General features: G+C 60.1%; 103 protein-coding genes, 1 tRNA gene and 2 pseudogenes (2 of these 106 running past the window's edge). 62 read left to right on the top strand and 44 right to left on the bottom strand.

Annotation, left to right across the window (positions count from 1 at the left end; genetic code table 11):
- On the bottom strand, positions 1–1,157 hold the 5' portion of the coding sequence (gene nadB / locus PSH76_RS20515; protein ID WP_032892985.1) for an L-aspartate oxidase. Its footprint begins 460 nt before the window's first position; only the first 1,157 of its 1,617 coding nucleotides appear in the window; the start codon lies at positions 1,155–1,157; its stop codon lies beyond the left edge, outside the window.
- Positions 1,158–1,616: 459 nt separating this feature from the next.
- Between nadB and rpoE the strand changes: the two genes are divergently transcribed.
- The 5 genes from rpoE (at position 1,617) to PSH76_RS20490 (ending at position 5,465) form a co-directional block, all read left to right on the top strand.
- Positions 1,617–2,198, top strand: a complete 582-nt coding sequence (gene rpoE, locus PSH76_RS20510) for an RNA polymerase sigma factor RpoE (protein WP_003172477.1) — start codon at positions 1,617–1,619, stop codon at positions 2,196–2,198.
- 32 nt (positions 2,199–2,230) lie between these two features.
- A complete protein-coding gene (locus tag PSH76_RS20505) occupies positions 2,231–2,818 on the top strand; it encodes a sigma-E factor negative regulatory protein (RefSeq protein ID WP_032892984.1) in 588 nt (195 codons plus the stop codon).
- 16 nt (positions 2,819–2,834) lie between these two features.
- Positions 2,835–3,794: a MucB/RseB C-terminal domain-containing protein gene (locus tag PSH76_RS20500; RefSeq protein ID WP_305492831.1), complete on the top strand. Its 960-nt coding sequence runs from the start codon at positions 2,835–2,837 to the stop codon at positions 3,792–3,794.
- A 66-nt stretch (positions 3,795–3,860) separates the two neighbouring features.
- Complete coding sequence (locus tag PSH76_RS20495) at positions 3,861–3,989, top strand: hypothetical protein (RefSeq protein WP_256557875.1); 129 nt, start codon at positions 3,861–3,863, stop codon at positions 3,987–3,989.
- A 39-nt stretch (positions 3,990–4,028) separates the two neighbouring features.
- On the top strand, positions 4,029–5,465 hold the full coding sequence (locus tag PSH76_RS20490) for a DegQ family serine endoprotease (RefSeq protein WP_014717365.1): 1,437 nt from the start codon (positions 4,029–4,031) through the stop codon (positions 5,463–5,465).
- Between the two features lie 68 nt (positions 5,466–5,533).
- On the opposite strand, the gene PSH76_RS20485 is transcribed toward PSH76_RS20490, so the two are convergent.
- The gene (locus PSH76_RS20485; protein WP_032892982.1) at positions 5,534–6,967 is read right to left on the bottom strand and encodes a M48 family metalloprotease; all 1,434 of its coding nucleotides are present in this window, start codon (positions 6,965–6,967) and stop codon (positions 5,534–5,536) included.
- 95 nt (positions 6,968–7,062) lie between these two features.
- Between PSH76_RS20485 and PSH76_RS20480 the strand changes: the two genes are divergently transcribed.
- Entirely contained in the window at positions 7,063–7,302 is a 240-nt protein-coding gene (locus PSH76_RS20480) for a sulfurtransferase TusA family protein (RefSeq protein ID WP_278914802.1), read from the top strand.
- A 679-nt stretch (positions 7,303–7,981) separates the two neighbouring features.
- Here PSH76_RS20480 and PSH76_RS20475 read toward each other — a convergent pair.
- Together PSH76_RS20475 and PSH76_RS20470 are read right to left on the bottom strand one after the other, a co-directional pair.
- The gene (locus PSH76_RS20475; protein WP_056791658.1) at positions 7,982–8,455 is read right to left on the bottom strand and encodes a peroxiredoxin; all 474 of its coding nucleotides are present in this window, start codon (positions 8,453–8,455) and stop codon (positions 7,982–7,984) included.
- A gap of 14 nt (positions 8,456–8,469) precedes the next feature.
- Complete coding sequence (locus PSH76_RS20470; protein ID WP_003189463.1) at positions 8,470–9,030, bottom strand: glycine cleavage system protein R; 561 nt, start codon at positions 9,028–9,030, stop codon at positions 8,470–8,472.
- A gap of 262 nt (positions 9,031–9,292) precedes the next feature.
- Here PSH76_RS20470 and dapA point away from each other — a divergent pair, with 262 nt between their 5' ends.
- From dapA to PSH76_RS20430, 8 genes are all read left to right on the top strand, one after another.
- A complete protein-coding gene (gene dapA / locus PSH76_RS20465; protein WP_014717368.1) occupies positions 9,293–10,171 on the top strand; it encodes a 4-hydroxy-tetrahydrodipicolinate synthase in 879 nt (292 codons plus the stop codon).
- A 17-nt stretch (positions 10,172–10,188) separates the two neighbouring features.
- Positions 10,189–11,304, top strand: coding sequence for an outer membrane protein assembly factor BamC (gene bamC, locus PSH76_RS20460; protein WP_032892980.1), 1,116 nt, complete (start codon positions 10,189–10,191; stop codon positions 11,302–11,304).
- A 4-nt stretch (positions 11,305–11,308) separates the two neighbouring features.
- Entirely contained in the window at positions 11,309–12,067 is a 759-nt protein-coding gene (locus PSH76_RS20455) for an MBL fold metallo-hydrolase (RefSeq protein ID WP_003189469.1), read from the top strand.
- A gap of 27 nt (positions 12,068–12,094) precedes the next feature.
- Positions 12,095–12,808, top strand: coding sequence for a phosphoribosylaminoimidazolesuccinocarboxamide synthase (purC, locus tag PSH76_RS20450; RefSeq protein WP_027604309.1), 714 nt, complete (start codon positions 12,095–12,097; stop codon positions 12,806–12,808).
- Positions 12,809–12,891: 83 nt separating this feature from the next.
- Positions 12,892–12,981: transfer RNA gene (locus PSH76_RS20445), tRNA-Ser, on the top strand.
- A 410-nt stretch (positions 12,982–13,391) separates the two neighbouring features.
- Entirely contained in the window at positions 13,392–14,195 is an 804-nt protein-coding gene (locus tag PSH76_RS20440) for a hypothetical protein (RefSeq protein WP_095008729.1), read from the top strand.
- Positions 14,185–14,910, top strand: coding sequence for a hypothetical protein (locus PSH76_RS20435; RefSeq protein ID WP_146383843.1), 726 nt, complete (start codon positions 14,185–14,187; stop codon positions 14,908–14,910). Before PSH76_RS20440 ends, PSH76_RS20435 begins: the two co-directional genes overlap by 11 nt.
- 4 nt (positions 14,911–14,914) lie before the next feature.
- Complete coding sequence (locus tag PSH76_RS20430) at positions 14,915–16,678, top strand: P-loop NTPase fold protein (RefSeq protein WP_305492830.1); 1,764 nt, start codon at positions 14,915–14,917, stop codon at positions 16,676–16,678.
- Between the two features lie 230 nt (positions 16,679–16,908).
- On the opposite strand, the gene PSH76_RS20425 is transcribed toward PSH76_RS20430, so the two are convergent.
- Both PSH76_RS20425 and PSH76_RS20420 read right to left on the bottom strand, forming a co-directional pair.
- Entirely contained in the window at positions 16,909–17,202 is a 294-nt protein-coding gene (locus PSH76_RS20425; RefSeq protein WP_032892910.1) for a type II toxin-antitoxin system RelE/ParE family toxin, read from the bottom strand.
- Entirely contained in the window at positions 17,192–17,431 is a 240-nt protein-coding gene (locus tag PSH76_RS20420; RefSeq protein ID WP_020301039.1) for a type II toxin-antitoxin system RelB/DinJ family antitoxin, read from the bottom strand. The genes PSH76_RS20425 and PSH76_RS20420 overlap by 11 nt, the downstream gene beginning before the upstream one ends.
- Positions 17,432–18,073: 642 nt before the next feature.
- Here PSH76_RS20420 and PSH76_RS20415 point away from each other — a divergent pair.
- Complete coding sequence (locus PSH76_RS20415; RefSeq protein WP_305492829.1) at positions 18,074–18,325, top strand: DUF3077 domain-containing protein; 252 nt, start codon at positions 18,074–18,076, stop codon at positions 18,323–18,325.
- A 72-nt stretch (positions 18,326–18,397) separates the two neighbouring features.
- Here PSH76_RS20415 and PSH76_RS20410 read toward each other — a convergent pair whose 3' ends face one another.
- The 4 genes and pseudogenes from PSH76_RS20410 to PSH76_RS20395 form a co-directional block, all read right to left on the bottom strand.
- Positions 18,398–19,624, bottom strand: a complete 1,227-nt coding sequence (locus tag PSH76_RS20410) for an MFS transporter (RefSeq protein WP_032892907.1) — start codon at positions 19,622–19,624, stop codon at positions 18,398–18,400.
- Between the two features lie 242 nt (positions 19,625–19,866).
- Positions 19,867–20,154 (bottom strand): NadS family protein, encoded by a 288-nt coding sequence (gene nadS, locus PSH76_RS20405; RefSeq protein WP_056791674.1) that lies wholly within the window; start codon positions 20,152–20,154, stop codon positions 19,867–19,869.
- 2 nt (positions 20,155–20,156) lie between these two features.
- Positions 20,157–20,275: pseudogene (locus PSH76_RS20400) on the bottom strand (type II toxin-antitoxin system RelE/ParE family toxin); the annotation flags it as partial.
- Positions 20,276–20,305: 30 nt separating this feature from the next.
- Entirely contained in the window at positions 20,306–21,247 is a 942-nt protein-coding gene (locus tag PSH76_RS20395) for a LysR family transcriptional regulator (protein WP_032892905.1), read from the bottom strand.
- 157 nt (positions 21,248–21,404) lie between these two features.
- Here PSH76_RS20395 and PSH76_RS20390 point away from each other — a divergent pair, with 157 nt between their 5' ends.
- The 4 genes from PSH76_RS20390 (at position 21,405) to PSH76_RS20375 (ending at position 26,178) form a co-directional block, all read left to right on the top strand.
- Positions 21,405–22,721 carry an MFS transporter gene (locus PSH76_RS20390; protein WP_032892903.1) on the top strand — a complete coding sequence of 439 codons (1,317 nt, stop codon included), beginning with the start codon at positions 21,405–21,407 and terminating at the stop codon, positions 22,719–22,721.
- An 11-nt stretch (positions 22,722–22,732) separates the two neighbouring features.
- Positions 22,733–23,965 carry a Zn-dependent hydrolase gene (locus PSH76_RS20385; RefSeq protein ID WP_305492828.1) on the top strand — a complete coding sequence of 411 codons (1,233 nt, stop codon included), beginning with the start codon at positions 22,733–22,735 and terminating at the stop codon, positions 23,963–23,965.
- Between the two features lie 73 nt (positions 23,966–24,038).
- Positions 24,039–25,076, top strand: coding sequence for a histone deacetylase family protein (locus tag PSH76_RS20380; protein WP_305492827.1), 1,038 nt, complete (start codon positions 24,039–24,041; stop codon positions 25,074–25,076).
- Positions 25,077–25,275: 199 nt separating this feature from the next.
- A complete protein-coding gene (locus PSH76_RS20375; RefSeq protein WP_032897556.1) occupies positions 25,276–26,178 on the top strand; it encodes a LysR family transcriptional regulator in 903 nt (300 codons plus the stop codon).
- Here PSH76_RS20375 and PSH76_RS20370 read toward each other — a convergent pair.
- Together PSH76_RS20370 and PSH76_RS20365 are read right to left on the bottom strand one after the other, a co-directional pair.
- Positions 26,170–26,926: pseudogene (locus PSH76_RS20370) on the bottom strand (substrate-binding domain-containing protein). The gene PSH76_RS20375 and the pseudogene PSH76_RS20370 sit on opposite strands and share 9 nt — an antisense overlap.
- Positions 26,923–28,230 carry an MFS transporter gene (locus PSH76_RS20365; protein ID WP_032892897.1) on the bottom strand — a complete coding sequence of 436 codons (1,308 nt, stop codon included), beginning with the start codon at positions 28,228–28,230 and terminating at the stop codon, positions 26,923–26,925. Before PSH76_RS20365 ends, PSH76_RS20370 begins: the two are co-directional and overlap by 4 nt.
- A gap of 197 nt (positions 28,231–28,427) precedes the next feature.
- Between PSH76_RS20365 and PSH76_RS20360 the strand changes: the two genes are divergently transcribed.
- From PSH76_RS20360 to PSH76_RS20350, 3 genes are all read left to right on the top strand, one after another.
- Positions 28,428–28,571, top strand: a complete 144-nt coding sequence (locus PSH76_RS20360) for a hypothetical protein (RefSeq protein WP_003189552.1) — start codon at positions 28,428–28,430, stop codon at positions 28,569–28,571.
- A 192-nt stretch (positions 28,572–28,763) separates the two neighbouring features.
- Positions 28,764–29,687, top strand: a complete 924-nt coding sequence (locus tag PSH76_RS20355) for a LysR substrate-binding domain-containing protein (RefSeq protein WP_014717462.1) — start codon at positions 28,764–28,766, stop codon at positions 29,685–29,687.
- A 57-nt stretch (positions 29,688–29,744) separates the two neighbouring features.
- Positions 29,745–30,107, top strand: coding sequence for a 5-carboxymethyl-2-hydroxymuconate Delta-isomerase (locus tag PSH76_RS20350; protein ID WP_305492826.1), 363 nt, complete (start codon positions 29,745–29,747; stop codon positions 30,105–30,107).
- A 107-nt stretch (positions 30,108–30,214) separates the two neighbouring features.
- Here PSH76_RS20350 and PSH76_RS20345 read toward each other — a convergent pair whose 3' ends face one another.
- From PSH76_RS20345 to PSH76_RS20335, 3 genes are all read right to left on the bottom strand, one after another.
- The gene (locus PSH76_RS20345) at positions 30,215–31,150 is read right to left on the bottom strand and encodes a LysR family transcriptional regulator (protein ID WP_305492825.1); all 936 of its coding nucleotides are present in this window, start codon (positions 31,148–31,150) and stop codon (positions 30,215–30,217) included.
- Between the two features lie 137 nt (positions 31,151–31,287).
- Positions 31,288–32,475 (bottom strand): cyanate transporter, encoded by a 1,188-nt coding sequence (locus tag PSH76_RS20340; RefSeq protein ID WP_305492824.1) that lies wholly within the window; start codon positions 32,473–32,475, stop codon positions 31,288–31,290.
- A 142-nt stretch (positions 32,476–32,617) separates the two neighbouring features.
- Positions 32,618–34,240, bottom strand: a complete 1,623-nt coding sequence (locus tag PSH76_RS20335; protein WP_305492823.1) for a 5-guanidino-2-oxopentanoate decarboxylase — start codon at positions 34,238–34,240, stop codon at positions 32,618–32,620.
- Between the two features lie 111 nt (positions 34,241–34,351).
- Here PSH76_RS20335 and PSH76_RS20330 point away from each other — a divergent pair, with 111 nt between their 5' ends.
- Positions 34,352–35,224, top strand: a complete 873-nt coding sequence (locus PSH76_RS20330; protein ID WP_305492822.1) for a LysR substrate-binding domain-containing protein — start codon at positions 34,352–34,354, stop codon at positions 35,222–35,224.
- Between the two features lie 501 nt (positions 35,225–35,725).
- Here PSH76_RS20330 and PSH76_RS20325 read toward each other — a convergent pair.
- Complete coding sequence (locus PSH76_RS20325) at positions 35,726–36,340, bottom strand: NAD(P)-dependent oxidoreductase (protein WP_032892890.1); 615 nt, start codon at positions 36,338–36,340, stop codon at positions 35,726–35,728.
- A 34-nt stretch (positions 36,341–36,374) separates the two neighbouring features.
- Positions 36,375–37,241 (bottom strand): MBL fold metallo-hydrolase, encoded by an 867-nt coding sequence (locus PSH76_RS20320; RefSeq protein ID WP_044273487.1) that lies wholly within the window; start codon positions 37,239–37,241, stop codon positions 36,375–36,377.
- Between the two features lie 105 nt (positions 37,242–37,346).
- On the opposite strand from PSH76_RS20320, the gene PSH76_RS20315 reads away from it, so the two are divergent.
- Together PSH76_RS20315 and PSH76_RS20310 are read left to right on the top strand one after the other, a co-directional pair.
- Positions 37,347–38,252, top strand: a complete 906-nt coding sequence (locus tag PSH76_RS20315) for a LysR family transcriptional regulator (protein WP_044273488.1) — start codon at positions 37,347–37,349, stop codon at positions 38,250–38,252.
- Between the two features lie 91 nt (positions 38,253–38,343).
- Positions 38,344–38,523 (top strand): hypothetical protein, encoded by a 180-nt coding sequence (locus PSH76_RS20310; RefSeq protein ID WP_003189580.1) that lies wholly within the window; start codon positions 38,344–38,346, stop codon positions 38,521–38,523.
- Here PSH76_RS20310 and PSH76_RS20305 read toward each other — a convergent pair.
- Positions 38,516–39,391 carry a helix-turn-helix domain-containing protein gene (locus PSH76_RS20305; RefSeq protein ID WP_003189581.1) on the bottom strand — a complete coding sequence of 292 codons (876 nt, stop codon included), beginning with the start codon at positions 39,389–39,391 and terminating at the stop codon, positions 38,516–38,518. The two genes, PSH76_RS20310 and PSH76_RS20305, sit on opposite strands and share 8 nt — an antisense overlap.
- Before the next feature lie 180 nt (positions 39,392–39,571).
- Here PSH76_RS20305 and pobA point away from each other — a divergent pair, with 180 nt between their 5' ends.
- Both pobA and PSH76_RS20295 read left to right on the top strand, forming a co-directional pair.
- Positions 39,572–40,765, top strand: coding sequence for a 4-hydroxybenzoate 3-monooxygenase (gene pobA, locus PSH76_RS20300; RefSeq protein WP_305492821.1), 1,194 nt, complete (start codon positions 39,572–39,574; stop codon positions 40,763–40,765).
- Between the two features lie 66 nt (positions 40,766–40,831).
- A complete protein-coding gene (locus PSH76_RS20295; protein ID WP_305492820.1) occupies positions 40,832–42,349 on the top strand; it encodes an MDR family MFS transporter in 1,518 nt (505 codons plus the stop codon).
- 56 nt (positions 42,350–42,405) lie between these two features.
- Here the strand turns inward: PSH76_RS20295 and PSH76_RS20290 are convergent, their stop codons facing one another.
- Genes PSH76_RS20290 through PSH76_RS20280 form a run of 3 tightly spaced genes read right to left on the bottom strand, consistent with a single transcriptional unit; the run spans position 42,406 to position 44,441 of the window.
- Positions 42,406–43,245, bottom strand: coding sequence for a cache domain-containing protein (locus PSH76_RS20290; RefSeq protein ID WP_098952434.1), 840 nt, complete (start codon positions 43,243–43,245; stop codon positions 42,406–42,408).
- A gap of 55 nt (positions 43,246–43,300) precedes the next feature.
- Positions 43,301–43,771, bottom strand: a complete 471-nt coding sequence (cynS, locus tag PSH76_RS20285) for a cyanase (RefSeq protein ID WP_032892881.1) — start codon at positions 43,769–43,771, stop codon at positions 43,301–43,303.
- Positions 43,772–43,799: 28 nt separating this feature from the next.
- Positions 43,800–44,441 (bottom strand): carbonic anhydrase, encoded by a 642-nt coding sequence (locus tag PSH76_RS20280; RefSeq protein WP_003189587.1) that lies wholly within the window; start codon positions 44,439–44,441, stop codon positions 43,800–43,802.
- A 112-nt stretch (positions 44,442–44,553) separates the two neighbouring features.
- Between PSH76_RS20280 and cynR the strand changes: the two genes are divergently transcribed.
- Positions 44,554–45,405, top strand: coding sequence for a transcriptional regulator CynR (gene cynR, locus PSH76_RS20275; RefSeq protein WP_305492819.1), 852 nt, complete (start codon positions 44,554–44,556; stop codon positions 45,403–45,405).
- A gap of 573 nt (positions 45,406–45,978) precedes the next feature.
- Here the strand turns inward: cynR and PSH76_RS20270 are convergent.
- Positions 45,979–46,752, bottom strand: coding sequence for a transporter substrate-binding domain-containing protein (locus tag PSH76_RS20270; RefSeq protein WP_032892878.1), 774 nt, complete (start codon positions 46,750–46,752; stop codon positions 45,979–45,981).
- A 448-nt stretch (positions 46,753–47,200) separates the two neighbouring features.
- Between PSH76_RS20270 and PSH76_RS20260 the strand changes: the two genes are divergently transcribed.
- From PSH76_RS20260 to PSH76_RS20240, 5 genes are all read left to right on the top strand, one after another.
- Positions 47,201–48,571, top strand: a complete 1,371-nt coding sequence (locus tag PSH76_RS20260) for a glutamine synthetase family protein (RefSeq protein ID WP_047710317.1) — start codon at positions 47,201–47,203, stop codon at positions 48,569–48,571.
- A gap of 101 nt (positions 48,572–48,672) precedes the next feature.
- Positions 48,673–49,272: a class I SAM-dependent methyltransferase gene (locus PSH76_RS20255; protein ID WP_305492818.1), complete on the top strand. Its 600-nt coding sequence runs from the start codon at positions 48,673–48,675 to the stop codon at positions 49,270–49,272.
- A 122-nt stretch (positions 49,273–49,394) separates the two neighbouring features.
- Positions 49,395–50,528 carry a ribonuclease D gene (rnd, locus tag PSH76_RS20250; RefSeq protein ID WP_305492817.1) on the top strand — a complete coding sequence of 378 codons (1,134 nt, stop codon included), beginning with the start codon at positions 49,395–49,397 and terminating at the stop codon, positions 50,526–50,528.
- The gene (locus PSH76_RS20245) at positions 50,525–50,818 is read left to right on the top strand and encodes a YcgL domain-containing protein (RefSeq protein WP_005786089.1); all 294 of its coding nucleotides are present in this window, start codon (positions 50,525–50,527) and stop codon (positions 50,816–50,818) included. The genes rnd and PSH76_RS20245 overlap by 4 nt, the downstream gene beginning before the upstream one ends.
- A gap of 107 nt (positions 50,819–50,925) precedes the next feature.
- Positions 50,926–51,858 (top strand): D-2-hydroxyacid dehydrogenase, encoded by a 933-nt coding sequence (locus tag PSH76_RS20240; protein ID WP_305492816.1) that lies wholly within the window; start codon positions 50,926–50,928, stop codon positions 51,856–51,858.
- A gap of 140 nt (positions 51,859–51,998) precedes the next feature.
- Here PSH76_RS20240 and PSH76_RS20235 read toward each other — a convergent pair whose 3' ends face one another.
- Positions 51,999–52,592 (bottom strand): nitroreductase family protein, encoded by a 594-nt coding sequence (locus PSH76_RS20235; protein ID WP_003189601.1) that lies wholly within the window; start codon positions 52,590–52,592, stop codon positions 51,999–52,001.
- A 153-nt stretch (positions 52,593–52,745) separates the two neighbouring features.
- Here PSH76_RS20235 and PSH76_RS20230 point away from each other — a divergent pair, with 153 nt between their 5' ends.
- Together PSH76_RS20230 and PSH76_RS20225 are read left to right on the top strand one after the other, a co-directional pair.
- Positions 52,746–53,195 (top strand): YcgN family cysteine cluster protein, encoded by a 450-nt coding sequence (locus tag PSH76_RS20230; protein ID WP_003172524.1) that lies wholly within the window; start codon positions 52,746–52,748, stop codon positions 53,193–53,195.
- 13 nt (positions 53,196–53,208) lie between these two features.
- On the top strand, positions 53,209–54,429 hold the full coding sequence (locus PSH76_RS20225) for a hypothetical protein (RefSeq protein ID WP_305492815.1): 1,221 nt from the start codon (positions 53,209–53,211) through the stop codon (positions 54,427–54,429).
- 130 nt (positions 54,430–54,559) lie between these two features.
- On the opposite strand, the gene PSH76_RS20220 is transcribed toward PSH76_RS20225, so the two are convergent.
- The 4 genes from PSH76_RS20220 to PSH76_RS20205 form a co-directional block, all read right to left on the bottom strand.
- Positions 54,560–54,910 (bottom strand): DUF2892 domain-containing protein, encoded by a 351-nt coding sequence (locus PSH76_RS20220; protein ID WP_003189606.1) that lies wholly within the window; start codon positions 54,908–54,910, stop codon positions 54,560–54,562.
- A gap of 67 nt (positions 54,911–54,977) precedes the next feature.
- A complete protein-coding gene (locus tag PSH76_RS20215; RefSeq protein WP_003189607.1) occupies positions 54,978–55,445 on the bottom strand; it encodes an RNA methyltransferase in 468 nt (155 codons plus the stop codon).
- Between the two features lie 186 nt (positions 55,446–55,631).
- On the bottom strand, positions 55,632–56,006 hold the full coding sequence (locus PSH76_RS20210; RefSeq protein ID WP_003189609.1) for a YajD family HNH nuclease: 375 nt from the start codon (positions 56,004–56,006) through the stop codon (positions 55,632–55,634).
- An 89-nt stretch (positions 56,007–56,095) separates the two neighbouring features.
- Positions 56,096–56,782 (bottom strand): spermidine synthase, encoded by a 687-nt coding sequence (locus PSH76_RS20205; RefSeq protein ID WP_003189610.1) that lies wholly within the window; start codon positions 56,780–56,782, stop codon positions 56,096–56,098.
- Between the two features lie 78 nt (positions 56,783–56,860).
- Here PSH76_RS20205 and PSH76_RS20200 point away from each other — a divergent pair, with 78 nt between their 5' ends.
- Positions 56,861–57,142 carry a hypothetical protein gene (locus PSH76_RS20200; RefSeq protein WP_057710843.1) on the top strand — a complete coding sequence of 94 codons (282 nt, stop codon included), beginning with the start codon at positions 56,861–56,863 and terminating at the stop codon, positions 57,140–57,142.
- On the opposite strand, the gene PSH76_RS20195 is transcribed toward PSH76_RS20200, so the two are convergent.
- Positions 57,139–59,181: a S9 family peptidase gene (locus tag PSH76_RS20195; RefSeq protein ID WP_305492814.1), complete on the bottom strand. Its 2,043-nt coding sequence runs from the start codon at positions 59,179–59,181 to the stop codon at positions 57,139–57,141. The two genes, PSH76_RS20200 and PSH76_RS20195, sit on opposite strands and share 4 nt — an antisense overlap.
- A 24-nt stretch (positions 59,182–59,205) precedes the next feature.
- On the opposite strand from PSH76_RS20195, the gene PSH76_RS20190 reads away from it, so the two are divergent.
- Genes PSH76_RS20190 through PSH76_RS20180 form a run of 3 tightly spaced genes read left to right on the top strand, consistent with a single transcriptional unit; the run spans position 59,206 to position 61,093 of the window.
- On the top strand, positions 59,206–59,733 hold the full coding sequence (locus tag PSH76_RS20190; protein ID WP_305492813.1) for an MFS transporter: 528 nt from the start codon (positions 59,206–59,208) through the stop codon (positions 59,731–59,733).
- A 30-nt stretch (positions 59,734–59,763) separates the two neighbouring features.
- Positions 59,764–60,540, top strand: coding sequence for a class II glutamine amidotransferase (locus PSH76_RS20185; protein WP_003189615.1), 777 nt, complete (start codon positions 59,764–59,766; stop codon positions 60,538–60,540).
- A gap of 10 nt (positions 60,541–60,550) precedes the next feature.
- Positions 60,551–61,093 (top strand): DUF2937 family protein, encoded by a 543-nt coding sequence (locus tag PSH76_RS20180; protein WP_034134972.1) that lies wholly within the window; start codon positions 60,551–60,553, stop codon positions 61,091–61,093.
- 114 nt (positions 61,094–61,207) lie between these two features.
- Here the strand turns inward: PSH76_RS20180 and PSH76_RS20175 are convergent, their stop codons facing one another.
- Positions 61,208–62,128, bottom strand: coding sequence for a LysR family transcriptional regulator (locus PSH76_RS20175; protein ID WP_305492812.1), 921 nt, complete (start codon positions 62,126–62,128; stop codon positions 61,208–61,210).
- Between the two features lie 175 nt (positions 62,129–62,303).
- Here PSH76_RS20175 and PSH76_RS20170 point away from each other — a divergent pair, with 175 nt between their 5' ends.
- From PSH76_RS20170 to PSH76_RS20160, 3 genes are read left to right on the top strand one after another with little or no spacing between them, the layout of a single operon-like run.
- The gene (locus tag PSH76_RS20170; RefSeq protein ID WP_098952423.1) at positions 62,304–63,044 is read left to right on the top strand and encodes a 5-oxoprolinase subunit PxpA; all 741 of its coding nucleotides are present in this window, start codon (positions 62,304–62,306) and stop codon (positions 63,042–63,044) included.
- The gene (gene pxpB, locus PSH76_RS20165; protein WP_305492811.1) at positions 63,041–63,745 is read left to right on the top strand and encodes a 5-oxoprolinase subunit PxpB; all 705 of its coding nucleotides are present in this window, start codon (positions 63,041–63,043) and stop codon (positions 63,743–63,745) included. The genes PSH76_RS20170 and pxpB overlap by 4 nt, the downstream gene beginning before the upstream one ends.
- On the top strand, positions 63,742–64,659 hold the full coding sequence (locus PSH76_RS20160; RefSeq protein WP_278916077.1) for a biotin-dependent carboxyltransferase family protein: 918 nt from the start codon (positions 63,742–63,744) through the stop codon (positions 64,657–64,659). The genes pxpB and PSH76_RS20160 overlap by 4 nt, the downstream gene beginning before the upstream one ends.
- Positions 64,660–64,767: 108 nt before the next feature.
- On the opposite strand, the gene PSH76_RS20155 is transcribed toward PSH76_RS20160, so the two are convergent.
- The 3 genes from PSH76_RS20155 to PSH76_RS20145 form a co-directional block, all read right to left on the bottom strand.
- On the bottom strand, positions 64,768–65,946 hold the full coding sequence (locus PSH76_RS20155) for a VWA domain-containing protein (RefSeq protein ID WP_032892863.1): 1,179 nt from the start codon (positions 65,944–65,946) through the stop codon (positions 64,768–64,770).
- On the bottom strand, positions 65,946–66,791 hold the full coding sequence (locus tag PSH76_RS20150) for a MoxR family ATPase (RefSeq protein WP_003210690.1): 846 nt from the start codon (positions 66,789–66,791) through the stop codon (positions 65,946–65,948). The genes PSH76_RS20155 and PSH76_RS20150 overlap by 1 nt, the downstream gene beginning before the upstream one ends.
- Positions 66,792–66,890: 99 nt before the next feature.
- Positions 66,891–67,967 carry a DUF748 domain-containing protein gene (locus PSH76_RS20145; protein ID WP_003189629.1) on the bottom strand — a complete coding sequence of 359 codons (1,077 nt, stop codon included), beginning with the start codon at positions 67,965–67,967 and terminating at the stop codon, positions 66,891–66,893.
- A gap of 127 nt (positions 67,968–68,094) precedes the next feature.
- Here PSH76_RS20145 and cysK point away from each other — a divergent pair, with 127 nt between their 5' ends.
- Positions 68,095–69,069: a cysteine synthase A gene (gene cysK / locus PSH76_RS20140; protein ID WP_032892862.1), complete on the top strand. Its 975-nt coding sequence runs from the start codon at positions 68,095–68,097 to the stop codon at positions 69,067–69,069.
- 251 nt (positions 69,070–69,320) lie between these two features.
- Positions 69,321–70,259: an aspartyl/asparaginyl beta-hydroxylase domain-containing protein gene (locus tag PSH76_RS20130; protein WP_003189633.1), complete on the top strand. Its 939-nt coding sequence runs from the start codon at positions 69,321–69,323 to the stop codon at positions 70,257–70,259.
- Positions 70,260–70,436: 177 nt separating this feature from the next.
- On the opposite strand, the gene acnA is transcribed toward PSH76_RS20130, so the two are convergent.
- A complete protein-coding gene (gene acnA, locus PSH76_RS20125; RefSeq protein WP_305492810.1) occupies positions 70,437–73,178 on the bottom strand; it encodes an aconitate hydratase AcnA in 2,742 nt (913 codons plus the stop codon).
- Between the two features lie 196 nt (positions 73,179–73,374).
- Here acnA and rlmM point away from each other — a divergent pair, with 196 nt between their 5' ends.
- Together rlmM and tusA are read left to right on the top strand one after the other, a co-directional pair.
- Positions 73,375–74,451: a 23S rRNA (cytidine(2498)-2'-O)-methyltransferase RlmM gene (rlmM, locus tag PSH76_RS20120; RefSeq protein ID WP_098952417.1), complete on the top strand. Its 1,077-nt coding sequence runs from the start codon at positions 73,375–73,377 to the stop codon at positions 74,449–74,451.
- Positions 74,452–74,580: 129 nt separating this feature from the next.
- Positions 74,581–74,826, top strand: a complete 246-nt coding sequence (gene tusA, locus PSH76_RS20115; RefSeq protein WP_305492809.1) for a sulfurtransferase TusA — start codon at positions 74,581–74,583, stop codon at positions 74,824–74,826.
- Between the two features lie 92 nt (positions 74,827–74,918).
- On the opposite strand, the gene PSH76_RS20110 is transcribed toward tusA, so the two are convergent.
- Positions 74,919–76,301 carry an MATE family efflux transporter gene (locus tag PSH76_RS20110; protein WP_305492808.1) on the bottom strand — a complete coding sequence of 461 codons (1,383 nt, stop codon included), beginning with the start codon at positions 76,299–76,301 and terminating at the stop codon, positions 74,919–74,921.
- 171 nt (positions 76,302–76,472) lie between these two features.
- On the opposite strand from PSH76_RS20110, the gene pdxB reads away from it, so the two are divergent.
- On the top strand, positions 76,473–77,615 hold the full coding sequence (gene pdxB, locus PSH76_RS20105) for a 4-phosphoerythronate dehydrogenase PdxB (RefSeq protein ID WP_305492807.1): 1,143 nt from the start codon (positions 76,473–76,475) through the stop codon (positions 77,613–77,615).
- A 160-nt stretch (positions 77,616–77,775) separates the two neighbouring features.
- On the opposite strand, the gene PSH76_RS20100 is transcribed toward pdxB, so the two are convergent.
- The gene (locus PSH76_RS20100) at positions 77,776–77,949 is read right to left on the bottom strand and encodes a PA1571 family protein (protein WP_032892854.1); all 174 of its coding nucleotides are present in this window, start codon (positions 77,947–77,949) and stop codon (positions 77,776–77,778) included.
- A gap of 214 nt (positions 77,950–78,163) precedes the next feature.
- Here PSH76_RS20100 and PSH76_RS20095 point away from each other — a divergent pair, with 214 nt between their 5' ends.
- A complete protein-coding gene (locus tag PSH76_RS20095) occupies positions 78,164–79,963 on the top strand; it encodes an ABC transporter ATP-binding protein/permease (protein WP_305494482.1) in 1,800 nt (599 codons plus the stop codon).
- Between the two features lie 143 nt (positions 79,964–80,106).
- Here PSH76_RS20095 and PSH76_RS20090 read toward each other — a convergent pair whose 3' ends face one another.
- Positions 80,107–82,035, bottom strand: coding sequence for a transglycosylase SLT domain-containing protein (locus PSH76_RS20090; RefSeq protein ID WP_044272901.1), 1,929 nt, complete (start codon positions 82,033–82,035; stop codon positions 80,107–80,109).
- 213 nt (positions 82,036–82,248) lie between these two features.
- On the opposite strand from PSH76_RS20090, the gene PSH76_RS20085 reads away from it, so the two are divergent.
- Positions 82,249–84,171: an ATP-binding cassette domain-containing protein gene (locus PSH76_RS20085; RefSeq protein ID WP_003189646.1), complete on the top strand. Its 1,923-nt coding sequence runs from the start codon at positions 82,249–82,251 to the stop codon at positions 84,169–84,171.
- Between the two features lie 182 nt (positions 84,172–84,353).
- On the opposite strand, the gene PSH76_RS20080 is transcribed toward PSH76_RS20085, so the two are convergent.
- Positions 84,354–84,794 carry a universal stress protein gene (locus PSH76_RS20080; protein WP_032892849.1) on the bottom strand — a complete coding sequence of 147 codons (441 nt, stop codon included), beginning with the start codon at positions 84,792–84,794 and terminating at the stop codon, positions 84,354–84,356.
- 105 nt (positions 84,795–84,899) lie between these two features.
- Here PSH76_RS20080 and PSH76_RS20075 point away from each other — a divergent pair, with 105 nt between their 5' ends.
- The 8 genes from PSH76_RS20075 to PSH76_RS20035 all read left to right on the top strand — a co-directional run bounded on the left by PSH76_RS20075 (position 84,900) and on the right by PSH76_RS20035 (position 94,055).
- Positions 84,900–85,337: a hypothetical protein gene (locus PSH76_RS20075; RefSeq protein WP_032892847.1), complete on the top strand. Its 438-nt coding sequence runs from the start codon at positions 84,900–84,902 to the stop codon at positions 85,335–85,337.
- 22 nt (positions 85,338–85,359) lie between these two features.
- Entirely contained in the window at positions 85,360–85,554 is a 195-nt protein-coding gene (locus PSH76_RS30815) for a hypothetical protein (protein WP_098952411.1), read from the top strand.
- Between the two features lie 365 nt (positions 85,555–85,919).
- Complete coding sequence (gene fadB, locus PSH76_RS20065; protein ID WP_003189649.1) at positions 85,920–88,067, top strand: fatty acid oxidation complex subunit alpha FadB; 2,148 nt, start codon at positions 85,920–85,922, stop codon at positions 88,065–88,067.
- Between the two features lie 29 nt (positions 88,068–88,096).
- Positions 88,097–89,272 carry an acetyl-CoA C-acyltransferase FadA gene (gene fadA / locus PSH76_RS20060; protein WP_003189650.1) on the top strand — a complete coding sequence of 392 codons (1,176 nt, stop codon included), beginning with the start codon at positions 88,097–88,099 and terminating at the stop codon, positions 89,270–89,272.
- Between the two features lie 97 nt (positions 89,273–89,369).
- Positions 89,370–89,606, top strand: coding sequence for a DUF1653 domain-containing protein (locus tag PSH76_RS20055; RefSeq protein WP_098952410.1), 237 nt, complete (start codon positions 89,370–89,372; stop codon positions 89,604–89,606).
- A gap of 114 nt (positions 89,607–89,720) precedes the next feature.
- Complete coding sequence (topA, locus tag PSH76_RS20050) at positions 89,721–92,342, top strand: type I DNA topoisomerase (protein WP_305492806.1); 2,622 nt, start codon at positions 89,721–89,723, stop codon at positions 92,340–92,342.
- A gap of 191 nt (positions 92,343–92,533) precedes the next feature.
- Positions 92,534–93,055 (top strand): DUF6586 family protein, encoded by a 522-nt coding sequence (locus PSH76_RS20040; RefSeq protein WP_003189653.1) that lies wholly within the window; start codon positions 92,534–92,536, stop codon positions 93,053–93,055.
- A 766-nt stretch (positions 93,056–93,821) separates the two neighbouring features.
- Complete coding sequence (locus PSH76_RS20035) at positions 93,822–94,055, top strand: hypothetical protein (RefSeq protein ID WP_003189656.1); 234 nt, start codon at positions 93,822–93,824, stop codon at positions 94,053–94,055.
- Between the two features lie 37 nt (positions 94,056–94,092).
- Here the strand turns inward: PSH76_RS20035 and sulA are convergent, their stop codons facing one another.
- Positions 94,093–94,566 (bottom strand): SOS-induced cell division inhibitor SulA, encoded by a 474-nt coding sequence (gene sulA / locus PSH76_RS20030; protein ID WP_005786162.1) that lies wholly within the window; start codon positions 94,564–94,566, stop codon positions 94,093–94,095.
- A gap of 10 nt (positions 94,567–94,576) precedes the next feature.
- Positions 94,577–95,185, bottom strand: a complete 609-nt coding sequence (gene lexA / locus PSH76_RS20025; RefSeq protein ID WP_003172575.1) for a transcriptional repressor LexA — start codon at positions 95,183–95,185, stop codon at positions 94,577–94,579.
- Positions 95,186–95,452: 267 nt separating this feature from the next.
- Between lexA and PSH76_RS20020 the strand changes: the two genes are divergently transcribed.
- From PSH76_RS20020 to PSH76_RS20010, 3 genes are all read left to right on the top strand, one after another.
- Positions 95,453–96,160, top strand: a complete 708-nt coding sequence (locus tag PSH76_RS20020) for a TetR/AcrR family transcriptional regulator (RefSeq protein ID WP_003189661.1) — start codon at positions 95,453–95,455, stop codon at positions 96,158–96,160.
- A 135-nt stretch (positions 96,161–96,295) separates the two neighbouring features.
- A complete protein-coding gene (nagZ, locus tag PSH76_RS20015) occupies positions 96,296–97,306 on the top strand; it encodes a beta-N-acetylhexosaminidase (protein WP_098952405.1) in 1,011 nt (336 codons plus the stop codon).
- Between the two features lie 120 nt (positions 97,307–97,426).
- Positions 97,427–100,738 (top strand): SNF2-related protein, encoded by a 3,312-nt coding sequence (locus tag PSH76_RS20010; RefSeq protein WP_305492805.1) that lies wholly within the window; start codon positions 97,427–97,429, stop codon positions 100,736–100,738.
- Positions 100,739–100,839: 101 nt separating this feature from the next.
- Here the strand turns inward: PSH76_RS20010 and PSH76_RS20005 are convergent, their stop codons facing one another.
- Genes PSH76_RS20005 through mfd form a run of 3 tightly spaced genes read right to left on the bottom strand, consistent with a single transcriptional unit; the run spans position 100,840 to position 107,566 of the window.
- Positions 100,840–103,530 (bottom strand): DEAD/DEAH box helicase, encoded by a 2,691-nt coding sequence (locus tag PSH76_RS20005; RefSeq protein ID WP_305492804.1) that lies wholly within the window; start codon positions 103,528–103,530, stop codon positions 100,840–100,842.
- 9 nt (positions 103,531–103,539) lie between these two features.
- Positions 103,540–104,106 carry a CsiV family protein gene (locus PSH76_RS20000; protein ID WP_014717515.1) on the bottom strand — a complete coding sequence of 189 codons (567 nt, stop codon included), beginning with the start codon at positions 104,104–104,106 and terminating at the stop codon, positions 103,540–103,542.
- 10 nt (positions 104,107–104,116) lie between these two features.
- Complete coding sequence (gene mfd, locus PSH76_RS19995) at positions 104,117–107,566, bottom strand: transcription-repair coupling factor (RefSeq protein WP_032892840.1); 3,450 nt, start codon at positions 107,564–107,566, stop codon at positions 104,117–104,119.
- Positions 107,567–107,906: 340 nt separating this feature from the next.
- On the opposite strand from mfd, the gene PSH76_RS19990 reads away from it, so the two are divergent.
- Complete coding sequence (locus PSH76_RS19990; protein WP_032873405.1) at positions 107,907–109,370, top strand: glyceraldehyde-3-phosphate dehydrogenase; 1,464 nt, start codon at positions 107,907–107,909, stop codon at positions 109,368–109,370.
- Positions 109,371–109,542: 172 nt separating this feature from the next.
- On the opposite strand, the gene PSH76_RS19985 is transcribed toward PSH76_RS19990, so the two are convergent.
- Positions 109,543–110,076 carry a chalcone isomerase family protein gene (locus PSH76_RS19985; protein WP_098952400.1) on the bottom strand — a complete coding sequence of 178 codons (534 nt, stop codon included), beginning with the start codon at positions 110,074–110,076 and terminating at the stop codon, positions 109,543–109,545.
- 214 nt (positions 110,077–110,290) lie between these two features.
- Here PSH76_RS19985 and sthA point away from each other — a divergent pair, with 214 nt between their 5' ends.
- Complete coding sequence (sthA, locus tag PSH76_RS19980) at positions 110,291–111,685, top strand: Si-specific NAD(P)(+) transhydrogenase (RefSeq protein ID WP_003189670.1); 1,395 nt, start codon at positions 110,291–110,293, stop codon at positions 111,683–111,685.
- 42 nt (positions 111,686–111,727) lie between these two features.
- On the opposite strand, the gene PSH76_RS19975 is transcribed toward sthA, so the two are convergent.
- Positions 111,728–112,378, bottom strand: the 3' portion of a protein-coding gene (locus tag PSH76_RS19975; protein ID WP_003189671.1) for a glycerophosphodiester phosphodiesterase family protein. The gene runs 72 nt beyond the window's last position; only the last 651 of its 723 coding nucleotides appear in the window; the start codon falls outside the window, past its right edge; its stop codon occupies positions 111,728–111,730.

Genomic DNA, 112,378 nt, shown 5'->3' with positions numbered 1-112,378 from the left:
CGGTTGGCGCCGTGCAGGCCGGTGAAACTGGTTTCGCCGATGGCGTACAGGCCTGGCACGTCGGTGCGGCCATGCTGGTCGACCATTACGCCCCCGCAGGTGTAGTGCGCGGCGGGTACCACGGGGATCGGGCCCTTGGTGATGTCGATATTGAAAGTCAGGCAGCGTTCGTAGACGGTCGGGAAGTGGGTCTTGATGAAGGCTTCGGGCTTGTGGCTGATGTCCAGGTACACGCAGTCGATACCCAGGCGCTTCATTTCGTGGTCGATAGCGCGGGCGACGATATCCCGTGGCGCCAGCTCGGCGCGTGGGTCGAAGCGCTGCATGAAGCGCTCGCCATTGGGCAGCTTCAAATGCGCACCTTCACCGCGCAGGGCTTCGGTGATCAGGAAGCTCTTGGCCTGCGGGTGATACAGGCACGTGGGGTGGAACTGGTTGAATTCCAGGTTGGCGACCCGGCAGCCCGAGCGCCAGGCCATCGCAATGCCGTCGCCGCAGGCACCGTCGGGGTTGCTGGTATAGAGGTAGACCTTGGCGGCGCCGCCCGAGGCGAGAATGGTGAAACGTGCGCCATAGGTATCGACTTCACCGCTGGTGCGGTTGAGTACGTAGGCGCCCAGGCAGCGCTCGCCCGGCAAGCCCAGGCGTTTTTCGGTGATCAGGTCGACGGCGACGCGCTGCTCCAGCAATTGGATGTTGGGGCGTTGGCGGGCCTGCTCGAGCAGGGTCTTGAAAATCGCGGCCCCGGTGGCATCGGCGGCGTGAATGATTCGGCGATGGCTGTGGCCGCCTTCGCGGGTCAGGTGGAACTCAAAGCCGCCGTCGTCGCTGCCGGCATGTTCATCACGGGTGAAGGGCACACCTTGGTCGATCAACCATTGGATGGCTTCCCGGCTGTGCTCGACGGTGAAGCGCACGGCGTCTTCATTGCACAGGCCACCGCCAGCGTTAAGGGTGTCTTCGACGTGGGATTGCACGGTGTCGGTGTCATCCAGCACTGCAGCAACGCCGCCCTGGGCCCAGAAGGTCGAGCCGTTGGCCAGGTCGCCTTTGCTCAAAACCGCTATACGCAAATGGCTGGGCAGGGTCAGGGCCAGGCTCAAGCCGGCGGCGCCGCTGCCGATTACGAGGACATCGTGTTGAAACTGTTGGCTCATTTGACGGATTCCGCAAAAAGCGATCCAAAGGGGGCGCAAACAGGACGCCTGGATCGGCGAATCAAAGGGTCACACGGGCCACTAGTATATAGAGGGGTGGAGCGGCACAATAGCCACGCCTTCGTGGCATTGTGAGATTATGCTGCGCAGCTTTGGGAAATGGCCGGTTGGCGGGACGGGAACTTTTTGCATAAGCCCCGACTCAATAGCAGGTTGCCCGAAAGCTGGGAAAACGTTGAGTTTATTGGCCCGTCGGGAGCATTGGACGCGTCACGAAACCGGCGACAAGATTATTCGCGCAGCCGGCACCGACCGTGCTGCGTTTTTCGTGTGTGCCAAATCAGTGCATGCCGGAAACTTGCTTGAAGGGGGAGAACTTTTGCGAAAAGCCCGAGTCTATGTTTGCAAGCCTGATCGTTTAGTTATGCAAGCCTCCTTCAAGTACAACGAGGAGTGTTCATGCTAACCCAGGAAGAGGATCAGCAGCTGGTCGAGCGCGTACAGCGCGGTGATAAGCGAGCATTTGATCTGCTAGTGCTGAAATACCAGCACAAAATTCTCGGGTTGATCGTGCGGTTTGTGCACGACACCCATGAAGCGCAGGACGTTGCACAGGAAGCCTTTATCAAGGCTTACCGTGCACTTGGAAATTTCCGCGGTGACAGTGCGTTTTACACGTGGCTATACCGCATCGCCATTAACACGGCGAAAAACTATCTGGTGTCACGCGGTCGCCGCCCACCAGACAGTGATGTCAGTTCAGAAGATGCTGAATTCTACGATGGTGATCACGGCCTCAAAGATCTCGAGTCGCCGGAGCGTGCATTGCTGCGCGACGAGATCGAAGGCACCGTCCATCGCACTATTCAGCAACTGCCAGAAGATTTGCGTACGGCGTTAACTTTACGTGAATTCGATGGTCTGAGTTACGAAGACATTGCGAGCGTCATGCAATGTCCGGTGGGGACTGTGAGGTCACGGATTTTCCGGGCCCGGGAAGCCATCGACAAAGCCTTGCAACCGTTGTTGCAGGAAAACTAAAGACAGCGGCGACAGCCAAGAGAGGAACCGCCATGAGTCGTGATGCCCTGCAGGAATCGCTGTCCGCAGTGATGGATAACGAAGCGGATGAACTGGAACTTCGTCGAGTGCTCAATGCATTTGATGACGCCCAAACCCGTGATACCTGGTCTCGTTACCAAGTCGCTCGGGCGGTGATGCACAAGGATCTCCTAATCCCTCGTCTGGATATTGCTGCGGCCGTTTCTGCTGCACTGGCTGATGAAGCCGTTCCGGCAAAAGCCTCGCGTGGTCCATGGCGCAGCCTGGGTCGTCTGGCAGTGGCCGCCTCGGTGACCGTTGCTGTGTTGGCAGGTGTTCGCCTGTACAATCAGGACGAGATCGCAGGCAACGAGCTGGCCCAACAGACTCAGCAACCGGTCATGGCCGGTCCGCAAGTCAAAGGCCCGGCCGTGCTGGCTGGCTACAAGGAAAGCACCGATACCACCGGCCCTATGGCCAATGGTGTACTTCAGGGGCAATCCGGCTGGCAGGATCAGCGCCTTCCAGGCTACCTGCGTCAACATGCGCAGGAATCGGCCGCCAAAGGCACTGAAAGCGCTCTGCCATACGCTCGTGCAGCAAGCCAGGAAAACCGCTGATTCGCTAAGGAGCCCTATGCGCGCCATACCGCTCCTTACGCTTTTGCTCAGTAGTTGGTTTGCACTATCCGCCCATGCCGATGAAGCCCAAGACTGGCTGACTCGACTTGGGCGTGCAGAGCAGCAGCAAAGCTTTGAAGGTACGTTTGTCTACGAACGTAACGGCAGTTTTTCCACCCATGACATCTGGCACCGCGTCCAGGATGGTCATGTCCGTGAACGCTTGTTGCAGCTTGATGGCTCCGCCCAGGAAGCGGTTCGGGTAGACGGCCGGGCGCAATGCGTCAGTGGCACGTTGGTTGCCAGCCTCGGTCATTCTTCTGATGCACCCCCGCGTATTCTTGATCCCAAAAAACTCAATCCATTCTATGAGCTGGCCGTCATTGGCAAATCCCGCGTGGCCGGTCGTAATGCGGTGATTGTGTCGATCAGTGCGCGTGACCCTTACCGTTATGGGTTTGAATTACACCTGGATCGTGAGACTGCGCTGCCGCTCAAGTCCTTGCTGCTCAACGATCAAGGGCAGTTGTTGGAGCGTTTTCAGTTCACGCGCCTGGATACTTCGGCTACCCCTTCTGACCAGGACTTGCAGCCCAGCAGCGACTGTTCGCCGGTAACAATGTCCGCCGCTAAAGCACCTGACCTGTCTGCCACGCAAAGGTGGCATCTGGACTGGCTACCGCCTGGTTTCCAACAGATCAGCAGCGCTACGCGCAAAGATCCCCAAACGAAATCTACCGTCGACAGCCTGATGTATGACGATGGGCTCGCGCGTTTTTCGGTGTTTCTCGAGTCGGCCAGTGGCGCTGACGTGAATGAAACCCGCGCTCAGCTTGGGCCAACCGTGGCAGTCTCGCGGCGTTTGAATACGGTCGATGGCGAAATGATGGTCACGGTGGTGGGCGAAATTCCCATCGGCACTGCTGAGCGTATCGCGTTGTCGGTGCGTGGTGAAAAGGCCGCCGCCAAGCCCTGAGATTGTTAATCTTATGTTCATCCTGTTCTTTCAATCTGAGCCCGAATTTCGTTGGGTGCTGGGTGTATGAAATTTCTGGATCAGCATTTTCACTTGCAAAAACTTCCCATGTTTTTTATAGGTCAGGGTTTGATGGCTCTGGCCTTGTTTGTTCGCGGAACAAAAATGCCGGTCGCAGTATCCGGCGTTTATTGAACCCTGTCGCTTAACCCTGCTCGTCGTAACGGGAGCTGTATGTCGATACCACGTTTGAAGTCTTACTTATCCATAGTCGCCACAGTGCTGGTGCTGGGTCAGGCCTTACCTGCGCAAGCGGTCGAGTTGCCTGACTTCACCCAACTGGTGGAGCAGGCCTCGCCTGCCGTGGTGAACATCAGTACCACGCAGAAGCTGCCGGATCGCAAGGTCTCGAACCAGCAGATGCCCGACCTGGAAGGCTTGCCGCCCATGCTGCGCGAGTTCTTCGAGCGAGGGATGCCGCAACCACGCTCCCCCCGTGGCGGCGGTGGCCAGCGCGAAGCCCAATCCCTGGGCTCCGGTTTCATCATTTCGCCTGATGGCTATATCCTCACCAACAACCACGTGATTGCCGATGCCGACGAGATTCTCGTGCGCCTGGCCGACCGCAGTGAACTCAAGGCCAAGCTGATTGGCACCGATCCGCGTTCTGACGTGGCCTTGCTTAAAATCGATGGCAAGGATTTACCGGTGCTCAAACTGGGCAAGTCCCAGGACCTGAAGGCCGGTCAGTGGGTGGTCGCGATCGGTTCACCGTTCGGCTTTGACCATACCGTTACCCAAGGTATCGTCAGCGCCATCGGTCGCAGCCTGCCAAACGAAAACTACGTGCCGTTCATCCAGACCGACGTGCCAATCAACCCGGGTAACTCCGGTGGCCCGCTGTTCAACCTGGCCGGCGAAGTGGTGGGCATCAACTCGCAGATCTACACCCGCTCCGGTGGCTTCATGGGCGTGTCCTTCGCGATCCCGATCGATGTGGCCATGGACGTCTCCAATCAGCTCAAAAGCGGCGGCAAGGTCAGCCGTGGCTGGTTGGGCGTGGTGATCCAGGAAGTGAACAAGGACCTGGCTGAGTCCTTCGGTCTCGACAAGCCGGCCGGTGCCCTGGTTGCGCAGATTCAGGACAATGGCCCTGCGGCCAAAGGCGGCCTGAAAGTCGGTGACGTCATCCTGAGCATGAACGGCCAGCCGATCATCATGTCGGCGGACTTGCCTCATCTGGTCGGCGCGCTCAAGGCCGGCGGCAAAGCCAAGCTGGAAGTGATTCGTGATGGCAAGCGCCAGAACGTCGAACTGACCGTAGGTGCCATCCCGGAAGAAGGCGCGACCCTGGATGCCCTGGGCAACGCCAAGCCAGGTGCCGAGCGCAGCAGTAACCGCCTGGGTATCGCCGTGGTTGAGCTGACCGCCGAGCAGAAGAAAACCTTCGACCTGCAAAGCGGTGTGGTGATCAAGGAAGTTCAGGACGGCCCAGCCGCCTTGATCGGCCTGCAACCGGGTGACGTGATCACTCACTTGAACAACCAGGCAATTGACACCACCAAGGAATTCGCCGACATCGCCAAGGCGTTGCCGAAGAATCGCTCGGTGTCGATGCGCGTCCTGCGTCAAGGCCGTGCCAGCTTCATCACCTTCAAGCTGGCCGAGTAATCCGCTAGCCCCATAAAAAAGCCCCGCTGCCGGTTAACGGCAGCGGGGCTTTTTTGTGGGCGGCGGGTTTAGCTCATCATGCCTTTTACCAGGCGCTCTTGTTCGATCAGTTCACGCTGACGGGCGTCGATGCGTGAGGACAGCGGGAAGTTACTGCCCGCGCGCCGCTTGGCAAAGTCCAACTGCTGGATCGCTTGCTGGAAATCCCCCACCAGTGCGAAATATTCGGCACGAGCCTGATGCAGGCCAATGATGTTGCCGGACAAGCCGCGAGTTTCGGCGACCTGATACCACACGTCCGGATCGTCCGGGCGCGACTTGAGCAGCCCGTCCAGCGCCTTTTCTGCATCGGCGGTACGGTTCTGTTTAAGCAGCAGGTCTACTCGCACCTGGTTCAGCGGATAGTTGCTGGGGTACTGGGTGAGCATGCGGTCGGTACGTTGCTGCGCATCCGGCATGCGGTTGCTGGTGATGTCCAGTTCGATTTGGGCCAGGTTGTAGGTGATGTCGTTGGGCGCCTTGGCCAGCAGCGGCGCCAGGCTTTCCCGTGCTTCCTTGAGTTGAGTGCCCTTGATCTGGGCGATGGCCAGGCCATAGCGTGCCACGTCATTTTTAGGGTTTTCATCCAGCTGCGCCTGGAAGCGCTTGGCAGCCAGGCCTGGTGTGTCTTCGTACTTGAGCTGTACCCGCGCGCGAATCAATTGATAGCGCAGGCTGTCTTCCTTGCCGCCGGGTTTGGCTTGTTCGGCGCGGTTGCGGGTGTCGGCGATACGCGATTCGGTGACCGGGTGAGTCAGCAGGAACTCCGGCGGCTTGGCGTCGAAGCGGTATTGACGCATCAACCGTTCGAACATGGTGGGCATGGAGCGCGGGTCGTAGCCGGCTTTCTCTAGGTTGAGGATGCCGATACGGTCGGCCTCCTGCTCGTTCTGGCGGGAGAAGCGGCGCTGTTCCTGGATCGCGGCGGCTTGTGAGCCGGCAATCGCGGCGATACCGGCATCGCCGGCACCCGCAGCGGCGGCGATAATGCCGCCAAGCAGGGCAGCCATCATCGGCAGTTGCATGCGTGATTGCGCTTCCACGCCTCGGGCGAAGTGGCGCTGGGACAAGTGCGCCAGTTCGTGGGCCAGTACCGACGCGTATTCGCCTTCGGTCTGTGCATTGAGGAACAAACCGCCGTTGACCCCGACGATCCCACCCGGAGCCGCAAAGGCGTTGAGCTGTGGGCTGTTGATCAGGATAAATTCCAGGCGCCGGTCATTGACCTGGCTGGTCTCCACCAGCTTGTATACGCTGGTTTCGACGTAATCCTTGAGTTGCGGGTCATTGAGTTGCGAGACCTGGCCGCGCAGGTAAGCCAGCCAAGCGCGGCCCAGTTGGTATTCCTGTTGCGGCGAGACAATGGCAGAACTGGCGTCGCCGAGTGACGGCAGGTCGTCAGCGAAGGCCGGGGAGGCCAGCAGGCAGGCCAGCGTCAGCAGGGTAGGGCGCAAAAAAGTCATGCACAAAGCCTTTCGACAAAGAGCTTACTGTAGCCGGACACTGAGCTTGGGACCAGATATTCTAAGCAGCCCAAATGTTTGCCTGGAGTAACACCATGACCGACGTTGCAGCCTGTGACGCCGAACTCGACGCCAGCGGTCTGAACTGCCCGTTGCCCTTGCTCAAGGCCAAGCTGGAGCTCAATCGATTGGCCAGCGGCGCCGTGCTTAAAGTGACCGCCACCGATGCAGGCTCCCAGCGTGACTTCCGCACTTTTGCCAGGTTGGCGGGCCATACGCTGGTTCGGGAAGAAGAGGCTGCTGGCGTGTACTGCTATTGGTTGCGAAAGGCCTGAAGGCCTTACGAGGCAAGGTATCTACACAACTTCGGTACCAAGCTGACCCCTGTGGCGAGGGAGCTTGCTCCCGTGACGACCTGACAGCCGATGCTTGTCTATCTGACCCACCACGATCCAAATGTGGGAGCTGGCTTGCCTGCGAAGACGGCCTGCCAGCCGCCCCCTATCTATCTGACACCCCGCAATCCAACTGTGGGAGCTGGCTTGCCTGCGATGACAGCCTGCCAGCCGCCCCCTATCTACCTGACACCCCACGATCAAACTGTGTGCGGGCTTGCTCGCGAAGGCGGCCTGGCAGTCAACACAGTTGGATGGTGTACATATCCATTGCTGGGGTAACGGCCACTTAGGGTTCCGCTCTGACAGCGGGTCACTTTTGGAAAAGAGCTCCAAAAGTAACCAAAAGGGCTCTTGCCCCACCACTCGGCACCTCGCTTAGGCTCGGTGTGCCCGTAATCCGCCAGTGATTTGGGGGGTCGCCGCCACGCGCCATCCATGGCGCGGGGCGGCTAAACCGGCATCCCTGCCGGTTTACCCCCCCAAATCCCTGTCGAATTCCGGCCAGCGTGGTTTGACGGGGCGCTTAAGATCAAAAGCAGATCAAGAGCGACTCGCTTCGCATCGTGGTTGCCGTGTGCTGCTACAGCCCACAAAGTCTATGCTTATCGAGGCAAGATCAAGCCTTGTTCAGCGCCTGCGCTGCCGCCAGCACGGCGTCAACATGCCCCGGCACTTTCACGCCGCGCCATTCCTGACGCAGCACGCCTTGGTTGTCGATCAGGAAGGTACTGCGATCCACGCCCAGGTATTCTTTGCCGTACAGCTTCTTCAACTTGATCACATCAAACAGCTGGCAGACGGCTTCGTCCTTATCGCTGATCAGTTCGAAAGGAAATTCTTGTTTGCCCTTGAAGTTCTCGTGGGACTTCACGCTGTCACGCGACACGCCGAACACTTCGGTATTGGCGGCCTTGAACGCGGCGTACTGGTCACGAAAACCCTGGCCTTCGGTGGTGCAGCCTGGGGTGCTGTCTTTCGGGTAAAAGTAGATCACCACTTGCTTGCCCTTGAGGGCCGCGAGGCTGAAGGTCTGGCCGCTGGTGGCCTGGGCCTCGAAATCGGCCACGGGTGTGTCGATGGCTACCGGCATAGAGAAGTACTTCCTTACATTGGGTTCTGTGGGCGCCATGGCTCGATCAATGCGTCGAGGTTCAGGGCATCGGCGAAATCCAGGAACTGGTCGCGCAGCCAACTGATCTGTACGCCGGCTGGCAAGGTCACGGTAAAGGTGGCATTGAGCATGGTGCCGCCGGTTTGTGGCGCCTGGTAGGTGTCACAGGTGAGGTTTTCCAACTCGACGTTATGGTCGATAAAGAACTGGCATAGCTCGTTGACGATGTCCGAGCGGTAGGCCGAGCTGACATACGCTACGTACGGCAGGGCCTGGGGGCGGTTTTCAAGGGCGGCGCTGCGTACCACGTTGACGGTGAAGTCATGCTTCTTGGCCAGGCCCGGCAGGCCCGTTTCCAGACGCGCCAAGGCATCCCAGGAGCCAGAAATCTGCAGGACCAGCGCACTGCACTCGCCATGGCGGGTGAGGCGGGAGGTCACGACGGCGCAGCGGTTCTCATGGCTGGCGCGGCACAGGACGTTGGTCAGCTCCATGGGGTTGGCGCCGAGGGCACTGATAACAAGGAATTGTTCGCGAACTGTGGGGGTGGACATGCAGCCTTCCTAAAGCGATGAGCGGTCGATGCCGTGTGGGCGGTATCGATCAAAGGATCAAGGGTAGCGAAAAGCGTCGCCAAGGGCTAGGAGGTGGCGTTTTCATTGCGTGATCAGCCGGCTTCGGGCGGTGCTTTGGCCCAATGATGGCATTGCCCGACGTTTAGTTGCGCCAGAACGCATCCTCACGCGGTACTTCGCTTGTACAAGCATCTTGGCGCCAGTACCATTACGGCTCTCTTTTTCCGGCAGGAGCGGTTGCATGATTGCGGGCAGTATGGTGGCACTGGTCACACCCATGGATGCACAAGGTCGTCTCGACTGGGACAGCCTGGGCAAACTGGTGGACTTCCACCTGCAAGAGGGCACCAACGCCATTGTGGCGGTCGGCACCACAGGTGAATCGGCCACCCTCGATGTGGAAGAACACATCCAGGTGATCGAATTCGTGGTCAAGCGCGTGGCGGGCCGCATTGCCGTGATCGCCGGTACGGGCGCCAACTCGACGCGTGAAGCGATCGAGCTGACCAAGAATGCCAAGAAGGCCGGCGCCGACGCTTGCCTGCTGGTAACCCCGTACTACAACAAGCCGACCCAGGAAGGCTTGTACCAGCACTTCAAAGCCATCGCCGAAGCCGTGCAGATCCCGCAGATCCTCTATAACGTACCGGGTCGCACCGCGTGCGACATGAAGGCCGAGACCGTGATCCGCCTGTCCACCGTGCCGAACATCATCGGCATCAAGGAAGCCACCGGCGACCTGCAGCGCGCCAAGGACATCCTGGCCGGCGTGAGCAGCGACTTCCTGGTGTATTCCGGTGACGACGCCACCGCTGTCGAGCTGATCCTGCTGGGTGGCAAGGGCAACATCTCCGTGACTGCCAACGTGGCCCCGCGCGCCATGAGCGATATGTGTGCCGCCGCCATTGCCGGCGATGCAGCCACTGCTCGTGCAATCCACGAGAAGCTGATGCCGCTCAACAAGACACTGTTTATCGAATCCAATCCTATTCCCGTGAAGTGGGCGCTGTTTGAGATGGGCCTGATGCCGGACGGTATCCGTCTGCCGCTCACCCGCCTCAGCGAAGCCTGTCACGAACCGCTGCGACAGGCCCTGCGCCAGTCCGGCGTCCTGGTTTAATTGAGGAAGCACTACGCATGAAGCGATTGGCCGGACTTTCCGCACTTGCCTTGATTATCTCCAGCACCAGTGGCTGCGGTTGGGTATGGGGCCCGGAAGGCTACTTCCGTGACCGCGGCAGCGATTACCTGGAAGCGCAAGCAACCAAACCGATGCAACTGCCGCCTGATGTCAATGTCGCCAAGCGCCTTGACCCGCTGCTGCCGATTCCACGCAACGTCGCCGACGACACGGTCAAGGGTGAGTACGTAGTGCCGCGCCCACAGCCGATCATGGCCGTGGCCGATGCCAGCGACTACAGCCTGCAGAAAAGCGGCGACAACCGCTGGATCGTAGCTCAGCGTCCACCTGCCGAAGTCTGGCCGGTGGCGGTGCAGTTCTTCCAGGACAACGGTTTCCGCCTTGACCAGCAGCGCCCGCAAACCGGTGAGTTCACCACCGCGTGGCAGCAAGGTCGTGAGCTGTCTGCCAACATGGCCCAGCGCCTGCTGGCGGGCGGTGTAGCCGCCGACAGCGAAGCCCGTGTGCGTGTGCGCATCGAGCCTGGCGTGCAGCGCAACACCAGCGAAGTCTATGTAGTAAGCGCCGAGCGGCCTGCCGGCAGCACGGCTGACGTCGACTTCACCCCGCGCTCGGTCAACACCGGCGTGGACGCCGCGCTGGTCGACGAGATGCTGGCCAGCATGAGCCGTATCTCCGAGAAGGGCGGTTCCGTTTCCCTGCTCGCCGCCCGTGATTACGACACCCCTAGCCGCGTCAGCCTCACCGAAGACGGCAGCGGCAACGTCGTGCTGAACCTGGGTGAAGACCTCGACCGCGCCTGGGCCAGTGTTGGCCGTGCGTTGGAGCAGGGCCCTTGGCGCGTTGAAGACATCAACCGCAGCCTGGGCCTGTACTACATCAACGTGGCTGAAAAAGCCGAGAAGAAAGACGACGAGCCAGGTTTCTTCGGCAAATTGTTCGGCAGCGCGCCGACCAAGGAAGAGATCGAAACCCGCGCCGAGCGTTACCAGGTTCGTTTGAGCAAGGTGGGCGAAAGCGTGCAAGTCACCGTCGAGAAGAACATCAACACCGTCGCGCCAGCTGAAACAGCGCGCAAAGTGTTGGGCGTGATTCAAGACAACCTGGGCTGATCCGATGCGTTTTGCCGTTCTCGGCAGCGGTAGCCAAGGGAACGGTACGCTGGTCGCCCATGATGACACGTACGTGCTGGTCGATTGTGGTTTCTCCCTGCGGGAAACCGAGCGGCGCCTGTTGCGCCTGGGGGTTCACCCCACGCAACTGAGCGCGATTCTGGTAACCCACGAGCATGCCGACCATGTGCATGGCGTGGGTTTGCTGTCTCGGCGCTACAATTTACCGGTGTACTTGAGTCGCGGCACGTTGCGCGGGATGCGCAAACCCATTGAGCCTGCTGGCTTCCTGGCCGGTGGTGAGCAACTGCAAATTGGCGCCCTGAGCATCAATGTTGTTGCGGTTGCTCACGATGCCCAGGAGCCGACGCAATATGTATTCAGTGACGGTGAGCGGCGCTTCGGTGTGCTCACCGACCTGGGTTCCTATTGCGCCAAGGTGCTGGAGGGTTACCGGGACCTCGATGCCTTGATGATCGAGTCCAACCACTGCCGAGACCTGCTGGCACGCGGTCATTACCCCTACTTTCTCAAGCAACGGGTGGGCGGCGAGCTGGGACATTTGAACAACCACCAGGCCGCATACCTGGTGTACGAGTTGGGCTGGCAAGACCTGCAACACCTGGTCCTGGCTCACCTCAGCAGCAAGAACAACCTGCCGACGCTTGCCCGGCAATGTTTTGTCGACACTCTAGGGTGCGACCCGGACTGGCTGCAACTGGCCGATCAAGATTCAGGGCTCGACTGGCGACACATCGCCTAGCCCACCTTACTCAAAGCGGAGCCCATCATGGAAAAACGTGAAGAACTCTACCGCGGCAAAGCCAAGTCGGTGTACAAGACCGACGACGCCAACCGCCTGATCCTGCTGTTTCGCAACGACACTTCGGCGTTCGACGGCAAGCGCATCGAACAGCTTGACCGCAAAGGTATGGTGAACAACAAGTTCAACGCCTTCATCATGCAGAAACTCGAAGCGGCCGGCATCCCGACCCAATTCGACAAACTGCTGGGCGACAACGAATGCCTGGTCAAGAAGCTCGACATGATCCCGGTCGAGTGCGTCGTGCGTAACTACGCCGCCGGCAGCCTGGTCAAGCGTTTGGGCGTGGAAGAGGGCCTCAAGCTCAACCCTTACACCTTCGAACTGTTCCTGAAGGATGACGCCAAGGGCGACCCGTTCATCAACGAATCCCACGTCGTGGCGTTCGGCTGGGGCACCGCTGAGCAACTGGCGCGCATGAAGGAGTTGTCCCTCAAGGTCAACGACGTGCTGAGTAAGCTGTTCGACGATGCAGGCCTGTTGCTGGTGGACTTCAAACTCGAATTCGGCGTATTCCACGACGGTTCCATCGTCCTGGGCGACGAATTCAGCCCGGACGGCTGCCGCCTGTGGGACAAAGACACCAAGAAGAAGATGGACAAAGACCGCTTCCGCCAAGGCCTCGGTGACGTGATCGAAGCCTACGAAGAAGTCGCCAAACGCCTCGGCGTACCGCTGTAATCGACGCAAGCATCTGATAGCACGGAAAAAATTCGCTTCGGCGCTTTGCATCCATCAATCATGCTGTTATGATGCGCGCCGTTGGAGAGATGCCAGAGTGGCCGAATGGGACGGATTCGAAATCCGTTGTACCTTCACCGGTACCTAGGGTTCGAATCCCTATCTCTCCGCCATATTGAAAAAAGCCTCATAAATCAATGATTTACGAGGTAGCAAAAACGGTGATTTGTAGCAGTGCTATCTACCAAAATTTGTAGCGAATTTTGTCTAGATGCCTGATTTACAAATCACCGTTTTTTTTGTCTTAAATTCGGGTATCAGCTTTCCAGCTAGGGAAGCTTTTGAGTCCCGACTGAGTTCCGTTCTGTCGTGTCTCAAAAATACTCCAGAAGCCTCAAAAGAGCCTCTCTAGGCTTATCGTAGCGACATGATGTGGGGCTACGGATTAATAGGTAGCACTTAAGGAGGGCTTCACATGGGTGATGCTGATGTGATATCACTCATGTGTATGCCATCCAGTTTGCGATGGTGAAAGTCCGAAGGACCAAGAAGCCTAACGGCATGCTAGCTATGGATGGAACGGATGAATTTTACATTCAATATAAAATTTGATACTGGCGTATCAGATTTTGACGGTTTGAATATGTATTACGGTGCTGATGCCTTGAGTGGCTTTGCTGAGGCACTGGCAATCACAACACATGCTATTGTCAATAATAACGTGGTTACTCAGACCCCAGCGGTTAAGGGGTTTAAGTTAGATTTTAAAGAAGCACACGACGGGTCTTATATTCAGAAGGTTAGTCTGGAGTTTACAGATGCCGAAGCCGTTCGGGTGGTTAATCATATAGGGGCTAGAGGTTTCATTGAGCTACTGACATTTCACTTGGCATCTCCTCTAGGTTTAAACCCCCGAATTGAATCAGCTGCCGCGAAAAGATGGCACCGTTCTTCAATGGATGATTCAGAAAAGCTCTTAGATAGACTTGAAGGCCCGCTCAAGAGGATTCACCATCCTGTGTACGGGCAGGGTTATAAAGTAACCTTGTATAAAAGTCGAACCACAATGCTAAATTTTAATGAGGCTACATTCGATTACTTAACAGGGTCAACTGTAAGTGAGCAAGTAGAAACTATTGAGGCCGCAGTTAGTCGATTTAATGCTAGAACTTTTACGGGGCGAATTATCGAAGAGGAAGATTCAGATTCAATTAGTTTTTCACCTCTGAAAGCAGGTCTTGTCAGGCCTTCGAGAGTTATTTTGGTCAATAGCCTAAAGGACTTGACTGAAGGTAGATTTACCAAGGTCGGTTTGGAGGTTCGTCGCGTTTTGTCGCGTGATGGAAGAACTAAGCATTTGATTGTTCAGTCAGTTCATGAACTATAAACCTTTATTTGTTTCTATTGTCTTCCTTGCAGCAGTCTGGGGGGTATACTTTTGGCAGTTTAATAATGGGTTTTCTACTAGTCAGGGGGATTGGGGGACTTTTGGCGATTTTACAGGTGGAGTAGTTAACCCTCTTCTTAATTTTATTACAATATATGTACTGATTACTCAGTTTAAAACACTCAAGAGCGACCTTGATAAACAACGTTTTGATGAGGCAGTTAAAGCATTTGAAAGCTCCTTTTTTACGTTTACTACTATCGCTTTGAACGAATATAAGACCTTTGAGCTTAAGGTCGGAGACATAGTGTATAAAGGTGCAGGATCGATAGGTTATATTGAAGGCTATTTTGAACACCATTCCAAGCTGGGTGCTGATATGAATGTGAAATTCAATGAGATAGATCAATTGTCTCATGATGGAGTTTATTCGTTGGTGTCCAGTTTTTGTGTTGTGTTCAAATTAATTGATGAGACCTGTCCGGCAGAAGTGAAAGATAAATATATCAGCCTTTTCAGTATGTTGTTGCCGACAAAAATGACATATTTACTTTCTATGGCGGAGGTTTCTACTAAATGGAAGCTTTTGAAGTATCCGCGTGATCTTGGGTATTTTGATAAAGACTCTGTGTCAAAGGTTTGCACTCATTACAGAAAAATAGCTGGCATAAGCAGTTTGCAAGCTCCAGCCGATGCATCGGATGCTAGGGAATAGAATTATGTCAGTGATTCAGGTTCAGAATGCGTTGCAGCATTTCGCTAAGAACAAAGCGAGTCGGGCAGTTGTTCTGAAAGGGGAGTGGGGTACAGGCAAAACCTTCGTGTGGAATGAGGTGATAAAAAATCATAGTAAAGACTTTGCTCGTTCTAGTTATTCGTATGTTTCTTTGTTTGGTCTGTCCTCCTTAGCCGATTTGAAGCGAGCTATATTTACAAATATTCTGAAGAAAGACATTGCCGGTCATGTGGCGACGACTGAAAGCATCAAAGAAAACCTGATGCGGCTGGATTTTACAGATGCTAGAGCTTGGCTGAGAAAGGCTACAGGCCAGACTAAAGACGTGAAGCTTCCGTTGTTGGGGGGAATTGGAAGTATTGTTGATTCCATGCAGTTTGCTTCTATCTCAGATACGCTTGTCTGCATTGATGATTTTGAGCGTAAAAGCAATTCGCTGACCGCTCGGGACGTTCTGGGCTTAATATCGAATCTGGTAGAAGGGCGTCAATGCTCAGTGATCCTGATTCTGAATGATAATTCGCTGGATGAAGATGATGAGTTTTTCACCTTCAATGAAAAAGTGTTTGACTATGAGGTGGTGTACAAACCTGCGGTTGAGGAATGCGTCAATATAGTCTTCCCTGCTTGTAACTCCCAGTACGCTTTACTTTCCAAAAATATAAAAAAGCTCAAAATCAGCAATATTCGTCTGTTGAAGAAAATTGACCTCTTCCACGGACTGCTTCAGCCGCACCTGAAACACGCTCCTGATGAGATTATCGAAAAGGCTATGGTTATCCTGCCTTTGGCTATTTTTGCGTTGTATGGATCGAGTGTGTGCCCGGTGGATGTTGATTTCATCAGCCAGCCTTCCTCCAGAATCGGGCTTATGCCTTTGTCCAAGGATGCGACACAAGAAGAGAGAAACGCTCAGAACGCTTTGATGGCGAAAGTTAAGTGGTTGAACGAGTATGGCTTCTATTATGCTGATGAGCTGGATTTGGCTGTCATTGCTTTGGTAAAGCGTGGCTATGCTGATGAGGAAGAGCTTGAATTGCTGCTGATAGCTCTTGAAGCTTCGATACAGCACAATAAGGATATGAAGCTACTCAGTGATGCTTGGGATGTCCTAAATGGCTCATTCAGTGACAATCAGGATGAAGTTATAGCGACGTTTGAGAAGGCGTTGGCCGTCTGCATGAGTAAGATGAATATTCGTGATGTGGATAGTGTTTGTTGGTTGTACGGGCACCTAGGACTGAATGAACGGGTAAACGAGATCATCGAGGCCCACTTTGAGGCGGCTAAGGCCAATGGTTGGTATAAGCACAAGAGAGAGGTCAGAGGATGGCCGGAAACGCCATTGCTGGCATCACGGCTTGATGCGTATTTTGATACTCAGGTTGCTGATATACCGATGAGTGAGCTGATGGACAAAGCCTACATGCATGAGGGTTTCGTACCTTCGGTGTTGCGTGAGTTCAAGAAAAAAACGCCTAATGAGTTCTACGAGTATTTCAAGACAGCCACCCACCAATACACAACGGAGTACGTCGGTAACTGCTTGGAAACTTCGAACACAACGTATAGCGATGACAACTCAAATGAGGCGAATCGTCATGTCTTTCTCTGCACCTACAGGGCTATCCAGCGGCTCGGTGCCGAAAGCACAATCAACAAAATTCGGTTCGGCCGATTCAAGAAGTATGACTCTGCATATCTCATGATACTGGAGGAGGTCAGAGACCCTGAAAAATGGTCGTGATACCAAAAGCCTGTGACGGTGGGTTTTCACGTTTTTTTGTAGCAGAGTTTTGTAGCAAAATACTCAGAACTGCCTGTGTTTGTTGGTTTTGGCGGGCTGCAGCGTTCGATTCTTAACGTCCCTATCTCTCCGCCATTACATAGGAAAAGCCCCGCAGCTGAATAAGCTGCGGGGCTTTTTCGTTTTCGGCCGTTATTAATGGCTGCTTCAGGGATTTGTTGTAGTCCTGCCTAGCGCTGTTCAAGGCGCTCAGACGCTTTGCGATAAGCCTGATCACGCTCACGTTTATCGACGGCGACCACGAACACCGTAATTTCTTGATCGATCACTTGATACACCAGCCTGTACCCGCTGCTACGCAGTTTGATCTTGTAGCAGTCAGGCAGGCTATGTAGGCGATTAGCTTCAATACGTGGGTTGTTCAGGATTTCGACCAGCTTCTTTTTGAGTTGCTGACGGAGGGTGTCACCGAGCTTTTGCCATTCCTTCAATGCACGCGCATCAAAATCAAGGCTATAGGTCATCCAAAGAAACCCTCACTCGTTGAGGCGACGCAAGGCGCTCACGTACCGTCGCCATCAAGGCTTCATCCTCTTCAGTCATCAGCACAGGCTTAAATGGCAACTGGCCGCGCTCGGCAACATATTGCAACGCCTGGCGTATCAGTTCGGAAGGGGTGACACCGAGTTTCTCCAGCTCCAAGTAGGCGCGAGTTTTCAGGTCGTCATCGATACGGATGTTGATAGATGCCAAGGGATAGCTCCTTATGTAATGACGTTGGTCATTACATTGGGGCAATCGGGTTTCATTGGCAAGTCTGTCTAGACATACGGCAATCGCTCTCATCTGTTGATCCTACTTTTTGGCCGTCGGCTTCGCCGGGCGCTTTTTATCGGATTCTTTCACCGTTTCCCTTGGTCTTTTCTTCGCCTCTTGCTCTGTTACGTATTCACCTGTGACCGCATCGCGATATCTTGTTGGCATGTAAGCACCCTTGACAGTATGCCGCCCCGGCGGCGACCTTTTTCAGGCTAGCTCAGAGGCTTATGCGCACAAGGTTTCCTATGGGCATTCTGGTTACCAAGCTTTTCCGAAACAGGTGCTTACGTTATGCGGGGGCGGCAGTTTTCGGGCAGGGTTGCGTTGGCTGGGGTAGGGCGCTAACCTTCCGCCGTCGCCCTCATGGCGACCGGTTTTGACAGACTGATTTACAGGTGTACGACCTCCATGCGATTACAGCGTTTCTGCTGTGACGTCGTTTTATGGCGGCTGTGCGTGGGGCATCTTCGGGTGCGCCGGGTCCTGTATACCGGTCTGTCAACCCGCGCACAGCTGCCACCTGATCCTGTTTGACAGCGGGATGTGGCAGTTCCCATTGCATACAGGAGCTACACAATGAGCAATCTCGATTCTGATTCCGAATTTTCCCAGCGTAAAATATTCCATGTAGGCGCCGACGTCGGCACCGAAGAAGCCCTCACAAACGCCACCGAAATCCTGTCATCCGCCCTGCAAACCGCCTACCAATGCGCCGAAGATCCTGTCAGCACGCAGTCGCCCGTGATCATGGCCCTGGCTCAATTGATTGAGAACGCGCAAGCCCTGGTGGACGCTGTCCTTGAGCGTGATTTCCCCACGGCCAAATAAATACCTGCTCCTGAAACGAAAAAAGCCTGCTGAACTCAACGCTCAGCAGGCTTTTTTGCGACTACGACCCGGTCAGGCAGGCTGCGCCACTAAGCTATTGCTTACCTTACGGCCCAACACCAGCACGGTCGCAAACCCCAACCCCACCAACACCGTGGCCAGGCTCAACAGCACCGAGCTGCCCATTTGGTCAACGATCCGCCCACCAAAGAATGAGCCCAGGGCAATGATCACCTGAAACAGCGCCACGAACAGCGGCATGCCTCGCTCTACATCCTTGGGCGCCACCACGAACATCCAGATGCTGGCGCAGGCCGGGAAGGCGCCAAAGGCAAAGCCCCAGAGTGCGATCAGCACCACGGCGCCTGTCATACCGGTGGCGAAGTAGGGGAACAGGGCGGTGCTGGTACCGATCATCAGCGCCACCAGCAGCAGCGTGTTGCGTACGCTGCGGTTGGCGGCGAAGCCGGCGAACACATTGCCCAGCACGCCTGCCACGCCATACAGCAACAACAATGAGCCAATCGTCGGCCCGTCGAAGCCGGAACTGTGTTTAAAGAACGGCGCGACATAAGTGTACGCAGCAAAGTGCGCCAGGCCGATCAGCAATACGGCAATCAACCCGACCCGCGCTTGTGGGTTGATAAACAGGGCTGGCAGGTCACGAACCTCAATGGCCTTTTCCGGTTTGAGGCGCGGCAGCAGGAAGACTTGCGCCAGCAGCACTGGCACACCCACCAGCGCGGTGACCAGAAAGGTCATGCGCCAGCCCATCAGGCCGCTGAGCCAGGTGCCTACGGGTACGCCGAGTACGGTGGCCAGGGTCACACCCATCATGATGATCGACGTGGCTTTTGCGACGCCGACGCCCTTGGGCGCCAGCCTGCCGCTGAGGGCGATGGCCGTGGCCCAGAAGCCGCCGATGCTGATGCCGAGCAATACACGCCCGAACAGCAGCAGGCTGAAATCGGTGGCAAAGGCCACCACCCCGTTGGCGAGGATCATGACCAGCGTCAGGCCGATCAGCAGATAGCGGCGGTCCATGGCGCCAATGCCAACCGACAGCAACGGCGCGGCGAGGGCCGCCATGATGCCGGGCAGGGTGACCATCAGGCCCGCGTGGCCAGCACTGATGCCCAAGTCGCTGGCGACGTCGTTGAGCACGCCCACCGGCAGAAACTCGCTGGTCACCAGGGCAAAGGCACCCACGGCGACCGAAAGAATCGCCAGCCACTGCTGTTTGACGCTTTGTTGGTTATGTTCGGGAAGACCGCTAGGGGCCTGGCTCGCGCTTGGCATGGTGTGGGGTTCCAAGGTGAAAGTCGCCTGAAGTCAGACGCAGGAGAGGGAAGCTGGGGGCGATTATAGGAATCAGTGCTGGCAATCGAGCAGGCGCTCGTTTCGATAGTAATCATCAGAGCTATCGATGTGAGGTTTTTGACGAGTCCTCACTCTGCATAAAAAATGAAAAAGCCCGAAGTTGATTCAGCTTCGAGCTTTCCGGTTATGACGATGTTTTAGCTGCCGCCGTGGAATCTATTTTAGCTAGCCAGCGCATTCAGTACATGTACTGGGTCATTATGGATAGCTTTCAACAACGCCTTCGCCGGCCCAGTAGGTTCGCGACGACCCTGCTCCCAGTTGCGTAACGTGCCGAGCTGAACGTCAATCAGCGCTGCGAATTTAGCCTGGGTCAGCCCTGTCGCCTTACGGATCTCTTTGACTCGCATTGAGTCGATATGGAATTCACGAGAAGGCTCCCGTTCTCCGCTCAGGATCTCGTTCATCTCTTGAACGCTTTCCATCAATTCATCAAAAAATCTGCTCATAGCTATCTCCAGTGCTCAATCGCAGCCTTCAGTGACTTGCGCTCGTCGGCGCTCAAGTCCTGCTGTTCATTTTTGGGATAGATCATCAGTAAATAATCTGTGATGCCGAGACGAAGTGGTAACAATTTTTGTTGCACTAGAATACGGCCAATTATGTTCTGGCCAACCGCCCCAAAAGACACTCAATAAACACCCCTTCCGCCCGACTCATCTTCTGCTCCCGGTTCCACAGCACGTGAATATCCACATCCGCAATGCCCTCATCCGGCGGCAGCCGCCAGAGCAGCCCGTTCTGCACATCCTCGGCCACCACGTGCACCGGCAGGCATCCCAGGCCATACCCGGCAATCACCAGGCGCCGCACTTCTTCCAGGCTGGACGACGACGCCACGATCCGCCCGCCGAACCCTTGCTGATCGCGAAAAATCGTCAGCGGCGAGAGCATCCCGCCGATCTGGTCGCTGGTAAAACTCACGAAGTTTTCCGACTGCAAGTCCCCTTCGACCAAGCCTGTGCGTCCGAACAAGGGGTGGTGTTTCCCACAAAAAAACGCATAGCGCTGACGTAGAAACAGATGCTGTTCCAGGCGCGGCTGTGGCCGGCGGTTGAGGCTCAGCCCCAGGGTTGCGGTTTTTTCCAGCAGGGCGGCGACGATGTCGGAGCTGCGCATCACTTCGACCTCCAGGTCTACCCGTGGATGCTCGCGATGAAAGCCTGCGAGAAAGTCATCGAAAGTGTCGGAATTAATCCGGCTGATCATCAGCAAGCGCACTTTGCCGATCACTTCATCACCCGGCTTTTGCAGGGCATTGCTCATCTGCGAGACCTGGCCGTACATCTCGCCGGCAATGGCGAAGATCTGCTCACCGGCCTCGGTAAGCACGAAGCGCGGGCCACGGCGTAGGATGAGCTGGCAATCGAGCTGCTCTTCCAGGCGCTTGAGCGCCTGGCTGATGGCCGGTTGCGTGAGGTGCAGGCGGGCGGCGGCTCGGCTGATGCTCAGTTCCTGGCCGATCACGCGGAAGGTGCGCAGCAGGTTCCAGTCCAGGCGGTCATTGAGCAGGGGGTGAATATTGCGACGGGATTCGGGCATGGGGTCGCTCGATAATAAGCAGTTCTTATAATCAAGATAATAAATAGAAAATTGACTAATCATAGCCCCGGGCCGAAAAATCGGGCTTAACAAGCGCCAACAGAGCGCCTCGGTTTGTCCTTCTCCTGCCAAAAAAATAACCAAAGGAGCCAGCCCCATGAAGCCTTCCGCTTCGCCGCAGCCTCGCCGTGCCGCGGCCGCCGCCTTTATCGGCACCATGATCGAGTGGTACGACTTTTACATCTATGCCACCGCCGCCGCGCTGGTGTTCGGTCAATTGTTCTTCCCCTCTGACGATAAATTGTTCAGCACCATGGCCGCATTCGGCACCTTCGCCGTGGGCTTTTTTGCGCGGCCGTTGGGTGGCGTGGTGTTCGGCCATATCGGCGACCGCATCGGGCGCAAGAAGTCCCTGGTGATCACCCTCGTGATGATGGGCGTGGTGACGGTGTGCATCGGCCTGTTGCCGACCTATGCGCAGATCGGCGCTGCGGCCCCGGTGTTGCTGATTTTGCTGCGCGTGGTGCAGGGCATCGCGGTTGGTGGTGAGTGGGGCGGGGCGGTGTTGATGGCCGGGGAACATGCGCCAAAGGGGCGCCGTAACTTCTTTGCATCCTTCGCGCAGTTGGGCAGCCCGGCCGGTTTGATTCTTTCCTTGCTGGCGTTCAGCGCTGTCACCCGTCTGCCGGAAGAAGACCTGCTCAGTTGGGGCTGGCGCCTGCCGTTCCTGGCCAGTGCCTTGCTGTTGGTGGTCGGCCTGGCGATTCGCCTGGGTGTGAACGAGTCGCCGGAGTTCCTCGAAGACAAAGCCCTGGCGGAAAAAGCCCGCGCCATCAAGAAAGACCAAGCCCCTGTGCTGGAAGTGTTGAAGACGGCTTGGCGCCCACTGTTGTTGTGCATTGGCGCCAACACGTTGGGGATTGCCGGCGTGTATTTCACCAACACCTTCATGATTGCCTACAGCACTCAGCAATTGGACCTACCGCGATCGCTGATCCTGGAGTGTCTGTTCTTCGTGGCCATTATCCAGTTCTGCGTCCAGCCATTGGCCGCCTGGGTGGCAGAGAAGGTGGGCGCTACGCGGTTCCTGTGCGCCATGTGCGTACTGGCAATGGCTTCGCCGTATCCGATGTTCGTCTTGGTCAGCAGCGGCCAGGCGCCCTTGATCATCCTCGGCATTGCCTTGGCGGTGGTGTGCATGGCGTCGTTCTACGCCGTGATCGCAGGTTATGTCAGCGGCCTGTTTGAAACCCGTGTGCGCTACACCGCGATCTCGCTGGCCTATCAGGTTTGCGGCGCTTTGGCCGGTGGCTTGACGCCGCTGATCGGCACCTGGCTGGCCCATCAATACCTGGGCCAATGGTGGCCGATGGCGGTGTTCTACAGCGTGATCGCAGGGGTGTCGTTGGTGTGTGTACTCGCTTTGTCCCGCCGCCACGCCACGGCCCACCGCCTGGAAATGGCACACAGTTGAGGGAGTCAGCAATGTTGAAGATTAATGGCGAGCGCCTGTGGCATAGCCTGATGGCCATGGCCGAGATCGGCGCGACAGCACGCGGTGGCAGCTGCCGTCTGGCATTGAGCGCTGAAGACAAGGCCGGTCGGGAGCTGTTCAGTCACTGGTGTAAAGCCGCTGGCCTGACGTTGAGCGTGGACGCTATCGGCAACCTGTTCGCCCGCCGCGCGGGTACCGACAATGACGCCGCCCCGGTGATGATGGGCAGCCACCTGGATACCCAGCCCGAAGGCGGGCGCTTTGATGGCGTGTACGGCGTGTTGGCTGGCCTGGAGGTGATCCGCAGCCTCGACGACCAGGGTATCCAGACGCGCAAGCCGTTGGAAATTGCCGTGTGGACCAACGAGGAGGGCGCCCGTTTCACCCCGGCCATGCTGGGCTCGGCGGTATTCACCGGCACGCTCGCCCTGGACAAGGCACTGGCCACCGCCGATGTCGACGGTATCAGCGTGGCCGAGGCGTTGCGCACCACCGGCTACAACGGCGAGCGCCCGTTGGGTGGCGCAGTGGATGCGTATTTTGAGGCGCATATCGAGCAAGGCCCGATCCTGGAAGACAACGCCAACAGCATCGGCGTAGTCACCGGTGGTCAAGCGATTCGTTGGCTCGATGTGCGGGTCGAAGGTATGGCCGCGCACGCCGGCACCACGCCGATGCCGTTGCGTAAAGATGCGCTGTACGGCGCGGCAAAAATGATCCAGGCCCTGGAAAACCTCGCCGCCGATTTTGCCCCGCAGGGGCTCACCACGGTGGGTGAACTGAGCATTGCCAATTCGTCGCGCAACACCATTCCCGGCTTGCTCAATTTTACCGTCGACCTGCGCCATCACCGCGACGCCGACATCGACGCCATGGAGCAGCAAGTGCGTGCACGCCTGCAGGCAATCGCGGACAACCGTGGCCTAAGCGTCACCATCACCCCGCACTGGATCAGCCCGGCCACGCCGTTCGACGCCGAGTGCGTGGCCTGCGTGCAGGCTGCGGTGGACGCCTTGGGCTACAGCCAGCAGACCATCGTCAGCGGCGCCGGCCATGATGCGATTCACCTGGCGCGCTATTGCCCCACCGCGATGATCTTCATCCCCTGCGTCGGCGGCCTCAGCCACAACGAAGCCGAAGATGTCTTGCCCGACGATGTGCGCCAGGGCACCGATGTCTTGCTCAACGCCGTGTTGAAACGCGCCGGGCGCGTTCATTTCTAAAGGCCGACGCCGTACCCCTGTGGGAGCAGGCAAGCCAGCTCCCACAGGTGCCGTGTTTACTCAGGAGCATCCTATGAAGACGTTTTTCCACCCCGAACAACTCCTGCATCATCCACGCAGCTACTATTCCCGCGGCCAGATGCGCACGCCCCAGGAGGTTCCCGAGCGTGCGCGCAACCTGCTGCTGGCTGCGCAAACCCTGGGCTTCGATATCCGGCAACCCACCGATTACGGTATGGACCCGCTGCTCGCCGTACACGGCGGCGCCTACCTGGCTTTTCTTCAAGAGGCTCACCAGCGTTGGAAAGAGATCCCCGAAGACTGGGGTGACGAAGTCATGTCCAACATCTTCGTACGTGAACCCAATGCGTTGCGCGGCATCCTGGCCCAGGCGGCACGCTACCTGGCCGATGGCAGTTGCCCCATCGGTGAGTTGACCTGGCGCTCGGCCTATTGGTCAGCCCAAAGCGCCGTCGCCGCAGCGGGTGACATCCTCGATGGCGCACCTGCCGCCTACGCCTTGTGCCGGCCCCCGGGCCATCACGCCCGCTTCGACGCGGCCGGTGGCTTCTGTTACATCAACAATGCGGCCGTGGCTGCGCAAGCGCTGCGCCAAGGTTTCCAGCGTGTCGTCGTGCTCGATACCGATATGCATCACGGCCAAGGCATCCAGGAAATTTTCTACGACCGCGACGACGTGCTGTATGTGTCGATTCACGGTGACCCAACCAACTTCTATCCGGGCGTAGCAGGCTTTGCCGAGGAAAAAGGCAACGGCGTCGGCGAAGGGTACAACCTCAACCTGCCGATGGCCCATGGTGCCAGCGAAGCGGTGTTCTTCGAAAAGCTGGAGCAGGCCCTGGCGGCGGTGAAGGACTTCTCGGCGGATGTGCTGGTGTTGTCACTGGGCTTTGATATCTATGAGCTGGACCCCCAAAGCAAAGTCGCGGTGACGCGCGAAGGCTTTGCGCGGTTGGGGCAGCGCATTCGAGGGCTGGGGTTGCCGTGCCTGATCGTGCAGGAGGGTGGTTATCACCTGGAGACGCTGGACAGTAACGCTCAGGCGTTTTTCAGTACGCCAGCGGCTTGGGAGAAGCGATCAGGCGACTAAGTGCTAAAAGCCTGTTGATCAGTTTTCAGCAGGCTTTTCATACATTGATGGGCGCTCGTTCGGCGGCCGATAACCTGCTGATATGTATGACTTCATATGTGTAACAGGATGATCTCGGCAAACCCTCTCGGCACACATGGCGCCCCACCGGTTCCCATACGATAATGCTCGCCACCTCGACCACTTTGGCCTGCCTCCCGTGATCATCAACTTCGACCTCAACGACCTCCAAGCCTTCCGCGCCGTGGTGGACAAGGGCAGTTTTCGTGGCGCTGCCGAGGCCATCCGTATCTCGCAACCGGCCCTCAGCCGGCGTATCGAAAAGCTCGAATCGGCGCTGGATGTAAAGCTGTTCGAACGCACTACGCGGCGGGTCAGCCTGACCATGGTCGGACGTGCGTTTTTGCCCCAGGTCGAGCGCATGCTCGATGACCTCGACATCGCGCTGATGGGTATCAGCAACGTTGCCTCGACGCGCATGGGTAATGTCACCATCGCCTGCGTGCCGTCTACCGCGTACTACTTCATGCCCCACGTGATCTCCGAATTCCACAAGCTGTACCCGAAGATTCGCCTGCGGGTGCTGGATGCCAGTGCCGGCGAGGTGAGCAATGCGGTGGCCAGCGGCGAGGCGGACTTTGGCGTGAGTTTCAGCGGCAGCCTGGCCGATGAGGTGGAATTCGAGTTGCTGCTGCAGGAGCGCTACGTGCTGGCCTGTCGGCGTGACCACCCGTTGGCTGGGCGTGACAGCGTGAGCTGGACCGAGGCCTATGAGCATGACTACATCGAGGTGGACAAGACGTCGGGCAACCGCTTCCTGCTCGACCAGGCCCTGCGTGGGGTGCGGGTGAAAAAGCCGAGTATCTGCGAGACGCACCACGTGACCACGATGATCGGGCTGGTGGAGGCGGGGTTGGGCGTAGCGATGGTGCCGTCGATTGCGATGCCGGCGCACACTCACCCGATTCTGGTCAGTGTGCCGCTGGTGGAGCCCCACGTACTGCGCAATGTGGGCTTGATCAAGCGCCGGGGGCGGACGTTGCCACCGGCGGCGCTGGAGTTGGAGCGTTTGGTGCGGGAGATGCCGTTCCGGTCAGCGTGACACTGAGTCCAGGCCGGTGGATTGCACCTCCGGTTGGGCCTCGGGCGATGCCATGAACTGCAACAGCGCCTTGGCCCGCTCCGGGTGTTCGGCGTTCACCGGAATACCGGCGGCAAAACGGGTAACGGACTGCACGTCTTCCGGGATCTTGCCTACAAATGTCACGCCCTTGACCGGCAATAACTCCGCCACTTGCTGCAAGCCGACTTCGTAATCGCCCTTGGCTACCTGCTCGCCCACCGGTACGCGTTCGATCATGGTGCCTTTGGCCGGCATGCCGAGTTTCTTGAACAATTGCTTCTCGACGTACACGCCGCTGGCGCTATCGGAATAGGCCACCGACTTGGCTTTGCTCAGCACAGCCTTGAGCTCGGCATCGGTATTGATCGCAGGTTTGGCCGCACCTTCCTTCACCACCAGGCCGATCCGCGAGTCCGCCAATTCCACGCGGGAGGCGGGGTCGACTTTGCCTTGTTTGATCAGTTCATCCAGGGCATAGCCGACCATGATCACCACATCGGCGTGTTCCACGGGCCAGACGGTTGGGAATCGCTTCCGGCGCCTTGCCCATGGACGGGCCAAGAATGGTGTCGAGGGTGTCCCCGCTTTGCTCGGCGTATTGCGGGCCGAGCAATTTATACGCGGCGGTGAAGCCGCCCGAGGTCATGACCTTGAGTTGCTCGGCCTGGGCGGTCAGCGCCAGGGTGCCGAGGACGACAGCAGCGAGGGTCTTGAACAACGGCTTCATTGCGCGGCCTCCTGCATGACTTGGCCACGGGTGTTGGCGCGGCGATACAACGCCAGGGTCGAACACAAGGCACACAGCGCGGCGAAGATCATCCAGTACGCAGGTGAAGCCTTGTCTTCGGTGATGTGAATGAACCAGGTGGAAATCGCTGGCGTGAAGCCACCGAACACGGCTGTTGCCAGGCTGTAAGCCAGGGAGAAACCTGCCACGCGCACTTCCACCGGCATGATTTCGGTGAGCGCCGGGATCATCGCGCCGTTGTACATGCCATACAGGAACGAGAACCACAGTAGGGTCTCCAGCATGTGCGCAAAGCTGGGCGCGTTGACCACGTAGGACAGCGCTGGATAAGCCGTAAGGACAGTCAGCACCGTCATGGCGATCAGCACCGGTTTACGGCCGAAGCGGTCGCTTAACGTGCCGCCGATCGGCAGCCAGAAGAAGTTCGAGATCGCGACCAGCAAGGTCACCAGCAAGGCGTCCGAGGTGCTCAGGTGCAACACGGTTTTGCCGAAGGTCGGTGCGTACACGGTGATCAGGTAGAACGCGGTGGTGGTCATGGCCACCATCAGCATGCCGCCGATGACGACGGTCCAGTTCTTCACCAGTGTCGCCATCACTTCACGCATGGTCGGGCGATGCTTGCGCTTGGCGAACTCTTCGGTTTCCTGCAGGTTGCGACGCAGCACAAAGATAAACGGAATGATCACGCAACCGACGGCAAACGGAATCCGCCAGCCCCAATCGGCCACCACCGCAGGTTCCATCCACATGTTCAGGCCATAACCCAGGGCCGCGGCGACGACGATGGAGATCTGTTGGCTACCCGACTGCCAGCTGGTGTAGAAGCCTTTACGGCCTGGCGTGGCCATTTCGGACAGGTACACCGACACGCCACCCAGTTCCGCGCCGGCCGAGAAGCCTTGCAGCAGGCGCCCCAACAGCACCAGCAATGGCGCCCATAGGCCGATGGTCTGATAACTCGGCACCAGCACGATCAGCAGCGTACCGCTGGCCATGATCGACAAGGTCACGATCAAGCCTTTGCGGCGGCCCACGTCATCAATGTAGGCACCTAGAATAATCGCGCCCAATGGCCGCATCAGGAAGCCCGCGCCGAACACGGCGAAGGTCATCATTAATGACGCAAACTCATTAGCGGCCGGGAAGAACGCGGCAGCGATATAGGTGGCGTAGAAACCGAACAGGAAGAAGTCGAACTGTTCGAGGAAATTGCCCGAAGTCACGCGCAATACCGCGCCTACTTTCGAGGGGGCAGCCGCAGGCCGGGAAGGGGTCGTCATGGTTTTGTGTCTCCAGCGTTCTTTTTAAAGTGCTTGTTTCGCTTAAGACTTGGGATAGTGGCTGACACATTTAGAAATGATAAGTGACAAATTTGGATTGATTGATGTGTGTTGGCTATCAATCTGAGCCGGCTTCAAAACGGCCTGCCGTGTTCTATGCTTGAATTTGGGTCCAATTCTTATCGGCGGAGATCGCTATGGGGAACGAACAGCAGCACAACAAGCCGGAGCGTGAAGAACCCCGGCAGCCGCGCGAAGACGAAAAGCCGCAAACCTGGAAGCATCCGGACGACGGCACCGAGCTTTCCGAGCGTGACCAGGAGCGCCCGCTGAAGCCCTGAGCATCAGGTAAAACGCGGTCTAATTGTGGGAGCGGGCTTGCTCGCGAAGGCGGCGTGTCAGTCAACGGAGTCGTCGGCTGAACCATTGCATTCGCGAGCAAGCCCGCTCCCACATGTTTTTACCGTGCACATAGACGCAGCCCCGCAGCCTTCCTAAACTGCCGCTTGTCTTGGGGAAAGGGGCAGGCGCCGATGAATCGCAATGAATTACGCAAGGCCGACATCAACTTGATGGTGGTCTTCGAAGCACTGATGCTCGAGCGCAATGTGACGCGGGTGGCGGAGAAGCTGTTTCTCGGCCAACCGACCATCAGCTCGGCCCTCAACCGCCTGCGTACCCTGTTCAACGACCCGCTGTTTATTCGTGTCGGCCATCGCATGGAGCCTACGGCGCGCGCCGAGGAGATCATCCAGCACCTGTCGCCGGCTTTGGACTCGCTGTCTTCGGCCCTGAGCCTGACCCATGATTTCGACCCGTCCATCAGCACCATGACTTTCCGCATCGGCCTGTCCGATGACGTGGAGTTCGGCCTGCTGCCACCCTTGCTGCGCGCCTTGCGCCAGGAGGCGCCGCAGGTGGTGTTTGTGGTGCAGCATGTGGACTATTGGCGCATTCCCGACCTGCTGGCTTCCGGCGATATTACCGTCGGCATCACCCAGACCCGCGGGCTGCCGGCCAATGCCAAGCGCAAGCTGTTGCGGCACATCCGCCCGTGCCTGCTGCGCGCCGATGCTTCGGACACACCGCTGACCCTCGACGAATATTGCGCACGGCCCCACGTGTTGGTGTCCCACACCGCCAACGTGGCCGGGTTTGCCGATGAGTGGCTGGCAGAGGTGGGCCGCAAACGCCATGTAGTGCTCTCGGTGCCGCAATACAGTTCGTTGCCGGCCTTGCTTGCCGGTACCGACATGATCGCCAGCCTGCCGGATTACACCGCCCAGGCCATGGCCGCCAGCGGGAACCTGTTCTGCGAGCCATTCCCGTTCGAAACCCCGACCCTGGATTTGTCCATGGTGTGGCTCAGCCACGTTGACACAGACCCGGCGGAACGCTGGATGCGCTCGCGTCTGGAGGCCTTCATGAGTGATAGAGGGCTGGTGGCCAAGGCTTGAGGTGTTTTTCCGTGGTATATAGCTGGGCATCTTCCTACAAAAAACTCGGAGAAAAGCATGCCGCACCTGCACTTGGAACACACCGCCAACCTGACGCAACTGGACACCGACAAGGCCTTGTTGCGCCTTAACCATGCGTTGGTGGCCTCCGGTCAGTTCGGCGCCGAGTTCGACATCAAGAGCCGTGCGGTGACGGTCGAGCGATTTCGGGTCGGCACTGGCCTGGGTGAGCGGGGTTTTGTCGCGGTGCGTTTGGCGTTATTGAGCGGGCGTTCGCCGCAGGTCAAGAAACAGCTGTCAGAAAACCTGCTGGCGGTGCTTCAGGACCTGGGCCCATGGCCCGACGGTGTGCAGGTACAACTGAGTGTCGAACTGCTGGATATTGACCGCGATTCCTACAGCAAAATCGCCATCGGCTGACCCCACCCCTACTGTAGGAGCGAGCTTGCTCGCGAAAATCGCTAACGATAACGCGGGGTGCCTGTTTCACAACGGCGCACTCTGGTTCTTCGCGAGCAAGCTCGCTCCTACAAGAGGCCTTGGTCTGCACACACCTTCACCACTTGTTCACGAAACCAGGTATTGGCGCTGTCCTGTCCACTGGTTTCGTTCCACTGCATATCCAGGGTGAAACCCGGCAAACCATTGGGGGCTTCGCAAACGCTGAATGCCGGCGCCGGTGCCAGCAACTTTTGCACGCGGCGGGGCAGGGTGACGATGAAGTCGGTGCCGGCAATCATCTTCAATGCCGCGCTGTAGCTGTTGGCCCGCGCGATCACCTGGCGCTTGCGGGCCTGGCGCGCGAGCCAGCCGTCGATCATGTTGGTGTCGGAGGTCCACGGCGTTGGGAATACGTGGCGTCGCTCAACGAAGGATTGCAGGCTGAACGCCGGTTCCCTGGGCGCCGAGCGTTGGTCGCACACGCAGACCAGATCGTCCTCCAACAGCATCTGAGTCTTGAAGTCTTTGTGGGCGCGGTGAAAGTGCGGGCCGAAGCAGATCACCAGGTCCAGGCGACCTTCACGCAAGTCGTCGGCGGGGATCTCGGTTTCCAGCTTCTGCACGTTGACGATCACCGGCAGGTCGGCATGGTCGAAGCGCTTGAGCAGGCGCGGCAGGATCAACTGTTCGAAATATTCCGGCGCGCACACATTGAAGGTCACCGCCTGTTGGGTCGGGTCGAACGCCTGGCCACCGGCATGGCACAGGTTGATGCTTTCCAGAATCTTCTGCACATGCTCGTACATGGTGGTGGCCTTGTACGTAGGGCGCATGCCCGCGCGGGTGTTGATAAACAGCTCATCTTCAAAGCTGGTGCGCAGTTTCTTCAGGCTATAGCTCACGGTGGACTGGCTGACGAACAGCGTTTCGGACACCTCGGTAACGCTGCTCTGGTCGTAGACGGCGATAAACACCATCAAATCCTGCATATCGAGCTTTCTGAGCAAGTTACTGTTTAGCATCGGTTTCGTCCGTAAACCCTTTGTACCGAACTCAGTACAAGACTGAGCAAAATGTTAACGGAACGCTCGTACCAATAGAAAGCTCTGTAGGACGCTTCAATGTTTTGTGTGGGACAAAAAGTGTTTGCAATACGACGTCAGCGGATATGCCGTGCGTAATGCGCCGGGTTGAAACGCATCACGATCAGCAGCATCAGCCCGCTCACGGCCATCAATGACCACCAGGCCCATTCGAAGCTGCCCAACTGCTCGCGGATCATGCCGGCGATCAGCGGCGACAGGCCGGCAATCAGATAACCGATGCCCTGCACGAACGCGGTAAGGCCACCGGCGCGGCGCGGGTTGTCGAGGTGGTCCAGGGACAGGATCAGGCTCATCGGGAACAGGCCGCCAATGCCCAGGCCGAGCAGGCAGGGCCACAACAGGCTCCAGTGTTGCGGGCTGAGAATGAGGCCGCAGAAGCCCAGGATGATCAGCACCAGCAGCACCGCCACCACGCCGCGTTTATCCTGGCGGCGGTTGGCGATGGCGGGGGTGACCAGGCCGGAGATCACTTCCATGGCGGTCAAGAAGCCCAGCAGCAAGCCGGCATTCTGTTCACTCCAGCCCTGCTCGACGTAGTACGGTGCCAGCCACGCCAGTACACAGGTGTAGGACGCGGTGCCGAGGCCAAAAAAGATCGCCAGCAACCAGGCGCGGCGGTTGCTGAAAAATGCCTCCTGGGGGCCTGAGCCGGCCTGAGGCAAGGGCGGCAGGGCCGAACGCTGGGCATACCAGAACACCAGGGCCAGCAACGCCAGCACTGCCCAGATTGCCAGGCCGATACGCCAACTACCGGTGTGGGCTTGCACCCACGGCGAGAACGAAGCAGCCAAGGCCGCGCCGCCCATGATCGCGGTGACATACAGGCCCATGAATAACGACACATTGGCGCTGAAGCGCGACTTGATCAGCGCCGGCATCAACGCCTGGATCAGCGCAATGCCGACACCCGCGGAAATGGCACTCACGATCAACTCCCGCGCCGCATCCAGGAACAGCCGCGACACAGTCGCCAGCCCAATCACCAGCAGCGACAACACAATGCTGCGATGCTCGCCCACGCGCTTGGCCAGGCCCATGCCAAAGAACATCGCCAGGCCCATGGTCATGACCGGCAACATGGTCAGTAAGGCGGCGCTGCTGAAACTTAGTGGCACATCCGCGCGAATCGACGCCAGTAGCGGCCCCACGGCTGCCATCGAGGGGCGCAAGTTGAGGGCGACGAGTACCACGCTGATCATCAGCCATACGGCGGTGGTGGATTTTGCCTGAACGTTTTCCATGGGCTTGCCTTGAATGAACAAGGGCGAATCAGGCCATGCAGCGTGTAGCGGGGCAAATCAGAAAGTCGCAGGGGCTATTGAAAAAATGCGGATGCCGAGTGGTGAGGTAAGCGCGCAGTGGGCGTTGGCTATCAGGCCGGGATTACAGGCTCGGTAACTCCCACCGCCCCTGGTCGATTTCAAGCAGCGTCGGCCCCTGGCGATCAGCGGCGGCACGTAAAGCCGTGCGCAACGCTTCAATGCCTTGGACGCTTTGCGCCGCGCAGCCCAGGGCCTTGGCCACACCGATAAAGTCCGGCGTGTAGATGTCCACACCCACTGGCTCGATGTCACGGTTGACCATGTACTTCTTGATCTCTTCATACCCCTGGTTATTCCACAACAGCACGATCACCGGTGTACGGGCCTCCACCGCGCTGGCCAGTTCCGGCAGGGTGAATTGCAGCCCGCCGTCGCCGATCAGGCACACCACCGGTTGGCCATCGCCGCGCCCGAGCCAGGCGCCAATGGCGGCGGGCAGGGCATAACCCAGGGTGCCGTACCCGGTGGAGGCGTTGAACCAGCGGCGTGGGTGGTCGAGGTTCAGGGTCAGGTTGCCGCTGTACACCGGTTGAGTGGAGTCGCCCACGAACACCGCGCCGGGCAGTTCCTCCAGAACGACGTTGAGAAACCGGGTTTGCGCGCGCGTCGCAGCGTCCCACGCAGGTTCCAGCTCGGCCCACAAGCGGGCGACGCGTGCGGTGCCCCAATCGGGCGTGTGAGGCGCCAATGGCTGGCGGTTCACTTCGGTGAGCAGCGCCTGGGCGGCGATGCGTGCGTCGGCCACTAGCGCAACTTGAGGCGGGTAGTTGCGTACGGTCTGGTCCGGGTCGATATCAACGCGCAGTAGCGCACCGGGCATGTCGAAACCGCCGGCGAAGGTGACGTCGTAGTCGGTTTCGGCCAATTCCGTGCCGATGGCCAGCACCACGTCGGCTTCAGCCACCAAGGCACGGGTGGCGAGCAGGGTTTGCGTGGAGCCGATCAGCAGCGGGTGCGCGGCGGGCAGCATGCCCTTGGCGTTAATGGTGAGGGCCACGGGCGCGCCGAGGGCTTCTGCGAGACGGGTCAGTTCGGCGGCTGCGTCAATGGCGCCGCCACCGGCCAGGATCAACGGGCGCTTGGCCGCAGCCAGCCTCTGGCTCATCTGCTGCACGGCCGCCGGTGCTGCGCCGGCGCGGGCGACGCTGACGGGCGTGCTGCCTAGCAACGCGTCGGCATTTTCCACCAGTACATCCAGGGGAATTTCGATATGCACCGGGCGCGGCCGACCGGCCTGGAACACCGCAAACGCCCGCGCCAGCACACTTGGCAGTTCCGCCGCCGACATCAAGGTGTGGGAGAACGCCGCCACCCCGGCCACCAGCGCGCTCTGGTTCGGCAGCTCATGCAACTTGCCGCGCCCGCCGCCCAGTTGGCTGCGTGACTGCACGCTGGATATCACCAGCATCGGGATCGAGTCGGCATAGGCTTGGCCCATGGCTGTGGTGATATTGGTCATGCCGGGGCCGGTGATGATAAAGCACACGCCGGGCTTGCCACGGGTGCGCGCATAACCGTCGGCCATGAAGCCGGCGCCCTGTTCGTGGCGGGGGGTGATATGTCGGATGCTGGAGCGCGCCAAGCCCCGGTACAGCTCCACGGTGTGCACGCCGGGGATGCCGAATACGTGGTCCACGCCGTAGCTTTCCAAAAGGTGCACCAATACTTCGCCGCAGGTCGCCATACAGGTCGCTCTTGTGATGGATTCAAAGCGCTATTGGAGCGGTTGGCCGGTGGCGGCAACAATCGATAAAAAGTCATACTCGCCATGTCCTCCCGTCATGGCTGTGCCCCGATGAAACGCCTTCCACCGTTATCTGCGTTGCACACCTTCTGGGTCACGGCCCAGTGCTGCAACTTCACCCGTGCTGCCGAACACCTGCACATCACCCAGGGCGCGGTGAGCCGGCAGGTGGCTGGGCTGGAAAGCCAGTTGGGCTACGCGTTGTTCCAGCGCCAGGCGCGTGGCTTGAGCCTGACGCAGGAGGGGCGAGAATGGCTGGCGTGCGCGCAACAGGTGTTCGGCTTGCTCGCTGACGCGGTGGAACACATCGGTGACCGGCGCCGAACCTTGCAGCTCAAAGCGTCAACCTGCGTGATGCGCTGGCTGTTGCCACGCTTGCTGCAATGGCAAAAAGAGCGCCCGGATGTGCCGGTGGAGCTCACCACGACGGTGGCCTATAACGTCGACTTTCGTCGTGAGCCGTTTGACGCGGCGGTGATCTACGGGCCTATCGCCGAGCAGCCGGCCGAGGCGCGGCATCTGTTCGACGAGCGCCTTACGCCGGTCTGCGTGCCTGGGTTGCTGGGCAGTTTGCGTACGCCGCAGGATTTGCAGCATCAGGTGCTGTTGCACCCGACCCGAGACGAGCGCGACTGGGCGTTGTGGCTCAAGGCTGCCAATGCTTGCTTGAGCGATCCCATCCAACGGCATCACTTCGAAACGTTGGACTTGGCAATGACTGTGGCGTCCCAGGGCACCGGGGTGGCGATGGGCGACAGTGCGCTGATTGGCGAGGATCTGAAGGCGGGGCGGTTGGCGATGCCGTTTGAGCTGCGGGTGTCGACGGGGATGGGGTATTACTTGGTGTATCCGCCGGGGAAGGAACCGTCGGTTGGGTTGGTCGAGCTGATGGATTGGTTGGTCAGTGAGGCCGGTGTGGGATGATAGCCAGCGCCTATCCACCTGACTCGCCGCGATCCAACTGTGGGAGCTGGCTTGCCTGCGATGGCGGCCTGACAGCCGACACCTATCTACCTGGCACCCCACGATCCAACTGTGGGAGCGGGCTTGCTCGCGAAGGCGGCCTGACTGTCAACACAGTTGGATTGGGTACATATCCATTGCTGCGGTAACGGCCGCTTAGGGTTCCGCCCTGACGGCGGGTCACTTTGGAAAAGCCCCAAAGTAACCAAAGGGCTCTTGCCCCACCACTCGGCACCTCGCTTAGGCTCGGTGTGCCCGTAATCCGCCAGTGATTTGGGGGGCCGCCGCCACGCGCCATCCATGGCGCGGGGCGGCTAAACCGGCATCCCTGCCGGTTTACCCCCCAAATCCCTGTCGAATTCCGGCCAGCGTGGTTTAACGGGGCGCCTAAGATCAAAAGCAGATCAAAAGCAGAGCAAGAGCTACTCGCTTCGCATCGTGGTTAGCGTTGACGGCGTTGGGTCAGTAGCCGACGGTGAAGCGCTGGCGAGAGTGCTTCGGGTTTTCTACTTCATCCAGCATGGCGATGGCGAAGTCGGCAAAACTGATCGAGCTAGTGCCGTCACTGCTCACCAGCAGATCATCCTTGCCCAGGCGGAATTTGCCGGTGCGCTGGGTGCCGTCGAACAGGGCCGAGGGCGACAGGAAGGTCCAGTCCAGTTCTTTTTCCTGGCGCAGCGTTTCCAGGAAGTCAGCTCCTGCACTGGCTTCAGCTTTATATTCAGCCGGGAAGCCTTCGCTGTCGATCACGCGTCCGCCACCGGGCAACAGCAGCGAACCTGCGCCGCCGACCACCAACAAACGTTTCACGCCGGCCTTTTTCACCGGGCCGATCACGGCGCTGGCGGGGAGGGTGGAGAAGTGCGCGGCGCTGATCACCACGTCGCTGCCGCTGATGGCCTGTTGCAAGGCCTCGGCATCCAGGGCATCTGCCTGTTTGACCGTCACGCCTGGGCGCACAGCCAGCTTGTCGGTATTGCGGGCGATGGCGGTCACGGTATGCCCGCGACGCAGGGCTTCTTCCAGCAGTTGGCTACCGGCGCGGCCGGTTGCACCAATGATTGCGATCTTGCTCATGATGTTCTCCAACAGGGTTAGGGTTTAAAACCAATCACCACTTCATTTCGCCCTTGGCGACTTTGGCGCTCAGTTCCAGCGAGCTTTCGTCGGCGAGGGTGGGGTAGCGTTTTTTCATGGCCGCAATCAGTGCGGCGGAATCCTTGGCCTTGGCGGTTTCGAGGTCGAAGGCCTTGATGTAATCGGCGGTGAAGGTGACCGAGGCCAGCGACGGCTTGCCCAGGTAATGGCCCGGCACCACGGTGTTGGGCTTCAGGTCTTCAATGCGCTTGAGCGTAGCCAACCAGTCTTTATGGGATTGCGCGCTCTGGGTATCGGCCATCCAGACGTGGATATTTTCAGCGACCACCACACCACCGACCACCGCCTTGATCGACGGGATCCACACAAAGCTGCGATCCGGCTGCGGGCCGTCAAGGCCCACCACTTCAAGCTGTTGCCCTTCCAGGGTCAGGCTGTGGCCTTTAAGCACTTGCGGCACAAGGGTCTTGGCCGGCTTGTCGGCGCCCATTTTCGGGCCCCAGAAGGCCAGCTTGTCGGCGACGGTGGCGTTGATATGGTCCACCACTGGCTGTGGCGCCAGCACCTTGGCGTCGGGGAAGGCGGCGGTCAGGGTGTCGAGGCCGAAGTAGTAGTCCGGGTCGCCATGGCTGATGTAGATGGTGGTCAGGTGCTTGCCGCTGGCGCGGATCTTCTGCACCAGTTGCTCGGCTTGGCCTTTGCCGAATTGCGCATCCACCAGGATCGCGTCTTTCTCGCCGCTCACCAGCACCGAGCTGACCGGGAAGATCGCGGCTTCGCCTGGGTTGTACACGTCCAGTTTCAGCTCTGCCGCCGCTGCGTGGGCAGCGAAGGCGAGGGCGGCGGTGGCCAGGGTCAAGCGTTTGAAGGTCGAGAACATCGGGCAGCTCCTGCCATCGGTAAGGGATGCACAGAGCTTAGTTGCATAAAACGCGACAAAAAATGCGATGCTGGGACATAGTTTGTTTCTAAAAGCGGGCAAATAATGGATCGTCTTCAAGCAATGCGCGTGTTTGTCACCGTGGTGGACCTGGGCAGCCAATCCGCCGCTGCCGACCACCTGGACCTCTCGCGCCCGGTGGTCTCGCGCTACCTGGCCGAACTGGAAGACTGGGTGGGCGCACGCCTGCTGCACCGCACCACGCGCAAGCTCAGCCTCACCGCCGCCGGCGGAGAAACGCTGCCGCGTTGCCGGCAATTGTTGGACTTGTGTGGGGATATGCAGGCCGCCGTCAGCGAGCCCGATGACGCGCCCCGAGGCCTGTTGCGCCTGAGCGTGAGCACCTCGTTCGGCCAGGCGCAACTGGGCGCGGCGATTGCCGAGTACGTCAAACGCTACCCGTTGGTGACGGTCGATTTGCAGATGCTCGATCGCACGGTGAACCTGGTGGACGAGCGTATTGACCTGGCGATCCGCACCAGCAACGACCTGGACCCCAACCTGATCGCCCGGCGCCTGACCGTATGCCGCTCGGTGGTGTGCGCCACACCGGCTTATCTGCGCGAGCATCCGGCGCCGCAGAAAGTTGAGGACCTGGCCCGGCACAATTGCCTGACCCACTCTTACTTCGGCAAAAGCCTGTGGCATTTCGAAGAAAATGGCGAACACGTGTCGGTGCCGGTCCACGGCAATATCACGGCCAACGAGGCCAGCACGTTAATGCGCGTGACGCTGGCCGGGGCAGGGGTGGCGATGCTGCCCAGTTATCAGGCTGGTGAGCTGATTCGCAGTGGGGAGTTGGTGCGCTTGCTGCCGCACGCCGAGCCACGCCAGATGAATATTTACGCGGTGTACGCCTCACGCAAACACATGCCCTCGGCGCTGCGCAGCCTCCTGGATTTTCTGGTGCTGCGTTTCCCCGAAGAGCCTGTTTGGGACGTCGGGCTTTGAGCTGAAATAAGCGCGCTGAATGGCATCGCATCATGGCGAGTTGACCTATGCTTTAAACAGCACCCTGTAGATCCGTTCAGAGGTCTGTGCCATGAGCATCAAAACCAGAAAGTACCTGACCATTTTCACCCTCTGCGCATTGGCGACAGCGCTGTATGGGACTGCCGCCTATCGCGTCGAGCAAACACGCATGCAGCCGGCGGCGTTCGCCATCAGCTGCCATCAGGACCAATGCGTTCCGCGCACCGGCAGTTTCAGTGCACTCAGGTAGGCTGCTCTGCCTTCAGTTGTTCACGAAACGCCTTGGGTGAAAAACCGACCCTGCGGCGAAACAGCCGTGAGAAGTTGGTCGGGTCGGAAAACCCCAGCACCTCGGACATCTCGTTGATGGTCATGCTGGTGTAGGTCAGCAGGCGCTTGGCTTCCAGCAACTGGCGGTCATGCATGATCTGCAACGCCGGTTGCCCACCCAACTCCCGACACGTCCCGTTCAAGTGTGAGACCGAGATACCCAGCTTGTGGGCCAGGTCTTCAATCTTGGGGTGTTCGCGGTAATGCTGTTCGACCAGTTGCGTAAACCGCCGAAAGTACTCACGACCCCGCGGTGCGCGTGGATGGCGGCGCTGGATCGCCTGGCGGCTGACCCACACCAACAACACACTGACCAGGGCGTGCAGCATCATGTCCCGTGCCGGTTGATCATCGGCGTATTCGTCCTGCAAACGCATGAACAGGCTGTTCAGGTAATCGCTGTCCTTGCCCGCTGGGTAACTGCCCAGGGTGTGCAGGCCATCGACGGTAGAGCCCAGTTGCGCCTGCAAGTGGCTGACCAGCGGCGCCGAAAGCGTCACCACGAACCCTTCCACATCCTCGGAAAAACGAAAGCCATGCACGCACAGCGGTGGCAGCACTTGCAGGCTCGATTCGTTGAGGGTGGTGCGCTGGCCTTCGATTTCCAGTTGTGCCTGGCCTTTGTGCACATACAGCAACTGGCACAGGTCCGCGTGCCGGTGGGGCTGGATTTCCCACTGGTATTCCCGACTGCGCCGGGAAATGGTTTCGCAGTGCAACAAATCGGGAGTCGGCCACTGCTGGCTTTCCCCGTAAAGCTTGAAGACCGGAATCGCGGTTTTGGTCATGGTTTCAATCCGATACTCAGGATAATGGTTCGGTAATCGCCCCGATTGGCGAAAAGCACAGGTTTTGACGCAGTTTTCACCTTCTTATGCGGCTCGCTCAAGTGAAAAATGTCAGCCATAAGAGCAATGACAACTCTTTCACTCCATACGTTCGCATGAAGCTTGAAGGCCATAAAAATAATGAAAACCCTTAAAACTCAAGTCGCCGTTATTGGCGCCGGTCCTTCCGGATTGTTGCTCGGCCAACTGTTGCACAATGCCGGCATCCAAACCCTTGTTCTAGAGCGCCAGAGCGCCGATTACGTACAAGGCCGTATCCGCGCCGGCGTGTTGGAACAGGGCATGGTCGACCTGCTGCGCGAAGCCGGGGTCAGCCAACGCATGGACGCCGAGGGTCTGGTGCACGACGGGTTTGACATTGCCCTCAACGGCCAACTCACCTCCATCGACCTCAAGGCCTTGACCGGCGGCCAGTCAGTGATGATCTACGGCCAGACCGAGGTCACCCGCGACCTGATGGCCGCCCGCGCAGCCGTCGGTGCCATCACCCTGTACGAAGCCTCCAATGTTCAACCCCATGACCTGAAAAGTGAACAGCCGTGGCTGACCTTCGAGCATGAAGGCCAAGCCTGTCGCCTGGAGTGCGACTACATTGCCGGCTGCGACGGTTTCCATGGTGTGGCCCGCCAGTCGATACCGGCGCAAGCGCTGAAGGTGTTCGAGCGGGTCTACCCCTTCGGCTGGCTGGGTGTGCTGGCTGACACGCCGCCGGTACACGCTGAATTGGTGTACGCCAAACATGCGCGGGGTTTTGCGCTGTGCAGCATGCGGTCGCCGACCCGCAGCCGTTACTACCTGCAAGTGCCGGTCGAAGAGAAGCTGGAAGACTGGTCAGATGAACGTTTCTGGGATGAACTCAAAAGCCGCCTGCCCGGCTCATTGGCCGAACACTTGGTGACCGGCCCCTCGATCGAGAAAAGCATCGCGCCGCTGCGCAGCTTTGTGGTGGAACCCATGCAGTACGGGCGCCTGTTCCTGCTCGGCGATGCCGCGCACATTGTGCCGCCCACCGGTGCCAAGGGCTTGAACCTGGCGGCCAGCGATGTGAGCACTTTGTTCCGCATCTTGCTCAAGGTGTACCGCGAAGGGCGCCTGGACCTGCTGGAAAAGTACTCGGCAATCTGCCTGCGCCGGGTGTGGAAAGCCGAGCGGTTTTCCTGGTGGATGACCTCGATGCTGCATCAGTTTCCCCAGGCGGATGGCTTCAGCCAGCGCATTGCCGAAAGCGAGCTGGACTATTTCATTCACTCCCAGGCCGGGCGCAAAACCATCGCAGAAAATTACGTCGGCCTTCCTTACGAGCCTATCGAATAGCCTGCTATCGTATCGAGCATTCCCACCGGTGACCGTTGCCTATGGGCCCTGCTCGAAGGTTCTGCCGTGACACACCTCAATCAGCCCGCTCCAACCGTCCCCGCCGTGCGCAGTATCCTGGTCGCGCTGATGATGGCGATTTTCCTGGGTGCCCTGGACCAGACCATCGTTGCCGTGTCCATGCCGGCCATTTCCGCGCAGTTCCATGACGTCAACCTGCTGGCCTGGGTGATCTCAGGCTACATGGTGGCGATGACCGTGGCGGTGCCGATCTACGGCAAGCTGGGTGATTTGTATGGGCGCCGGCCCATGATGCTGATCGGCATGGGTGTGTTCACCCTGGCGTCGCTGTTCTGCGGCCTGGCGCAAAGCATGGAGCAATTGGTGCTGGCGCGGGTGCTGCAGGGCATCGGCGCAGGTGGGATGGTCTCGGTGAGCCAGGCGATCATTGGCGACATCATTCCTCCCCGCGAGCGTGGGCGTTATCAGGGCTATTTCAGCAGCATGTACGCGGTAGCCAGCGTGGCCGGGCCGGTGTTGGGTGGCTATATGACCGAGTACCTGTCGTGGCGCTGGGTGTTTTTGATCAACCTGCCGCTGGGCGCCGGCGCCTGGTACGTGGCTCATCGCACCCTGGTGGGGCTGCCGGTGCCGCAGCGCAAGCCCATCATCGATTACCTCGGCACGGGGCTGATGATCATCGGCTTGACCGCCTTGTTGCTGGGCATCACCGAAATCGGCCAGGGCCATTCGTGGCATGACGATCAAGTGCTGGGGTTGCTGGCCTGCGCACTGCTGGCGCTGACTGCGTTTGTGTGGCACGAACGCCGGGCGCGAGAGCCGCTGCTGCCCATGCACTTGTTTGCCAACCGCAGCGCGGTGTTGTGCTGGTGCACGATTTTTGTCACCAGTTTCCAGGCGATTTCCCTGACCGTGCTGATGCCCCTGCGTTACCAGAGCGTGACCGGCGCCGGTGCCGACAGCGCGGCCTTGCACTTGCTGCCCTTGGCGATGGGCTTGCCGATGGGCGCGTATTTCGCCGGGCGCATGACCTCGGTGACTGGCCGCTACAAACCGATGATCCTCAGCGGCGCGTTGTTGAGCCCACTGGCGATTCTCGGCATGGCCTACAGCGCGCCCCAGGCGGTGGCGCTCACCAGCGTATTCATGTTGTTGTGCGGTATCGCCGCCGGCATGCAGTTCCCGACCTCGTTGGTGGGTACGCAGAACTCGGTAGAGCAGCGGGACATCGGCGTCGCTACCAGCACCACCAACCTGTTCCGCTCCCTGGGCGGGGCAGTGGGGGTGGCCTGCATGTCGGCGTTGCTGCTGGCGCTGTTGCACGATTCCAGCTTCGCCCATCTGGCAAACGGCGCACTGATGGCCGAAGGCAGTTCCGGCAACGTACTGCTCGACGGCCTCAACGCCGCACCCGGCCCGGCGCAGGATGCATTGCGCGGCGAGTTGGCGGTGACGTTCCGGCATTTGTTGATGGTGAGTGCGGCAGTGTCGCTGCTGGGGTTGGCGGCTGCGATAGCGATGCCCAACCGAGTACTGCGCGGCCGTGAAGACAAAGTTAGATAAGCGGACGCGGAGCGTCCCAGGCGGCGTTCCCACGCAGAGCGTGGGAACGATCAGGATCAGGGGCTGTAATACCCCACCGCAACCATGAAATGCCCGCTCTTGCGCACATACGCATGCTTGTTCTCGACCTTGCCCGTCACCGGGTTTTTCCAGCGGTATTTGTATTCGCCCTGGTCCTGCTCGGCCATCATCTTGAGGATTGGCACACCCACCGGTTTGCCATCCGGGTCCTTGATCTTGGCGAAATCGGTGTTGATCAGGCGCAGGTTGGTGCCGTGGGCGACGTAGCGCCGGGTGTTCAGGTCCACCACGAACACGTACAGGTCATCTTGCAGGAAGCCGCCCTGCAAAGAGTTGATCGCCTTGAGCGTGCCGGTTTCATCCTTGACCAACGCCTCCACCGCCTTGTTGCGCAGCGCCCGTGCCTGTTCCGGCGTGGCGCGCGGCAAGTAATAACCGACCGCCAGGATGCGTTCGCCCACCCGCTGATAAAACACATGCTTGTGTTCGACCTTGCCGTCATTCCAGTTCTGCCAGCGATAGTCAGCCTGCTGGATACCCTGGCCTTCGGGCACGCTAAGGGCTTGTTTGAACGAGGCTTGCAGGTCGGGCCCGAGCACCTCGGACACGTCGCGACCGATCAGCGCGGAGGAGGGCCCGCCACTGGCCAGCAGCACGCCTTTTGTATCGACCACAAACACATAGCGGTCCTGGTCGATGAACTCGCCCTGACGGCTGAAGGCGGCGAAGGCCTTGTCACCTTGCTTGTGGTAGTACGCCAAGGCCTTTTCCAGCAGAGCCTTGGCGGCTTGGGCATCCGCTTCCTGTGCCGTTGCGGCATGCACCTGGCTGCAACACAACAGCAGCAGCCAGGTGTATCGGAGCAGTCTCTTCATTGACCCGTCCCTCGTTCTTGTTGGTGTGCCAAGAGCGTAGACGGTTGGTGGCAAATCAGAAGGGTTTAGTTGGCAGGTATTTACCGTCCAGGGTGATGACCGCACGGGAGCCGCCGTCTGGGTCTTCGACTTTCTTGATGTCCAGTTTGAAGTTGATGGCGCTGATGATGCCGTCGCCAAACTGCTCATGCACCAGGGCCTTGAGCGTGGAACCGTAGACCTGCAGCATTTCATAGAAACGGTACATGGTTGGATCGGTCGGCACTCCGCTCGGGAAGCTGCCGCGCAGGGGTACGCTTTGCAACAGGCGGCTGGCGTCCTCGTCGAGGCCGAGTTTGCTGCACACGATATCGGCTGCCTCCTTGGGCAGCGGGTGCTGGCCGAGCAGGGCGGCGGTGACGAATGCCAGGCTTAGCCCGGTGCCGTCGGTGAGGTCCTGCCACGACAGGTTTTTGCGTGCCTTGAGGTCGATAACGGTGTCGGCCAGGGCCAGGCGTGGGGTTTGGGCGAATTGGGATTGCAACATGGTGAGGTCCTCTTGGGTTGAATAAGGTTCAGGCGGCGTGGGCGCGGGTGCTGGGGTGGTCGAGCAGGGAGACGAAGCGCCCGGTGTGCCCGTCCAAAGCGTCAATGCCGCCGGTTTCGATGTCGTACACCCAGCCATGCAGGTTCATCCGGCCTTGTTCCAGCGCCAGGGCGACCGAAGGGTGGGTTTTGAGATTAGCCAGTTGGGCGACCACGTTTTCGCGCACCAAGGCATCCAGGCGGGCAGCGTCTGAGGCATGCGTGCGGGCTGCATTGATCACCTTGGCCGACTCGGCATGGCGCAACCAGTTGGCCACGGCGGGCAGGTGGTCCAGGCATTTGCAGGTGGAAATCGCAGTCATCGCGCCGCAGTCCGAATGCCCGCAAATCACAATGTCGCTGACGCCCAGCACCGCTACGGCATATTCGACCGTGGCCGACACACCGCCAGGCTCCGGGCCGTAGGACGGCACTATGTTGCCGGCATTGCGGATGACGAACAGGTCACCGGGTTCCTGCTGGGTCAACAGCTCGGGGACTACGCGGCTGTCAGAGCAGGACACGAACAAGGTGCCGGGGTTTTGCGTGGTCGCCAGGTGTTTGAACAAGTCACTGCGAGGGGTAAAGGCTTCACGTTGGAATTTGCGAAAGCCGTCGATGAGATGTTGCATGGTGGTTCTCCTTGCGTCGCTGATGGGGCAAGGATGGAAGTTTTCGGTTATAGCGTCCAAGACCGGTTTATGATGTTTTCTATAAGTCATGCCTATAGTTGGAGCGCTGCCCATGCTGTTGCGTCATATCCGTTACTTGCTGGCCGTTGCCGAGCATCGCAACTTCACGCGGGCTGCCGAGGCGCTGCACGTGTCGCAACCGACCTTGTCGCAGCAGATCAAGCAACTGGAAGAAAACCTGGGCGCGCCACTGCTGGACCGCACCGGGCGTAGCATCAGCCTGACCGACGCAGGGCAGGCGTACGTACGCTATGCGCGCTTGGCCTTGCAGGATCTGCAGGCCGGCACCCGTGCGATACACGACGTGCAGGACTTGCGCCGAGGGCACTTGCGCCTGGCCATGACGCCGACCTTTACTGCCTACCTGATCGGCCCGCTGCTGGCACGGTTCAATGCGTTGTACCCCGGCATCACCCTGAGCGTCGAGGAATTGACCCAAGACCGTATCGAAGCCGCGCTGGGGGAGGACCTGCTGGATATCGGCATCGGGTTTACTGGCGAGCATGGGCTAGAGATCGACTGTGAGGCGCTGTTTGTCGAAGAGCTGAGCCTGGTCGTCAGTGCCAGTCACCCCGAACGCAATCAACGGGCGTGGCTCGAACAGCCTCTGGTGTTGCTGAACACAGGCTTCGCTACCCGCCGCTACATCGACGATTACTGCCACCGGCAAGGGGTTAAACCGCAGATTGCCATGGAGGTCAATTCCATCAGTGCGATTATCGAGATTGTACGCAGCACGCCCCTGGCAACTATCCTGCCCCGGGCACTGGCTGAGGCTCAGGCGGGTCTGCATGCTGTGGTGATCGAGCCTGCGTTGCCGCAGCGTACTGCGGCCTTGTTGAGCCGCAAGGGGGTGTATCGCAGTGCTGCGTGTGCGGCGTTTGTGGCGTTGATCAAGGAGTAGGGCCCGCCAGCCAACGCATCTCTATCTGACACCCCGCGATCCAAATGTGGGAGCTGGCTTGCCTGCGATGACGGCCTCCCAGTCGACATCTATCCACCTGACACCCCACAATCCAACTGTGTTGGGGGCTTGCTCGCGAAGGCGGCCTGGCAGTCAACACAGATGGATTGTGGACATATCCATTGCTGCGGTAACGGCTACTTAGGGTTCCGCCCTGACGGCGGCTCACTTTCGAAAAGCGCGAAAGTAAGCAAAGCGCTCTTGCCCCACCACTCGGCACCTCGCTTAGGCTCGGTGTGCCCGGAATTCGCCAGTGATTTGGGGGGCCGCCGCCACGCGCCATCCATGGCGCGGGGCGGCTAAACCGGCATCCCTGCCGGTTTACCCCCCAAATCCCTGTCGAATTCCGGCCAGCGTGGTTTGACGGGGCGCCTGAGATCAAAAGCAGATCAAGATCAAGAGCGGCTCGCTTCGCATCGTGGTTAGCTTGGGCTGCAGCAGCTTTTTGTGTAGGTATTTATGGCCAAATCGCAGGCAAGCCAGCTCCCACATTTAGACCGCGGGGGGCCACATTCATGGCGCAGCCAACCACTGCCCGACAATCCCCGCATACGCCCCGGTCGCCACACTCAAATGCAACCACTGATCCACATAACTCTTCCAGGCCACATCATCGCGCGGCAGCAAAAAGGCTTTTTCGCTGTACTGCATCGGTTGCTCCGGGTTGACCGCACACAAACCCGGTTTGAGCTTCTGTTGATACCGCGCCTCGCTGGCGTCGGTGATCATTACATCGGCCTTGCCCGTCAGCAGTTCATCAAAAATCGTTACGTTGTCATGCAGGCGAATTTGCGTTTGGCCCAGGTGTGCACGGGCAAACACTTCGTTGGTGCCGCCCGCCGGTTCGATTACCCGCACTTGGGGCTGGTTGATCTGTTCCACTGTCTGGTAGCGCTGCACGTCGGCGCAGCGTACCAGTGGGATCTTGCCATCGACCCCGAGCGACTGGCTGAAGAAGGCTTTTTTCTGACGTTCCAACGACACGGAAATACCGCCCACGGCGATGTCGCAGCGTTGGGCCAGAAAGTCCGGCATCAGGGTTTTCCAGGTGGTGGGCACCCAGTTGATTTTGGCGTTGAGGCTCTTGGCCAGGGACTCGGCCATGGCAATGTCGATGCCTTCGTAGCCGCCGTCGCTGCGCAGCGAGGTGTAAGGCTTGTAGTCGCCGGTGGTACACACGGTGAGGGTGCCGCGTGCAATCACTTCGTCAAGGCGTGACGCGGCGGTGTCGGCCAGGGCGACATTGGCCAGGCTTGCCAGTACACAGAGGGCCAGAGGCGCTTTCATGGAGTCGAATCCTTAGGGCACAGTCGAGGCAAGCATAATGCCCGTTTTTTGTAGGAGCGAGCTTGCTCGCGAAAAACCTGAGTGCGCCGCTGTGAATCTGGCGTCCCGCGTTTTCGTTGACGATCTTCGCGAGCAAGCTCGCTCCTACAGACAGAATGTTTAGCCAAACTGCAACCAAACTCCGTCAAGCCTGAATTGACCCGCGTATCCCACCGTGTGACGCTCAGGTATCTCTCTCACTGTGACTTGCGCATGCACGCTTGCCCCGACACTCACACCGCGACATTGCCGTCTGCGCTTGCGTTCTGGGCCTTGTTCCATTGCCGGCACGCGCGCCCGCCAGATACCTCTCTCCTACGTTGATCTACCCACATGGATGCCGCGCACCTGTGCGCATCTGCCTGGCGGCGCCTGCGCGCTTGCCTGACGCAAACGTATGAGAATTCCCATGAGTGTTTTTGCCAGCCTGCACGAAGCCCAGGCGTTCCTTGAACAGAACCCCGACATTGAGATGTTCGAGCTGTTTATCCTTGATAACAACGGCGTACCGCGCGGCAAGCTGCTGCACCGCGACGAACTGCTGGCGGTGTACGAAAGTGGTCGGCCTCTTCCCAGCACCATCCTCGGCCTGACTATCAATGGCGATGACGTAGAAAACTCCGGGCTGGTGTGGGAGGTGGGGGATATCGACTGCCGCGCCTACCCGATCAGCGGCAGCTTGCAACGCATGCCGTGGCGCTTGATCCCCACCGCGGCGGTGCAAGTCAGCATGCACCCCACCGAAGGCCTGCCCGCCACTGTAGCCGACCCCAGGCACCTGCTGGCCAATGTTATCGAGGCGCTCAAGGCCGACGGTTATTACCCGGTAATGGCGGCGGAGCTGGAGTTCTACCTGCTCGACCAGAAGCCCGACAGCAACGGCCGCCCGCAACCGGCACGGGATGTGGATGGCAATCGTCCGCGCTCGACTCAGGTCTACGGCCTGCGCGAGCTGGAGCAGATCGAGCCGTTTCTTGCCGACCTCTACAGCGCCTGCAAGCTGCAAGGGATTCCGGCGCGCACGGCCATCTCCGAGTACGCGCCGGGCCAAGTGGAAATCACCCTTGAACACCGCACCGACGCGCTGCAGGCGATGGACGAAGCCGTGCGCTACAAACGCCTGGTCAAGGGCGTGGCGCACAAGCATGGAATGACCGCTTGCTTCATGGCCAAGCCATTCGACGACCTGGCCGGCACCGGCATGCACATGCACGTCAGCCTGGCCGATGCCCAGGGCAATAACCTGTTTGCCAGTGAGGCGGCCGACGGCACGCCACTGCTGCGCCAGGCCGTGGGCGGCATGCTCAGTACCTTGCTCGATTCACTGTTGATGTTCTGCCCCAACGCCAACTCTTATCGGCGCTTCCAAACCAACAGCTATGCGCCGCTCGCCGCCACTTGGGGCGTGGACAACCGCACCGTCAGCCTGCGCGTGCCCGGTGGCCCGGCCCAGTCCCGGCATATCGAACACCGCATCTGTGGCGCCGACGCCAACCCCTACCTGGCCGCAGCCGCCATTCTGGCCGGTATTCATCGAGGCATCCGCGAACAGCTCGACCCTGGTGCCCCGGTGGAAGGCAACGGTTATGCCCAGGCCAACGAACTGCTGCCCACCGACTGGCTGACCACCTTGCGCGCGCTGGAAACGTCCCACTGGGCACCGGACGCGTTCGGGCGTGAATTTCTCGGCGTTTATCTGGCGGTCAAACGTGCCGAATACCGCCAGTTCATGGGCGAGGTGGGGGAGCAGGATTGGCGCTGGTATTTGCACCAGGCATGATCGATTTTAGCGGGTAGGGGCTTTCGACCTTTTTTTCACGTTGCGGCGGTTAAGCTGCGAATCAAGGTCGTTTACTACCGTTTCATTCACATGAGCCCGCGATGTCGCCACAACCTCCATCCTCCATCGAGACCGAATTCACCGAGCGCTATGACCGTGAGCATGCCAGGGGCTGTGGCGACCCGCGTCCGCCCAGGCTGTTGCAGCGCCTGTCGGCGTGGCGCGATGTGCGGCTGGTGCGCCAAGCCCTGAAGGTGGCGGGCGAGCCTGGGCTTATCCTCGACCTGGCGTGCGGTTCCGGGCGCTTCTGGCCGGTGCTGGCCGAACACGTCAACCGCGTGATCCTGGCCTCGGACAACTCCCAGGCGATGCTCGATCACGCACGTACCCATCACCCGGGCGCGTTGCTCAAGCGTGTCAAAACATTCCAGGGGTCGGCGTTTTCCATTGGCCTTTCGGCGAATGCGGTGGACTGCATTTTCTGCCTGGATTTGTTTCGCCATGTGCCCGACAGCGATGCGCGACTCATGTTGTTGCATGAATTTCACCGCGTCAGCCGCGACACCGTGATTGTTGCCGTGAACGTGGGCACGCCGGTAGAGAGCGAGTTTCGCCAAGCCGGTTTCAAAATCCTCAACTACCAAGAGTTCCTGCCGGGCTCGCGACTATGGTGCGTCTACGTTTTGCGTAAGAAGGGATAACTCCCCTTTGTCGGACTATTCTTCATCTCCTGTCGGAGTTTTCATGATGGCGTGTGCACTGCGGATGCTCGCAAGCCCCTTTCGCGATATATACTGCGCGCCATTCTTCAAGGGAGAGCCGTGTGGCCATCGATATTCACTGGATCTGCGACAACGATAGCCTCGGCCAGCATTGCGCCCAATGGCAGCAGTTGCCATTCGTCGCCCTCGACACCGAATTCATGCGGGTCGACACCTTTTACCCTATTGCCGGGCTGATCCAGATCGGTGATGGCGTGCGCGCTTACCTGATCGACCCCCTGACCATCGACAATTGGCAACCTTTGGCCGCCTTGCTGGAAAACCCAGCGGTGATCAAGGTGGTGCACGCCTGCAGCGAAGACCTGGAAGTGCTGTTGCGCCTGACCGGCAGCTTGCCGGTGCCGTTGTTCGACACCCAATTGGCGGCGGCGTACCTCAACCTCGGTTTCTCCATGGGCTACTCGCGCTTGGTGCAAGCGGTGTTGGATATCGAGCTGCCCAAGGGTGAAACCCGCTCCGACTGGCTGCAGCGGCCATTGTCGGAGACGCAGGTCAGCTACGCCGCCGAAGACGCGGTGCACCTGGCCGAGGTTTACACCCGCCTGCGCCCGCAACTGTCGGACGACAAATACGCCTGGGTATTGGAAGACGGCGCCGAGCTGGTGGCCAACCTGCGCCGCGAGATCGACCCGTACGAGCTGTACCGCGACGCCAAGCTGGCGTGGAAGTTGTCCCGTGCCCAACTCGCGGTGCTGCGTGAACTGTGCGCCTGGCGCGAGCAGCAGGCCCGTGCCCGCGACCTGCCGCGCAACCGCATCGTTCGCGAACACTCGTTGTGGCCCTTGGCCAAATCCCAGCCGGATAACCTCGCCGCCCTGGGCAAGATCGAAGACATGCACCCGCGCACCGTGCGCCAGGACGGCCAGTTTTTGCTGGACCTGATCAAGCGCGCTGGTAGCGTGCCCATGGACCAATGGCCGCCTGCCGTGGCAGAGCCGTTACCCGTGGACGCCGCCGCGTTGATCAAGCAACTGCGAGCCCTGGGCCAAACCTTCGCCGAGCGCCTGGACATGGCGCCGGAACTGATGCTGCGCAAGAAAACCCTCGAAGCCCTGGTTAAAAGTGGCTACCCCGATGGGCCTTACCAATTGCCAGACTCGCTGCGTGGCTGGCGCCGTGAGTTGATGGGCCAGGCGTTGCTCGACAGCCTGGCCAATGCCGGAGAACAGCCTTGAAACGTATTTGCTCCATCTACCGCAGCAAGAAAAAAGACGGCATGTACCTCTATGTGCTCAAGAGCGATGCCCTGGAGCGCGTACCCGAGCCGTTGATGGACGCCTTCGGCAAGGCGCATCACGCCTTTGACATGGTGCTGACGCCGGAGCGCAAGCTGTCGCGCGAAGACATCACCGTGGTCCTGGAAAACCTCGACAAGCAGGGCTACCACCTGCAAATGCCGCCGGCCGAGGACGAGTACATCGAGCACTTGCCCGAAGAGCTGCTGCGCCGCAACGACCCGATGTGATCGACCAGTGCCCGCCTCAGGGCACAGCTTCAATGGAATCGTATTAGAGGACGGTGGCCGTAAGGATGCGGGCGGCCGTCTGCACTGTTTTTTCAAAGGTTTGAACCATGCGTGTTCTGATTGCTGAACAGGATCATCCGCTCTACGCCCAATTGCTCAGGGACGCCGCCCCAGACCTCGAAGTGCTGACCAGCGGTGACTCGGCCGAACTTTCGCGCCTGGCCGCCGACTGCCCGGTGTGGTTGGGCCAGCCCGACCTGCTGGCGACCTTGCTGCGCCAGGGCCATCACCCGCAATGGCTGCAATCGACCTGGGCGGGTATCACGCCGCTGCTGGCCGACGGCTTGCCCCGCGACTATCGCCTGACCCGCGCGGTGGGCATTTATGGCCAGGTCATGGCCGAGTTTGTCCTCACCTACATGCTGGGCCACGAGCGCGAAGTGCTGGCGCGGTTGGTCAGCCAGGTGGAGCGCAAGTGGGATAACCGCATGGGCCAGAGCCTGGCCGGGCGCAAGGCGCTGATCGTCGGCACCGGTGATATCGGCCAGAGCGTGGCCGAGTTTCTGCTGCCGTTTGGCGTGCAACTGTATGGCATCGCCAGCCAGGCCCGCGAGCAGGCACCGTTTATCGAAGTGGCCGGGCTGGACCAATTGGGCCGGCTGGTGGGGGAGGTGGATTACGTGATCAGCCTGCTGCCCAACACGCCTGATACCCATGATTTGTACGACGCGGCGCTGTTCAAGCAATTCAAGCCCACCGGGTTGTTTATCAACGTCGGGCGCGGCGTGGCGGTGGTGGACGCCGACCTGGTCGAGGCGCTCAAAGAAGGGCATCTGGCCGGCGCGGTGATCGACGTGTGCCGCCAGGAGCCTTTGCCGCAACGCCACCCGTTCTGGACGGCGTGGGGGTTGCTGTTGACCGGGCACAGCTCGGCGCCGACTTCGCCGCCGATGATGGTGGCGTTGTTTGTGCAGAACCTGCGGGCGTATCAGGCCAAGCAAGCATTGCGCGGTGAAGTGGATTTCGAGCGCGGTTACTGAGCAGCTCGCCCAATGGCCTCCTGTAGGAGCGAGCTTGCTCGCGAAGAACCTCAACGATGACGCGTACTTTCTGAATAAACGCGGCGCCTGTGAGTTTTTCGCGAGCAAGCTCGCTCCTACAGAGGGTCAGAGGGCGATGCTTAGAGGCTGAAGTCCCCCTCGGACACCAGTTCGCTCAACGGCTTGCGCGGGCTCGGCATTTCGCGCCCTTGCAGGTACTCCGGCAAACTCGACTTGTCCCCCAGCTTGCCCACCGCCACGGCTGCATGCAGCGCATAACCCTGGGGAATCTTCAGCTCTTTGCGGGTCAGTTCCTGATCGAAACCGGCCATGCCGTGGGTGTGCCAGCCACTGAGGCTGGCTTGCAGCGCCAGGTGGCCCCAGGCCGATCCGGTGTCAAAGGTGTGCCACAGCGCCGGGGTTTCTTCGGTAGCGCCGGGGGCGATGAAGTCGGTTTTCGACGCGATGATCACCAGGGCCGACGCATGCTGTGCCCAATTGCGGTTGAATTCATTGAGCAGGCCCAGGAAACGCTCCCAATCCGGCGTGTCACGGCGCGCGTACAAAAACCTCCACGGCTGCGAGTTGTAGGCCGAAGGCGCCCAGCGTGCGGCTTCGAAGAAACTCAGCAGCGTCTCCTGCGGGATGCTCTCGCCGGTAAAGGCGCGGGGCGACCAGCGCTCGGTGAATTGGGTGTGGATCGGATAATCGGCAACGCGGGGGTTATTGCTCATGGACAGATCCTGATGAAAAAACCGGGATTCAACGCTACTGCGCCCAACCAGGCCTGACAAGTCTTGCAACACCGTCAGTCGTAAGCGCTTGGCCCCAACGGGCTTGGGCACTAGACTGGCGGCCTTTTCACCTTCCGATACTGATGCAGAGCCATGGCCGCCAAAGTCGAACCTTTCTGGATACGCAAAACCCTTGAGCACCTCGATCAGGAGGAGTGGGAGTCATTGTGCGACGGCTGTGGCCTGTGCTGCCTGCAAAAGCTTGAGGATGAAGACGACAACAGCGTCTATTACACGCGTATTGCCTGCAAACTGCTCGACCTGAAAACCTGCCAGTGCACCGATTACCCCAACCGCCGCGCCTCGGTACCCGACTGCATCCAGCTCACGCCGGGCCAGGCCGACCAATTCAAATGGTTGCCGCCGACCTGCGGTTACCGCCTGGTCAGCGAGCGCAAGGACTTACCGCTGTGGCATCACTTGGTCTGCGGCGACCGTGACGCGGTGCACCACGAACGCATTTCCCAGTCCGGGCGCATGCTCAGCGAAGGCAGCGTGCCCGAGGACGACTGGGAGGATTACCTGATTTTCCGCGCAGGCTGAACGAGGAGTGTGTATGAAGGTGGCCGCCAAGTGGGCAGCGGGCCTGGTCGTGCTGGCGCTGAGCGGGCCGGGCTGGTGCGCGAAGAAAGTCGACCTGGATTACCACATCAAGCTGTTGCCCCAAAGCCAGCAGGCCGAGGTGCGCGTCAGCCTGTCCCAGGGCGCGGCGGTGCGCAGCCTGAACTTCGACCTAGGCCGCGACGGTGACTACAGCGACTTCAAGGCCGATGGCCAGTGGCAAGTCACGGGCAACCGTGGCCTGTGGCAACCCAGCCCTGACAAGGCCAGCCTGACCTACCGGGTGCGCTTGGCCCATGCGCGCAAGCCCGGCGTGTATGACACACGCATCACGCCCAGCTGGGCGTTGCTGCGCGGCGAAGACTTGGTGCCGGCCGCACGTCTCGACCAGCAAGACGGCATCGAGTTGGTCTCACGCCTGCTGTTCGAACTGCCGACGGGGTGGAAAAGCGTCGAAACCGCCTGGCCGCGCATTGGCCAAAACAAATTTCGCATCGACAACGTCTCCCGCCTGTTCGACCGCCCCACCGGCTGGATGCTGGCGGGCAACCTCGGCAGCCGCCGCCTGCGCCTGGGTGAAACCGATGTCACCGTGGCCTCGCCCAAGGGTCAGGGCATGCGTCGCATGGACGTGCTGACGTTGCTGACGTTTGTCTGGCCCCAGGTGGAAGCCGCCTTCCCGCGCCATCCCGGCAAACTGTTGATCGTCGGCGCCAGTGACCCGATGCGGCGAGGGGCTTATTCGTTACGCGACTCGATCTACCTCAATAGCCGCACGCCGCTCGTTGGCGAAAATGGCAGCAGCCCGTTGCTGCGCGAAGTGGTGCAGGCCATCGGGCGCTTTAATGACCACGACAGCAGTGACTGGATCAGCGAAGGTTTGGGCGAGTACTACGCGATTGAACTGATGCGACGTGCCGGTGGCATCACCGATGAACGCTATGCGGCGATCCAGGCGCGGCTGACCAAAGAAGGCAAAGACGTCACCACGCTCAAAGGCGAGCACGTCAACGGCGCGACGCTGGCGCGTTCAGTGGTGGTGTTGCAGGAGCTGGACCGTGAGATCCGCGTGAAGACCCACAACAAACGCTCCCTGGACGATCTGGCGCAGGCAGTGATGCGGGTGAACAGCATCAACACCCAAGAGTTCGTGCAGTTGGCCGAGAGTGTGATCGGTGAGTCGTCGGTGGTGCTGGATTCCAAATTACTGCGCTGAGCAACAAAACTGTGGGAGCGGGCTTGCTCGCGAAGGCGGTGGTTCAGTAGGCCTATGCGTGACTGACACACCGCCTTCGCGAGCAAGCCCGCTCCCACAATTTAGATCTTCACAGTCTTGAAGGCAGGGATCAGGCTTTAGGTTTCACAGCCTTTTCCGCCGCCACTTCGGCCTTGGTCTTCAGGTTCTTCAACTCTTCCCCAGCGCGCTCGATTTTCGTGCGCACGCTGTTCATTTCCTGGCGGCCCTGTTCCAGTTTGTCCTTGAGCGAACTGTGCCCGGTAAAGCCACGGGCCAGTGCCACGCCACCAATCGCCACTTGGATCAAGCCGAAAATCCCGCCGCGGCGCAGGCCTTTACCCACCATCATCACCCCGCCGGCCACCGAGCCGATACGCTCCCAGCCATGCACGTTCTGGGTGGGTTGAGGCTTCAACGGTGTGGCTTCGATGACAGGTCGCAAGGTTTTGCTGTCGCTCATGATCAGTCTCCAACAAGGGCAAGTGTTACTAGCTGACTGCGCGCACGTGCCGGATGTTCCCGCAATCTCAGTACTTGGGGCCCGAACGGGTGTTGTTGCCCTTGGCCAGGCGGTCATAGAGCACCACGTTGACCGTGGCCGCCAGGTTCATGCAGCCGGTGGTGGGGATGTACACCACGTCCTCGCACCAGTCGCGGATCTCTTTGTCCAGGGAGCCGTCTTCGGGGCCGAAGATATACAGCGCGCGGTCGGGGTGGGTGTATTCAGGCAGCGGGCGGGCGCCTTCGACCAGTTCCACGGCCACCGGGATGCAGCCAAGGGGCAGGATCTTTTTCAGGTCGTCGATGCCGATCAGCGGGATGTCGTGGTGCACCTTCTTGGTGTCGGTGATGAAATCCCGGGCGCGCTCGTAACGCACGCCGGTGTAGAACACCGAGGCCACGCCGTAGCAGCCGGCGGCACGCATCACCGAACCGACGTTTTCGGGGGATTTGGGGTTATACAGACCGATGCAGCTGTAGCGTTTATTGCCCACGGGGAAGGGTGCCTTGAGAAAAACGGCGATTATACGGGGAATGTGGGACGGCGGTCGGGAACAAGTTATGTGTTGTTGCAGCCGCCGCCTTCGCGAGCAAGCCCGCTCCCACATTTGAATGTGTTCACACATCAAAATGTGGGAGCGGGCTTGCTCGCGAAAGGGCCGGGACAGTCAGCCAGGGCTTCAGTCGTCCTTCTTCATCAACCCCGCCAACGCCGCAAACGGGTTGTGCGTCGCCTTGGCAATGCTCGGGCTGCTGGTGGAGCCTTCGCCGAAGTACTGCTGGTCGGTGTAGCGCGAGTGTTCGTTATCGTGGCAGTACAGGCACAGCAACTCCCAGTTGGAACCGTCCTGGGGGTTGTCATCATGGTTGTGGTTACGGTGGTGAACGGTCAGTTCACTCAGGCGCTTGCCGGAAAACTCACGGGCGCAGCGGCCACACACGTGGGGGTACATCTTCAAGGCTTTATCGCGGTAGCCCATTTCGCGGTCGCGCTGGGCATCGGCAAGGATGCGGTCCAGCTTGGCGGTGTGGGAGGGCGGGTTGTTCGAGCTCATCATGGCTCCTGGCTATTGTTGGGTGGTTCACGGACAAGGTTGATTCTAGCCGCTCCCACCGGGGATTGGCGTTATTGAATCAACCGTGATCAGCCCTTGAGCTTCTCTGCAATCCAGATGGTATGCCGCGTGCCCTTGTTGCCATGGGCAAATACTTGCACTTCCTCGGCCTTGAAACCGGCCTTGCGCAGTTTGTCGCTGAACAGCTTGTCGGCGCTGGCCGACCACACCGCCAGCACGCCTTTGGGCCGCAGAGCCTTGGCACAAGCGGCCAGGCCACTGGCCGAGTACAGCCAACTGTTGGCCTTTTGCGTGAGCCCCTCGGGGCCGTTGTCGACGTCGAGCATGATCGCGTCAAAACCTTGGGGTTCGGCCTGCAGTACCTTGGCCACGTCTTCCTGGCGGACCACGGTGCGTGGGTCCAGCAGCGGGCGGCCGGACTTTTCCCCCAGCGGCCCACGGTTCCATTCCACGACGCCGGGCACCAGTTCGGCCACCACCACTTCGGCGCTCTTACCCAAATGCTTGAGCGCCGCGGCCAAGGTAAAGCCCATGCCCAGGCCGCCGATCAGCACCCGTGAACCCGGGCGCCCGGCCACTTTGCGGCAGGGAATCTCCGCCAGGGCATCTTCGGAGCCGTGCATGCGCGTGTTCATCAACTGGCCACCGTCACCGCCCTGGATCTTGATGACAAAGTCTTCGCCGTATTCGAACAGGCACAAGGCACCGCCGTTGTCGGGGATTGGGGTGGTGTCCAGCAGAACGAAACGTTTCATGGAAATCTCATTGGGAAGGGCATTCTTGCGCGGTTGGGAGTAGCCTTAAGGCATTCCGGTCAGGCCATGGAGCCATCGATGAAGTGCAGCATTCTAACGGTCATTGTGTTGAGCGCGCTCGCATTGGGTACCGCGCAGGCTCAGGAGTTACAAACCGTACCGGTCGCGCCCACGCCAACCCCAGGCGCGCCGGGCACGCCAACGCCCACGTTGTACCCGCAAGTCACGCCGCCTGTAGCGCCCAAGACCCATAATGGCGCGCCACCGCTGGCGCCCATCGTGCTGCCGGCGCCGCCCAAGGACCAGACGGTCCCTGGCCTGCAGCAGAACGACAGCAAGCCAAAGACGCCAGGCGGTTAGACCAGGCCGAGGGCCTTGAACACAAAGGCATATTCGAGGGCGACGTCACGTAGCCCCTGATAGCGCCCGCTCATGCCGCCATGGCCGGCACCCAGCTCGGTCTTGAGCAGCAGCAGGTTGTCGTCCGTCTTGGTATCCCGCAGCTTGGCCACCCACTTGGCGGCTTCCCAGTACTGCACGCGGCTGTCGTTATAGCCGGCGATCACCAGCGTGGCCGGGTAAGCCTGGGCGCTGACGTTCTCGTACGGCGCGTAGGCCTTGATGCGCGCATACACCTCGGGGTCCTCGGGGTTGCCCCATTCGTCGTACTCGGTGATGGTCAGCGGCAGTTCCGGGTCGAGCATGGTATTGAGCACATCGACGAACGGCACTTCGGCAATCGCCGCCTGGAATAACTCCGGGCGCTGGTTGAGTACCGCGCCGATCAACAGGCCACCGGCACTGCCGCCGCTGATCGCCAGTTGCTGGGAGGTGGTCAGGCCCTCGGCGATCAAATGTTCGGCGCAGGCAATAAAGTCGCTGAAGGTGTTCTGCTTGTGTTCCTGCTTGCCGTTGCGATACCAGGCTTCCCCCAGCTCACCGCCGCCGCGCACATGGGCGATGGCAAACGCCACGCCACGGTCGAGCAAGCTCAGGCGCGCATGGGAGAACCACGGGTCGAGGCTTGAGCCGTAGGCACCGTAGCCATACAGGTACAGCGGCGTCGGCTTGCCGAGCTGGTCACGCTTGACCACCAGGCTGATGGGCACCTGGGTGCCGTCGGCAGAAGTGGCCCACAGGCGTTGGCTGACGTAATCGTCGGCGTTGAAGACGCCCAGCACCGGGGTTTCCTTGAGCACGACCTGCGCGCCTGTCGCCAGGTCGAGCTGGCGCACCTGGGCCGGACGGTTCAAGGCCTCATAGCGCAGGCGGATCTTGTCGCTGGGAAACTCCAGGCTGTTCTGTACGTAAAGGCTGTAGGCGGCGTCAGGCAATTGCACCCGATAGGCCGGCACGTTCTCAGGGTGTACTTCGATAACCGGCAGGCCACCAATGCGCAGGCTCAGGGTCATGGCGTCGGCGTTCAGGCTCACGCCGTCGAGCATGACCTCATCGCTGTGGGGGATCAGGTTCTGCCAGTCGGCTTCGGTGGGCGGCGTGCCGGTGTCGGCGGCCACGTACAGCGCATGGTTGATGCCGTCGCGGTTGCTGCGGATAAACCAGGTCCATTGGCCATTGCGCTTGCCGTGGTCGACGTCGTATTCGTGGTCTTCGACCCGTGGCGCCAGGCAGGTGAAGGCCAGGTGCGGTTGCTCGGCGTCCAGAGCCCAGACTTCGCTGGTGGTCTTGCTGCCCAGGGCCAGCAACAGTTGGCGCTCGGAGCTTGAGCGGTAGCAATGCAGGAAGAAACGGCCGTCGGGCTCGTGGAACACTTCCTGCGCGGCGGTGCCGTCCAGGCGATAGCGATACAGTTTGTGCGGGCGGTGGGTGTCGTCCAGCTCACCGAAGAACAGGGTCAGGCTGTCGTTGGCCCAGGTCATGCTGCCGTCGCAGTTGTCGAACGCCAGTTCGCTGACCTTGTCGGTCGCCAATTCCTTCACGAACAGGGTGTAGATCTCTTCGCCGCTGGTGTCCAGGCTGTAGGCCAGGCGTTGATGATCAGGGCTGATGCTGAACGCGCCCAGGGAGAAAAATCCGCCATTGGCCAGCACGTTCGGGTCCAGCAACAGTTCTTCGCTGCTGGCGTCCACCTGGTTGCTGTCATCGGCCGGGCGGCGGCAGCGGTAGTGGCGGGCGTACTCGTCGCCGGCGGTGGTGCGGGTGTAATACAAATACGGGCCCCAAGGGGAGGGCAGGGACAGGTCGGTTTCCAGAATGCGGCCCTTGATCTCGTCGAACAGGGTCTCGCGCAACGCCTGCTGATCGGCCAGTTGGGCTTCCTGCCAGGCGTTTTCGGCCTTGAGGTAGTCGAGCACCTCAGGGTTGTCGCGTTCTTGCAGCCAGGCGTACGGGTCTGGGCCTGGGGCCTTGCGGGCAATCGGTGCGGTGGAAATAGGCATGGATAATTCCCTATCTGGCAGACGGTGGCAGGCATTGCAGCCGCGACACGCAAAAGCCGTTATCATAGCCGCCTGTTTGCCAACCTTGCCATGGACACCATGACCGAGAACGACTATCTGACCGCTTGGGGCCTTTACGCCTTCGCCGCTTTGGGCTGCCTGTTGGTGTGGTGGCGCATGACCCGCTGGATCTGGCGCTGGCTGCGCGAGCCCCTGCAATTGCTGATGGCGGTGTTGCTGTTCAGCCCGACCATTGTCGACCCGGTCAAGACCCAGTTTGCGCCGGCCGTGGCCATTACCGCCCTGGACCTGGTGCTCAAGGTCGGCAACAACGCCTGGCGCGCCATTTCCGACCTGTTCATGTACACGATGATTGCGTTTGCCCTGTACATCGTGTTTGTGCTGATTCGCTGGCCCATCGAACGCGCCGCCAACGCTCGCCGTGAGCGCAAGGCGGCTGCGGATGCCGCCTTGGCCGCCGAGCCGGAAGACGACGAACCGTTCCGTCGCCCGGCGCCTGCCGGTGGTATGCGGGTCGAGCCGCGCCTTTAACGTTGTTTGCCCTGCAGCGAGAGCCCTGGCATGTGTGAATTATTGGGCATGAGTGCCAACGTCCCCACCGATATTGTGTTCAGCTTTACCGGGCTGATGCAGCGCGGTGGGCGTACCGGCCCGCACCGCGACGGTTGGGGCATTGCCTTCTATGAGGGCCGTGGCCTGCGCCTGTTCCAGGACCCGGCCGCCAGCAGCGAGTCGGAAGTCGCATTGCTGGTGCAGCGTTACCCCATCAAGAGCGAAGTGGTGATCGGCCATATCCGCCAGGCCAACGTGGGCAAGGTCAGCCTGGCCAATACCCATCCGTTCGTGCGCGAGCTGTGGGGGCGTAACTGGTGTTTTGCCCATAACGGCCAACTGGCGGACTTCAACCCCCGCGCCACCTTCTACCGGCCGGTGGGTGATACCGACAGCGAAGCGGCGTTCTGCGACTTGCTCAACCGCGTGCGCGAGGCCTTCCCCGAGCCGGTGGACATCGAACAGGTGCTGCCCGACCTGATCGCCGCCTGCGCCGAGTACCGCAGCAAAGGCGTGTTCAACTGCCTGCTCAGCGACGGCGACTGGCTGTTCTGCTATTGCTCGACCAAGCTGGCGCAGATCACCCGGCGTGCGCCTTTTGGCCCGGCGCGCTTGAAAGATGTCGACGTGATCGTCGATTTTCAGGCCGAAACCACCCCCAATGATGTGGTAACGGTGATCGCCACCGAGCCCTTGACCGACAACGAAAACTGGACCCGCTACGAACCGGGCCAATGGAGCCTGTGGCGACGCGGTGAATGTGTCAGCCAGGGCGTTACCGAGTAAGGAATCGAGCATGTTGCTGAGCTATCTGCGGTTGGTATTGTTTGCCGTTGGCTTGTTGGTCGGCGTGCAGGTGCCGGGGTTTATCAATGACTACGCCAAGCGCGTCGAGGCCCACCTGATCGAGGCCCAGACCGGCTTGCGCGGTTTCGAGTCCACGGCGCAGCAGTTCTTCAACGGTGATATGCAAGCCTTGGTGGCGCATTACCGCGCCAGCGATGACCCGGTATTCCAGAGCGACGCCAGCAGCCTGGGCGCCATGCTCGATCGCCAACTCGAGTTGGACAAGCAATACCAGGCCATGCAAGGCCCGTGGTACATCCGCGCCCTGCAAGTGGCGGTGGCCGCCGACCCGGATATCCGTCTGGAGACCTGGAATGGCTACAGCTACCAGATTCTACTGACCCCCGAAGCCATGGGCTGGGGCTTGGGCGGGGCGATGTTGTTGTCATTCGGCATTGAATGCCTGTATCGCTTGATCGATTGGGTGGTATTAGGCGGCCGGCGCCTGCGCCAGAGCCGACCCATCGAAGAGCGGGACCTCAAGGGCCTGTAACGACCCACTGATCGTTCCCACGCTTCGCGTGGGAATGCTTTTTCTGACGCTCCGCGTCGCGCGTGAGGGCGCAGAGCGCCCTGTGCTGCATTCCCACGCAGAGCGTGGGAACGATCAGTCGGGTTTATTCAGTTGCATGCGTTCTGTACCCACTTCCTCGGCATAGCGCGCCACGACCTTCTGGCACAACCCCACAATCTCCTCCACCAATTCCACCCCCACGCGCCACGACACTACCACCTGCAAGTTCGGCAGGCGCTGGGCCATGGGCAGCATCACCAATTCCCCTCGCTCCAGCTCTTCGCTGACCAGCACCGGCGGCAGCGCGCCAATGCCGAAGCCATCGCGCAGCAACCGGGTGATCGCCGACACCGAGTTCACACAGTTCATGCGCGGTGCGGCCACGCCATTGGCCTGCATCAAACTCAACACGTCCTGATGCGGGTGTGAGTTTTTCGAGTAGGTGATGATGCGTTCCTGGGCCAGTTCGGCGAGGGACGCGTAGTCGCGGTTGTAGATCGACTGGCTGGCCACGATCCAGGCCATGGGGTGGCTGGCCAGCTCCAGGCTGCGCACGGTTTCCAGGCGCAGCAGGTCGGTTTGCAGGATCAGGTCGAGGAAGCCTTTTTGCAGCTGATCGCTGAGGTTCAGCGCGGTATCGGCGACCAACTCGATCTCTACCAGCGGGTACAGCTTCATCAGTTCAGCAACCAGCGGGCTCAGCCAGGTGTGGATCACCGTGTCCATCGCGCCGATCCGAATGCGCCCGACCTTGCTGCTGGTGGTCTCCAGGGACTGCTTCAAGCCCTGCATGGTCACCATCATCTGCTCGGCATAGTCGAGCACTTTCAAGCCTTCCGGCGTCAAGCTCACGCCACGCGAATCACGCAGGAACAGCTTCACCCCCAACTCGCTTTCCAGCACCGCGATGCGGCTGGAGATCGAGGCTTGGGTGGTGAACAGCTTCTCGGCCGTGAGCCGGAAGCTCTTGAGCTTGGCCACCCAGACGAAGGTTTCGAGGAACTTCAAATTCATGGGATCAACTTTTTCTTATGCATGGATCGGTTTTTATTAGTTGGACGTCGCACCGGGCAAGCGCCAAAAATCGAGCTATTCCACGATAAGCGTCGTTGGGGTGTCAGGACAAGTTGCGAGTTCTGCGTAAAAAATCCCACACTACAAGAAAACAAATCCTACAGGAGCGACCACCGTGAGCCGCCTGCTACTGAACTGCGACATCGGCGAAAGCTTTGGCAACTGGACCATGGGGCTGGACGCCGAGGTCATGCCGTTCATTGATTGCGCCAACGTGGCATGCGGTTTCCATGCGGGCGACCCGAGCATCATGCGCAAGACCGTCAGCCTGGCGTTCAAGCATGGCGTGCAAGTGGGCGCCCACCCGGCCTACCAGGACCTGCAAGGCTTCGGCCGGCGCTCCATGAACTACACGCCGCAGGAAATCCAGGACCTGTTGCACTACCAGATCGGCGCACTGGACGGCATCTGCCGGGCCCAGGGCGGGCGCGTCAGCTATGTGAAACCCCATGGCGCGATGTACAACGACATGATGGCCAACCCGGCGCAATTGCGTGCGGTGATCCAGGCCGTGGCGGCCTACGGCGACCTGCCGCTGATGCTGCTGGCCACTCGTGACAACCGCGCGGCCCAGGCCTTGGGCGACGAATACGGCGTGACCCTGTGGTTCGAAGCCTTTGCCGACCGTGCCTATGACAGCAAGGGCCATTTGGTGTCCCGGCAGTTACCGGGCGCGGTGCATCACGATGCCGAGACCATCGTGCAGCAGGCCCTGACCCTTTCCCGTGGCGAAGCGCTGATTGCCAGCGACGGCAGCCCATTGGTGCTCCAGGCCAATACCTTGTGTGTGCATGGCGACAACGCCAGTTCGGTCGCCGCCGTGCAGCGTATCCGCGAAGCGTTGAAAACAGCATGAACCCACGCATTGAAGTGGTGGCGATCGACTGCTTGATGGTGCGCCTGTTTGACGTGATCACCGAAGCCAACATGCCGTGGATGCTCGCGGCTACCGAGCGCCTGCGCAATGGCTTTGGCCCGGCATTGGTGGACCTGGTGCCGTCCTACACCACCTTGATGGTGCATTACGATCTCACGGCGCTCACCCCGGCCCAGGCCCGGGCGCTGATCGACCAGGCCCTCACCGATCTGCAACCCCAGGCTCAGGGGAGTGGCCAGTGCCATGTGTTGCCAGTGTGGTACGACCTGAGTGTCGGCCCGGAACTGGCCCTGTTGTCCCAGCGCAGCGGGCTGGCCGTGGAGGAGGTGATCCGCCGCCACAGCGGCCACGAGTACCAGGTGTTCGCCCTCGGTTTTGCCCCTGGGTTTGCCTTTATGGGACTGGTGGACGAAATACTCGCCACCCCGCGCCTGAACACGCCGCGCAAACGCGTGGCCGCTGGCAGTGTCGGTATCGCCGAGCGGCAAACCGCCGCTTACCCGGTGGTGTCCCCAGGCGGCTGGAACCTGATCGGCCGCACCCCGGCCAAACTGTTCGACCGTGAGCGCGACGGCTACAGCCTGATGCAGCCCGGCGACACGGTGCGCTTCGCCCCGGTCAGCCACGCCGAATTCGTCAATCTGGGTGGCGATGACACGCCGCTGGAGGCGCAGGCATGAGCCGCTTGATCATCGAGGCCAGCACACCGCTGTGCCTGTTGCAGGACGCCGGGCGGTTTGGCGTGCGTCATCTGGGCGTGACCCAGGGCGGCGCGCTGGATTGGGTGTCGATGTCCTGGGCCAACTGGCTGCTGGACAATGCCCTGGATGCGCCGGTGGTGGAAATCACCCTGGGCGGCTTTACCCTGCAGGCCGAGGACTATTGCCTGCTGGCCTTGGCCGGTGCGGATCTGGGTGCCTATGTCGATGAGCGTGCGATCAGCCCCGGTCGCAGTTTTATCCTGCAAAAGGGCCAGCGCCTGCGCTTCACCCAGCCGTTCAATGGCGCGCGCGCTTATCTTGCGGCACCTGGTGGCTTTGATGCGCAGGCTGTACTGGGCAGTTGTGCCACGGTGGTGCGCGAAGCGTTGGGCGGGGTGGACGGTTTTGGCAAGGCGTTGGCCGAAGGCGGGCGGTTGGCTTACTCCGGTACGGGCGGCGCAATGAAGGTGCTGGCCAACCCGGATTTGCAATCCGGTGCATCGCTGGACGTGATCATCGGCGCGCAGATAGGCCAGTTCAGCGGGCAGAGTCTGTTCGACGCCTTCAACAGCGAATGGGCCCTGGACAGCCGTGCCGACCGCATGGGTATGCGCTTGCTGGGCACGCCGTTGCAGTACCAGGGGCCGTCGTTGATTTCCGAAGGGATACCGTTGGGCGCGATCCAGGTGCCCCCGGATGGGCAGCCGATTGTGTTGCTCAATGACCGGCAGACGATCGGTGGTTATCCGCGCCTGGGAGCGCTGACGCCCTTGTCGCTGGCGCGGCTGGCGCAATGTCTGCCGGGGCAGAAGGTGCGGCTGGCCCCGGTGGTGCAGGAGGCTGCGCATCGGCAGCACATCAAGTTTTTGCAGCGCTTTAGCCAACCCTTGTAGGAGCGAGCTTGCTCGCGAAAAACGTCAACGATAACGCGGGCATCCAGATGTACGCGGCGGTCTCAGGTTTTTCGCGAGCAAGCTCGCTCCTACAGTAAGGCGGTGGTGTTATTTGGAGAGAAAGCGCATACCCTCTTCCAACCCACGCAGCGTCAGCGGATACATCTGATCCTCCACCAACTCCCGCACAATCCCCGTCGACGCCGTATAGCCCCAGGTATCTTTCGGGTAGGGGTTAATCCAGATCAGCTTCTTGTACTTGGCCATGAAGCGCTGCATCCACACATACCCCGGTTCCTCGTTCCAATGCTCGACGCTGCCACCGGCCTGGGTGATCTCATAAGGCGCCATGGACGCATCGCCGATAAAGATCACTTTGTAATCGGCGCCGTATTTGTGCAGCAGGTCTTGGGTGGAGGTGCGTTCGGACGTGCGGCGCTGGTTGTTCTTCCACACCGATTCGTACACGAAGTTGTGGAAGTAGAAGTACTCCAGGTGCTTGAACTCGGTCTTGCACGCGGAGAACAGCTCTTCGCAGATCTTCACGTGGGCGTCCATCGAGCCGCCGATGTCGAACAGCAGCAACAGCTTGATGGTGTTACGCCGCTCGGGGCGCATCTGGATGTTCAGCAAGCCGGCATCGCGGGCGGTGTGGTCGATGGTGCCGTCGATATCCAGCTCTTCGGCCGCGCCCTGGCGCGCAAATTTGCGCAGGCGGCGCAGGGCGATCTTGATGTTGCGCGTGCCCAGTTCCACCTGGTCGTCGAGGTTCTTGTACTCGCGCTGGTCCCAGACTTTTACGGCCTTGCCCTGGCGCTTGCCGGCGTCACCCACGCGAATGCCTTCGGGGTTGTAGCCACCGGAACCAAACGGGCTGGTGCCGCCGGTGCCGATCCACTTGTTGCCACCGGCATGGCGCTCTTTCTGTTCTTCCAGGCGTTTCTTGAATTCCTCGATCAGCTTGTCGAGGCCACCCAGGGACTGGATCTGCGCGCGTTCTTCATCGCTCAACGAGCGTTCGAATTCCTTGCGCAGCCATTCTTCGGGGATCAGCGCCTGCAGGTGGTCGTCGAGCTTTTCCAGGCCGTTGAAATAGGCGCCGAAGGCCCGGTCGAACTTGTCGAAATGCCGCTCATCCTTGACCAGGATCGCCCGGGCCAAGTAGTAGAACTCGTCCATGTCGGCGAAGGTCACGCGCTGTTTGAGCGCGTTGATCAGGTCGAGCAGCTCGCGCACCGACACCGGTACCTTGGCGGCACGCATTTCGTTGAACAGGTTGAGCAGCATCAGCGATTACCGCGACGGCTCATGAACGCCAGACGCTCCAGCAACTGCACGTCTTGCTCGTTCTTAACCAAAGCGCCAGCCAGGGGAGGGATGGCCTTGGTCGGGTCGCGCTCGCGCAGCACCGCTTCGCCAATATTGTCGGCCATCAGCAGCTTGAGCCAGTCGACCAGTTCGGAGGTGGAAGGTTTTTTCTTCAGGCCCGGCACCTTGCGCACATCGAAGAACACGTCCAGCGCTTCGCTGACCAGGTCTTTCTTGATGTCCGGGTAGTGCACATCCACGATCTTTTGCAGGGTGGTGCGGTCGGGGAAGGCGATGTAGTGGAAGAAGCAGCGGCGCAGGAACGCGTCCGGCAGCTCTTTTTCGTTGTTGGAGGTAATGATGATGATCGGGCGTTTCTTGGCTTTGATGGTCTCGTCGATTTCGTAGACGTAGAACTCCATCTTGTCGAGCTCTTGCAGCAGGTCGTTGGGGAACTCAATGTCGGCCTTGTCGATTTCATCGATCAGCAGGATCACCCGCTCTTCGGACTCGAAGGCTTCCCACAGCTTGCCCTTCTTCAGGTAGTTGCGCACGTCGTGCACTTTGTCCACGCCCAGTTGCGAGTCACGCAGGCGGCTGACCGCGTCGTACTCGTACAGGCCTTGATGCGCCTTGGTGGTGGACTTGATGTGCCAGGTGATCAACTTGGCACCGAAGGATTCGGCCAGTTGCTCGGCAAGCATGGTCTTGCCGGTGCCCGGTTCGCCCTTGACCAGCAACGGCCGCTCCAGGGTGATGGCGGCGTTGACGGCCAGTTTCAGGTCATCGGTAGCCACATAGGCCTGGGTGCCTTCGAACTTCATCGGTCATTCCTCGAATTCATCAATGGCCTGACTATACCGCGCAGCCCCGGCGACTGTGAACGCAGACGCGGCATTCAGTCTCTGAATGGCGGGTCAGGCTCAGTCCGCCGATGGCTTGGGTTGTTCATACCGGGCATTGAACGCCTGGATAAACCCATTGCGCAGAATCGCGATCACCGCCGAAAACGCACTGACATTTTGCTGATGCACGCTACCGCTCAGCTCTACACGGGTGGCGAACTGGTTTTTACGCTGGTTTTTCAGCACGGTTTCGCTGGCGCCCACCACGGCTTCCCAGATCGAGCGGAAGATATTTTTGTCCTGGTTTTCAACGTCTTGTTGCCAGTCAAACACCTCCACATCGCGCAGCAGCGGCTTGATATAGCCGGTGAGCCGGCCATTTTCAGCCTGGGCTTCGATCACCACGTCACCCGTGCCGGCCTTGAAGTCGAACTTGCCATAGGCTGAGGCGAAGTCATTCATGCGCTTGAGTTGCAGGTCGCGGGCGCGGAAGCGGAATTCGAACTCTTCAAAATCGCTCAGTGGGTCAAAAGTGGCGTTGGCCTCCAGAGGCGCCTGGCCTTGCAGCAGTGCCTTGCCTTCGAAGCGCGCGTCGCGCTTGCCTTTGACATCCACCACATTGGTCAGGTTATAGAAGCTGGCGTTGACCCCGGTGGCGTTGATATTCACCTGGGGCTTGGAGCTGAAGTTATGGAAGGCGATCTCACCGTCTTCGATGCGCACTTCGTTGAGGGTGATCGGCAACAGTTTGCGCAGTTGTTCCTGCCAGTCGGTACCTTTACCGGTCTGGGACGCCTGCTTGTTGGCACCGCCATCGACAAAGTTGATCTGCGGGCGCACAAAATGCCCCTCGGCCACAACGGCATGGTCGTACCACAGCGAATGCCAGCTCACCGCGAATTCGATCAGCGGTGCTTTGACGAACGGCACCGGGACCTTGCCGTCCACCTTGACGATTTGCAGGCCGTTGATCCGGTAGGCGCCGCGCCATAGCGCCAGGTCCACATCGGCAATCTCGCCACGGTAATCGCCCATGTTGGCGAGTTTGTCGTTCAGGTAGTTGCGCACCAGGTAGGGCAGCGCAAGGTGGATGGCAATCAAGACCAGCACCAGAGCGGCGATGGTCCCTAACGGCCAACTGTAGCGACGTTTCATAGGGCAGTTCTCCTTGCTTGTAGGAGATTGACTGTTCTGATTGGCGCAACGTTCCTCCGTCTGGACGCTTGGGAGCACGAGGCATACCCTTGGGGCCTTTCCCAACGCCTCGACAATAGGAACCGCCATGAGCCGCATCTTTGCAGACAACGCGCACTCCATCGGTAACACGCCCCTGATTCAGATCAACCGCATCGCACCGCGGGGCGTGACGATCCTGGCCAAGATCGAAGGGCGTAACCCCGGCTATTCGGTGAAGTGCCGCATTGGCGCCAGCATGGTCTGGGATGCGGAAAGCAGCGGCAAGCTCAAGCCGGGCATGACCATTGTCGAGCCGACTTCAGGTAATACCGGTATCGGCCTGGCCTTTGTCGCCGCCGCCCGTGGCTACAAACTGCTGCTGACCATGCCGTCGTCCATGAGCCTTGAGCGCCGTAAAGTGCTCAAGGCTCTCGGCGCCGAACTGGTGCTGACCGAGCCGGCCAAGGGCATGAAGGGTGCCATCGACAAGGCCGCCGAGATCGTCGCCAGCGACCCGGCCACCTACTTTATGCCGGCCCAGTTCGACAACCCGGCAAACCCTGCCATTCACGAGAAAACCACCGGCCCGGAAATCTGGAACGACACCGACGGCGCCGTGGATGTGCTGGTGGCGGGCGTAGGAACCGGCGGCACCATCACCGGGGTATCGCGCTATATCAAGAACACGGCGGGCAAGCCGATCCTGTCGGTGGCCGTGGAGCCCATGGTTTCCCCGGTGATCACCCAGGCATTGGCAGGTGAAGAGATCAAGCCCAGCCCGCACAAGATCCAGGGGATCGGCGCCGGTTTTGTGCCGAAAAACCTCGACCTGTCGATGGTCGACCGTGTGGAGCTGGCGACTGACGAAGAGTCCAAGGCCATGGCCCGGCGCTTGATGCTGGAAGAGGGCATTCTGTGCGGGATCTCCTGTGGCGCCGCCATGGCGGTGGCCGTGCGTCTGGCCGAGAAGCCGGAAATGCAGGGCAAGACTATCGTGGTGATCTTGCCGGACTCCGGTGAGCGCTACCTGTCGAGCATGTTGTTCAGCGATTTGTTTACCGAACAGGAAAACCAGGCCTGAAACGACTGTAGGAGCGAGCTTGCTCGCGAAAAACCTGAGAACGCCACGTTGTATCAGTAAACCCTCGTTATCGTTGACGTTCTTCGCGAGCAAGCTCGCTCCTACAAGGGTTGCGGGGGGTTGATACAGGTCAGTCCGTTTTCCTGGGCCTTCTGCATAATGGCTCAAGTGTTTATCATGGCCGGCTGTTACGTCTGGTTTCCCATTGATGGAAATTTGCTGGCCAGGCGCTTATTTCCAGGAGTTGCTGCATGACCTTTTCTTTGGCCGCCAAATTGTCGGTGTTGCTGCTGTTCATCGGCAGCACGCTGTATGTGCACCTGCGTGGCAAGGCCCGTTTGCCGATGTTGCGTCAGTTTGTCAATCATTCGGCGCTGTTCGCCCCGTATAACGCCCTGATGTACCTGTTTTCCGCGGTGCCGTCCAAGCCGTACTTGGACCGCAGCAAGTTCCCGGAACTGGATGTGCTCAAGGACAACTGGGAAGTGATCCGCGAAGAGGCCATGCACCTGTTCGACGAGGGCTACATCCGCGCCGCCGAAAAGAACAACGACGCCGGTTTCGGTTCGTTCTTCAAGAAGGGCTGGAAGCGTTTCTACCTCAAGTGGTACGACAAACCGCTGCCTTCGGCCGAGGCACTGTGCCCCAAGACTGTGGCTCTGGTGAGCAGCATCCCTAACGTCAAGGGCGCGATGTTCGCGCTGTTGCCGGGTGGCAGTCACCTCAACCCGCACCGAGACCCGTTCGCCGGTTCCCTGCGTTATCACTTGGGGCTTGCCACGCCGAACTCCGACGACTGCCGTATCTTCGTCGACGGCCAGGTCTACGCCTGGCGCGACGGTGAAGACGTGATGTTCGACGAAACCTACGTGCACTGGGTGAAAAACGAAACCGAACAGACCCGTGTGATCCTGTTCTGCGACATTGAGCGCCCCTTGAGCAACCGCGTGATGACCCGTATCAACCGCTGGGTCAGCAAGCAACTGGGCCGCGCAACCGCACCGCAGAACCTCGATGACGAGCGCGTGGGCGGCATCAACCAGGCGTACGCCTGGAGCAAGACCTTCAGCGACAAGTTCAGCGGCCAGGTCAAGCAGTGGAAACGCAAGCATCCGAAGGCCTACCGTATTGCGCGGCCGGTGCTGGCGGTAGTGGTGTTGGTACTGCTGTGGAAGTGGCTGTTCGGCTAAACCGCACACCGTAAAAAGGCGCTGTATCGAAAGATGCAGCGCCTTTTTCATGCCTGGAATGTGATCAAAACTGTGGGAGCTGGCTTGCCTGCGATGGCGGAGTATCAGCTAGAAAAATGTTGGCTGACCCACCGCCATCGCAGGCAAGCCAGCTCCCACATTTGATCTGCGTTGCTCTTAAGAGGCGATCAACTGGCGCAGCACGTAGTGCAGAATCCCACCGGCCTTGAAGTACTCCACCTCATTCAAGGTATCAATCCGGCACAGCACCTCAACTTTCTCGCTGCTGCCATCCTCGCGAGTGATCACCAGCGTCAGGTTCATCCGCGGCTCGATCTCGGCATCGGTCAGCCCGAGGATATCGATCTTCTCCTTGCCGGTGAGCTTGAGTGTCTTACGGTTCTGATCCAGCTTGAACTGCAACGGCAACACGCCCATGCCTACCAGGTTGGAGCGGTGGATACGCTCGAAGCTCTCGGCGATCACCGCCTTGACGCCCAGCAGGTTAGTGCCCTTGGCCGCCCAGTCGCGGCTGGAGCCGGTACCGTATTCCTGGCCAGCGATCACCACCAGCGGTGTGCCCGAGGCCTGGTACTGCATGGCGGCATCGTAGATCGCCATTTTCTCGCCCGTAGGGATATACAGCGTGTTACCGCCTTCTTCGCCGCCGAGCATTTCATTGCGGATACGGATATTGGCGAAGGTGCCGCGCATCATCACTTCATGGTTGCCCCGGCGTGAGCCGTAGGAGTTGAAGTCACGCGGCTCCACGCCCTGTTCGCGCAGGTAGCGCCCGGCCGGGCTGTCGGCCTTGATATTGCCGGCAGGCGAGATGTGGTCGGTGGTCACCGAGTCGCCCAGCAGAGCCAGCACGTTTGCGCCCTTGACGTCCTCGATCACCGGCAGCGGGCCAGCAATGTCGTCGAAGAACGGCGGGTGCTGGATATAGGTGGAATCCGGCTGCCACACATAGGTGGCCGCCTGCGGCACCTCAATGGCTTGCCACTGCTCGTCGCCGGCAAACACTTCGGCATATTCCTTGTGGAACATGCTGGTGCTGACCTGGGCCACCGCCTCGGCGATTTCCTGGCTGCTGGGCCAGATGTCCTTCAGGTACACCGGGTTGCCCTGCTGGTCATTGCCCAGCGGCTCGCTGCTGATGTCGATGCGCACGGTGCCGGCCAACGCGTAGGCGACGACCAGGGGCGGCGAGGCCAGCCAATTGGTTTTCACCAGCGGGTGCACGCGACCTTCGAAGTTACGGTTACCGGACAGCACCGAGGCCACGGTGAGGTCGGCCTTCTGGATGGCTTTTTCGATCGGCTCGGGCAGCGGCCCGGAGTTGCCGATGCAGGTGGTGCAACCGTAGCCCACCAGGTCGAAGCCAAGCTTGTCCAGGTATTGGGTGAGGCCGGCAGCCTTGTAGTAGTCGGTGACCACTTTGGAGCCCGGCGCCAGGGAGCTTTTCACCCAGGGCTTGCGGGTCAGGCCTTTTTCCACGGCTTTCTTTGCCACCAGCCCGGCCGCCATCATCACGCTGGGGTTGGAGGTGTTGGTGCAGGAGGTAATCGCGGCGATCACCACCGCGCCGTTTTTCAGGCGATAGGTGTTGCCTTCGTATTCATAATCCGCTTCGCCGACCAGGTCGGCATTGCCCACGGCAACGCCGCCCCCGCCTTCGCTTTCCAGGCGGCCTTCTTCTTTGCTGGTGGGCTTGAATTGCAGGTCGAGAAAATCGCTGAACGCTTGGCCTACATTCGGCAGGGCGACCCGGTCCTGTGGGCGTTTAGGCCCGGCAAGGCTGGCCTCGACAGTGCCCATGTCCAGGGCCAGGGTGTCGGTGAAGATTGGCTCCTGGCCGGCGTTGCGCCACAGGCCCTGGGCCTTGGTATAGGCTTCCACCAGCTTGACCGTCTCAGCCGGGCGGCCGGACAGGCGCAGGTAATCCAGGGTCACCTCATCCACCGGGAAAAAGCCACAGGTCGCGCCATACTCCGGGGCCATGTTGGCGATGGTGGCGCGGTCGGCCAGGGGCAAGTCGGCCAGGCCGTCGCCGTAGAACTCGACGAACTTGCCCACCACGCCTTTCTTGCGCAGCATTTGCGTGACGGTCAGCACCAGGTCGGTGGCGGTGATGCCTTCCTTGAGCTTGCCGGTGAGCTTGAAGCCGATCACTTCCGGGATCAGCATCGACACCGGCTGGCCGAGCATCGCCGCTTCGGCTTCGATGCCGCCCACGCCCCAGCCGAGTACGCCGAGGCCGTTGATCATGGTGGTGTGGGAGTCGGTGCCGACCAGGGTGTCGGGGAAGGCGTAGGTGCGGCCGTCTTCCTCTTTGGTCCACACGGTGCGGCCCAGGTATTCGAGGTTGACCTGGTGGCAGATGCCGGTGCCCGGCGGTACCACGCTGAAGTTGTCGAAGGCGCTCTGGCCCCAGCGCAGGAAGGCGTAGCGTTCGCCGTTGCGCTGCATTTCGATATCGACGTTCTGCTCAAAGGCGCTGGTGCTGCCGAACTTGTCGACCATCACCGAGTGGTCGATCACCAGGTCCACCGGGGACAGCGGGTTGATGCGCTGCGGGTCACCACCGGCCTTGGCCACGGCAGCGCGCATGGCGGCCAGGTCGACCACGGCGGGTACGCCGGTAAAGTCCTGCATCAGCACGCGGGCGGGGCGGTACTGGATCTCGCGGTCGGACTGGCGTTCTTTGAGCCAGGCGGCGATGGCCTTGAGGTCGGTGCCGGTGACGGTCTTGGCGTCTTCCCAGCGCAGCAGGTTTTCCAGCAGCACCTTGAGGGACATCGGCAGCTTGTCCAGGTCACCCAGGCTCTTGGCGGCTTCGGGCAGGCTGAAGTAGTGGTAAATTTTGCTGTCTATTTGCAGTGTCTTAAGGGTTCTCAGGCTATCAAGGGATGACATTACATGACTCCTTATGGTCCGCACGGCTACGGACCTGACGGGACGAACAGAGCTATCACGTTAGCGCTGTTTTCATTAGCAGGCTAATAACTGGACTCTATCGCTGAGTCCAAGGTTCCGAACTCGGCTATCATGCGCGCGTTTTCATGACAGGTATTGCGATAGCGCAAGGCCAGTTGATTCACCAGGAGATTCAATGAACACCCTTTTTATGCACTGCCGCCCGGGTTTTGAAGGCGAAGTCTGTTCCGAGATCGCGGAGCACGCCGCGCGCCTGAACGTTTCCGGCTACGCCAAGGCCAAGACCGGCAGCGCCTGCGCCGAATTTGTCTGCACCGAAGAAGATGGCGCCCAGCGCCTGATGCACGGCCAGCGCTTTGCCGAGCTGATCTTCCCGAGGCAGTGGGCGCGCGGGGTGTTTATCGACCTGCCGGAAACCGACCGCATCAGCGTGATCCTCGCCCACCTGCGCGAATTCCCCGTGTGCGGCAGCCTGTGGCTGGAGATGGTCGACACCAACGACGGCAAGGAACTGTCCAACTTCTGCAAGAAATTCGAAGTGCACCTGCGCAAAGCCCTGCTTAACGCCGGCAAGCTGGTGGACGACCCGAGCAAGCCGCGCCTGCTGTTGACCTTCAAGAGCGGCCGCGAAGTGTTCATGGGCCTGGCCGAGTCGAACAACTCGGCGATGTGGCCCATGGGCATTCCGCGCCTCAAGTTCCCGCGTGACGCGCCCAGCCGCTCGACCTTGAAGCTGGAAGAGGCCTGGCACCACTTTATCCCCCGTGACCAGTGGGACGAACGCCTGCACGGCGACATGACCGGCGTCGACCTTGGCGCAGCGCCAGGCGGCTGGACCTGGCAACTGGTCAACCGTGGCATGCTGGTGACCGCCATCGACAACGGCCCCATGGCCGAAAGCCTGATGGACACCGGCCTGGTGCAGCACCTGATGGCTGACGGCTTTACCTTCGTGCCCAAGCAGCCGGTGGACTGGATGGTCTGCGATATCGTCGAGAAACCTGCGCGCAACGCGGCACTGTTGGAAACCTGGATTGGCGAAGGGCATTGCCGCGAGGCGGTGGTAAACCTGAAGTTGCCGATGAAGCAGCGTTACGCCGAAGTGAAGCGCCTGCTGGAGCGCATCGAAGAGGGCTTCAAGGCGCGTGGAATCCGTGTGGAGATCGGCTGCAAGCAGCTCTACCACGACCGCGAAGAAGTGACATGTCACCTGCGCCGCCTGGTAGATGTAAAGAAATCCAAAAACCGCTGATATTAAATGTGGGAGCTGGCTTGCCTGCGAAAGCGGTATAACAGTAGAAATTTATGTTGAATGTGCCCCCGTCATCGCGGGCAAGCCCGCTCCCACAGTGTTGAGCGGTGCCAGTTTTAGGAGTGAAGTATGAGTCTTGAACAGCCTGTCGATGGCACCCTCGACGCCACCGGCCTCAACTGCCCGGAGCCGGTGATGATGCTGCACCAGCACATCCGCGACCTGCCGGCGGGAGGCCTGCTCAAGGTGATCGCGACCGACCCGTCGACCCGTCGCGATATCCCCAAGTTCTGCGTGTTTCTCGACCACGAACTGGTGGATCAACAGGAAGATGCTGGCACCTACCTGTACTGGATCCGCAAGAAAGCCGAGTGACCCCGAACCCTTGCTCGCGAAAAACCAGAGAGCGCCGCGTTCACTCAGAAAGCCCGCGTAATCGTTAACGTTTTTCGCGAGCAAGCTCGCTCCTACAGGGCGCGAATGCGTCGGCGTGCACTGCGCGCCAGGCGCACCACCAACATCCCCGCCGCACAGCTCAAGCCCACGATCAGCCCTTGCCATAAACCGCTCGGGCCGCTGGGCTCACCGAGCCAGTTGGTCAGGCCCAGGGCGTAACCCACCGGCAGGCCCACGCCCCAATAGGCGAACAGGGTCAGCACCATGGTCACCCGGGTGTCCTGGTAGCCGCGCAGTGCGCCCGCGGCGGTGACCTGGATCGAGTCAGAGAACTGGAACAACGCCGAAAACACGATCAGCATCGACGCCAGATGGATCACCACCGGGTCGGGGGTGTAGATCGCTGCAATCTGCTCGCGAAACAGCAGCATCAAGCTGCAGGAAAAGCACGCGTACGCCAGGGCGGTGCCCATGCCGACGCCGGCGGCGAAGCGAGCTTCCCGGGGTTCGCCGCGCCCCAACGCCTGGCCGACCCGCACGGTGACGGCCATGCTCAGGGAATAGGGGATCATGAACACCAGGGAGCTGACGTTCAGGGCGATCTGATGGCCGGACACCACGGTAGCGCCCAGGCTGCCAAGCAACAGGGCAATCACCGCGAAAATGCTCGACTCGGCGAAGATCGCCACACCAATTGGCAGGCCTATGCCCAATATGCGCTTGATCACCGTCCATTGCGGCCAGTCGAAGCGCTTGAACAATTCGCTGCTTTGATAGGCCGCGCCCCAGCGCGTCCAGATGGCCAGGCCGATCATCATCACCCACATCGCAATGGCGGTAGCCCAGCCACAGCCCACGCCGCCCATGGCCGGTACGCCAAAGTGGCCGTAGATGAAGATGTAGTTCAGCGGAATATTCAGCGCCAACCCGCACAAGCCCATGACCATGCTCGGCCGTGTGCGGCCCAGGCCGTCACTGAAACAGCGAAACACGTAGTACAACGCCACCGCCGGCATACCGGCGGCGATGCCGTGCAGGTAGCCCATGGACGGCTCGATCAGGTCGGGCTCGACCTTCATGGCATGCAGGATCGGCTCGGCGCACAGCAACAGCAGCGCGCCGCAGAGGCCGACCACCACGGCCAACCACAACGATTGGCGCACCAGAGGCCCGATCTCGGTGAGTTTGCCCGCGCCATAACGCTCGGCAACTTTCGGCGTGGTGGCAAGCAACGTGCCGGTCATCAACAGGTACACCGGGATCCAGATCGAATTACCCAGGCCCACCGCCGCCAGGTCCTGCGGGCTCACGCGCCCGGCCATCACCGCATCGACGAAGCTCATCGCGGTGGTTGCCAGTTGGCCAATCATGATCGGCAAGGCCAGCGTCAGCAGGCCGCGCACTTCCCGGCTGATGCGGGCGGGGCGGGAGAGGGTAGCGGTGGCAGTGTTCACGTACAGGTGTCCAATAAAAAGGCAGTCGCAAGGACGGCGGATTCTACGCGTTGACGCAGTGGTCAGGAAAAAACCTGTGTTAGGGATTTGTAAGCAATGCTCCCAGGCCTGCGCTGATCCCTGTGGGAGCTGGATCTTCTGTACACTGCCATTCCGCCAAAGGAGCCTGCCATGCTGATTGTTGCCGACGAAAATATCCCGCTGCTCGATGCATTCTTCGAAGGGTTTGGCGAGATTCGCCGTGTGCCCGGCCGTTCCATCGACCGCGCCACGGTCGAGCAGGCCGATGTACTGCTGGTGCGCTCGGTCACCAACGTCAACCGTGCCCTGCTTGAGGGCAGTAAGGTGCGCTTTGTCGGCACTTGCACCATCGGCACCGACCACCTGGACCTCGACTACTTCAAGCAAGCGGGTATCCAGTGGTCCAGCGCGCCCGGCTGCAATGCGCGTGGGGTGGTGGACTACGTGCTCGGCAGCTTGCAGACCCTGGCTGAAATCGAAGGCGCGGACCTCAAGCAGCGTACCTACGGCATCGTCGGCGCCGGTGAAGTCGGCGGGCGCTTGGTCAAGGTGCTCAAGGGCCTGGGCTGGAATGTGTTGGTGTGCGACCCACCGCGCCAGGTCACCGAGGACGGTGACTACGTCAGCCTGCAGCAGATCATCGAGCACTGTGACGTGATCAGCTTGCATACGCCGCTGATCAAGTCTGGCAATGGTTCGACCTGGCACCTGTTTGATCGCCAGCGCCTGGGACAGCTCAAGCCGGGCACCTGGCTGATCAACGCCAGCCGGGGCGCGGTGGTGGATAACGCCGCCCTGCGCGAGGTGTTGCTGGCGCGCGAAGACCTGCAAGCGGTGCTGGACGTGTGGGAAGGCGAGCCCGAGGTGGATGTCGAGCTGGCTGACCTGTGCGTGCTGGCCACGCCCCATATCGCCGGCTACAGCCTCGATGGCAAACAGCGCGGCACCGCGCAGATTTACCAGGCGCTGTGTGCGCACCTGGGCCAGGAACCGAGTATCCAACTGAGTGATTTGCTGCCGGCCCCCTGGCTGGCCGAGATGCACCTTAACGCTACGACTGACCCGGCCTGGGCGCTGGCGACCTTGTGCCGCAGTGTGTACGACCCACGCCGTGACGACGCGGATTTCCGCCGCAGCCTGGTAGGCACCGTGCAGCAACAGCGCCAGGCCTTTGACCTGCTGCGCAAGCATTACCCGGAGCGTCGCGAGATCGATGGCTTGAAGGTGCGCTTCAACGGGGAGTCGGCGGTGCTATCACAGATCGTCACTGCTCTGGGCGCCGAACACCTATAACCTATAACTGTAGGAGCGAGCTTGCTCGCGAAAAACCTGAGGGCGCCGCGTTAAATCAGAAACGCTGCGTTATCGTTGACGGTTTTCGCGAGCAAGCTCGCTCCTACAGGGACACAAAAAACCCGGCCACCGGGGCCGGGTTTGAAAGAGCGTGGGCGCTTCAGCCTCGCGGGGCAGGATTAACCAGTCGCTGTTCCAGTTCGCAGCAGGCTTGCTGGATCATTTCTTCGGTAATCTGCACTTCCTGGCCTTTGGCATCGATATACGAGCAAGGCAGCTGCTGCGGCTGGCGGATCACTTCAATCTTGGCGTCGCTGCTATTTTGCAAGGTCATGGCCTGTCTCCTCATCAGGTTGTGTACCTACTTTAATTCCCCCGCATGAACGCGCTGTTACAACTCCTTACACGCTCATCGGTTTGAACACCCAGTCCACCAGAAACCGTTACATATTTCCAGATCAGGCTTAGACCGATAGCCTCTAGCGGCCTGCATCGGTGGGCATAATTAACCTGACTCATTGTTATTTGTGCAAGTTCCCCCAATGTTGATGTATAGACTCTCCATTGGTGATCCTTCCATGTTCTCCATCCGTCAACGCCGTGCGATTCGCCTGGCCAGTCGCTTTATTGCGCCCTACCGCTGGCAGGCGCTTGGCGCACTGCTGGCGCTGATCGTCACCGCTGGCATCACCTTGTCCATGGGGCAGGGCATACGCCTGCTGGTGGACCAGGGCTTCATGACCCAGTCGCCGCACCTGCTCAACCAGTCCATCGGCCTGTTCATGCTGTTGGTGCTCGGCCTGGCCGTGGGCACCTTCACGCGGTTTTACCTGGTGTCGTGGATTGGCGAGCGGGTAGTGGCCGATATTCGCCGGCAAGTGTTCAACCACCTGATCTACCTGCACCCAGGCTTCTACGAGAACAACCGCAGCTCGGAAATCCAATCGCGGCTGACCACTGACACCACCTTGCTGCAATCGGTGATCGGCTCATCGCTGTCGCTGTTTCTGCGCAATGCGCTGATGGTGATCGGCGGCATCGTATTGCTGTTTATCACGAACCCCAAACTCACCAGCATCGTGGTGGTGGCGTTGCCGCTGGTGCTGGCGCCGATCCTGATCTTCGGGCGCCGGGTGCGCAGCCTGTCGCGTTTGAGCCAGGACCGCATTGCGGATGTCGGCAGCTATGTCGCCGAGACCTTGGGCCAGATCAAGACCGTGCAGGCCTATAACCATCAGGTGCAGGACGAACAGCGCTTTGCCGTCACCGTCGAGGACGCCTTCATCACCGCACGTAAGCGCATCTTGCAGCGTTCATGGCTGATCACCCTGGTGATCATGCTGGTGCTCGGCGCGGTGGGTGTGATGCTGTGGGTGGGCGGCATGGACGTGATCAGCGGGCGCATTTCCGGCGGTGAGCTGGCGGCGTTCGTGTTCTACAGCCTGATTGTCGGCAGCGCCGTTGGCACCCTGAGCGAAGTGCTTGGCGAGTTGCAGCGTGCTGCCGGGGCGGCCGAGCGGATCGGTGAGCTGTTGCAGTCAGGCAACGATATCCAGGCGCCGACCACTGGCGGCGTACGTTTGCCAGAACGGGTCAGCGGCCGCATGGAACTGCAAGACCTGCGCTTTTCCTACCCCTCGCGACCGGACAGCTACGCCATCGACGGCTTGAACCTCACCATCAACCCCGGCGAAACCCTGGCGTTGGTCGGGCCGTCCGGTGCGGGCAAGTCGACGATCTTCGACCTGCTGCTGCGCTTCTACGACCCCCAGCAAGGCCGCATCCTGCTTGAAGGCCAGCCGCTGACCGAGCTTGACCCCCTAGACCTGCGGCGCCATTTCGCCCTGGTGTCCCAGAGCCCGGCGTTGTTCTTCGGCAGCGTCGAGGACAACATTCGCTACGGCAACCCGTCCGCCACCACCGCCCAAGTGGAAGCCGCCGCGCGTATTGCCCACGCCCACGACTTCATCCTGCAAATGCCCGACGGCTACCAAACCCACCTTGGCGAAAGTGGCCAGGGCCTCTCCGGCGGCCAACGCCAGCGCCTGGCCATCGCCCGTGCCTTGCTGGTCGACGCACCGATCCTGCTGTTGGACGAAGCCACCAGCGCCCTCGACGCCCAGAGTGAACATTTGATCCAGCAAGCACTGCCGCAACTCATGCAGGGACGCACCACGCTGGTGATCGCCCACCGTTTGGCCACGGTGAAGAATGCCGACCGCATTGCGGTGATGGACCAGGGCAAGCTGGTGGCGGTGGGCACGCATCAGCAGTTGATTGCGAGCAACCCGCTGTATGCGCGGTTGGCGGCGTTGCAGTTCAATGATGGAGATGAACAGGTGAAATAAAAAATGCCCGCATCTCTCGATGCGGGCACTGGAACCTCTGTAGGAGCGAGCTTGCTCGCGAAAACCTCACAGGCACCGCGTTCATCCATGAAGCACGCGTTAGCGTTGACGGTCTTCGCGAGCAAGCTCGCTCCTACAACATGTCACTGGTCGTCGAAGTAGCGCTCATGCCAATCCACCAACGGCTGCGGTGAATTGAGCTTCTGCCCGTAGATCACCGAATAAGACAGCACGTTTTGCACATACTGGCGGGTTTCGTCGAAGGGGATGCTTTCCACCCACACGTCGAAACTCAAGTGGTCTGCGCCGCGCAGCCATTGGCGCACGCGGCCGGGGCCGGCGTTGTAGGCGGCGGAGGCGAGCACGCGGTTGCCGTTGAACTGGCTGTGCACCTGGCTCAGGTAGGCAGCACCGAGCTGGATGTTTTTATCCGGGTCCAGCACCTGGGCCGGGGAGGCCAGGGGGATGCTGAACTTGCGCGCGGTTTCCTTGGCGGTGCCGGGCATCAGTTGCATCAGGCCGCTGGCGCCAACGCCGGAGCGGGCGTCATCCATAAACGCGCTTTCCTGGCGCGTGATGGCAAAGATCCAGCTGGAGTGCAGGCCGCGTACCTTGGCTTCGCGCACCAGGGTGTCGCGGTGAGCCATCGGGAAGCGGATGTCCAGGTCGTCCCAGTACTGGGCCTGGCTGATGGTGCGGATCGCCGGGAAGTACCACTTCATGTCGTAGGCCAGTTTGGCCTGGGCGACCATCTCGTCACGGTTGAAATGACGGCTGACGTGGTACCACTCGCGGCGACCGTCGACGATCTGGCCACGGGCGTAGAACTCCAGGGCACGGCGCACGCCTGGGGTGTTGCGGACCTTGTTGACCAGGGCCTGGCTCATCACCAGCGGCTTGTTGTTCAACTGGTAAGGCGATTTGGAGCGGTCAGCGGCTAGGAAGCCGTAGAAATCCCGCTCCTTGGCCACATTTTTGTACAGCACCAAAGCCTGCGGGTTCTTCGGCTCGGCCAGTTCCAGGCTGCGCGCCTGCCAGTAGCGCCAGCGGTTGGTGGTGGCCAGGTCTTGTGGGAGCTTGCGGGTCAACTGGTAGGCGTCTTCCCAGCGCGCCAGGCGCAGCAGCAGGCGCAGGCGCCACTCGGAGACCGTATTGTCGCGCAGCTCGGGGTCGTACTTGGTCATGACCTCCAGCGCGCGCGGGTCGAAGCGCTTGGCCAGGGTCAAGCCGATCTCGCGGGCAATCGACACTTTTTCGTCACGGGAGAAGTGCATGCTGCTGGCGTAACCGTCGAGCAGGGCCATGGCCTTGTCCGGATCCTGGCGTGCCAGGCGGCGCAGGCCCAGGCCCACGGCGTCAGCCATGGCCTCGGTGGCCGGCTGGAAGCGTGACGGGTCACTGAGCATGTCGGGCTTTTGCGCCACATCCACCATCAAGCGGCCTTGGACGCCGAGGGTGGGCAGGGTTTTCACCAGGCTATTGGCCAGCGCGTAGTTACGCGCTTCGGCGGCGAGCTTGGTGCGCTCCCAGATCTTCTGCTCGGTGAGTTGGCCGGCAGCGGCCCATTGGCCAAACGTGGCGTCACAGGCGGCTGGTTGGGATTTGCCGGTCATCCACAGCTTTTCGGCGGTCTTGTAGCCTTCGGCCTTCAGGTTGTGGCTGAGCTGATATTGGCCATGCAGGCAGTCAAGTTCGACGAAATTGAGCTTGGTGTCGTAGTACTTTTCAAAGGTCTGCCAATCGCCGCGTTCGGCCAGCCAGCGCAGCCAACGCAGTTTCATCCAGTTGGCCTGGGGCAGGTCGCCGTGTTTGGCGAGAAATTGTTCGATTTCCTCGTTGCTCGCGGTTTTCAGGCGCGCGGTCAACTCGTCATAGGCCAGGTAGGGCGTGAGCGGGTAATCGGCCAGGGCCTGGCTGTATTGCATGTAGGGGCCGCTGTCACCCTTGGCCAGGGCACGTTTGGCTTGATCGTAATACTGGCGTTGAGTGGTGAGGTCCACCGCCTGGGCGGATTGAACGGCAGTGGCGGAAAGAAGCAGACAAGATAAAAAGTTGAAAAGGCGACTGCGCATGAGACGTCCGTGCAGAGAAATCACGACTAGCACCGGCACTGCCGACACTGATTGCCCCTAGCTTAGCCTTTTGCCAGCGGCCCGCGAAAGCTTTGCCGGCTGGTTCGTTCAAGTTCTCCGGAAATGTCCTACAGAACGTGTCAATAGAGAAAATGCCGACCGCATCCCACCCTCACATCAGGTAGAATGCGCGCCCAGTTTTTGGAGAAGCGTATGACCCTGCTCAAATTCAGCGATGTGTCCCTTGCTTTCGGCGCCATGCCGTTGTTGGACAAGGTGTCCTGGCAGATCGCCCGTGGTGAGCGGGTGTGCATCATCGGCCGCAACGGCACCGGCAAGTCCAGCATGATGAAGCTGGTAAAAGGCGACCAGAAGCCCGATGACGGCTCTGTGTGGCGTGCCCCGGGCCTCAAGATCGGCGAATTGCCGCAAGAATTGCCGGTGGCCGACGGACGGACAGTGTTCGACGTGGTTGCCGAAGGCCTGGACGGCGTTGGCGAGTTGCTCGCGCAATACCATCACCTGGCGCAGAACTGTGTCACCGAGGAAGACCTCGACAAGCTGATGCACGTCCAGCAAGACCTCGAAGCCCGTGACGGCTGGCGCTTGCAGCAACTGGTGGACAGCACCCTGAGCCGCCTGCAACTGCCGGCCGACAAGACCCTCGCCGAATTGTCCGGCGGCTGGCGTCGTCGCGTGCTGCTGGCCCAGGCCCTGGTGTCCGAGCCGGACCTGCTGCTGCTCGACGAACCGACCAACCACCTGGACATCGGCGCAATTGCCTGGCTTGAAGAAGCCATCAAGGACTTCCAGGGCGCCGTGCTGTTTATCACGCACGACCGTGCATTCCTGCAGAGCCTGGCCACGCGCATCCTCGAACTGGACCGTGGCGGCCTGATCGACTGGAACGGCGACTACGCCAGCTTCCTAGTGCACAAGGAAGCCGCCCTGGCGGCCGAAGAAACCGCCAACGCGCTGTTCGACAAGAAGCTGGCCCAGGAAGAAGTCTGGATCCGCCAGGGCATCAAGGCCCGTCGCACCCGTAACGAAGGCCGCGTGCGTGCCTTGAAAGCCTTGCGCGTCGAGCGCAGTGAGCGCCGCGAGCGCACCGGCAAGGCCAATATCCAGCTCGATACTGCCGACAAGTCGGGCAAGCAAGTGATGGTGCTGGAGAACGTCAGCTTCCATCACCCGGACGGCCCGTTCCTGATCAAGGACTTCTCCATGGTCCTGCAGCGTGGCGACCGTATCGGCCTGCTGGGCGCCAACGGTACCGGCAAGACTACGTTGCTCAAGCTGATGCTCAGCGGCCTGCAACCGACCAGCGGCAAGGTGGAAGAGGGTACTCGCATCGACGTGGCCTACTTTGACCAGTTGCGCCACCAGTTGGACCTGGAAAAGACCGTGATCGACAACGTCGCCGAAGGCCGCGACTTTATCGACATCGACGGCCAGAGCCGCCACGTACTCAGCTACCTGGGTGACTTCCTGTTCAGCCCGCAGCGTGCGCGCACGCCGGTCAAGGCCCTGTCCGGTGGTGAGCGCGCGCGCCTGCTGCTGGCCAAGCTGTTCAGCAAGCCAGCCAACCTGCTGGTGCTCGACGAACCGACCAACGACCTCGACGTGGAAACCCTGGAGCTGCTGGAAGAGGTCTTGCTGACCTTCAACGGCACCGTGCTGATGGTCAGCCACGACCGGGAATTTCTCGATAACGTGGTCACCAGCACCTTGGTCTTCGAAGGCGAAGGCAAGGTGCGTGAATACGTGGGCGGTTATCAGGACTGGCTGCGCCAGGGCGGCTCGCCGCGCCTGCTGGGCGTGACCGAGAGCAAGTCGGGCAAAGCAGACTTGAACACGGCGGTGGTGGCTCCGGTCGCTGCCGAAGCGCCTGCACCGGCGGCTGACGCTGCGCCGGCCAAGAAGAAGCTCAGCTATAAGTTGCAGCGCGAGCTGGAAGCTTTGCCGGGTGATATCGACGCCAAGGAACAGCAGATTGCTGCGGTGGAAGCGGAAATGGCTGACGCCGGTTTCTACCTGCGCCCTGCGGCAGAGACCGCCAAGGTCATCGCCTCCCTGGAGACGTTGAACCAGGAGCTGGAAGCGTTGGTTGAGCGTTGGGCTGAGTTGGATGCCTGAGTGATCGCACCGCAATAAAAAAGCCCGGCGCTCTTCTATGAGCGCCGGGCTTTTTAATATGAAATGCGATTCAACTGTGGGAGCTGGCTTGCCTGCGATAGCAGTCTGTCAGTTAATGCATCGGGTGGCTGATACACCGCTATCGCAGGCAAGCCAGCTCCCACATTAGACCTTCATTGGTCTTACGAACTCTTTACCAGTTTGACGGCCAATACATCGCACGGCGCGCCGTGCAATACATCATTGGCAGTAGAACCCAGCAACAACGCCAAACCGTGACGACCATGGCTACCCACCACGATCAAGTCGCAAGCCTTTTCCTTGGCCAATTGGTGGATTTCCTGGCGCGGTTGGCCGTATGTCAGGTGGCAGTCATCCTTTTTCAGGTGCGGGTATTTGACAATCAAACGTTCCAGGCGCTCCTTGGCCTGGTCGAATTGTTGCTGCTGAAGCTGGGAAAGGTCCATCGGCACGTCACCACCAAAGGCCATGGCCATGGGCTCGACGATATGTACCAACGACAGTTTGGCGCCATTGGCAATCGCGGATTCCTGTGCGCGCTTGATCACTGGGTCGCACTCTTCGGTCAGGTCGACAGCGACCAGAATATGTTCGTAGGGCATGAGGCGTTCCTCCAGGGGACTGCAATAAGTTCAGTATGGCTGCTTTCAAGCGGATGGGGTTGCCGCAGATCAAATCCGCTCATCTAGAAATTCGGGAGTACACATATGACGGTCTGGATAGTGGTGTCAATCCTTGCGGTGGTTTTAAGCCCCCTGGTATGGCTGCGTCCTTCGCGCCAGCAGAGTGGGCGCATGGCCCTGCGCATGGAGGCACGCCGCATCGGGTTGGCCATGCAGTTGGCGCCTCAGGAGTGGCCGCATTGGCTCAAGCAGGAGCCGCCGAGCCCCTGTGCGCAGTACTGCCGACCGCGGCGCGGCAACACGCCGGCAACCTGGAGTTACTGGCAGTTGGAGCCGGGGCTATGGGTCAATCAGTGGCGGGAACCCTGTGTGGATGAGAAGTTGTTGCCGCATTTTGCAACGCTGCCGGCCAACGTCTACAAGGTCGAGGCCGACAAGCAGATGATTGCTTTGTATTGGGGTGAGAAGGGCGACGCTAGCGTACTCAAAGACATCGATACGCTGCTCAAGGCCCTGGCCTGACCTAAACCTTGTAGGAGCGAGCTTGCTCGCGAAAATCGCCAACGATAACGCGGGTAATCAGGCTATACGCGGCGCTCTCCAGATTTTCGCGAGCAAGCTCGCTCCTACAGAAAAGTCGAGCGATAAAAAGCCCGGAAAACCGCGCAATAAAAAGCCCGACATCATCATCGGGCTGGAGGTGGCCAGGCAGGCCGGTAAATCTGTAGGTTGCCGCTAGCCTAGCTGTGTATTGCTTTCTGTACAGCCTTTTCCCACATCTTTTCTATTATTGATCCTGTGAATATTTGAATATTGACGGGTGGCTCGCCTGTGGGCCGGGTTCTGAAATGACTGGAAAGTCGCGTTTTTACTAGCCTTTGGAGCGATTGACAATTGCTCGGAATTGGATGAAGGTGGCGTACCCAAATCAAACGGGCGTATGAATTGAGCGTTTGCCTGTCAGACGACTCATACAAAACCCGACTATCGCACTGGCGGGTGTGCCTGGCGGATTGGCGTGAGCATTGACTCAACTGTCAATGTCAAACCAGAGACCAGCGTCCAGTGTGTACTGTTCAGCTTCCATATCGTGGAGATCAGTTGATGATTTACGAAGGTAAAGCCATCACGGTTAAGGCTCTTGAAAGTGGCATCGTCGAACTCAAATTCGACCTCAAGGGTGAGTCCGTCAACAAGTTCAACCGTCTAACCCTGAACGAACTGCGTCAGGCCGTAGACACCATCAAAGCAGATGCTTCGGTCAAGGGCGTGATCGTCTCCAGCGGCAAGGACGTGTTTATCGTCGGCGCTGACATCACCGAATTCGTCGACAACTTCAAGCTGCCCGATGCCGAGCTGGTGGCTGGCAACCTCGAAGCCAACAAGATCTTCAGCGATTTCGAAGACCTCAACGTGCCGACCGTTGCTGCCATCAATGGCATCGCGTTGGGCGGCGGCCTGGAAATGTGCCTGGCGGCAGATTTCCGTGTCATGTCCGCGACGGCCAAGATCGGCCTGCCGGAAGTCAAGCTGGGCATCTACCCAGGCTTTGGCGGTACCGTGCGCCTGCCACGCCTGATCGGCGCCGACAACGCGATCGAATGGATCGCCGCCGGTAAGGAAAACAAAGCTGAAGACGCACTGAAAGTCGGTGCCGTCGACGCGGTAGTAGCTCCGGACAAACTGGCCGAAGCCGCGTTGAACCTGATCAAGGGCGCCATCAGCGGCGAATTTGACTACAAGGCCAAGCGTCAGCCGAAGCTGGAAAAACTCAAGCTCAACGCCATCGAACAGATGATGTCGTTCGAAACCGCCAAAGGTTTCGTGGCAGGCCAGGCCGGCCCGAACTACCCGGCGCCGGTTGAAGCGATCAAGACCATCCAGAAGGCCGCGAACTTCGGTCGCGACAAAGCCCTGGAAGTGGAAGCGGCAGGCTTCGTCAAACTGGCGAAAACCTCGGCTGCGCAAAGCCTGATCGGCCTGTTCCTGAACGATCAGGAGCTGAAGAAAAAGGCCAAGGCCTACGACGAAATTGCCAAGGACGTGAAACAGGCTGCCGTACTCGGCGCCGGTATCATGGGTGGCGGTATCGCCTATCAGTCGGCGTCCAAAGGCACGCCGATCCTGATGAAAGACATCAATGAACACGGGATCGAGCAGGGCCTGGCCGAAGCCGCCAAGCTGCTGGTGGGCCGCGTTGATAAAGGCCGCATGACCGCTGCAAAAATGGCTGAAGTGCTTAACGGCATTCGTCCTACGCTGTCCTACGGCGATTTCGGCCACGTCGACCTGGTGGTCGAAGCGGTTGTCGAAAACCCGAAGGTCAAGCAAGCCGTACTGGCTGAAGTAGAAGCCCAGGTCAAAGATGACACCATCCTGGCCTCCAACACCTCGACCATTTCCATCTCGCTGCTGGCCAAGGCCCTCAAGCGTCCGGAAAACTTCGTCGGCATGCACTTCTTCAACCCGGTGCACATGATGCCGCTGGTAGAAGTGATCCGTGGCGAGAAGTCCAGCGAACTGGCCGTGGCCACTACCGTTGCCTACGCCAAGAAAATGGGCAAGAACCCGATCGTGGTCAATGACTGCCCGGGCTTCTTGGTCAACCGCGTGCTGTTCCCGTACTTTGGCGGTTTCGCCAAGTTGGTCAGCGCCGGCGTGGATTTTGTACGCATCGACAAGGTCATGGAAAAATTCGGCTGGCCAATGGGCCCGGCGTACCTGATGGACGTGGTCGGTATCGACACCGGCCACCATGGTCGCGACGTCATGGCTGAAGGCTTCCCGGACCGCATGAAAGACGACCGTCGTTCGGCTGTCGACGCACTCTACGAAGCCAAGCGCCTGGGCCAGAAGAACGGCAAGGGTTTCTACGCCTACGAGACCGACAAGAAGGGCAAGCAGAAGAAAGTGGCCGACCCATCGGTGCACGAAGTACTCGCTCCGGTCATCTACGAACAGCGTGAGGTGTCTGACGAGGACATCATCAACTGGATGATGATCGCCCTGTGCCTGGAAACCGTGCGTTGCCTGGAAGACGGCATCGTTGAAACCGCCGCCGAAGCCGATATGGGCCTGGTGTACGGTATTGGTTTCCCTCCATTCCGTGGTGGTGCGCTGCGTTACATCGACTCCATCGGTGTGGCCCAGTTCGTTGCCCTGGCTGATCAGTACGCTGATCTGGGCCCGCTGTACCACCCGACCGCGAAGCTGCGTGAAATGGCCAAGAATGGCCAGAGCTTCTTCGGTTAAGTGCCCAGACGACTAGAGCGAGAATATTTATGAGCTTGAATCCAAGAGACGTCGTGATCGTCGACTTCGGTCGTACGCCGATGGGCCGCTCCAAGGGCGGCATGCACCGCAACACCCGCGCCGAAGACATGTCGGCGCACCTGATCAGCAAAGTGCTGGAGCGCAACACCAAGGTCGACCCGAACGAAGTCGAGGACGTGATCTGGGGCTGCGTCAACCAGACCCTGGAGCAGGGCTGGAACATCGCGCGCATGGCGTCGTTGATGACCCAGATCCCGCACACTGCCGCTGGCCAGACCGTCAGCCGCCTGTGTGGCTCGTCGATGAGCGCGCTGCACACCGCTGCCCAAGCGATCATGACCGGCAACGGTGATGTGTTCGTGGTCGGCGGCGTGGAGCACATGGGCCACGTCAGCATGATGCACGGCGTCGATCCTAACCCGCACATGTCCCTCTACGCGGCGAAAGCCTCGGGCATGATGGGCCTTACCGCGGAAATGCTCGGCAAAATGCACGGCATTACCCGTGAAGCCCAGGACGCGTTCGGCCTGCGCTCCCACCAGCTCGCCCACAAGGCGACTGTGGAAGGCAAGTTCAAGGATGAAATCATCCCGATGAACGGCTACGACGAGAACGGTTTCCTGAAACTGTTCGACTACGACGAAACCATTCGTCCGGACACCACCCTGGAAAGCCTGGCGGCTCTCAAGCCAGCCTTCAATCCAAAGGGTGGCACCGTGACAGCCGGTACTTCCTCGCAGATCACCGACGGTGCTTCGTGCATGATCGTGATGTCGGCGCAACGTGCCCAGGACCTGGGTATCCAGCCGCTGGCCGTGATTCGTTCGATGGCAGTGGCGGGTGTGGATCCGGCGATCATGGGCTATGGTCCAGTACCGGCCACACAAAAAGCCTTGAAGCGCGCGGGCCTTTCCATCTCCGATATCGACTTCTTCGAGCTCAACGAAGCTTTCGCCGCACAGGCCCTGCCCGTGCTGAAAGATTTGAAAGTACTCGACAAGATGAACGAGAAGGTTAACCTGCACGGCGGTGCGATTGCCCTGGGCCACCCATTCGGTTGCTCCGGTGCGCGTATCTCCGGCACTTTGCTTAACGTGATGAAGCAAAATGGCGGCAACCTTGGGGTTGCTACCATGTGCATTGGTCTTGGCCAAGGCATCTCCACCGTCTTCGAACGCGTCTAAACGTTCGGTTGACGGAAGCCGGGGCCCAGTGCCCCGGTTTTTGTTTTTTGAAACTTTTAAATTTTTTTTTCAACAAATTTTGTACGAGGGCCAGAGCATGAAAGTCGAACCCGGGCTCTACCAGCATTACAAGGGGCCGCAGTACCGTGTTTTCAGCGTGGCGCGCCACTCTGAAACCGAAGAAGAAGTGGTGTTTTACCAAGCGCTGTATGGCGAATACGGTTTTTGGGTGCGCCCTTTGAGCATGTTCCTGGAGACCGTCGAAGTTGACGGCGAGCAGGTCCCGCGCTTTGCTTTGGTCACGGCCGAAGCCAGTCTTTTTACAGGGCAATAACGGCAGGTCGCGCAGAATGCTGCGCTTGACCTCATCCGGTTGCCACTATATATAGCGTTGCCGCGTCAGGCGCCAACTGCCTTTCACTTCTCGAATTCAGGAATTTTCCGATCCATGGGCAAATCGCTGGTCATTGTGGAATCCCCGGCTAAGGCCAAGACCATCAACAAGTACTTGGGCAACGAGTACGTGGTGAAGTCGAGTATCGGCCATATCCGAGACCTGCCCACCAGCGGTTCGGCTAGCGCCAGCAAGGAGCTTGCCGCCAAGCGCGGCAAGGCCGCCGCGGGCGAAGGTCCGGTACTCACGCCTAAAGAAAAAGCGCGCAAGCAACTGGTTTCGCGCATGGGTGTGGACCCGGACCATGGCTGGAAGGCCAAGTACGAAATCCTTCCGGGCAAGGAAAAGGTCATCGAAGAGCTGCGCCGGCTCGCCAAAGATGCTGACACCATCTATCTCGCGACGGACTTGGACCGCGAAGGGGAAGCCATTGCCTGGCACCTGCGCGAAGCCATCGGCGGTGATGACAGCCGCTACAAGCGCGTGGTGTTCAACGAAATCACCAAGAAAGCCATTCAGGAAGCGTTCTCCAAGCCGGGCGAGCTGGACATTGACCGTGTCAACGCCCAGCAGGCCCGTCGCTTCCTCGACCGCGTCGTCGGCTACATGGTCTCGCCGTTGTTGTGGGCGAAGATCGCCCGTGGCCTGTCTGCCGGCCGTGTGCAATCGGTAGCGGTCAAGCTGGTGGTGGAGCGTGAGCGCGAGATCCGTGCGTTCATCCCTGAAGAATACTGGGAAGTCCACGCCGACCTGGGCACTGCCAAGGGCGCCAATGTGCGCTTTGAAGTGGCCCGTGAGAAAGGCGAGGCCTTCAAGCCGCTGAACGAAGCCCAGGCCATGGCCGCGCTGGAGAAGCTCAAGGCCTCCAGCTACAGCATCGTCAAGCGTGAAGACAAACCGACCAGCAGCAAGCCGTCGGCGCCGTTCATCACCTCCACCCTGCAACAGGCCGCGAGCAACCGCCTGGGCTTCGGGGTGAAGAAGACCATGATGATGGCCCAGCGTCTGTATGAGGCTGGCTACATCACCTATATGCGTACGGACTCCACCAACCTGTCGCAAGATGCGGTGGCGATGGCGCGTACCTATATTGAAAGCGAATTCGGCAAGACCTACCTGCCGGAGAAGCCGAACGTCTACAGCAGCAAGGAAGGCGCACAAGAGGCTCACGAAGCGATTCGTCCTTCTGACGCCAACACCACGCCTGCCAAGCTGAGCGGCATGGAACGCGACGCTGAGCGCCTCTACGAGCTGATCTGGCGCCAATTCCTGGCGTGCCAGATGCTGCCAGCGCAATACCTGTCTACTACCGTCAGCGTGGGCGCGGGCGATTTCGAGCTGCGTGCCAAGGGCCGTATCCTCAAGTTCGACGGCTATACCCGTGTGATGCCGCAAATCGCCAAACCTGGCGATGATGACGTGCTGCCGGACATGGCCCAGGGCGACACGTTGAAGCTGATCAAGCTCGACCCGTCCCAGCACTTCACCAAACCACCGGCACGTTATTCCGAAGCCAGCCTGGTCAAAGAGATGGAGAAGCGCGGTATCGGTCGTCCTTCGACCTACGCGGCGATCATCTCCACCATCCAGGACCGTGGCTACGTTGCGCTGCACAACCGTCGTTTCTATTCGGAAAAGATGGGCGACATCGTGACCGAGCGTCTGTCGGAGAGCTTCTCCAACCTGATGGACTACGGCTTCACTGCCGGTATGGAAGAGAACCTCGATGACGTGGCCCAGGGCGAGCGCGACTGGAAAAACGTGCTCGACGAGTTCTATGGCGACTTCAAGAAAAAGCTCGAAGTGGCCGAGAACCCTGAGAACGGGATGCGCGCCAACCAGCCGGTGATGACGGATATTCCGTGCACCACCTGCGGTCGTCCGATGCAGATTCGTACCGCTTCCACCGGCGTGTTCCTCGGTTGCTCGGGCTACAGCCTGCCGCCGAAAGAGCGCTGCAAGGCGACCGTCAACCTGGTGCCGGGCGATGAAATCGCGGCTGACGATGAGGGTGAATCCGAGTCGCTGGTGCTGCGCGGCAAGCATCGCTGCCCGATCTGCAGCACGGCGATGGACGCCTACCTGCTGGACGAGAAGCACAAGCTGCACATCTGCGGTAACAACCCCGATTGCAACGGCTACGAGATCGAAGAGGGCACCTACCGCATCAAGGGCTATGAAGGCCCGAGCCTGGAATGCGACAAGTGCGGCAGCGAGATGCAGCTCAAGACCGGCCGTTTCGGCAAGTTCTTCGGGTGCACCAACCCGACCTGCAAGAACACCCGCAAACTGCTGAAAAGCGGGGATGCGGCGCCGCCGAAAATGGACCCGGTGAAGATGCCTGAGCTCAAGTGCGAGAAGGTCAACGACACCTACATCCTGCGTGACGGCGCTTCGGGGCTGTTCCTGGCCGCCAGCCAGTTCCCGAAAAACCGCGAGACCCGTGCCCCCTTGGTGATGGAGATCGTGCCGCACAAGGACGAGATCGATCCGAAGTACCACTTCCTGTGTGAAGCGCCGAAGAAGGACCCGGATGGTCGCCCAGCCGTGATCCGCTACAGCCGCAAGACCAAGGAGCAGTACGTGCAGACCGAAGTGGACGGCAAGCCTACTGGCTGGAAAGCGTTCTACGACGGCGGCAAGTGGAAGGTCGAGGACAAGCGCCAAGGCGCTTGATCCGCTAGTCTGTTAACGCCAAAAGCCGTCTGTATAGACGGCTTTTGCTTACTGTAGGAGCGAGCTTGCTCGCGAAGATCGTTAACGAAAACGCAGGAAACCTGGCACCCTGCGGTGCCTGGAAGTTTTTCGCGAGCAGGCTCGCTCCTACACAGCCAGCATCACGCCTATTCGTTGTGGAGATTGCCGTCATGGCCAACGAACTCTATACCCGTACCAATCAGAAAATTTACTTCGCGGGTTTGTCCCTGGAGGCCCTTGGCCGTGCCGAGGAAGGGAAAGAGATGAATGCCATCGCGCTGGTACAGGCGGGGCGCGAAGCGGCGTTGTTCCACCTGTATGGTGCCTTGCTGGGGCTGTGCCATGAAATCGCCGGGTTCTACCGCTTGCCCCAGGCGGGCGCACCGCGGGCGGAAATGATCATGAATCGTGAAGTGCTGGATTCCATGGCCATCCCCGAGTTGGCCGAACTGGTGGAAATGGCCCAGAGCCCTGACAGTTGGGTGGCGCGGCTGCTCAAGGCCCATGCGGATATGTTTCAGCCACCGCGTATTCCCCATGTGCCCAAGGGGGATGTCACCCAGCCGCTGATTGTCGCCGTGGCGTTGGAGCAGGATGAGCCCAAGCCGTTGAGCCGTGAGGAGTTGGAAGGCTGGCGCCAGGAGTTGAAAAAGATGGCGTTGCGTTTTCGTGAAGGGCTGAACGAGTGCTGAACCTGTGGCGAGGGAGCTTGCTCCCGTGACGACCGGACAGCCGACGCTTATCGACCTGGCGCCCCAGGATCCAACTGTGGGAGCTGGCTTGCCTGCGATGACGGCCTGCCAGCCGACACCTATCTAGCTGACGCCCCGCGATCAAATTGTGGGAGCGGGCTTGCTCGCGAAGGCTGCCTGGCAGTCAACACAGTTGTATTGTGTACATATCCATTGCTGCGGTAATGGCTACATAGGGTTCCGCCCTGACGGCGGGTCACTTTGGAAAAGCCCCAAAGTAACCAAAGGGCTCTTGCCCCACCACTCGGCACCTCGCTTAGGCTCGGTGTGCCCGAACGCAGGCTTGAATCCGTGGGCCGCCGCCACGCGCCATCCATGGCGCGGGGCGGCTAACCCGGCGTCCTGCCGGGTTACCCACGAATTCAAGCCTGCGTTCGGCCAGCGTGGTTTAACGGGGCGCCTAAGATCAAAAGCCAGATCAAGATCACAAGCAGAGCGAGATCAAGAGCTACTCGCTTCGCATCGTGGTTACCGTTGGCTGCTACAGCTTGCAAAGTTCTGTGAATGCCCATGCTGCGATAGAGGTGAGTCAGAAAAGCCCAGTAATAACTGACCCACCGCCATCGCAGGCAAGCCAGCTCCCACAGAGAGAAGCGTGTTGCCCAGGACACCATTCATCAAGCCGTCAACAAACCTGTCCATATCCCCTGCGAGGCTGGGTGGATGACTGATATAATCCCAGGCCTTTCGTGGAGAACAGACTTTTATGCCAACGTCCTTTCTGGAAATTGTTGAACTGCCTGACGGCCGAATCGAACTGCGCCGGGCGGAGGACGAGGGTTCTCTGGTTATTCTGGATTTCTCCGAAGACGCCAAGGTCTTCCTGCAAGGCCAGCACGTCGAAGTGGCTAAAGCCATGTTGAGCGTGGGCGTGCAGATGGCAGGTCGCCTTGCCGAAGGCGAGCCGGAAAAAGAAGAAGGGCCGCGCGTTCTTCACTGAGTCTTTGGTGAAGGCTGCGTCTGTGGCGCGCCCGTCATTACCCCAATCGAATATTCAAACTCTGTGCATCACCCGTGCGTGCAGCGCTGATCAGTTGCTGCTTGGCGCTGGCATTCAACGGGTTCAACCAGCTCACCACCGTATGGCTGCGGCCCAGGCGCAAGGCTTCGCAGGTTAGTTGCTGGGCGCTTTGTGCGCCGCGTGGTTGCAGCAACAGGATGCGCTCACGGTTGAGCCCGGCGTCCCGCAGCCAGGCCTGGGTGAGGCTGGCGGGCGGGGCGATCAGTGTCAGCCAGCGGGCGTCCTGATCTTCGCTTAATTCGCGCAGGATAGGTGCCAGCAGGTTCAGGCAGCTCTCAGCCGCACCGCGCAACGACAATTCACTGAACGCCTCAGGTTCGCCGCCCCAGGGGGCTTCGACCGTTTCCTTGAGGATCGGCGCAAGGGGCTGGGCCATGAAGGCCTCGAACAGCGACAGTTGTGTGTGTTGTGGGGTGTGCACGAGCTGCATGATGCCTCCTTTAGCGGCGAATGACGCCGACACTCAAGCCTTCGATCACCAGGTCCTGGTCTTTCAGGTTGACTTCGATCGGGGCAAACTCAGGGTTTTCGGCCAGGAGCCAGACCTTGCTGCCTTCGCGCTTGAAGCGTTTGACCGTGACCTCGTCACCGATACGGGCCACGACGATCTGGCCATTGCGGGCTTCGCGGGTGGTATGGACCGCCAGCAGGTCACCGTCAAAGATGCCCACGTCTTTCATGCTCATGCCGTGCACACGCAATAGGTAGTCGGCGCGAGGATGGAAGAAGGTCGGGTTGATGTTGCAGGATTCCTCGACGTGCTGCTGCGCAAGGATCGGCGCACCTGCGGCGACGCGGCCGATGATCGGCAATGTCGACTCGTCGGCCTTGGCTTCGAAGCCAGGGATACGAATACCCCGCGAAGCACCCGGGGTCATCTCGATCGCACCTTTGCGAGCGAGGGCCTTGAGGTGTTCCTCGGCGGCGTTCGGGGACTTGAACCCCAATTCCAGGGCAATCTCCGCACGGGTAGGCGGGTAACCATTGTCATCAAGGCAGCGCTTGATAAAAGCCAGAATCTCAGCTTGGCGTGGCGTCAGTTTTAGCATGTTGATCGCTCTGTCTTTTTATACAGTGACTGGGATTATATACAGTGAACTGCGCTTGGCAATCATCCTTTTTAGCGGCTCCGCTGGACGGTCATCCGTCAGCCGTCCTACAGAGCAGAAGCGGCGCTGCCTACAGAGCTGCGAGGATGTGATTAAATAGTGATGAAACAGATGACCGACCAGCCGCAAAGCGGACCCCCAGGCTTGACAAGACACACTCTGAAACGTATGTTTCAAACAAGTGTTTGTTTGTCAGGCGGAGTAGCCATGGCCCAGTCGGAAACCGTTGAACGCATTCTCGATGCTGCCGAGCAATTGTTCGCGGAAAAAGGATTTGCTGAAACTTCATTGCGGCTGATCACCAGCAAGGCAGGGGTCAACCTCGCCGCGGTGAACTATCATTTCGGCTCGAAAAAGGCCCTGATCCAAGCAGTGTTCTCACGCTTTCTGGGCCCGTTCTGCGCAAGCCTCGACCGTGAGCTGGAACGTCGCCAGGCCAAGGCCGATCACAAGCCCAGCCTGGAAGAGCTGCTGGAAATCCTGGTGGAGCAAGCGCTGGTTGTGCAGCCTCGCAGCGGCAACGACCTGTCGATCTTCATGCGCCTGCTGGGCCTGGCGTTCAGCCAGAGCCAAGGCCACTTGCGCCGTTACCTGGAAGACATGTACGGCAAGGTGTTCCGCCGCTATATGCTGCTGGTCAACGAAGCGGCCCCGCGTATTCCGCCTATCGAACTGTTCTGGCGTGTGCATTTCATGCTCGGTGCCGCCGCTTTCAGCATGTCCGGTATCAAGGCGTTGCGGGCAATTGCCGAGACCGATTTCGGCGTAAACACTTCCATCGAGCAAGTCATGCGCTTGATGGTGCCGTTCCTCGCCGCTGGCATGCGTGCCGAAACCGGCGTCAGCGATCCGGCCATGGCCGCCGCCCAGTTACGCCCACGCAGCAAAACCGTACCGGTCGCCGCCAAGGTTTGATCGCTGCGGGTGGGCGCGGCCGCTTGCATCCGCTAAGCTAGCCGCCATGCCGATTTCAGCTATTTATTCACAACCCGTCGTCCTTGCCGTGCCTGGCAAGGACGACGGGTTGTGTGCGTTATTTAAGGAAGGTTTATGACTGCTGCCCTGCAAGGTTCTTTGATGGTCGACGTCGCCGGTACCTGGCTCACGGCCGAGGATCGTCATCTGTTGCGCCAACCGGAAGTGGGCGGCCTGATCATTTTTGCGCGCAATATCGAGCACCCACGCCAGGTTCGCGAGCTGAGCGCAGCCATTCGCGCAGTGCGCCCGGATTTGCTGCTGGCCGTGGACCAGGAAGGCGGCCGCGTGCAGCGTCTGCGCCAAGGCTTTGTGCGCCTGCCGGCCATGCGTGCGCTGGCGGATAACCCCAACGCCGAATACCTGGCCGAACAATGCGGTTGGATCATGGCCACCGAAGTGCTGGCGGTGGGCCTGGACCTGAGTTTTGCCCCGGTGCTGGACCTGGATTACCAACGCAGCGCCGTGGTCGGCACCCGCTCCTTTGAAGGCGACCCCGAACGCGCTGCCGTGCTCGCCGGTGCCTTTATCCGCGGCATGAACAGCGCCGGCATGGCCGCCACCGGCAAGCACTTCCCTGGCCACGGTTGGGCCGAGGCCGATTCCCACGTCGCCATTCCCACTGACGAGCGCAGCCTGGAACAGATTCGCGCCAATGACCTGGTGCCTTTCGCACGCCTTAGCAAGCAATTGGCCGCCGTGATGCCGGCGCACGTCATCTACCCGCAGGTCGATGCCCAGCCTGCCGGCTTCTCACGCCGCTGGTTGCAGGACATCCTGCGCGGTGAGTTGCAGTTCGACGGGGTGATCTTCAGCGATGACCTGTCCATGGCCGGCGCCCATGTGGTCGGCGATGCGGCCAGTCGGATCGAAGCGGCGCTGACCGCCGGTTGTGACATGGGCTTGGTGTGCAATGACCGTGCGGCGGCCGAGTTGGCGCTCAGTGCAGCGCAGCGGATGAAGGTCACGCCGTCGGCGCGGATTGCGCGTATGCGTGGGCAGGCGGTTGCGTCGACAGATTACAAACAGGATCCACGCTGGTTGGCGGCCCTCACAGCGTTGCGAGACGCTCAACTGATCGAATAAACGTTAAAGAAAGAGGCGTGGTGTAGGAAGCGTCTGGGTGTTGCTGTAGCTATCTCTTACCGCTTTGTGGGAGTCGGCCTGCTTTAAATCGCGTTGCCGACCGTTGTAGAGTGCTGCCCCATGAATGACCTTATTGCACGTATCGTCGAGTTGGATTGGCAAGAGCGCTTTGACCCTCGTTCACTGGAGCGTGGTTTCGAGTACGCTGGCGAAAGTCGTCTCGAAATTGTCGAAGTGGGAAAACACCGGTTGATCGCACGTTGCAAGGGCTCCGGTCGCAACGTCTACACCCAGGTGATCACACATGTTGTCACATCAAATTGGGCGACTGTCGAGTGTGTGTGTTCTTGCCCGGTAGCGATCAATTGCAAGCACGCGGCTGCGGCGCTGTTTATGTTGACTGTCCTGCACGAAGACCTGAACCCGCCTGTAAAGCATCAAAAGTCACCGGTTGAGCGCCTCAGCCCCCAGCTCGAAAAGTGGCTTGAAAGCATCCCTGAACCCACGCCTGTGGATGAGGAACAACCCAGGAATACGGGCACCTCTTTGCTGTATCAGCTCTCCCCCGATCCCTATTCGACGAGGTGGTCATTAGAGCTATATCGGGCGCGTGTGTCGAAGAAAGGTGACTACAGCGATATCAAGCCGCTGTACTCGATCGATGAGACGTTGCGACGTGCTCCCGCCTATATGCATGAGCTGGATACACGTATTTGTCGATTGCTGTTGTTGAGCCGGTCTTATAGTTCCTATAACACCCGTTATCAGCTGGCCGGCGAGCCAGGTGCCGAAATTCTCCAATTGGCGCTGAAAACCCAACGTCTGTTTATTGAGCAGGGCTCTGGCCTGGCGCTTAAGCCCGGCCCGGCCCGGCCCGCGCGTTTTGATTGGGCCATGTTGTCCGATGGCAATCACATTCCCAAGTGGATCAGCAACGGGCGCGAGTTGAACGAGGTATTGCCCCTTAAACCGCTTCATTATCTTGACCGCGATAACCTGGCTATCGGGGTGGTCGAGCACGGGCTGGATGACAATCTGGCCATGCATCTTTGCGCCTTGCCGGTGATTCCAGCTGATCAGGTCGCGTTATTCAGCCATCGCATCAGTTCGATATCCAAGGTGATTCCTCCGCCGCGGGAGCTGACCGAGCGTGTGGTGGATACGTTAGAGCCTCAAGGATGCCTCACCTTGGGAAGCGACGAGTCCTACGTCTACAGCCAGGCACACCATCGGCAAATGCTCACGTTTGAACACCGCGCCGCCTTGGCTTACCGATACGACGCCTGCCTGGTCAGCGGCAAAGGCACTGAGGACATCCTGTTTCTCAACGGTACCGAAACCCAACGTATCCAACGCAAGCCGTTGGCTGAAAAAGCCCTGCGCAAGACCCTCACGAAGATCGGCCTTAAAGCGGTCACTCGCAAAACCCGTGCGCTGCCTGCCAGTGCAGGAGAGATGTTCGATCTACCCACTGATGAAGCCTGGCTGCGCTTTGTTGAACGCGACCTGGCGGTTTTGCGCGAGGCTGGGTGGGAGGTGGTCATCCATCCGGGCTTCTATTACGACGTGGAGGCTGTGGACCACTGGTACGCGGATATCGAAGAGACGCCGGGTCATGAATGGTTCAACCTTGAGCTGGGCGTCGAGGTCAATGGCGAGCGGCACAGCCTGTTGCCAATCATGCTCGACTTGATGCGTCGCCAGCCCAAACTGCTCGATGCCACTTACATGGCTGAACGTGACGATGACGAGCGCGTGTTGGTCAGTTTGGGCGCCGGCACTCACACCAAAGTCGCGCTGCCTTACGGCCGTATCAAACCCCTGATGGCGACCCTCGGCGAACTCTACCTGCGCGCACCTGAAGGCGATGCACTGCGGTTGAGCGCGCCCGACGCGGCAAGGCTCAGCAACCTGGATGCAATACCTTTGGTCTGGCAGGGCGGCGAGCGGCTGCGTGATTTCGCCAAGCGTCTCAAGGAGGCCACGCACGTCAATGTACCTGCTCCCCAGGGCCTGAACGCCGAACTACGTGGCTACCAGCTCGAAGGCCTTAACTGGATGCAAGCCCTGCGCGAGTTGGACGTCGGCGGGATTCTTGGGGATGACATGGGCCTGGGGAAAACCCTGCAGGCCCTTGCCCATTTGCTCTGTGAGAAACAGGCTGGCCGCTTGCAGGCGCCTGCTCTGGCGGTGATGCCCACCAGCCTGGTCCCCAACTGGATGGATGAAGCCGCACGCTTTACCCCTCAACTCAAGGTCCTGGCGCTGCACGGCTCGCAGCGCCAGGCTGACTTCGCGCGCCTGGCCGATTACGACCTGGTCCTCACCACTTACGCGCTGCTGTCGCGAGACCTTGAAGTGCTGCAGCCTCAATGTTGGAGTGTGCTGATCCTCGACGAAGCGCAAAACATCAAGAATCCCAATAGCAAGGCAGCCCAGGCGGCTCGTGAGTTGGAGGCCGGCCAGCGTTTATGCTTGAGCGGTACGCCATTGGAAAACCACTTGGGCGAGCTGTGGTCACTGTTCCATTTCTTGATGCCGGGCTGGTTGGGTGATAGCAAGAGCTTTAATCGCGATTACCGCACGCCCATCGAAAAACACGGTAATGCGCAGCGTATGCAGCACCTCACAGCGCGTATCAAGCCGTTCCTGTTGCGGCGCAAAAAGGAACAGGTTGCCACGGAGTTACCGCCCAAGTCGGAAATCGTGCACTGGGTAGAGCTCAGCGATGCACAGCGGGATGTCTACGAAACGGTGCGTGTGGCCATGGATAAAAAGGTGCGCGATGAGATCAGTCGTCATGGCGTGGCCCGCAGCCAGATCATCATCCTCGAAGCCCTGCTCAAACTGCGCCAGGTGTGCTGTGACTTGCGCCTGGTCAAGTCTGTGCCGATGACTAAAGCGGCCAAGGCCGGCACTGGCAAGCTGGGCAGCTTGATGGACATGTTGGAAGAGTTGCTCAGCGAGGGGCGGCGGATTTTGTTGTTCTCGCAGTTCACCTCGATGCTGGCGTTGATCGAAGAAGAGCTCAAGCTGCGTGGGGTTGAGTATTCGATCCTGACGGGAGACACCGTTGACCGACGTACGCCCGTTGAGAACTTCCAAGACGGCAAGACACCCCTATTCCTGATCAGCCTGAAGGCGGGCGGGACGGGCTTGAACCTGACAGCGGCGGATACGGTGATTCATTACGACCCGTGGTGGAACCCGGCGGTGGAAAATCAGGCCACCGACCGTGCCTACCGCATCGGGCAGGACAAACCGGTGTTTGTGTACAAGATGATTGCCCGGGGCACGGTGGAGGAAAAGATTCAGGCCTTGCAACTGGAGAAGGCTGCGTTGGCTGATGGGGTGCTGGAAGGTGGCGCCAGTGCGGGTTGGAAGCTGGAGCCGCGGGATATTGAGGCGCTGTTTGCGCCTTTGCCAGGCTGAAGATCGCGGCGCGGCCATCGCAGGCAAGCCAGCTCCCACACTTGAATGTATTTACAAATCAAAATGTGGGAACGGGCTTGCTCGCGAAGGCGGCCTAACAGTCAGCGCTTCTCTTGCTTATTGGGCAACGGCGCAAACAACGCCTCAATCTCTTCATTGCCCAACTGCCAATCCCCCGTGGTCCGCCCATCCAGCACGCCCGCCGCCAGATCGGACTTCTCCTTCTGCAAGTGCTGAATTTTCTCCTCCACCGTGCCTCGGGCAATCATCTTGTACACGAACACCGGCTTTTCCTGCCCGATGCGGTACGCACGGTCGGTGGCCTGGTTTTCCGTGGCCGGGTTCCACCAGGGGTCATAGTGGATAACCGTGTCGGCTTCGGTCAGGTTCAAGCCTACGCCGCCAGCCTTCAGGCTGATCAAAAAGATCTGCAGCTTGCCGCTCTGGAAATCCTTCACCGGGGTGCGTCGATCCCGGGTCTGGCCGGTCAGCAAGGCGTAGGCAACCCCGCGTTTTTTCAGTTCGGCCTCGATCAGGCTCAGCATCGAGGTGAACTGCGAGAACAGCAGGATCCGGCGGCCCTCGGCAAACAGCTCATCGAGCATGTCCATCAGGCTGTCGAGCTTGCCCGAGCTGCTGCCACGGGCGGGCAGGGTAGCGTCGTTGACCAAGCGCAGGTCGCAGCACACCTGGCGCAGTTTCAGCAGGGCTTCAAGGATGATGATCTGGCTGCGGGCCACGCCCTTGCGGGTGATCTCGTCGCGGACCTTTTTATCCATGGCCAGGCGCATGGTTTCGTACACGTCGCGCTGGGCCTCGTTGAGGTCGACCCAGTGGATAATCTCGGTCTTGGGCGGCAGTTCGGTCGCCACTTGCTCCTTGGTACGGCGCAGCAGGAAGGGTTTGATCCGACCGTTAAGGTGCTGCAATCGCACCTCGCTGGCGCGTTTTTCAATCGGCACGCGGTAATCACGGTTGAAACTCTTCACGTCGCCCAGCCAACCCGGCAGCAGGAAGTGGAACAGCGACCACAGCTCGCCCAAGTGGTTTTCCAAGGGCGTGCCGCTCAGGCACAGGCGCTGGCGGGCATTCAGCTCGCGCGCGGCCTGGGCCGCCTTGCTGGACGGGTTCTTGATGTACTGCGCTTCATCCAGGATCAAGACGTGCAAGGGCAGGGCGGCGAGCTGTTCGATGTCCTTGGGCAGCAGGGCGTAGGTGGTCAGCAGCAGGTCGTAGTCCTGCAGGTTGGCGAAGTGTTTCTTACGCCCGGCGCCATAAAGTGCCTGCACTCTCAGCTGCGGGGTGAAGTGCGCAGCCTCATCGAGCCAATTCGGGATCAGGCTGGTAGGCATCACGACCATGCACGGCCGATCAAGGCGCCCGGCGATTTTCTCGGTAAGAATATGCGCCAGGGTTTGCAGGGTTTTACCCAGGCCCATGTCATCCGCGAGTATCCCACCCACCTCCAGTTGGCGCAGTGACTGCATCCAGCTCAAGCCTTCCAGCTGATAGGGACGCAAGGTCGCATTCAAGCCTTCAGGCGCCGCGCAGGTGAAGTCCTTGATATCGCGCAGACGCTGGGCGAAGTTGCGGATCTTCTCGCCGCCTTCCCATTGCAGTGGCAGGTCTTCCAGCGGGTTGAGGCGAATCGCGTCGGCCTTGGCCAGGCGCAGCGCGGTGGTGCCGGCTTCCTGCAGGTAAAACTCGCCGAGGGTCGCCAGCACCGGCTTCAAGCGGCCGTAGGGCAGCGCCACTTGCAGCGGGCCGTGGCCGTTGGGCAGGCCGGGGATGTTGACCAGGATCAGCTCTTCATCGCGGCGCCGCGCGAGCTTCTCCGGGTTGAGAATCTCGGTGTGGGAGCGCATCAGGTTCAGCAGAATCGGCAGCAGGCTCAAGCGTTCGCCGTTGACGATAATGCCCAACTCCAGGTCGAACCAGTCGCGTTCCGGCCCTTCATCCACCGTGGCATACCAGTCATCGACCGGGCTGAGGTCAAAGCCGAAGTCTTCATCGATCTGCAGTTCCCAGCCCTCGGCACGCAAGGTGGGCGACACATTGAGGGTGAAGTTCAGCCAGGCGCTGTCATTGACCATCTCGAACAGCTCGCCGGCACTTTCCGGCAGGGCCTTGCTCTGGCGCGTGGCGATCTTGAAGCCAAGCAGGCGCAGGTGTTCGCGATAGGCCTGCTCTTGCTCGGGTTGGCGCTTGATCCGCAGGCTCTGGGTCTCCTGGCGCACAATGATGTCGGCATTTTTTTGCCCGCTGACATAGTTGCCCAGGTAGTTGAACGACAGCGCCGCACGGTGCTGGATATAGCGCTGCATCTTGCCGTTGCGCGGCTCGAACGCGCTGAACTCGACGCTGGCCAGCCACAGGCGCGGCACCGGTGGCACGTCGTCCATCACCACCTGGGGCAGGACCACGCGGTTATCCAGCACTGCCTGGAGCTTTTCCAGCAGTTGCGCATCCTGGGCCGCTGCCGGGTAGGCCAGGGTTTCCTGAACCTTGAGCAGCACCGCCGCAATGTGTTTGCAGTTGGTGTGTACCGGGCACGTGCAGCGGCTGTCTACCAGGATCAGCAGGCCCTTGGCCGATTCGCGCAGTGAGATGGTCTGGCGGTAAACGTTGCCGCCCGAGCCTTCGCAACTGGCGGTGATGGTGCTGTCGCCGCACTCGACGATGCGCACGCGGTTTTCCAGGGCGTAGCGCCGCCCGCGCTCAAGGCTTTGCTCTTTAAAGCGATTGGCCCACGAAGGGGCCAGGGGTTTGGTCAACGACGACGTCAGGGGCATGGCGCGCAATCAGTCCTGAAGGTCGGGCGGTGGTGCGCTGGGTGGCTTGGCGGTCAGCGAAGTGATCTTGATCAGCAGCGCCAGGTGGCCGCCGTCCAGGTAGTTGAGCTGGTTGTTCTTGGTGCGCACGTCTTTCTGGCTCAAGTGTTCGCTGGCAATCACGCTGCCGTTGCCGTCGAACTGGTTGATCCAGAAATCCGCGTCGATATCGGTAAAGCGCCCCAGTTGCAGGCTCAACACGCCTTCGATAGGGAACTGGCCGAATTGCTCCTGGCCGTCGGTGATCGCCACCTTCACCGCTTGCTCGCCCAGGTTCTGTTCCCAGGCCTTGTGCGCGAGCACCGTGTAGTTGGCGTCGGCGCGCAGCTTGTCGACGATATTGCCCAAGCGCGGCGGGCTCATCCGCTCACCCAGGCGCGGCGCGCCCGCATCCCAGTTTTCCGGGGCGGCGCGGCTGTTGATCACAGGTTCCGCATTCTGGCGTACCAGGATCATTTCTACCTGATACAGGCTGTCGGCAAAGGCCGAAGGTGCGAGTACCACCAACAACAGGCTCAAAATGCGGAACACGCGCATGGGGGCGTCCTTAAACGGATTTCGGAATGAGGCGTTCAAACAGCGCCTCCAAGGTGTTGAAGCGTTCTTCGGCACGTTCCATCGGCACCATGAACTTGAACAGCGTAGCCCCTTCGAACTTGTAGCGGTTGGGCTGGCCCTGGATCAGCTTGATCAGCACCAACGGGTCGACCGGCGTCTGCGCTTCGAATTCGATACGCCCGCCTTGCGGCCCGGCGTCCACTTTCTTGATGCCCAACTGCTCGGCCTGCAACTTGAGCAGAGTCAGGCGCACCAGGTTCTTGGTCGGCTCCGGCAGCAGGCCGAAGCGGTCGATCATCTCTACCTGCAAGTCCTTGAGGCCTTCTTCATCGGCCGCCGAGGCAATGCGCTTGTACAGGATCAACCGTGCATGCACATCCGGCAGGTAGTCTTCGGGAATCAACGCTGGCAAGCGCAGGTTGATCTCCGGGCCGCCGCCCAAGGGTTGGTCGAGGTTCGGTTGCTCGCCTTTGCGGATGGCTTTCACCGCGCGCTCGAGCATCTCCATATACAGCGTGAAACCCACCGCCTGGATCTGCCCGCTCTGGCCGTCGCCGAGCAACTCGCCGGCACCCCGGATTTCCAGGTCATTGGTGGCCAATACAAAGCCGGCGCCGAGGTCCTGGGTATTGGCGATCGCTTCCAGGCGTTTTTCCGCATCGGAAGTGATCTGCTGGCGCGGTGGCGTCAGCAGGTAGGCATAGGCCTGGTGGTGACTGCGCCCGACGCGGCCGCGCAATTGGTGCAACTGCGCCAGGCCGAACTTGTCGGCGCGCTCGATGATGATGGTGTTGGCGCTCGGCACGTCGATGCCGGTCTCGATGATGGTCGAGGCGATCAGCACGTTGAAGCGCTTGTGGTAGAAGTCGCTCATCACCTGTTCGAGCTCGCGCTCGCGCATCTGCCCGTGGCCGATGGCGATGCGGGCCTCCGGCACCAGTTCGGCGAGGTCGGCGGCGCATTTCTCGATGGTTTTCACATCGTTGTGCAGGTAGTACACCTGGCCGCCGCGCAGCAGTTCGCGCAGCAGGGCTTCCTTGACCGTGCTCTTGTTCTGCTCCATCACGAAGGTGCGCACCGACAAACGACGCGCCGGTGGCGTGGCGATGATCGACAGGTCGCGCATGCCCGACACTGCCATGTTCAGCGTGCGCGGAATCGGCGTGGCGGTGAGGGTGAGGATGTCGACTTCGCTGCGCAGGGCCTTGAGCTGTTCTTTCTGGCGCACGCCAAAGCGGTGCTCTTCGTCGATGATCACCAGGCCCAGGTTCTTGATCTTCACATCGTCCGACAGCAACTTGTGGGTGCCGATCACGATGTCGATCTTGCCTTCGGCCAGATCGGCGACGGCGGCATTCACTTCCTTGGCGGACTTGAAGCGGCTCATCACCTCCACGGTCACCGGCCAGTCGGCAAAGCGGTCGCGGAAACTGTTGTAGTGCTGCTGAGCGAGCAGGGTGGTGGGCACCAGGATCGCCACTTGGCGACCGCCGTGTACCGCAATAAAGGCTGCACGCATGGCCACTTCGGTCTTGCCAAAGCCCACGTCGCCACACACCAGGCGGTCCATCGGCTTGGGCGCGAGCATGTCGGCGCGCACGGCTTCGATGGTGGTTTGCTGGTCGGGGGTTTCTTCGAAGGCAAAACCGGCGCTGAAAGTGGCGTAGTCGGCTTTCGGGTCGGCGAACGCGTAACCTTCGCGGGCGGCGCGGCGCGCATAGATGTCGAGCAGTTCGGCGGCCACGTCGCGTACCTGTTCGGCGGCCTTGCGCTTGGCTTTCTGCCAGGTCTCGGAGCCCAGGCGGTGCAACGGCGCCAAGGCGTCGTCGCTGCCGGTGTAGCGGGCGATCAGGTGCAGGTTGGCCACCGGCACGTAGAGCTTGGCGCCCTCGGCGTATTCCATGGTGAGGAATTCGGCGGCCTGGTTGTCGATCTCCAGAGTCTGCAGGCCCAGGTAGCGGCCCACGCCGTGGTCGATGTGCACCACCGGCGCGCCTTCGCGCAGCTCGGTGAGGTTCTTGATCACCGCGTCGTTGTTGGCGTCGGCGCGTTTTTCCCGGCGTCGGCGCTGCATCACGCGTTGGCCGAACAGCGGGCTTTCGGCGATCAAGGCCAGCGCCGGGTCATCCAGCCGCAGCCCTTCGTCCAGCGGCGCGATGGTGATCGCCAGGCGCTCTTTGCTGGCGACAAAATCCGGCCAGCTGTCGACGGTTTTCGGCCGCAGCTTCAGGCGTTCCAGCAGCTCCAGCAGCACTTCGCGGCGCCCGGCGGATTCGGCGGTGAACAGCACGCGGCCGGGGAAGTCACCGAGGAAGTTCGACAACGCCTCCAGCGGTTGCGTGGCTTTGGCCTGGATCGCCAAGTCGGGCAGCGCGCTCGCCGGGAAACGCTCGCGGCCACTGCCAGCGTCCACGTCCTGCTGGCTGGCGACCACTCGCGGCCAGTTTTTCAGGCGCGCGAAGCAGTCTTCCACCGGCAGGAACAGCTCAGCGGGCGGCAATAAAGGCCGGGACGGATCCACGCGGCGCTCTTCATAGCGGTTGCGCACGTCGTTCCAGAAGTTTTCCGCGGCCTGTTCGATACCCGGCAGCGAGAACACCTGGGTGTCCTGGGGCAGGTAGTCGAAGAGGGTGGAGGTTTCGTCGAAGAACAGCGGCAGGTAGTACTCGATGCCCGCGGGCGTGATGCCGCTGCTCAAGTCTTGGAAGATCGGGCAGCGACGGAAGTCCACGTCGAAGCGTTCGCGAAAGCGCGCCTTGAAGCGCGTGACCGCGTCTTTTTGCAGCGGGAATTCCCGCGCCGGCAGCAGCTTGATCGAATCGACCTTGTCGATGGAGCGCTGGTTCTCCGGATCGAAGGTGCGCAGCGTCTCGATCTCGTCATCGAACAGGTCGATGCGGTACGGCAACTTGCTGCCCATCGGGAACAGGTCGATCAAGGCGCCGCGCACCGCGAACTCACCGTGTTCGTACACCGTGTCGACGCAGCGGTAGCCGCTGGCTTCCAGGCGCGTGCGCATCTGCTCCACATCGAGCTTCTGGCCGACGTCCAGCACCAGGCTGCTGCCGAGCAGGAACTTGGTCGGTGCCAGGCGGTGCAGGGCGGTGGTGATCGGCACCACCAGCACGCCGTGGGCCAGTTCCGGCAAGCGGTACAGGCTGGCGATACGCTGGGAGATGATGTCCTGGTGCGGCGAGAACAGATCGTAAGGCAGGGTTTCCCAGTCGGGAAAATGCAGCACCGGCAAATCCGGGGCGAAGAAGCTCAGCTCCTGCTCCAACCGTTCGGCACTTTGGCTGTCGGCGGTGAGCAGCAGGGTAAAGCGCTTGGCTGCGCTGGCAGCCTCGGCAATGGCCAGGCTCAGGGCGGCACCGGGCAGGTTGCCCCAGTGCTGTTTACCTGCCGCGGCAGGGAGTAGCGGTAGACGCAGAACGGGCACGGAAGGTTGAGCTCCAAGCGTTGCGACAAAGTCGGTAATTGTAACGGCCCCAGGTGCCGCCTGTCAGTTGCTGACTGTGCCTATTACGGTTTGTAGGAAATGTAGTGGCTAAGACAAACAATGGCGGGTTTTGACTCAATATGTAGTGCCAAAATGCGCGAATGTTTAGGAGGGTTACGGACAAGTCGGCCTGCTCGCCAAACTAGTGGCCTTCTGGAACCCGCGTGTTTCCTGGGCTGTAGCGCGATGGTATTTTTTTGCAAGGGCTTTTTGTTGCCCTTCGCGCATTGCTCAACGCTCAGTCGGGCGACATAATGTAGCCCCTTTTTTCTGCCCCTACATGTGGAAGGTTCCCGTGACTCAGAAGCCCGACCAGTGTCTTGGTGAATGGATCGACCGTGAAGCACTCGCTGAAGCGATGATTCCGCTTATCGGTCAGCTGTACCGCAATAACAATGTGGTGAGCTCGATCTATGGCCGCAGCCTGATCAACCAGTCTGTCATCGCGATTCTCAAAGCCCACCGCTTTGCGCGCCATCGCTCCGCCGACGACAGCGAACTCTCCGTCCACGAAACATTCCCACTGCTCAAAGCCATGAGCGAGCTCAAGCTCGGCGCGGCTTCGGTAGACCTGGGCAAGTTGGCGTACAAATTCCGCAAAGAAGGCGCTGGCCGCACCGCCGAGCAGTTCGTGCGTGAAGAAATGGCCGATGTGGTTGGCCAGCAAAACGCTGCCGCCCGTAAAGGCACCGACGTGGTGCTGTACGGCTTTGGCCGTATCGGCCGCCTGCTGGCGCGCATCCTGATCGAAAAAACCGGTGGTGGCGACGGCCTGCGCCTGCGTGCCATCGTGGTGCGCAAAGGCGCCGAGAACGACCTCACCAAGCGCGCCAGCCTGCTGCGTCGCGATTCGGTACACGGCTCGTTCAATGGCACCATCACCATTGACGAAGAAAACAACACCATCACCGCCAACGGTAACCTGATCCAGGTGATCTACGCGAAGAACCCGACTGAGGTGGATTACACCCAGTACGGCATCCAGAACGCCCTGCTGGTGGACAACACCGGCGTATGGCGCGATGCCGAGGGCCTGGGCCAGCACCTGGCGTGCCCGGGTGTCGACCGCGTTGTACTGACCGCGCCTGGCAAGGGCAAGCTCAAGAACATCGTGCACGGCATCAACCACGCTGAAATCACCGCTGACGACAAGATCGTGTCCGCCGCTTCCTGCACCACCAACGCCATCGTGCCGGTGCTCAAAGCTGTGAACGACAAGTTCGGCATCGTCAACGGTCACGTTGAAACGGTTCACTCGTACACCAACGACCAGAACCTGATCGACAACTTCCACAAAGGCGATCGCCGTGGCCGTAGCGCCGCGTTGAACATGGTAATCACCGAGACCGGTGCTGCTACCGCTGCTGCCAAGGCCCTGCCTGAGCTGGCTGGCAAGCTGACCGGTAACGCGATCCGCGTACCGACGCCGAACGTGTCGATGGCCATTCTCAACCTCAACCTTGAGAAAGCCGCCACCCGTGAAGAGATGAACGAGTACCTGCGCTACATGGCGCTGCACTCCGACCTGCACAAGCAGATCGACTTCGTCAATTCCCAGGAAGTGGTCTCCACCGACTTCGTGGGCTCGCGCCACGCCGGTGTGGTGGACGCCGAAGCGACCATCACCCAGGACAACCGGGTTGTGCTGTACGTGTGGTACGACAACGAGTTCGGCTACAGCTGCCAGGTGGTTCGCGTGATGGAAGACATGGCTGGGGTCAACCCGCCTGCGTTTCCGCGCTAAGCCTTTGCGCTGAATGAAGAAGCCCCGACTGGTTCGGGGCTTTTTTTATGGCTGTGGGTTTTGTGGTGTCTGGGAGGGCCTTATCGCAGGCAAGCCCGCTCCCACAGTTGAAATGCATTTACATGTGGGAGCGGGCTTGCCCGCGATGACGATGGAACCGTCAACGCCGCCATCACTTGAGTAGCGTGTTGCGCAAACTGTCGGACAGCCCTTTGGGCCCCAGCCAGATACCCAGGTAGGCCTTCGCTAATTCAGCGTCCGGACTGCTGAACACCACCTGGCCATTAATCTCCAGATTCAACCCGCGCCCCGGACGAAAATCCAGGGCATAGCGATCGCCGCTGCGAATATCCCGAAAGCGCGCGTGCAGCTTGGCTAACTCCGGGTTCAACCCGGCATTGGCCTGCTGGCGTTCCAGGGTGACGGTGGCCGCCTTGATCACATCATTGCGGTCGATGTCGCGAAAGTAATACAGCGCCAGGCGCACCGCCCTCTGCTGGTCCCAGGCCTGCTTTGCCGGCAGTTCAGTCGGGGCATACAGCGCCGCCGCATACACATCCGCCCACAGATAGTTGAACACCGCCTGGTTTTTCAGGGCCAGCCCCTCGACCTGTGCGGGGAAGCTTGCCTGCTTGAGCCGCTGCGCATCGTTGGCGTGCGCCGTGAGCGACACCATCAGCATCAAACAGAAAAATAGTTGTCGCATAACGGCTCATCCTGAATTCGGCGCTGGTTTGCGTCCTGTAGTATGGCAACACTGGCCTACGACGCGACCAAGGGTTAATGTTCGCGGCGCTCGGGCTTCTATAGACTGTGCCCCGGTTCACACACTTGAGCCAAATTGTCCTTCATGCTCGCTGGCCGCGGCATGATTTAGCCCGGCGTCCAACCGTACGCCTGGCCTGTTCTGAGGAGTACGCATGGCTGTCTACAACTACGACGTGGTGGTACTGGGTTCCGGCCCAGCTGGAGAAGGTGCGGCGATGAACGCTGCCAAAGCAGGGCGCAAGGTGGCGATGGTCGATAGCCGTCGCCAGGTCGGCGGTAACTGCACCCACCTGGGTACCATCCCGTCCAAGGCGTTGCGTCACTCGGTACGGCAGATCATGCAGTTCAATACCAACCCGATGTTCCGGGCCATTGGTGAGCCGCGCTGGTTCTCGTTCCCAGACGTATTGAAAAGCGCTGAAAAAGTCATCTCCAAGCAAGTCGCCTCGCGTACCGGCTACTACGCCCGTAACCGCGTCGACCTGTTCTTTGGCACCGGCAGTTTCGCCGACGAGCAAACCGTCGAAGTGGTCTGCGCCAATGGCGTGGTCGAGAAGCTGGTGGCCAAGCACATCATCATCGCCACCGGGTCGCGCCCGTATCGCCCGGCGGACATCGATTTTCACCACCCGCGTATCTACGATAGCGACACCATCCTGAGCCTGGGCCACACCCCGCGCAAACTGATCATCTACGGCGCCGGCGTGATCGGCTGTGAATATGCCTCGATCTTCAGTGGCCTGGGTGTACTGGTAGAGCTGGTGGACAATCGTGACCAGTTGCTCAGCTTCCTCGACTCGGAAATCTCCCAGGCGTTGAGCTACCACTTCAGCAACAACAACATCACCGTGCGCCATAACGAAGAGTACGAGCGGGTCGAAGGCCTGGACAACGGGGTGATCCTGCACCTCAAGTCCGGCAAGAAGATCAAGGCCGACGCCTTGCTGTGGTGCAATGGCCGTACCGGCAACACCGACAAGCTGGGCATGGAAAACATCGGGGTCAAGGTCAACAGCCGTGGCCAGATCGAAGTGGATGAGAACTACCGCACCTGTGTGCCGAACATCTACGGCGCCGGTGACGTGATCGGCTGGCCGAGCCTGGCCAGTGCCGCCCATGACCAGGGCCGCTCGGCTGCTGGCAGCATTGTCGATAATGGCAGCTGGCGCTACGTGAACGACGTGCCGACCGGGATCTATACGATTCCCGAGATCAGCTCCATCGGCAAGAACGAGCACGAACTGACCAAGGCCAAGGTGCCTTACGAAGTGGGTAAGGCGTTCTTCAAGAGCATGGCGCGTGCGCAGATTGCCGGTGAGCCGCAAGGCATGCTGAAAATCCTGTTCCACCGCGAAACCCTGGAAGTGCTCGGCGTGCATTGCTTCGGCTACCAGGCCTCGGAGATCGTGCACATCGGCCAGGCGATCATGAACCAGCCGGGTGAGCAAAATACCCTCAAGTATTTCGTCAACACCACCTTCAACTACCCGACCATGGCCGAAGCCTATCGGGTAGCGGCCTACGACGGCCTCAACCGGCTTTTTTGAGCGGCTCCGGCCGGTGGCCTGAGCCGGCCGGGGAGACCGATTTCAGTAATTCTCGAGGGTGGCAGTGGCCAAACCGGGAAAGTCTGTAATCAGGCTATCTACGCCGAAGTCGGCGAGCCTGCGCATCAGCGCAGGTTCGTTGACTGTCCACACGGACACATGCAAGCCCTGGCGCTGGGCTTTTTCCAGCCGCTCGGGGGTGCACAGCGTCCAGTTCAATGCCAAATACTCACAGCCATAGTTCTGCGCGACCTTCAGCGGGTCGAGCCAGGCGTATTCGGCGACCAGGCCGCGTGACAGGTCTGGGGTGAGTTCCACGGCGGCCTTGAGCACTTCCCGCGAGCTTGACGTGACCGTGACCTTGTCCATCAAGCCAAAGCGCACGGCCATTTCGCGAATCGCCAGCACGGTGGTCGCGGCACGGGTACGCGAGGCGCTTTTGACTTCCAGTTGCCAGTGATCGAAGTCGCACTGTTCGAACAACGCCTCCAGGCGTGGGATCGGGCAGGGGCTTACCCAGCCTGGGCCGCCTTTGCGCGCGTCCATTTTCACCAGGTCAGCCGCCGAATACTCGACGACTTTGCCGCGCCGGTCGGTGGTGCGCTTGAGGGTCGGGTCGTGGATGACCATCAACTCGCCGTCCATGGACAGGTGCAAGTCCAGCTCGCAGCGGCGTACGCCGTGCTTGAGGCA

The sequence above is a fragment of the Pseudomonas sp. FP215 genome (assembly GCF_030687795.1).
GTDB classification, from domain to species: domain Bacteria; phylum Pseudomonadota; class Gammaproteobacteria; order Pseudomonadales; family Pseudomonadaceae; genus Aquipseudomonas; species Aquipseudomonas salmasensis.
This window is presented reverse-complemented; position numbering and strand designations above follow the sequence as displayed.

What these genes read in the sequence shown, in the direction of transcription:
- PSH76_RS20185 (WP_003189615.1), top strand. Translation starts at nt 59,764, where the DNA reads ATGTGTGAATTATTGGGCATGAGTGCCAACGTCCCCACCGATATTGTG.
- PSH76_RS20365 (WP_032892897.1), bottom strand. Translation starts at nt 28,230, where the DNA reads ATGACGACCCCTTCCCGGCCTGCGGCTGCCCCCTCGAAAGTAGGCGCG.
- PSH76_RS20210 (WP_003189609.1), bottom strand. Translation starts at nt 56,006, where the DNA reads ATGAGCTCGAACAACCCGCCCTCCCACACCGCCAAGCTGGACCGCATC.
- dapA (WP_014717368.1), top strand. Translation starts at nt 9,293, where the DNA reads ATGATTGCGGGCAGTATGGTGGCACTGGTCACACCCATGGATGCACAA.
- bamC (WP_032892980.1), top strand. Translation starts at nt 10,189, where the DNA reads ATGAAGCGATTGGCCGGACTTTCCGCACTTGCCTTGATTATCTCCAGC.
- PSH76_RS20325 (WP_032892890.1), bottom strand. Translation starts at nt 36,340, where the DNA reads ATGAGCAAGATCGCAATCATTGGTGCAACCGGCCGCGCCGGTAGCCAA.
- pdxB (WP_305492807.1), top strand. Translation starts at nt 76,473, where the DNA reads ATGCTGATTGTTGCCGACGAAAATATCCCGCTGCTCGATGCATTCTTC.
- rlmM (WP_098952417.1), top strand. Translation starts at nt 73,375, where the DNA reads ATGAACACCCTTTTTATGCACTGCCGCCCGGGTTTTGAAGGCGAAGTC.
- PSH76_RS20500 (WP_305492831.1), top strand. Translation starts at nt 2,835, where the DNA reads ATGCGCGCCATACCGCTCCTTACGCTTTTGCTCAGTAGTTGGTTTGCA.
- PSH76_RS20380 (WP_305492827.1), top strand. Translation starts at nt 24,039, where the DNA reads ATGAAGACGTTTTTCCACCCCGAACAACTCCTGCATCATCCACGCAGC.
- PSH76_RS20320 (WP_044273487.1), bottom strand. Translation starts at nt 37,241, where the DNA reads ATGTTCTCGACCTTCAAACGCTTGACCCTGGCCACCGCCGCCCTCGCC.
- PSH76_RS20260 (WP_047710317.1), top strand. Translation starts at nt 47,201, where the DNA reads ATGAGTGTTTTTGCCAGCCTGCACGAAGCCCAGGCGTTCCTTGAACAG.
- pobA (WP_305492821.1), top strand. Translation starts at nt 39,572, where the DNA reads ATGAAAACCCTTAAAACTCAAGTCGCCGTTATTGGCGCCGGTCCTTCC.
- PSH76_RS20090 (WP_044272901.1), bottom strand. Translation starts at nt 82,035, where the DNA reads ATGCGCAGTCGCCTTTTCAACTTTTTATCTTGTCTGCTTCTTTCCGCC.
- PSH76_RS20130 (WP_003189633.1), top strand. Translation starts at nt 69,321, where the DNA reads ATGACCTTTTCTTTGGCCGCCAAATTGTCGGTGTTGCTGCTGTTCATC.
- PSH76_RS20475 (WP_056791658.1), bottom strand. Translation starts at nt 8,455, where the DNA reads ATGCCGGTAGCCATCGACACACCCGTGGCCGATTTCGAGGCCCAGGCC.
- PSH76_RS20425 (WP_032892910.1), bottom strand. Translation starts at nt 17,202, where the DNA reads ATGACCTATAGCCTTGATTTTGATGCGCGTGCATTGAAGGAATGGCAA.
- PSH76_RS20220 (WP_003189606.1), bottom strand. Translation starts at nt 54,910, where the DNA reads ATGAGCGACAGCAAAACCTTGCGACCTGTCATCGAAGCCACACCGTTG.
- PSH76_RS20435 (WP_146383843.1), top strand. Translation starts at nt 14,185, where the DNA reads ATGAACTATAAACCTTTATTTGTTTCTATTGTCTTCCTTGCAGCAGTC.
- PSH76_RS20150 (WP_003210690.1), bottom strand. Translation starts at nt 66,791, where the DNA reads ATGAAGTTCGAAGGCACCCAGGCCTATGTGGCTACCGATGACCTGAAA.
- cynS (WP_032892881.1), bottom strand. Translation starts at nt 43,771, where the DNA reads ATGTTGCAATCCCAATTCGCCCAAACCCCACGCCTGGCCCTGGCCGAC.
- PSH76_RS20390 (WP_032892903.1), top strand. Translation starts at nt 21,405, where the DNA reads ATGAAGCCTTCCGCTTCGCCGCAGCCTCGCCGTGCCGCGGCCGCCGCC.
- PSH76_RS20100 (WP_032892854.1), bottom strand. Translation starts at nt 77,949, where the DNA reads ATGACCTTGCAAAATAGCAGCGACGCCAAGATTGAAGTGATCCGCCAG.
- PSH76_RS20330 (WP_305492822.1), top strand. Translation starts at nt 34,352, where the DNA reads ATGAAACGCCTTCCACCGTTATCTGCGTTGCACACCTTCTGGGTCACG.
- PSH76_RS20455 (WP_003189469.1), top strand. Translation starts at nt 11,309, where the DNA reads ATGCGTTTTGCCGTTCTCGGCAGCGGTAGCCAAGGGAACGGTACGCTG.
- topA (WP_305492806.1), top strand. Translation starts at nt 89,721, where the DNA reads ATGGGCAAATCGCTGGTCATTGTGGAATCCCCGGCTAAGGCCAAGACC.
- PSH76_RS20355 (WP_014717462.1), top strand. Translation starts at nt 28,764, where the DNA reads ATGAATCGCAATGAATTACGCAAGGCCGACATCAACTTGATGGTGGTC.
- PSH76_RS20345 (WP_305492825.1), bottom strand. Translation starts at nt 31,150, where the DNA reads ATGCTAAACAGTAACTTGCTCAGAAAGCTCGATATGCAGGATTTGATG.
- PSH76_RS20205 (WP_003189610.1), bottom strand. Translation starts at nt 56,782, where the DNA reads ATGAAACGTTTCGTTCTGCTGGACACCACCCCAATCCCCGACAACGGC.
- PSH76_RS20145 (WP_003189629.1), bottom strand. Translation starts at nt 67,967, where the DNA reads ATGAAACGTCGCTACAGTTGGCCGTTAGGGACCATCGCCGCTCTGGTG.
- PSH76_RS20225 (WP_305492815.1), top strand. Translation starts at nt 53,209, where the DNA reads ATGAAGGTGGCCGCCAAGTGGGCAGCGGGCCTGGTCGTGCTGGCGCTG.
- sulA (WP_005786162.1), bottom strand. Translation starts at nt 94,566, where the DNA reads ATGCAGCTCGTGCACACCCCACAACACACACAACTGTCGCTGTTCGAG.
- PSH76_RS20075 (WP_032892847.1), top strand. Translation starts at nt 84,900, where the DNA reads ATGACGGTCTGGATAGTGGTGTCAATCCTTGCGGTGGTTTTAAGCCCC.
- nadS (WP_056791674.1), bottom strand. Translation starts at nt 20,154, where the DNA reads ATGAGCAGATTTTTTGATGAATTGATGGAAAGCGTTCAAGAGATGAAC.
- PSH76_RS20255 (WP_305492818.1), top strand. Translation starts at nt 48,673, where the DNA reads ATGTCGCCACAACCTCCATCCTCCATCGAGACCGAATTCACCGAGCGC.
- PSH76_RS20160 (WP_278916077.1), top strand. Translation starts at nt 63,742, where the DNA reads ATGAGCCGCTTGATCATCGAGGCCAGCACACCGCTGTGCCTGTTGCAG.
- PSH76_RS20490 (WP_014717365.1), top strand. Translation starts at nt 4,029, where the DNA reads ATGTCGATACCACGTTTGAAGTCTTACTTATCCATAGTCGCCACAGTG.
- tusA (WP_305492809.1), top strand. Translation starts at nt 74,581, where the DNA reads ATGAGTCTTGAACAGCCTGTCGATGGCACCCTCGACGCCACCGGCCTC.
- PSH76_RS20200 (WP_057710843.1), top strand. Translation starts at nt 56,861, where the DNA reads ATGAAGTGCAGCATTCTAACGGTCATTGTGTTGAGCGCGCTCGCATTG.
- PSH76_RS20505 (WP_032892984.1), top strand. Translation starts at nt 2,231, where the DNA reads ATGAGTCGTGATGCCCTGCAGGAATCGCTGTCCGCAGTGATGGATAAC.
- PSH76_RS20495 (WP_256557875.1), top strand. Translation starts at nt 3,861, where the DNA reads ATGAAATTTCTGGATCAGCATTTTCACTTGCAAAAACTTCCCATGTTT.
- PSH76_RS20480 (WP_278914802.1), top strand. Translation starts at nt 7,063, where the DNA reads ATGACCGACGTTGCAGCCTGTGACGCCGAACTCGACGCCAGCGGTCTG.
- PSH76_RS20020 (WP_003189661.1), top strand. Translation starts at nt 95,453, where the DNA reads ATGGCCCAGTCGGAAACCGTTGAACGCATTCTCGATGCTGCCGAGCAA.
- PSH76_RS20235 (WP_003189601.1), bottom strand. Translation starts at nt 52,592, where the DNA reads ATGAGCAATAACCCCCGCGTTGCCGATTATCCGATCCACACCCAATTC.
- PSH76_RS20430 (WP_305492830.1), top strand. Translation starts at nt 14,915, where the DNA reads ATGTCAGTGATTCAGGTTCAGAATGCGTTGCAGCATTTCGCTAAGAAC.
- PSH76_RS20305 (WP_003189581.1), bottom strand. Translation starts at nt 39,391, where the DNA reads ATGACCAAAACCGCGATTCCGGTCTTCAAGCTTTACGGGGAAAGCCAG.
- PSH76_RS20240 (WP_305492816.1), top strand. Translation starts at nt 50,926, where the DNA reads ATGCGTGTTCTGATTGCTGAACAGGATCATCCGCTCTACGCCCAATTG.
- fadA (WP_003189650.1), top strand. Translation starts at nt 88,097, where the DNA reads ATGAGCTTGAATCCAAGAGACGTCGTGATCGTCGACTTCGGTCGTACG.
- PSH76_RS20290 (WP_098952434.1), bottom strand. Translation starts at nt 43,245, where the DNA reads ATGAAGAGACTGCTCCGATACACCTGGCTGCTGCTGTTGTGTTGCAGC.
- PSH76_RS20035 (WP_003189656.1), top strand. Translation starts at nt 93,822, where the DNA reads ATGCCAACGTCCTTTCTGGAAATTGTTGAACTGCCTGACGGCCGAATC.
- PSH76_RS20195 (WP_305492814.1), bottom strand. Translation starts at nt 59,181, where the DNA reads ATGCCTATTTCCACCGCACCGATTGCCCGCAAGGCCCCAGGCCCAGAC.
- PSH76_RS20470 (WP_003189463.1), bottom strand. Translation starts at nt 9,030, where the DNA reads ATGTCCACCCCCACAGTTCGCGAACAATTCCTTGTTATCAGTGCCCTC.
- PSH76_RS20005 (WP_305492804.1), bottom strand. Translation starts at nt 103,530, where the DNA reads ATGCCCCTGACGTCGTCGTTGACCAAACCCCTGGCCCCTTCGTGGGCC.
- cynR (WP_305492819.1), top strand. Translation starts at nt 44,554, where the DNA reads ATGCTGTTGCGTCATATCCGTTACTTGCTGGCCGTTGCCGAGCATCGC.
- PSH76_RS20270 (WP_032892878.1), bottom strand. Translation starts at nt 46,752, where the DNA reads ATGAAAGCGCCTCTGGCCCTCTGTGTACTGGCAAGCCTGGCCAATGTC.
- PSH76_RS20010 (WP_305492805.1), top strand. Translation starts at nt 97,427, where the DNA reads ATGAATGACCTTATTGCACGTATCGTCGAGTTGGATTGGCAAGAGCGC.
- lexA (WP_003172575.1), bottom strand. Translation starts at nt 95,185, where the DNA reads ATGCTAAAACTGACGCCACGCCAAGCTGAGATTCTGGCTTTTATCAAG.
- pxpB (WP_305492811.1), top strand. Translation starts at nt 63,041, where the DNA reads ATGAACCCACGCATTGAAGTGGTGGCGATCGACTGCTTGATGGTGCGC.
- fadB (WP_003189649.1), top strand. Translation starts at nt 85,920, where the DNA reads ATGATTTACGAAGGTAAAGCCATCACGGTTAAGGCTCTTGAAAGTGGC.
- PSH76_RS20055 (WP_098952410.1), top strand. Translation starts at nt 89,370, where the DNA reads ATGAAAGTCGAACCCGGGCTCTACCAGCATTACAAGGGGCCGCAGTAC.
- cysK (WP_032892862.1), top strand. Translation starts at nt 68,095, where the DNA reads ATGAGCCGCATCTTTGCAGACAACGCGCACTCCATCGGTAACACGCCC.
- PSH76_RS20000 (WP_014717515.1), bottom strand. Translation starts at nt 104,106, where the DNA reads ATGCGCGTGTTCCGCATTTTGAGCCTGTTGTTGGTGGTACTCGCACCT.
- PSH76_RS20385 (WP_305492828.1), top strand. Translation starts at nt 22,733, where the DNA reads ATGTTGAAGATTAATGGCGAGCGCCTGTGGCATAGCCTGATGGCCATG.
- nagZ (WP_098952405.1), top strand. Translation starts at nt 96,296, where the DNA reads ATGACTGCTGCCCTGCAAGGTTCTTTGATGGTCGACGTCGCCGGTACC.
- PSH76_RS20280 (WP_003189587.1), bottom strand. Translation starts at nt 44,441, where the DNA reads ATGCAACATCTCATCGACGGCTTTCGCAAATTCCAACGTGAAGCCTTT.
- acnA (WP_305492810.1), bottom strand. Translation starts at nt 73,178, where the DNA reads ATGTCATCCCTTGATAGCCTGAGAACCCTTAAGACACTGCAAATAGAC.
- PSH76_RS20040 (WP_003189653.1), top strand. Translation starts at nt 92,534, where the DNA reads ATGGCCAACGAACTCTATACCCGTACCAATCAGAAAATTTACTTCGCG.
- PSH76_RS20485 (WP_032892982.1), bottom strand. Translation starts at nt 6,967, where the DNA reads ATGACTTTTTTGCGCCCTACCCTGCTGACGCTGGCCTGCCTGCTGGCC.
- PSH76_RS20360 (WP_003189552.1), top strand. Translation starts at nt 28,428, where the DNA reads ATGGGGAACGAACAGCAGCACAACAAGCCGGAGCGTGAAGAACCCCGG.
- sthA (WP_003189670.1), top strand. Translation starts at nt 110,291, where the DNA reads ATGGCTGTCTACAACTACGACGTGGTGGTACTGGGTTCCGGCCCAGCT.
- PSH76_RS20440 (WP_095008729.1), top strand. Translation starts at nt 13,392, where the DNA reads ATGAATTTTACATTCAATATAAAATTTGATACTGGCGTATCAGATTTT.
- PSH76_RS19985 (WP_098952400.1), bottom strand. Translation starts at nt 110,076, where the DNA reads ATGCGACAACTATTTTTCTGTTTGATGCTGATGGTGTCGCTCACGGCG.
- rpoE (WP_003172477.1), top strand. Translation starts at nt 1,617, where the DNA reads ATGCTAACCCAGGAAGAGGATCAGCAGCTGGTCGAGCGCGTACAGCGC.
- PSH76_RS20410 (WP_032892907.1), bottom strand. Translation starts at nt 19,624, where the DNA reads ATGCCAAGCGCGAGCCAGGCCCCTAGCGGTCTTCCCGAACATAACCAA.
- PSH76_RS20310 (WP_003189580.1), top strand. Translation starts at nt 38,344, where the DNA reads ATGAGCATCAAAACCAGAAAGTACCTGACCATTTTCACCCTCTGCGCA.
- PSH76_RS20335 (WP_305492823.1), bottom strand. Translation starts at nt 34,240, where the DNA reads ATGGCGACCTGCGGCGAAGTATTGGTGCACCTTTTGGAAAGCTACGGC.
- PSH76_RS20155 (WP_032892863.1), bottom strand. Translation starts at nt 65,946, where the DNA reads ATGCTGCTCAACCTGTTCAACGAAATGCGTGCCGCCAAGGTACCGGTG.
- PSH76_RS20340 (WP_305492824.1), bottom strand. Translation starts at nt 32,475, where the DNA reads ATGGAAAACGTTCAGGCAAAATCCACCACCGCCGTATGGCTGATGATC.
- PSH76_RS20095 (WP_305494482.1), top strand. Translation starts at nt 78,164, where the DNA reads ATGTATAGACTCTCCATTGGTGATCCTTCCATGTTCTCCATCCGTCAA.
- PSH76_RS20080 (WP_032892849.1), bottom strand. Translation starts at nt 84,794, where the DNA reads ATGCCCTACGAACATATTCTGGTCGCTGTCGACCTGACCGAAGAGTGC.
- PSH76_RS20395 (WP_032892905.1), bottom strand. Translation starts at nt 21,247, where the DNA reads ATGCCCGAATCCCGTCGCAATATTCACCCCCTGCTCAATGACCGCCTG.
- PSH76_RS20230 (WP_003172524.1), top strand. Translation starts at nt 52,746, where the DNA reads ATGGCCGCCAAAGTCGAACCTTTCTGGATACGCAAAACCCTTGAGCAC.
- PSH76_RS20415 (WP_305492829.1), top strand. Translation starts at nt 18,074, where the DNA reads ATGAGCAATCTCGATTCTGATTCCGAATTTTCCCAGCGTAAAATATTC.
- PSH76_RS20085 (WP_003189646.1), top strand. Translation starts at nt 82,249, where the DNA reads ATGACCCTGCTCAAATTCAGCGATGTGTCCCTTGCTTTCGGCGCCATG.
- purC (WP_027604309.1), top strand. Translation starts at nt 12,095, where the DNA reads ATGGAAAAACGTGAAGAACTCTACCGCGGCAAAGCCAAGTCGGTGTAC.
- PSH76_RS19990 (WP_032873405.1), top strand. Translation starts at nt 107,907, where the DNA reads ATGTGGAAGGTTCCCGTGACTCAGAAGCCCGACCAGTGTCTTGGTGAA.
- PSH76_RS20175 (WP_305492812.1), bottom strand. Translation starts at nt 62,128, where the DNA reads ATGAATTTGAAGTTCCTCGAAACCTTCGTCTGGGTGGCCAAGCTCAAG.
- PSH76_RS20180 (WP_034134972.1), top strand. Translation starts at nt 60,551, where the DNA reads ATGTTGCTGAGCTATCTGCGGTTGGTATTGTTTGCCGTTGGCTTGTTG.
- PSH76_RS20315 (WP_044273488.1), top strand. Translation starts at nt 37,347, where the DNA reads ATGGATCGTCTTCAAGCAATGCGCGTGTTTGTCACCGTGGTGGACCTG.
- PSH76_RS20350 (WP_305492826.1), top strand. Translation starts at nt 29,745, where the DNA reads ATGCCGCACCTGCACTTGGAACACACCGCCAACCTGACGCAACTGGAC.